The sequence below is a fragment of the Bulleidia sp. zg-1006 genome, from assembly GCF_016812035.1.
In the GTDB taxonomy this organism is placed as follows: Bacteria; Bacillota_I; Bacilli_A; order Erysipelotrichales; family Erysipelotrichaceae; genus Bulleidia.
The window spans coordinates 575,950-691,292 of sequence record NZ_CP069178.1 but is presented as its reverse complement, the minus strand read 5'-3'; the positions used below and the strand labels follow the sequence as shown (position 1 = coordinate 691,292).

At 35.6% G+C, this 115,343-nt stretch carries 108 protein-coding genes, 2 tRNA genes, 1 pseudogene and 3 other annotated features (1 of these 114 running past the window's edge); of the genes and pseudogenes, 7 read left to right on the top strand and 104 right to left on the bottom strand.

What is annotated here, in order from left to right:
• Positions 1 to 48 precede the first annotated feature (48 nt).
• From JOS54_RS03465 to spx, 39 genes are all read right to left on the bottom strand, one after another.
• A complete protein-coding gene (locus JOS54_RS03465; RefSeq protein WP_203245679.1) occupies positions 49 to 726 on the bottom strand; it encodes a B3/4 domain-containing protein in 678 nt (225 codons plus the stop codon).
• On the bottom strand, positions 723 to 1,190 hold the full coding sequence (locus JOS54_RS03460) for a pyridoxamine 5'-phosphate oxidase family protein (protein WP_203245678.1): 468 nt from the start codon (positions 1,188 to 1,190) through the stop codon (positions 723 to 725). Before JOS54_RS03460 ends, JOS54_RS03465 begins: the two co-directional genes overlap by 4 nt.
• Positions 1,191 to 1,223: 33 nt before the next feature.
• On the bottom strand, positions 1,224 to 3,695 hold the full coding sequence (locus JOS54_RS03455) for a glucosaminidase domain-containing protein (RefSeq protein WP_203245677.1): 2,472 nt from the start codon (positions 3,693 to 3,695) through the stop codon (positions 1,224 to 1,226).
• Between the two features lie 15 nt (positions 3,696 to 3,710).
• On the bottom strand, positions 3,711 to 4,304 hold the full coding sequence (locus tag JOS54_RS03450) for a hypothetical protein (protein WP_203245676.1): 594 nt from the start codon (positions 4,302 to 4,304) through the stop codon (positions 3,711 to 3,713).
• A 49-nt stretch (positions 4,305 to 4,353) separates the two neighbouring features.
• Positions 4,354 to 4,653, bottom strand: coding sequence for a Dabb family protein (locus JOS54_RS03445; RefSeq protein ID WP_203245675.1), 300 nt, complete (start codon positions 4,651 to 4,653; stop codon positions 4,354 to 4,356).
• 1 nt (position 4,654) lies between these two features.
• The gene (locus JOS54_RS03440; RefSeq protein WP_203245674.1) at positions 4,655 to 5,209 is read right to left on the bottom strand and encodes a GNAT family N-acetyltransferase; all 555 of its coding nucleotides are present in this window, start codon (positions 5,207 to 5,209) and stop codon (positions 4,655 to 4,657) included.
• The gene (locus tag JOS54_RS03435; RefSeq protein WP_203245673.1) at positions 5,206 to 7,701 is read right to left on the bottom strand and encodes a translation factor GTPase family protein; all 2,496 of its coding nucleotides are present in this window, start codon (positions 7,699 to 7,701) and stop codon (positions 5,206 to 5,208) included. Before JOS54_RS03435 ends, JOS54_RS03440 begins: the two co-directional genes overlap by 4 nt.
• A gap of 30 nt (positions 7,702 to 7,731) precedes the next feature.
• Entirely contained in the window at positions 7,732 to 9,024 is a 1,293-nt protein-coding gene (locus tag JOS54_RS03430; RefSeq protein WP_203245672.1) for a DEAD/DEAH box helicase, read from the bottom strand.
• A gap of 92 nt (positions 9,025 to 9,116) precedes the next feature.
• The gene (locus tag JOS54_RS03425; protein ID WP_203245671.1) at positions 9,117 to 10,709 is read right to left on the bottom strand and encodes a putative ABC exporter domain-containing protein; all 1,593 of its coding nucleotides are present in this window, start codon (positions 10,707 to 10,709) and stop codon (positions 9,117 to 9,119) included.
• Positions 10,693 to 11,421, bottom strand: coding sequence for an ABC transporter ATP-binding protein (locus JOS54_RS03420; protein WP_203245670.1), 729 nt, complete (start codon positions 11,419 to 11,421; stop codon positions 10,693 to 10,695). The genes JOS54_RS03425 and JOS54_RS03420 overlap by 17 nt, the downstream gene beginning before the upstream one ends.
• 82 nt (positions 11,422 to 11,503) lie before the next feature.
• Positions 11,504 to 12,454, bottom strand: coding sequence for a bifunctional oligoribonuclease/PAP phosphatase NrnA (locus JOS54_RS03415; protein ID WP_203245669.1), 951 nt, complete (start codon positions 12,452 to 12,454; stop codon positions 11,504 to 11,506).
• 2 nt (positions 12,455 to 12,456) lie between these two features.
• Positions 12,457 to 13,653, bottom strand: coding sequence for an acetate kinase (locus JOS54_RS03410; protein WP_203245668.1), 1,197 nt, complete (start codon positions 13,651 to 13,653; stop codon positions 12,457 to 12,459).
• Between the two features lie 13 nt (positions 13,654 to 13,666).
• Complete coding sequence (locus JOS54_RS03405; protein WP_203245667.1) at positions 13,667 to 13,972, bottom strand: DNA-binding protein; 306 nt, start codon at positions 13,970 to 13,972, stop codon at positions 13,667 to 13,669.
• Positions 13,962 to 14,933 carry a signal recognition particle-docking protein FtsY gene (gene ftsY, locus JOS54_RS03400; protein WP_203245666.1) on the bottom strand — a complete coding sequence of 324 codons (972 nt, stop codon included), beginning with the start codon at positions 14,931 to 14,933 and terminating at the stop codon, positions 13,962 to 13,964. The genes JOS54_RS03405 and ftsY overlap by 11 nt, the downstream gene beginning before the upstream one ends.
• On the bottom strand, positions 14,930 to 17,863 hold the full coding sequence (locus JOS54_RS03395; RefSeq protein WP_203245665.1) for an AAA family ATPase: 2,934 nt from the start codon (positions 17,861 to 17,863) through the stop codon (positions 14,930 to 14,932). Before JOS54_RS03395 ends, ftsY begins: the two co-directional genes overlap by 4 nt.
• 196 nt (positions 17,864 to 18,059) lie before the next feature.
• Positions 18,060 to 18,242, bottom strand: a complete 183-nt coding sequence (locus tag JOS54_RS03390; RefSeq protein ID WP_203245664.1) for a hypothetical protein — start codon at positions 18,240 to 18,242, stop codon at positions 18,060 to 18,062.
• A 31-nt stretch (positions 18,243 to 18,273) separates the two neighbouring features.
• The gene (locus tag JOS54_RS03385) at positions 18,274 to 18,447 is read right to left on the bottom strand and encodes a transposon-encoded TnpW family protein (protein WP_203245663.1); all 174 of its coding nucleotides are present in this window, start codon (positions 18,445 to 18,447) and stop codon (positions 18,274 to 18,276) included.
• A gap of 562 nt (positions 18,448 to 19,009) precedes the next feature.
• Positions 19,010 to 20,131, bottom strand: a complete 1,122-nt coding sequence (locus JOS54_RS03380) for a hypothetical protein (RefSeq protein WP_203245662.1) — start codon at positions 20,129 to 20,131, stop codon at positions 19,010 to 19,012.
• A 70-nt stretch (positions 20,132 to 20,201) separates the two neighbouring features.
• Complete coding sequence (locus JOS54_RS03375) at positions 20,202 to 21,092, bottom strand: hypothetical protein (RefSeq protein ID WP_203245661.1); 891 nt, start codon at positions 21,090 to 21,092, stop codon at positions 20,202 to 20,204.
• Between the two features lie 422 nt (positions 21,093 to 21,514).
• Entirely contained in the window at positions 21,515 to 22,222 is a 708-nt protein-coding gene (locus JOS54_RS03370; RefSeq protein WP_203245660.1) for a hypothetical protein, read from the bottom strand.
• A complete protein-coding gene (locus JOS54_RS03365; RefSeq protein WP_203245659.1) occupies positions 22,222 to 22,446 on the bottom strand; it encodes a helix-turn-helix transcriptional regulator in 225 nt (74 codons plus the stop codon). Before JOS54_RS03365 ends, JOS54_RS03370 begins: the two co-directional genes overlap by 1 nt.
• Positions 22,447 to 22,534: 88 nt before the next feature.
• Positions 22,535 to 22,822 carry a single-stranded DNA-binding protein gene (locus tag JOS54_RS03360; protein ID WP_203245658.1) on the bottom strand — a complete coding sequence of 96 codons (288 nt, stop codon included), beginning with the start codon at positions 22,820 to 22,822 and terminating at the stop codon, positions 22,535 to 22,537.
• Between the two features lie 271 nt (positions 22,823 to 23,093).
• Positions 23,094 to 23,471 carry a large conductance mechanosensitive channel protein MscL gene (gene mscL / locus JOS54_RS03355; protein WP_203245657.1) on the bottom strand — a complete coding sequence of 126 codons (378 nt, stop codon included), beginning with the start codon at positions 23,469 to 23,471 and terminating at the stop codon, positions 23,094 to 23,096.
• Positions 23,446 to 25,602: a U32 family peptidase gene (locus JOS54_RS03350; RefSeq protein WP_203245656.1), complete on the bottom strand. Its 2,157-nt coding sequence runs from the start codon at positions 25,600 to 25,602 to the stop codon at positions 23,446 to 23,448. Before JOS54_RS03350 ends, mscL begins: the two co-directional genes overlap by 26 nt.
• Positions 25,596 to 26,786, bottom strand: a complete 1,191-nt coding sequence (locus tag JOS54_RS03345; protein WP_238928373.1) for an L-serine ammonia-lyase, iron-sulfur-dependent, subunit alpha — start codon at positions 26,784 to 26,786, stop codon at positions 25,596 to 25,598. Before JOS54_RS03345 ends, JOS54_RS03350 begins: the two co-directional genes overlap by 7 nt.
• Complete coding sequence (gene holA, locus JOS54_RS03340; RefSeq protein ID WP_203245655.1) at positions 26,773 to 27,774, bottom strand: DNA polymerase III subunit delta; 1,002 nt, start codon at positions 27,772 to 27,774, stop codon at positions 26,773 to 26,775. The genes JOS54_RS03345 and holA overlap by 14 nt, the downstream gene beginning before the upstream one ends.
• Positions 27,767 to 29,410, bottom strand: a complete 1,644-nt coding sequence (locus JOS54_RS03335; protein WP_203245654.1) for a hypothetical protein — start codon at positions 29,408 to 29,410, stop codon at positions 27,767 to 27,769. Before JOS54_RS03335 ends, holA begins: the two co-directional genes overlap by 8 nt.
• Complete coding sequence (locus tag JOS54_RS03330) at positions 29,379 to 29,834, bottom strand: ComEA family DNA-binding protein (protein ID WP_203245653.1); 456 nt, start codon at positions 29,832 to 29,834, stop codon at positions 29,379 to 29,381. The genes JOS54_RS03335 and JOS54_RS03330 overlap by 32 nt, the downstream gene beginning before the upstream one ends.
• A gap of 44 nt (positions 29,835 to 29,878) precedes the next feature.
• Positions 29,879 to 30,352 (bottom strand): transcription elongation factor GreA, encoded by a 474-nt coding sequence (gene greA, locus JOS54_RS03325; protein ID WP_203245652.1) that lies wholly within the window; start codon positions 30,350 to 30,352, stop codon positions 29,879 to 29,881.
• Between the two features lie 23 nt (positions 30,353 to 30,375).
• Complete coding sequence (gene udk / locus JOS54_RS03320; RefSeq protein WP_203245651.1) at positions 30,376 to 31,008, bottom strand: uridine kinase; 633 nt, start codon at positions 31,006 to 31,008, stop codon at positions 30,376 to 30,378.
• Positions 31,005 to 31,466 (bottom strand): 8-oxo-dGTP diphosphatase, encoded by a 462-nt coding sequence (locus tag JOS54_RS03315; RefSeq protein WP_203245650.1) that lies wholly within the window; start codon positions 31,464 to 31,466, stop codon positions 31,005 to 31,007. Before JOS54_RS03315 ends, udk begins: the two co-directional genes overlap by 4 nt.
• Complete coding sequence (gene mltG / locus JOS54_RS03310) at positions 31,463 to 32,530, bottom strand: endolytic transglycosylase MltG (protein WP_203245649.1); 1,068 nt, start codon at positions 32,528 to 32,530, stop codon at positions 31,463 to 31,465. Before mltG ends, JOS54_RS03315 begins: the two co-directional genes overlap by 4 nt.
• Complete coding sequence (locus JOS54_RS03305; RefSeq protein ID WP_203245648.1) at positions 32,527 to 32,769, bottom strand: DUF1292 domain-containing protein; 243 nt, start codon at positions 32,767 to 32,769, stop codon at positions 32,527 to 32,529. Before JOS54_RS03305 ends, mltG begins: the two co-directional genes overlap by 4 nt.
• 2 nt (positions 32,770 to 32,771) lie before the next feature.
• Complete coding sequence (gene ruvX / locus JOS54_RS03300; protein WP_203245647.1) at positions 32,772 to 33,194, bottom strand: Holliday junction resolvase RuvX; 423 nt, start codon at positions 33,192 to 33,194, stop codon at positions 32,772 to 32,774.
• The gene (locus JOS54_RS03295) at positions 33,191 to 33,463 is read right to left on the bottom strand and encodes an IreB family regulatory phosphoprotein (protein WP_006627435.1); all 273 of its coding nucleotides are present in this window, start codon (positions 33,461 to 33,463) and stop codon (positions 33,191 to 33,193) included. The genes ruvX and JOS54_RS03295 overlap by 4 nt, the downstream gene beginning before the upstream one ends.
• Before the next feature lie 59 nt (positions 33,464 to 33,522).
• Positions 33,523 to 36,150 (bottom strand): alanine--tRNA ligase, encoded by a 2,628-nt coding sequence (alaS, locus tag JOS54_RS03290; protein ID WP_203245646.1) that lies wholly within the window; start codon positions 36,148 to 36,150, stop codon positions 33,523 to 33,525.
• Positions 36,151 to 36,391: 241 nt separating this feature from the next.
• Entirely contained in the window at positions 36,392 to 38,575 is a 2,184-nt protein-coding gene (locus tag JOS54_RS03285) for an ATP-dependent RecD-like DNA helicase (protein ID WP_203245645.1), read from the bottom strand.
• Positions 38,568 to 39,716 (bottom strand): tRNA 2-thiouridine(34) synthase MnmA, encoded by a 1,149-nt coding sequence (gene mnmA / locus JOS54_RS03280; RefSeq protein WP_203245644.1) that lies wholly within the window; start codon positions 39,714 to 39,716, stop codon positions 38,568 to 38,570. The genes JOS54_RS03285 and mnmA overlap by 8 nt, the downstream gene beginning before the upstream one ends.
• Positions 39,717 to 39,752: 36 nt before the next feature.
• The gene (gene spx, locus JOS54_RS03275; RefSeq protein WP_203245643.1) at positions 39,753 to 40,199 is read right to left on the bottom strand and encodes a transcriptional regulator Spx; all 447 of its coding nucleotides are present in this window, start codon (positions 40,197 to 40,199) and stop codon (positions 39,753 to 39,755) included.
• A 94-nt stretch (positions 40,200 to 40,293) separates the two neighbouring features.
• On the opposite strand from spx, the gene trpS reads away from it, so the two are divergent.
• Entirely contained in the window at positions 40,294 to 41,292 is a 999-nt protein-coding gene (trpS, locus tag JOS54_RS03270) for a tryptophan--tRNA ligase (protein ID WP_203245642.1), read from the top strand.
• A gap of 87 nt (positions 41,293 to 41,379) precedes the next feature.
• On the opposite strand, the gene JOS54_RS03265 is transcribed toward trpS, so the two are convergent.
• From JOS54_RS03265 to JOS54_RS03240, 6 genes are all read right to left on the bottom strand, one after another.
• Entirely contained in the window at positions 41,380 to 42,258 is an 879-nt protein-coding gene (locus JOS54_RS03265) for a YitT family protein (RefSeq protein ID WP_203245641.1), read from the bottom strand.
• Positions 42,259 to 42,299: 41 nt separating this feature from the next.
• Positions 42,300 to 42,758: a RidA family protein gene (locus JOS54_RS03260; protein ID WP_203245640.1), complete on the bottom strand. Its 459-nt coding sequence runs from the start codon at positions 42,756 to 42,758 to the stop codon at positions 42,300 to 42,302.
• A gap of 147 nt (positions 42,759 to 42,905) precedes the next feature.
• The gene (locus JOS54_RS03255) at positions 42,906 to 43,421 is read right to left on the bottom strand and encodes a tRNA (cytidine(34)-2'-O)-methyltransferase (RefSeq protein ID WP_203245639.1); all 516 of its coding nucleotides are present in this window, start codon (positions 43,419 to 43,421) and stop codon (positions 42,906 to 42,908) included.
• Positions 43,418 to 44,101, bottom strand: coding sequence for a TIGR01906 family membrane protein (locus JOS54_RS03250; RefSeq protein WP_203245638.1), 684 nt, complete (start codon positions 44,099 to 44,101; stop codon positions 43,418 to 43,420). The genes JOS54_RS03255 and JOS54_RS03250 overlap by 4 nt, the downstream gene beginning before the upstream one ends.
• Positions 44,088 to 44,681, bottom strand: coding sequence for an RdgB/HAM1 family non-canonical purine NTP pyrophosphatase (gene rdgB / locus JOS54_RS03245; RefSeq protein WP_203245637.1), 594 nt, complete (start codon positions 44,679 to 44,681; stop codon positions 44,088 to 44,090). Before rdgB ends, JOS54_RS03250 begins: the two co-directional genes overlap by 14 nt.
• A gap of 64 nt (positions 44,682 to 44,745) precedes the next feature.
• Positions 44,746 to 44,817: transfer RNA gene (locus JOS54_RS03240), tRNA-Gln, on the bottom strand.
• An 85-nt stretch (positions 44,818 to 44,902) separates the two neighbouring features.
• Here JOS54_RS03240 and gltX point away from each other — a divergent pair.
• A complete protein-coding gene (gene gltX, locus JOS54_RS03235; protein ID WP_203245636.1) occupies positions 44,903 to 46,354 on the top strand; it encodes a glutamate--tRNA ligase in 1,452 nt (483 codons plus the stop codon).
• 87 nt (positions 46,355 to 46,441) lie between these two features.
• On the opposite strand, the gene JOS54_RS03230 is transcribed toward gltX, so the two are convergent.
• The 18 genes from JOS54_RS03230 to JOS54_RS03145 form a co-directional block, all read right to left on the bottom strand.
• Complete coding sequence (locus JOS54_RS03230) at positions 46,442 to 47,077, bottom strand: deoxynucleoside kinase (RefSeq protein ID WP_203245635.1); 636 nt, start codon at positions 47,075 to 47,077, stop codon at positions 46,442 to 46,444.
• A 100-nt stretch (positions 47,078 to 47,177) separates the two neighbouring features.
• Positions 47,178 to 49,430 carry a C69 family dipeptidase gene (locus tag JOS54_RS03225; RefSeq protein WP_203245634.1) on the bottom strand — a complete coding sequence of 751 codons (2,253 nt, stop codon included), beginning with the start codon at positions 49,428 to 49,430 and terminating at the stop codon, positions 47,178 to 47,180.
• 151 nt (positions 49,431 to 49,581) lie between these two features.
• Entirely contained in the window at positions 49,582 to 50,853 is a 1,272-nt protein-coding gene (locus tag JOS54_RS03220) for a peptidoglycan bridge formation glycyltransferase FemA/FemB family protein (RefSeq protein WP_203245633.1), read from the bottom strand.
• Positions 50,850 to 52,082 (bottom strand): peptidoglycan bridge formation glycyltransferase FemA/FemB family protein, encoded by a 1,233-nt coding sequence (locus JOS54_RS03215; RefSeq protein WP_203245632.1) that lies wholly within the window; start codon positions 52,080 to 52,082, stop codon positions 50,850 to 50,852. The genes JOS54_RS03220 and JOS54_RS03215 overlap by 4 nt, the downstream gene beginning before the upstream one ends.
• An 87-nt stretch (positions 52,083 to 52,169) precedes the next feature.
• Positions 52,170 to 52,243 (bottom strand) — tRNA-Glu (locus JOS54_RS03210).
• Between the two features lie 25 nt (positions 52,244 to 52,268).
• The gene (rplT, locus tag JOS54_RS03205; RefSeq protein WP_203245631.1) at positions 52,269 to 52,619 is read right to left on the bottom strand and encodes a 50S ribosomal protein L20; all 351 of its coding nucleotides are present in this window, start codon (positions 52,617 to 52,619) and stop codon (positions 52,269 to 52,271) included.
• Between the two features lie 15 nt (positions 52,620 to 52,634).
• A complete protein-coding gene (gene rpmI, locus JOS54_RS03200; protein ID WP_203245630.1) occupies positions 52,635 to 52,856 on the bottom strand; it encodes a 50S ribosomal protein L35 in 222 nt (73 codons plus the stop codon).
• Positions 52,857 to 52,868: 12 nt separating this feature from the next.
• A complete protein-coding gene (infC, locus tag JOS54_RS03195) occupies positions 52,869 to 53,423 on the bottom strand; it encodes a translation initiation factor IF-3 (RefSeq protein WP_203245629.1) in 555 nt (184 codons plus the stop codon).
• Between the two features lie 13 nt (positions 53,424 to 53,436).
• Positions 53,437 to 53,563 (bottom strand) — a sequence feature (ribosomal protein L20 leader region).
• Between the two features lie 43 nt (positions 53,564 to 53,606).
• The gene (locus tag JOS54_RS03190; protein WP_203245628.1) at positions 53,607 to 53,930 is read right to left on the bottom strand and encodes an Asp23/Gls24 family envelope stress response protein; all 324 of its coding nucleotides are present in this window, start codon (positions 53,928 to 53,930) and stop codon (positions 53,607 to 53,609) included.
• A gap of 39 nt (positions 53,931 to 53,969) precedes the next feature.
• On the bottom strand, positions 53,970 to 55,307 hold the full coding sequence (locus tag JOS54_RS03185) for a hypothetical protein (protein WP_203245627.1): 1,338 nt from the start codon (positions 55,305 to 55,307) through the stop codon (positions 53,970 to 53,972).
• A gap of 8 nt (positions 55,308 to 55,315) precedes the next feature.
• A complete protein-coding gene (locus JOS54_RS03180; protein WP_203245626.1) occupies positions 55,316 to 56,629 on the bottom strand; it encodes a hypothetical protein in 1,314 nt (437 codons plus the stop codon).
• The gene (ribF, locus tag JOS54_RS03175; protein ID WP_203245625.1) at positions 56,620 to 57,537 is read right to left on the bottom strand and encodes a riboflavin biosynthesis protein RibF; all 918 of its coding nucleotides are present in this window, start codon (positions 57,535 to 57,537) and stop codon (positions 56,620 to 56,622) included. The genes JOS54_RS03180 and ribF overlap by 10 nt, the downstream gene beginning before the upstream one ends.
• The gene (gene truB / locus JOS54_RS03170) at positions 57,537 to 58,379 is read right to left on the bottom strand and encodes a tRNA pseudouridine(55) synthase TruB (protein ID WP_203245624.1); all 843 of its coding nucleotides are present in this window, start codon (positions 58,377 to 58,379) and stop codon (positions 57,537 to 57,539) included. Before truB ends, ribF begins: the two co-directional genes overlap by 1 nt.
• Positions 58,380 to 58,395: 16 nt before the next feature.
• Positions 58,396 to 58,638, bottom strand: coding sequence for a hypothetical protein (locus JOS54_RS03165; RefSeq protein ID WP_203245623.1), 243 nt, complete (start codon positions 58,636 to 58,638; stop codon positions 58,396 to 58,398).
• On the bottom strand, positions 58,596 to 61,175 hold the full coding sequence (locus tag JOS54_RS03160; RefSeq protein ID WP_203245622.1) for an FtsK/SpoIIIE domain-containing protein: 2,580 nt from the start codon (positions 61,173 to 61,175) through the stop codon (positions 58,596 to 58,598). Before JOS54_RS03160 ends, JOS54_RS03165 begins: the two co-directional genes overlap by 43 nt.
• A gap of 38 nt (positions 61,176 to 61,213) precedes the next feature.
• A complete protein-coding gene (locus JOS54_RS03155) occupies positions 61,214 to 63,187 on the bottom strand; it encodes a hypothetical protein (RefSeq protein WP_203245621.1) in 1,974 nt (657 codons plus the stop codon).
• Entirely contained in the window at positions 63,171 to 63,467 is a 297-nt protein-coding gene (locus JOS54_RS03150; RefSeq protein ID WP_203245620.1) for a WXG100 family type VII secretion target, read from the bottom strand. Before JOS54_RS03150 ends, JOS54_RS03155 begins: the two co-directional genes overlap by 17 nt.
• 9 nt (positions 63,468 to 63,476) lie before the next feature.
• Complete coding sequence (locus tag JOS54_RS03145; RefSeq protein ID WP_203245619.1) at positions 63,477 to 63,770, bottom strand: WXG100 family type VII secretion target; 294 nt, start codon at positions 63,768 to 63,770, stop codon at positions 63,477 to 63,479.
• A gap of 188 nt (positions 63,771 to 63,958) precedes the next feature.
• On the opposite strand from JOS54_RS03145, the gene JOS54_RS07990 reads away from it, so the two are divergent.
• The gene (locus JOS54_RS07990; RefSeq protein ID WP_203245618.1) at positions 63,959 to 64,147 is read left to right on the top strand and encodes an IS3 family transposase; all 189 of its coding nucleotides are present in this window, start codon (positions 63,959 to 63,961) and stop codon (positions 64,145 to 64,147) included.
• A 179-nt stretch (positions 64,148 to 64,326) separates the two neighbouring features.
• Here JOS54_RS07990 and JOS54_RS03135 read toward each other — a convergent pair whose 3' ends face one another.
• From JOS54_RS03135 to fmt, 22 genes are all read right to left on the bottom strand, one after another.
• Positions 64,327 to 66,033 carry a Cna B-type domain-containing protein gene (locus JOS54_RS03135; protein WP_203245617.1) on the bottom strand — a complete coding sequence of 569 codons (1,707 nt, stop codon included), beginning with the start codon at positions 66,031 to 66,033 and terminating at the stop codon, positions 64,327 to 64,329.
• A 381-nt stretch (positions 66,034 to 66,414) separates the two neighbouring features.
• Positions 66,415 to 66,768, bottom strand: a complete 354-nt coding sequence (gene rbfA, locus JOS54_RS03130; RefSeq protein ID WP_203245616.1) for a 30S ribosome-binding factor RbfA — start codon at positions 66,766 to 66,768, stop codon at positions 66,415 to 66,417.
• Positions 66,769 to 66,770: 2 nt separating this feature from the next.
• Positions 66,771 to 68,621 (bottom strand): translation initiation factor IF-2, encoded by a 1,851-nt coding sequence (infB, locus tag JOS54_RS03125; RefSeq protein WP_203245615.1) that lies wholly within the window; start codon positions 68,619 to 68,621, stop codon positions 66,771 to 66,773.
• 29 nt (positions 68,622 to 68,650) lie between these two features.
• Positions 68,651 to 68,905, bottom strand: a complete 255-nt coding sequence (rnpM, locus tag JOS54_RS03120; RefSeq protein WP_203245774.1) for an RNase P modulator RnpM — start codon at positions 68,903 to 68,905, stop codon at positions 68,651 to 68,653.
• 5 nt (positions 68,906 to 68,910) lie between these two features.
• A complete protein-coding gene (gene nusA / locus JOS54_RS03115) occupies positions 68,911 to 70,635 on the bottom strand; it encodes a transcription termination factor NusA (protein WP_203245614.1) in 1,725 nt (574 codons plus the stop codon).
• Between the two features lie 9 nt (positions 70,636 to 70,644).
• Positions 70,645 to 71,097 (bottom strand): ribosome maturation factor RimP, encoded by a 453-nt coding sequence (rimP, locus tag JOS54_RS03110; RefSeq protein ID WP_203245613.1) that lies wholly within the window; start codon positions 71,095 to 71,097, stop codon positions 70,645 to 70,647.
• 339 nt (positions 71,098 to 71,436) lie between these two features.
• The gene (locus JOS54_RS03105) at positions 71,437 to 71,814 is read right to left on the bottom strand and encodes an SPASM domain-containing protein (protein ID WP_203245612.1); all 378 of its coding nucleotides are present in this window, start codon (positions 71,812 to 71,814) and stop codon (positions 71,437 to 71,439) included.
• A 9-nt stretch (positions 71,815 to 71,823) separates the two neighbouring features.
• Positions 71,824 to 73,074: a tyrosine--tRNA ligase gene (gene tyrS, locus JOS54_RS03100; protein ID WP_203245611.1), complete on the bottom strand. Its 1,251-nt coding sequence runs from the start codon at positions 73,072 to 73,074 to the stop codon at positions 71,824 to 71,826.
• 38 nt (positions 73,075 to 73,112) lie between these two features.
• Positions 73,113 to 73,313, bottom strand: a binding site (T-box leader).
• A gap of 35 nt (positions 73,314 to 73,348) precedes the next feature.
• Positions 73,349 to 74,347, bottom strand: a complete 999-nt coding sequence (locus JOS54_RS03095) for a LacI family DNA-binding transcriptional regulator (protein WP_203245610.1) — start codon at positions 74,345 to 74,347, stop codon at positions 73,349 to 73,351.
• A 9-nt stretch (positions 74,348 to 74,356) separates the two neighbouring features.
• Complete coding sequence (locus JOS54_RS03090) at positions 74,357 to 74,896, bottom strand: hypothetical protein (protein ID WP_203245609.1); 540 nt, start codon at positions 74,894 to 74,896, stop codon at positions 74,357 to 74,359.
• Positions 74,886 to 75,218: a hypothetical protein gene (locus tag JOS54_RS03085; RefSeq protein WP_203245608.1), complete on the bottom strand. Its 333-nt coding sequence runs from the start codon at positions 75,216 to 75,218 to the stop codon at positions 74,886 to 74,888. Before JOS54_RS03085 ends, JOS54_RS03090 begins: the two co-directional genes overlap by 11 nt.
• A gap of 182 nt (positions 75,219 to 75,400) precedes the next feature.
• Positions 75,401 to 76,120 carry a hypothetical protein gene (locus JOS54_RS03080; protein ID WP_203245607.1) on the bottom strand — a complete coding sequence of 240 codons (720 nt, stop codon included), beginning with the start codon at positions 76,118 to 76,120 and terminating at the stop codon, positions 75,401 to 75,403.
• Between the two features lie 66 nt (positions 76,121 to 76,186).
• Positions 76,187 to 76,816, bottom strand: coding sequence for a hypothetical protein (locus JOS54_RS03075; RefSeq protein WP_203245606.1), 630 nt, complete (start codon positions 76,814 to 76,816; stop codon positions 76,187 to 76,189).
• Positions 76,817 to 76,820: 4 nt separating this feature from the next.
• Positions 76,821 to 77,477 carry a tRNA (guanosine(46)-N7)-methyltransferase TrmB gene (gene trmB, locus JOS54_RS03070; RefSeq protein WP_203245605.1) on the bottom strand — a complete coding sequence of 219 codons (657 nt, stop codon included), beginning with the start codon at positions 77,475 to 77,477 and terminating at the stop codon, positions 76,821 to 76,823.
• A gap of 26 nt (positions 77,478 to 77,503) precedes the next feature.
• Positions 77,504 to 79,705 (bottom strand): polyribonucleotide nucleotidyltransferase, encoded by a 2,202-nt coding sequence (gene pnp, locus JOS54_RS03065; protein ID WP_203245604.1) that lies wholly within the window; start codon positions 79,703 to 79,705, stop codon positions 77,504 to 77,506.
• 95 nt (positions 79,706 to 79,800) lie between these two features.
• On the bottom strand, positions 79,801 to 80,439 hold the full coding sequence (locus JOS54_RS07870; protein WP_238928372.1) for a GIY-YIG nuclease family protein: 639 nt from the start codon (positions 80,437 to 80,439) through the stop codon (positions 79,801 to 79,803).
• Complete coding sequence (locus JOS54_RS03050; protein WP_203245603.1) at positions 80,436 to 83,852, bottom strand: ABC transporter permease; 3,417 nt, start codon at positions 83,850 to 83,852, stop codon at positions 80,436 to 80,438. The genes JOS54_RS07870 and JOS54_RS03050 overlap by 4 nt, the downstream gene beginning before the upstream one ends.
• A complete protein-coding gene (locus JOS54_RS03045) occupies positions 83,846 to 84,547 on the bottom strand; it encodes an ABC transporter ATP-binding protein (protein WP_203245602.1) in 702 nt (233 codons plus the stop codon). The genes JOS54_RS03050 and JOS54_RS03045 overlap by 7 nt, the downstream gene beginning before the upstream one ends.
• Before the next feature lie 65 nt (positions 84,548 to 84,612).
• The gene (gene rpsO / locus JOS54_RS03040) at positions 84,613 to 84,879 is read right to left on the bottom strand and encodes a 30S ribosomal protein S15 (RefSeq protein ID WP_203245601.1); all 267 of its coding nucleotides are present in this window, start codon (positions 84,877 to 84,879) and stop codon (positions 84,613 to 84,615) included.
• Positions 84,880 to 84,975: 96 nt separating this feature from the next.
• Positions 84,976 to 86,070 (bottom strand): radical SAM family heme chaperone HemW, encoded by a 1,095-nt coding sequence (gene hemW / locus JOS54_RS03035; protein ID WP_238928371.1) that lies wholly within the window; start codon positions 86,068 to 86,070, stop codon positions 84,976 to 84,978.
• Positions 86,057 to 87,862, bottom strand: a complete 1,806-nt coding sequence (gene lepA / locus JOS54_RS03030; RefSeq protein ID WP_203245600.1) for a translation elongation factor 4 — start codon at positions 87,860 to 87,862, stop codon at positions 86,057 to 86,059. Before lepA ends, hemW begins: the two co-directional genes overlap by 14 nt.
• A gap of 7 nt (positions 87,863 to 87,869) precedes the next feature.
• Positions 87,870 to 88,799 (bottom strand): methionyl-tRNA formyltransferase, encoded by a 930-nt coding sequence (gene fmt / locus JOS54_RS03025; RefSeq protein ID WP_203245599.1) that lies wholly within the window; start codon positions 88,797 to 88,799, stop codon positions 87,870 to 87,872.
• Between the two features lie 116 nt (positions 88,800 to 88,915).
• Between fmt and rpsT the strand changes: the two genes are divergently transcribed.
• Positions 88,916 to 89,176 (top strand): 30S ribosomal protein S20, encoded by a 261-nt coding sequence (gene rpsT, locus JOS54_RS03020; protein WP_203245598.1) that lies wholly within the window; start codon positions 88,916 to 88,918, stop codon positions 89,174 to 89,176.
• A gap of 382 nt (positions 89,177 to 89,558) precedes the next feature.
• Here the strand turns inward: rpsT and ppdK are convergent, their stop codons facing one another.
• The 4 genes from ppdK to JOS54_RS03000 all read right to left on the bottom strand — a co-directional run bounded on the left by ppdK (position 89,559) and on the right by JOS54_RS03000 (position 98,387).
• The gene (gene ppdK / locus JOS54_RS03015) at positions 89,559 to 92,201 is read right to left on the bottom strand and encodes a pyruvate, phosphate dikinase (protein ID WP_203245597.1); all 2,643 of its coding nucleotides are present in this window, start codon (positions 92,199 to 92,201) and stop codon (positions 89,559 to 89,561) included.
• 130 nt (positions 92,202 to 92,331) lie between these two features.
• Positions 92,332 to 94,947: a valine--tRNA ligase gene (locus JOS54_RS03010; RefSeq protein ID WP_203245596.1), complete on the bottom strand. Its 2,616-nt coding sequence runs from the start codon at positions 94,945 to 94,947 to the stop codon at positions 92,332 to 92,334.
• A 34-nt stretch (positions 94,948 to 94,981) separates the two neighbouring features.
• Positions 94,982 to 95,175, bottom strand: a binding site (T-box leader).
• A gap of 129 nt (positions 95,176 to 95,304) precedes the next feature.
• Complete coding sequence (locus tag JOS54_RS03005) at positions 95,305 to 97,047, bottom strand: ABC transporter ATP-binding protein (RefSeq protein ID WP_203245595.1); 1,743 nt, start codon at positions 97,045 to 97,047, stop codon at positions 95,305 to 95,307.
• Positions 97,044 to 98,387 carry a radical SAM/SPASM domain-containing protein gene (locus JOS54_RS03000; protein ID WP_203245594.1) on the bottom strand — a complete coding sequence of 448 codons (1,344 nt, stop codon included), beginning with the start codon at positions 98,385 to 98,387 and terminating at the stop codon, positions 97,044 to 97,046. The genes JOS54_RS03005 and JOS54_RS03000 overlap by 4 nt, the downstream gene beginning before the upstream one ends.
• Before the next feature lie 463 nt (positions 98,388 to 98,850).
• Between JOS54_RS03000 and JOS54_RS07865 the strand changes: the two are divergent.
• A pseudogene (locus JOS54_RS07865) lies at positions 98,851 to 99,082 on the top strand (IS481 family transposase); the annotation flags it as partial.
• A 69-nt stretch (positions 99,083 to 99,151) separates the two neighbouring features.
• Here the strand turns inward: JOS54_RS07865 and JOS54_RS02995 are convergent.
• The 12 genes from JOS54_RS02995 to JOS54_RS02940 all read right to left on the bottom strand — a co-directional run bounded on the left by JOS54_RS02995 (position 99,152) and on the right by JOS54_RS02940 (position 108,780).
• Positions 99,152 to 99,418 (bottom strand): hypothetical protein, encoded by a 267-nt coding sequence (locus JOS54_RS02995; protein ID WP_203245593.1) that lies wholly within the window; start codon positions 99,416 to 99,418, stop codon positions 99,152 to 99,154.
• Complete coding sequence (gene ruvB / locus JOS54_RS02990) at positions 99,415 to 100,428, bottom strand: Holliday junction branch migration DNA helicase RuvB (protein WP_203245592.1); 1,014 nt, start codon at positions 100,426 to 100,428, stop codon at positions 99,415 to 99,417. Before ruvB ends, JOS54_RS02995 begins: the two co-directional genes overlap by 4 nt.
• A gap of 12 nt (positions 100,429 to 100,440) precedes the next feature.
• Positions 100,441 to 101,019 carry a Holliday junction branch migration protein RuvA gene (ruvA, locus tag JOS54_RS02985; protein ID WP_203245591.1) on the bottom strand — a complete coding sequence of 193 codons (579 nt, stop codon included), beginning with the start codon at positions 101,017 to 101,019 and terminating at the stop codon, positions 100,441 to 100,443.
• Between the two features lie 62 nt (positions 101,020 to 101,081).
• Positions 101,082 to 102,356 (bottom strand): GTPase ObgE, encoded by a 1,275-nt coding sequence (gene obgE / locus JOS54_RS02980; RefSeq protein ID WP_203245590.1) that lies wholly within the window; start codon positions 102,354 to 102,356, stop codon positions 101,082 to 101,084.
• A gap of 51 nt (positions 102,357 to 102,407) precedes the next feature.
• Positions 102,408 to 102,701, bottom strand: a complete 294-nt coding sequence (gene rpmA, locus JOS54_RS02975; RefSeq protein ID WP_203245589.1) for a 50S ribosomal protein L27 — start codon at positions 102,699 to 102,701, stop codon at positions 102,408 to 102,410.
• On the bottom strand, positions 102,698 to 103,012 hold the full coding sequence (locus JOS54_RS02970) for a ribosomal-processing cysteine protease Prp (protein ID WP_203245588.1): 315 nt from the start codon (positions 103,010 to 103,012) through the stop codon (positions 102,698 to 102,700). The genes rpmA and JOS54_RS02970 overlap by 4 nt, the downstream gene beginning before the upstream one ends.
• The gene (gene rplU / locus JOS54_RS02965) at positions 103,012 to 103,323 is read right to left on the bottom strand and encodes a 50S ribosomal protein L21 (RefSeq protein WP_203245771.1); all 312 of its coding nucleotides are present in this window, start codon (positions 103,321 to 103,323) and stop codon (positions 103,012 to 103,014) included. Before rplU ends, JOS54_RS02970 begins: the two co-directional genes overlap by 1 nt.
• Before the next feature lie 205 nt (positions 103,324 to 103,528).
• The gene (locus tag JOS54_RS02960) at positions 103,529 to 104,437 is read right to left on the bottom strand and encodes an NAD(P)/FAD-dependent oxidoreductase (protein WP_203245587.1); all 909 of its coding nucleotides are present in this window, start codon (positions 104,435 to 104,437) and stop codon (positions 103,529 to 103,531) included.
• Positions 104,438 to 104,516: 79 nt separating this feature from the next.
• Positions 104,517 to 104,753 (bottom strand): hypothetical protein, encoded by a 237-nt coding sequence (locus tag JOS54_RS02955; protein WP_203245586.1) that lies wholly within the window; start codon positions 104,751 to 104,753, stop codon positions 104,517 to 104,519.
• Positions 104,750 to 105,937: a tRNA uracil 4-sulfurtransferase ThiI gene (thiI, locus tag JOS54_RS02950; protein ID WP_203245585.1), complete on the bottom strand. Its 1,188-nt coding sequence runs from the start codon at positions 105,935 to 105,937 to the stop codon at positions 104,750 to 104,752. The genes JOS54_RS02955 and thiI overlap by 4 nt, the downstream gene beginning before the upstream one ends.
• Positions 105,924 to 107,057 (bottom strand): cysteine desulfurase family protein, encoded by a 1,134-nt coding sequence (locus tag JOS54_RS02945; RefSeq protein ID WP_203245584.1) that lies wholly within the window; start codon positions 107,055 to 107,057, stop codon positions 105,924 to 105,926. Before JOS54_RS02945 ends, thiI begins: the two co-directional genes overlap by 14 nt.
• The gene (locus tag JOS54_RS02940; protein ID WP_203245583.1) at positions 107,050 to 108,780 is read right to left on the bottom strand and encodes a septation ring formation regulator EzrA; all 1,731 of its coding nucleotides are present in this window, start codon (positions 108,778 to 108,780) and stop codon (positions 107,050 to 107,052) included. The genes JOS54_RS02945 and JOS54_RS02940 overlap by 8 nt, the downstream gene beginning before the upstream one ends.
• Before the next feature lie 239 nt (positions 108,781 to 109,019).
• Here JOS54_RS02940 and rpsD point away from each other — a divergent pair, with 239 nt between their 5' ends.
• The gene (gene rpsD / locus JOS54_RS02935; protein WP_203245582.1) at positions 109,020 to 109,622 is read left to right on the top strand and encodes a 30S ribosomal protein S4; all 603 of its coding nucleotides are present in this window, start codon (positions 109,020 to 109,022) and stop codon (positions 109,620 to 109,622) included.
• Between the two features lie 204 nt (positions 109,623 to 109,826).
• On the opposite strand, the gene JOS54_RS02930 is transcribed toward rpsD, so the two are convergent.
• The 3 genes from JOS54_RS02930 to JOS54_RS02920 all read right to left on the bottom strand — a co-directional run bounded on the left by JOS54_RS02930 (position 109,827) and on the right by JOS54_RS02920 (position 115,174).
• A complete protein-coding gene (locus JOS54_RS02930; protein WP_203245581.1) occupies positions 109,827 to 111,074 on the bottom strand; it encodes a serine dehydratase subunit alpha family protein in 1,248 nt (415 codons plus the stop codon).
• Positions 111,075 to 111,192: 118 nt separating this feature from the next.
• Positions 111,193 to 111,753 (bottom strand): guanylate kinase, encoded by a 561-nt coding sequence (gene gmk / locus JOS54_RS02925; RefSeq protein ID WP_203245580.1) that lies wholly within the window; start codon positions 111,751 to 111,753, stop codon positions 111,193 to 111,195.
• A 79-nt stretch (positions 111,754 to 111,832) separates the two neighbouring features.
• Complete coding sequence (locus JOS54_RS02920) at positions 111,833 to 115,174, bottom strand: ATP-binding cassette domain-containing protein (RefSeq protein ID WP_203245579.1); 3,342 nt, start codon at positions 115,172 to 115,174, stop codon at positions 111,833 to 111,835.
• A gap of 121 nt (positions 115,175 to 115,295) precedes the next feature.
• On the opposite strand from JOS54_RS02920, the gene JOS54_RS02915 reads away from it, so the two are divergent.
• Positions 115,296 to 115,343, top strand: the beginning of a protein-coding gene (locus tag JOS54_RS02915) for an NFACT family protein (RefSeq protein WP_203245578.1). The gene runs 1,593 nt beyond the window's last position; 48 of the gene's 1,641 nt are visible here — the first part of the coding sequence; the start codon lies at positions 115,296 to 115,298; the stop codon falls past the right edge of the window.

The window sequence follows — 115,343 nt, the reverse complement described above, 5'->3', positions numbered from 1 at the left end:
CTCCAATGTCTATTATACGCACATTTGTTTTTAAAATAAAGAAAGGCGTTACTTCGCTTCAATGATGTCGATGGTAAACTCTAAGTCAGGCATACAAGAGCGAAGATCCTCTTCTAAGTTCTTTAATGCTTGTACTCTAGTTTCAACATCCAGAACACCATTACCTTGGACAATGAATAGCGCATTTTTGGTGTTATCATCAAATTTATAGTTTTCGCCATCTCGAACACCCATCCAAGCTAAAATACCCTTTGCATCTTTGTAGACATAATCTGTTTCCGCAACATGCTTTGGAGTGGATGAAATTGGATAGAACTCATCTTCTTTTTGACTTACTGTGAAAACCAATGGCTCTTGAATTTTATCCAAATCATGTCCGCCAATCGCAATAAAAGAATGAAGACTTTCAACGTTATATATATCAACGATGGTATTCACATGAGGCATTGTGCCACGGTGTTGAATATTGCGTACAAAGCTAGGAATAGTCGGGGGATTTTTCTTAATACTACGACCTGCCTTTTGCATCAAAGCAATGTAGCCTTGCACATTTGGATGATTAATAACATCATTGATATCCACTTCTAATGCCCATTTTTCAATTTTTTCTTGTTTTTCAAGAAAGGCTCTTGAAAATGGTGCATTTGGATTAACATTCTTCGCATAAGCAACCACAACAGCGGATACGCCTAACTCTTTCATACTTTGATCAACAATGATGTTCATTTTCTTCTTTTACCTGAAATCCTTTCAATCTCGATGGAATAGACAACTGTTGCCATCTCAGAGCGTTTTGCATAGGCTTGTCCGCTTTCTAAAAAATCAGGGGCATATTTACGCACCAAAGCCATCAATCCTATCATTTTTTCTTCTTTGTTTTCACAAAGCGTTGCCTTGCCGGAAACAATCACTGATTCATATTCGGTCGTGAATTTTTCACCAATGACTTTTGTATGACCAACAACGCATAAACTCACCAAATTATGAAAAGTTAAATTACTAATTTTATGACCGGTTCTCGCCCCATGAATCCAAATTCGATTATTTTCATAAGCATAACTGACCGGAACACCATAGGGATAGCCATCCTCACCAATTGTTGACAGAACAGCGTATTCTCCCTCATTTAATAATGAATAAGCCTCTTCTTTTGAAATTTCTCGATCTTTTCGACGCATTTTTTCAAACATAATTTCATCGAACCTTTCTGATTTTAAGCATTTTTAGTTTTTTGATTTTTGTAGCACACCATCTTTACCCAAATTGTATTTCTTCCCGTTGTACGTAAACCAACCGGTATCCATCTTACCATCTTTACCAAAATGATAGATTTTACCATTGATTTCAGCCCAGCCGGTTTCCATTCTTCCATCTGGGAAGAACCAATATAAATAATTGCCTAACTTCAACCAACCCGTCTCTGCTCTTCCGTCAGTATTGAACCAATAACGGTTGTCATCTATCGTCTTCCAACCAGGTTCTACTTTACCTTCTTTATTCAACCAATAGTTTTCACCATTCACCTTATTCCAACCATTTTTAAGAAGAACACCACTTGATTCAAAATAATACGTCTTTTTATCAATTTGGACATAACCAGTCACAACACGACCTTTTTCATCTAAATAATACTGATACCCATTGTATTGAAGCCAACCTATATCCATCTTACCGTCTTTTGCGAAATGGTATTTATGACCTGAAATTAAAGCCCAGCCGGTTTCCATTCTTCCATCTGGGAAGAACCAATATAAATGAGTACCAATCTTTCGCCATCCTGTTTCGGCATGTCCGTCTGGATTTAACCAATATTTACTGCCTTGAATGGTATTCCAACCATCCTTTTTCATAAAACCGTTTTCGTCAAAATAATAAATTTTATTTTCAATACGATGGAGACCTTTGACTCTATTACCACTCTTATCGAGGTAATATTTCTTACCATCCTTTTCAAACCAACCTGTGTCTAGCTTACCATCTGGCGCAAAGTGGTATTTTTCACCGGCAATAACAGCCCAGCCGGTTTCCATTCTTCCATCCGGGAAGAACCAATAGCGATAGCCATCAATCACTCGCCAGCCTGTTTCAGCTCTTCCATCTTCATTGAACCAATAACGGCTACCATAAAGATTTTTCCAACCACGATTATTGGATATTAAAGTTAAATCTGTTCTTTTCACATAAGCAACCATTTTATTCCAATCGTAGGCACGATCGCTATGATTGTTACGAGAAGTAATAACTTTAGAGCCATCGTGGTAATCAGTGGATTGGATTTTATAATAATCACCGCTGACACCCAATACAGTTACGACATGGTTATTGTAATAAGGACTACGATTATCCATACCATAGCCTGCTTTGTATAGAACATTCGCTTTCGCTTTAGGTTGATGGTACATATTCACATTCTTATTCTTTAACACAGCAAATTGACCATTATTATAATCTACTAAACCGGCATACTTATCAAAAGCATAAGCGACCGAAGCAATCGTTAAACCGTAGGTCGTACTTGAAGCATACTTCATTGTAATACCGGAGCCTTTATTACCAAAGTGTTCACCATGGTACACTGGTTCATTGGTACTAACATAATCTCTTATATTGTCACGGAAGGCCTGATTAATACTTTGTTCAACACTTCTATAGCCACTGGCGTTATTGGGATTAGAATCATAGGCTTTCCAACCAAAAAGGTTATTTTTCTTTCTAGCTATATAGCTAGTTCCATATCCCGATTCCACGCAAGCTTGCGCAAAGATCATCAGAGCATTCAAGCCAAAATGTTCTTGAGCACTCACAAAAGTTTTGCCCATATCCCATAATTTAGAAGACTTATTATAGCCTTGTTTCCCTAAGAAATCATTGTATTTAGAAGCAGGAATTTTAGATTTTGTACGTAAAGGTAAAAATTGATAATAATTATAATAAGTACCCGCTTTTTTCGTTAATTTCGTATCGTAATAATAATCAATATCATTGGCAGAATAGTATCTTATTCCCTCTTTCATCCAAGATGGAGCCAAACCAAAAGGCGCCCAAAAATATTGTTTCCCAACTTGATCAAAAGCCGTAAAATAAATTTCTTTACGTCCATTGGTGCTACGAGCACTAAAATAAGGCGTTGTCTTATGAGTGGTTTTTCCATTCACATAAGATAGCGAGCCATTATCCATCCATGCCATGGGTACAAATTCTAAATAATGAATATCTGTGGTTCCTTTAAAACCGCTCATGGTTAAAAGAACATCCCCTCTACCTTTGTTGTAATTCAAGGTATCATGATAAAAAGCCATACGATTGGTACGAGCATAAGTGATGTTTCTGCCATTTTCCGCCATATATAAAGGCACAACAGTGCTACTATCGACATCGGTATACACAAGTCCTGAATTCATCGCCATAATCTTATTACCGGAATCCATACTGGCATGCCTTATCACCGCCTTATCCTTGTCGAGAGTTTTCATTTTCTTTTTTGCGACAACGAAGGACACATGACAACTAAGCTTTTCAAAATAACTTTTTTTATTGGCATCGACTTGTGCTAAAGCAACTTCAAATTCTGAACCGGAACAGTTCATTGGATAAGAAATCCCTGCCGCATGAACCTGACTCACGTGAATTGGTAATACACCAATAGCACAAAGAATAGCCAAAGAAATACAACTAATTTTTCTTTTAAATCTCACTCTTACTTCCTTTCTTTAAAACTCAACATTTAGTGTCAAAACTTCTTGATTGCTCAAAGTCAAGGAAAGTTGCCCCTTCCCCTTTTTCAAGGTACGTCCCGGATCTAAAGTGATAAAAAATAGAGATCCTTTATGAGCTTTACTTAAATCTTGCCCAACAATATTAGCAATCGTCTTCGTGTTCACATCCGCTCCTTCAGCCATATATTTTTCCTTATCAACGGTTGTCAAAGTCGCAGATACAATCTTTAATTTTGCTTCCTTCACTTCCTTCGCTTTTACTTCCAGTACAAAAACTCTAGCTGTTGAAGGTAGCTTCGCATCACTTCCATCTGCCAATACAGTATCCTTATCAATCTCCTTTAAGCCATGGACTTGAATACGATTTTCTTTCTTGTCTTGCACTTCTTGATTAGGTTTATCCTTATTCTCTTCTTCTTTTGGTTTTGAAGAATCCTCATAATCCGGCTTTGGTACAGCCGGCTTTTGAACTTCTTGAGACTCTGCTTTCTTCTGTTCCGGCTTATTCTTTTCCTTAAAGTAGAAAAGTGCCATTAGAATAGCCGCAAGTGCCACAATCACGATAATGAAAATATAAGATTTTTTCATGTTCGATTCCTCCCATTTAGCTTATTATACAGTATCCATCTAAAAACGGCTAATCAGCACTTAGTTCATAGTCAATACACGCTCGCTTATCTATGTATTCCATCAAAGACGCCTTTAAAGCCATATGTTCCGGATAAACTTGATATTGATTTAATTCATCCATCGATTGAAACACAAAATTAAGACATAAATCATAATTACTTGGATTGGCTTCGGGACTATTTAAATAAACATCTCCTTCATAAATCAAATCCAAATACAATAACTGCTGAGCCTTTATACGAGCCTCTTGAATTCTTTCTTGACTAGTTTCTTCTTTAAATTTAAACAGCACGATATGTTTTAACATTTTAACCTCCTTTTCTATTAATTAGTATATTCACTTCGTCTTTTTCAATCGTTGCGAATTTGGTCTTAAATTCACCAAAAGAATAATGCTTAAAACCACATTTTTCTTGAACACGACCAGATTGGATATTAGAAATAAAATGACCACAGAGAATAAATTCCACTTGACATTCTTTAAATAAATACCGAATTACTTCCTTTAAAGCCTCCGGCATCAATCCCTGTCCCCAATAGGTTTTTGATAGTACAAAACCAAGCTCACAGCCTATTCTATCCATAAATTCAGGAAAACGTTTCTCATCATACTCCTCAATTCCGATAGAACCAATGACTTTATTCTCATATTCTAAGGCAAAAGTCTTTTTATGGGCAATAAACCTTTCCAAAATACGTTGGCTTTCCTCTTTGTTTTTATGAGGCAACCATCCTGCCATTTGACCTACCCCATCCACGGAAGCATACGCATAGAAATCATCTAAATCTTCTTTTCGCCATGCTCGTAATTTTAAACGTTTTGTTTTTAATACCACCTTTGATATGTCCATAGGTACATTCATCGTTTCACCTCCAATTCCTCTTGTATTTGATGATGGATAAAATCAATTCGATTTTCTAATTCCCTTGCTGAAAGACGTTTTGCCCCACTTGCAAAAACTGAATTTTGAATCAAGGCATCAGAACTAGCAACCTCAAAATCAAATTCATGTTGATGTTCATACACGTATTTTTCGATATAAGCATCGGCACTTTGTGATTCCGCTGTATAAATAACACTCATTTTTCCTTTTTGGTACTGATTGCCAAGATTATTCTTAACTCGATAACCATCAAAAACTAAAAATAAAAGTTCTTTTGTATAAGCTTGGTAACTAGAAAGAATTTCAATGAGCTCTTCTCTTTTTAGCATGAAATCATCTTCATTTTGAAATCTTTGCCAAGCAAACAACATATTATATCCATCCACCATCAATACTTTTGGTCGATGTTCAATTTGTTTTGACTTTTCCTTCTTTTCTTGAATTTTTTTAGCCATCACTTTATGTTCATTACGGTTATTGGAATTTGTACGTGCCAAGATACGCTTTAAATCCTCTTCATGAATACAACTTTGTTTATGAACATAAGAAGATAGTGAGCTCTCCTTTTCAAGCTGAATATCCATCTTATCATCCGCTTCATTCCATTCTACGGTATAGCTTGTTCCATGTGCACAGAAAAGCGAAGAACTTGGATTTCTTAAATCAAGATTAGGCTTGTATTTTCTTTCTTGAATGACTTCTTCACTATTATGACAAATATCATATCCGACCAAGACAAACTCATAGCGACCCAATCCCTTTGTGCTGGATAAAATATCCACTTGATAGTCTGCCATCGTTGAAACCGGTGCTTTCCCACAAACTTGCATCCATTCTTCATTTAACTTTTCGACCTCTACTTTTGCAAAACGATTTTCTAAATCAAATAATACTTTGGATAAAAAGTTAGAAGGAATGCGAATTTCAAATTGCAAATAAGGTTCTAATAAAACACTCTCTGTTTTCATTAAGGCTTGACGAACAGCTCTTCTCGTTGCTTGACGAAAGTCACCACCCGTTGTGTGCTTTAAAGAACCTTTTCCAGCTAATAAAGTGATTTTCACATCCGTTAAAAGAGAATTCGTTAGTACACCATAAAAGTTCTTTTTTTCCAGTACACTTAGAATGGACTTTTGAAATTGAAGCGATAAAGTATCGGCTGGAATTTTATTCTCAATTTCAATTCCCGAACCTTTCTTTAAAGGGCTTAGTTCCAAATGAACTTCGGCATAATGACGCAAGGGTTCAAAATGGGAAGCCCCTTTTATGGACTTAGAAATGGTTTCTAAATAGACAATTCTACCTTGATCAAAGGATACTTCCACTTGGCATAATTCATCAATTCGCTTGGCTAACACTTCTTTTTGAAGCTTACCCATTAAATGAATTTGGATGTCCTTATTCTCTTCATCCATTTCGATATTTAAACTTGGATCTTCCAAAGACAAACGGTTTAAAGATTCTTTTAAGGCTAATAAATTCGTTCCTTTTGGATACAATAAACGATACGTCATACAAGCTTGTAGACTTGTCAAGCTTTGTTCCATTTCATAACCTAAACCCATACCAACATGGATATTTTCTAAACCCTTTAAAGTCACAAGCATACCAGCTTTCGCACACTCTATAGCGTCATACAAAGTCCCTTGATAAAGACGAATTTGGTCAATCTTACCATAAGGCTCTAACTTTTCTTTCACATGGACTTCACCACCGGTTATCTTAACATGAGCTAAAAGACGACCATGAGTATCACTTGTTACCTTATAGACAATAGCCCCCAATGTCTCAGGATAGTTTTTCTCAATTGAAAGCTGCGCCAATAAATCCAATAATTCAAGAACACCGTCACCTTTCAGAGCTGAGCCAAACAGAACCGGAAAAAAAGAACGATTTTGAAATTCTTCTTGGATGATTATTTCATCTAAAGAACCTTGTTTCTCATACGCATTTAAAAGTGCGTCACTGGCTAGGATAAGTTCCTCTTCTTTTTGACTAGATTTCCAATCCAAACAAGACGGACTTAATTCTTGTTGAATAGAAGTGTATATTTCTTCTTTTTTCAGATAAGAAATATCCATTTTATTCACAAAAAGAATGGTTGGAATATGGTGTTTCTTTAAGATATTCCAAATTGTTTTGCTGTGTGGTTGAACACCGTCTTGACCATTGATTAAAACAATCGCCATGTCCAATACCGATAAAGAACGTTCCATTTCACTAGCAAAATCAGTATGCCCCGGGGTATCCATTAAATAGAATGTACAGTCTCGATATGTAAAATACGCTTCTTTACTATAGATTGTAATGCCCCTTTCTCTTTCTTGATGGTCATAATCCAAGAAGGAATTTTTATGATCGACACGTCCTAATTTTTGAATGGTTTTCGTTTGAAAAAGTAAATTTTCAACTAAAGTTGTCTTACCAGCATCCACATGGGCTACTATTCCTAAAACTGTCTTTTTTTGCATGAGTTCATTATAAATCATTCACTTTCAAATTTAAAAACGGTAAATCTTTTTTGCCTTTTTAGAAACTTCCTTTTGTGGAATTAAGTCTTCATGGAAACTTTTTTTCTTTTTATGATTCATTTTCATACTAGAAGGTTTCTTCGTTTCTGTATTTCTTTTTGCCTTTTTGTTTAGATTTAGGCTTCTCTTCTTTTTTCTTTCCAGTGGTAGCGAATAAGAACTTTGTTTTAAAGGAATTTGGAATTGAATGTAGTCCTCAATACTAGCCAATAAATTCAGCTCTTCTTTGCACACCAAAGAAATCGATACACCCTCTTTGTTAGCACGACCCGTTCGACCAATGCGATGCACATAGTTTTCAATATCCTCCGGTAAATCAAAGTTAATCACATGTGTTATATCTTTAATATCAATTCCTCTCGCCGCCACATCGGTTGCTAAAAGAACTTTTACTTGATTGGTACGAAATCTTTGTAAAGCATTCAATCGTTGTCCTTGTGTTTTATTACCATGAATAGCCAAACAAGGAATCTCTTTTTCTTTTAAGTATTTTTCTAAACGGTCAGCACCTATTTTCGTTCTTGTAAAAACAATAACCTTCTTAGATAAAGCAGAACCCAGCAAATCTACCAAAACTTTTTTCTTACTTGCTTTTTCAGTGTAAATTAAATATTGGTCAATGGTTTCAGCAGTGAATTTTTCCGTTTCAATACGAACCTCTTTTGGATGATTTAAAATGTCCTTAGCTAAAACTTGAATTTCTTTTGGCATAGTGGCTGAAAATAAAGCCGTGGTTCTTTCCTTTGGAATTTGCATCACGATTTTTCTGATATCGGTGATGAATCCCATATCCAACATCCGATCTGCTTCATCGAGAACAAAGAATTCCACTTGTTTTAAAGAAAGCTTACCATGTTCTAAATAATCTAATAAACGACCGGGTGTCGCAATTAAGATATCACAACCACTGCGAAGTGCTTTCAATTGTGGACCAGATGGTGCTCCTCCATATACACAACAAGCTCTGAACCGCCTATAGCGACCAAACATTTTGATATTATCGAATATTTGTGAAGCTAGTTCTCTGGTTGGTGTTAAAATCAAAGCTCGAATCGTATGTTCTTTTTCTTCTGGTAAAGATTGTAAAATAGGTAGTGCAAAGGTTGCGGTTTTTCCTGTTCCAGTTTGTGCACAAGCGATTAAATCATAGCCTTCTAATAGAACTGGAATGGCTTTTTCTTGGATGGGACTAGGTTGTTCATAGTTAGCCTTTTTTAGTGAATCTAATAATGGTTGAATTAGATTTAATTCATTAAATGTCATTTATTACCTCAATTTTCTAACCTGTTAAGCATACTCTATTTATGCCAAAATAGATACTCTAAAGTCTCGCAAAAGAAAATTTCCCGTCTTTTTTATTCTTCCACATACTCCATATGATGAAAGGACAATGAAGAAAGATACATCATTATCAAGGTAAAAATAACAATCATCCCAAAGAAAATCATAAACAAAACATAAGCTGAAAAGATTGAACTTAGCTTATAGGTAATCCAGATAGGAATTGCATACATAATTCCTAATACAATCCATTCTATGTATCCTAGTAAAAAACCAATTGTTCCCAAACGATTCTTAAAAATAGTCGTCACCATTGTTGATACATACATACGATTGCCATTAATTAATAATCCAAAAATCACAATCATGAATAGGTAAGAAAAAGACAAATCTAAAATCCAAAGGCAAGGTATTGATAGCAATAATGCATCCACTGCCATTTTTAAATGATCCATTTTAGTCGCTTCCCACAACTTTTGAAAAGACCTAGCCGGTATGAGATACGTATAAGGATAGCGTAATTCTTGAATCCATTTCGATTGACCGTTAAAACCAAACGTCGATGAATAAATCAAAATTGCCGGAATCACAAACCAACGATATGGGAGTACATTCTTAACAAATTTCGGATCTTGGCGAAGATAAAAAATCAAAGCTGCTATTGCTAGATATAACAAGCTTCGGAAACTAAAGATAAAGAATTTTTTCTTTTTATATTCTAAAAGATGGCGATAAAAGATAGCCTTAGCTCCTTGTCCTTTGTATTGAACACCAGCTTTCTTTAAATTTTTTCCTTTCGTTACCAAGGGGAAACCGTCTTTTTGTTTCGCTTGTTGAACCTTTTTAGCTACTTCAGAAGCGTATTGTTCTGCCTTTTCATAATATTGGTCACTACATTTCATACGAATAGCTATCACGGTCAAGACGATAGCGGATAATACAAACAAAATAGCGGACATAATATTCGCAGTATTCACTTCCACGAAGATGAATTGAACAAAACCAAACTCCCACCCTATCAAAGGAATCCATTTCAACCAAGGACTTTGAATGACAGTATAAAAAGAAGCAAAACTAAAGCCCAAACGTTGGGTATATAAAAGGACCATTACTAAGCTCAAGACCAAAGCCACATACGTAGCTTTAGAAATCTTCTTTAAGTCTTCCTCTTTTAAGCGCTCATTTCCAAAACAAAGAATGATTAGTGATACATTGATTAAGGCAGAAAGGAAGAAATCACAAATTAAATACACTAAAAAACGAAGCCATTGTTCGGGATAAAGAAACATGCCCCCTATACCAATCACTAAAATTGTTAAATACCCCTGTAAAAAGGCTATCAAACCGTTCACAATCAAAATATCTTTTGGTCGAAATGGTCCTTGAAAAACAAATTGTGCATCTGCTTTGGAAAAAATCACCCCTTGTTTCTTTAGATAGGAAAGAACCGTTGGAACTGTTAAATAAAACCCCATCAACGAAACCATCAACATATAACGACTAGAACTGGTTAAACGCATCATTTTCACAAAGTTATTCATTCCATATAACCAAAAACCAAAGATAACAAGCATAAGGATGGTTAAAATAATATTACTTGGTTTAGAAAATGATTTCTTAAGGCGATTGATGAATAAACGAAATTTCAAATCAAAAAGTATTCTCATCGCTAGTCTCCTTTATTTCTGTACTTTCTTCAACAATTGAGAAGAATAAATTTTCAATATCCGAATCACTTTGAGCGTCTTTTTCAAACTCATGAATTACTTTCCCACGGTTCATGATGATTAACACATCCCAAATTTCTCTAATCATTTCCAACATATGGGTACTCAAAAGTATCGTTGCTCCTTGTTCTTTTAATTCCAAAATTACTTTTTTCAGTTCTTTGATGGCATGCGGATCTAACCCCACCATTGGCTCATCCAATAAAATCACCTTTGGTTGAATACATAAAGCACAAAGAATACTTGTTTTTTGCATCATACCTTTGGATAATTCCGAAGATAGTTTATCCAATTTATCACTCATTTCAAAACGTTCAACATAAGCGTTAATCTGTTCATCACTAATTGAGCTATGATAGGCATGACGAATGAAATCTAAATGTTCACGAACCGTTAATAATTCATATAAGTTTGGCATTTCCGGAACATACGCAAATAACTTCTTCGCCTCTAAACTTTTGGCAGGATGATTTTCAATAAAAATTTGACCATCATAATTAATTAAGCCGGCAATCGCCTTGATGGTTGTGGATTTACCAGCCCCATTTGGTCCTAATAAAACCGCCACTTTTCCACTAGAGACTTGAAAGGATACCTGGTCCACAGCAATTGTTTTTTTATAAGCTTTTCTTAAATTCTTTATCTCTAGCATAGAAATCTCCTTTTCTTAATGAATTTATTAGTATTATACCTGTTTTCTTCAAGAAACAAAAAAGCATTCACCATGGAATGCTCTAAAATAATTCTTGTAAATCACTTAATACACGAGAAATATCTTCTTTTGAAAGATTTTTAACACCACAAGCATTCTTATGACCACCACCTTGGTACTTATTCGCAACCTCATTGATGGCTACTTGTTTGGAACGTAAAGACCCCGCGTATAAGCCGGTTTCTTTATCATAAGTAAATAAAGCCCATATCCAAAATTCTTGAATGCCGGAAAAAGTATTCACTTTCGATCTAGCTTCACTTGCGGAAATATTCCATTCATCCAAATCCGCTTGTTCCAAAACCACGTAAGCAATATGATTTTTATACACTTCCATCTTAGATAACAAGAAGGATTTAAACTTCAAAGTCATTAAATCTTGATCAAATAAGCGTTGACTAATCTTAGCTGGTTCTAAATTTTGTTCCAACAAATAGCTGGCAGCTAATAAAGTATCCGCATCCGTGTAATTCGCTGTAAAGTTTAAACTGTCCGTTAGAATCCCCGTGTATAAATAAGTCGCTATTTCTTTGGTTAAAGGATATTCCTTAAGAGCATAGAATAATAGTGTCAATATCTGACAAGTGGCGGCACAGCCTTCTAAGATAATTTTCGTATTTCCATAATCATCAAGAATTAAATGATGGTCAATTTTTAAGATTTCTTTGGCTTTTAAAAATCGTTGATCATCCACCCTTTCTTGGTTAGCCGTATCCACCACAATCGCTAAGGATTGTTCAATAACTTCATCCTCCACCACATCCAAAGCCGGAAAATCGAATTGTGTGCTGGTTTCAAAACCTAAAGCATACACTTTCTTTTCGGGAAAATAGGTTTTTAACCAAGTATATAAACCAAATTGAGAACCTAAGGCATCACAATCAGGATGCACATGACGAAAGATGCAGATAGAATTGTAGCTTTCAATCTTTTTGACTAAAACAAGTGCATTTTCAAGATAAAATTCTTTCATAGCTATAAGCCCAATAAACGAACCGTATCTTTAGCAATGACTAATTCTTCATTCGTTGGCACAACATACACTTGCACTTTTGAATCCGGTTTTGAAATCAAACATTCTTTACCATGAATTTGACTATTCAATTCATAATCAATGGATAAGCCCATCCCTTCTTCTAAGCCTTTCAGAATTCTTTCACGGGTGTTGGCATCGTTTTCACCTAAACCGGCAGTGAATGCTATCGCATCCACATGACCTAGTTGCATATAATAACCGCCAATCACATTCACAGCACGATTGGTATAAATATCCACCGTTAATTGCGCACGAGGATTCCCTTTTTCCACCGCCGCTTGAATATCACGGGCATCGGAGCTAATACCAGATACACCTAACATCCCTGACTTCTTATTTAAATACACATCCATTTCTTCCGGTGTTAAATTTAATTTCTTAGCCATATAGAAAACAACAGAAGGATCAAGATCACCCGAACGAGTTCCCATCATAATACCACCAAGTGGTGTTAAACCCATAGAGGTATTCACACACTTACCATTTTTAATAGCTGTAATGGAAGCTCCATTACCTAAATGACAAGTAATCATATTCAATTGGTGCACATCTTCTTTCATTAATTCAGCTGTTCTCTGATTGACATATTGATGGGAAGTACCATGTGCTCCATAACGGCGAATTGCATACTTTTCATACCATTCGTATGGTGTCGCAAACATATACGATTCCGGTGTCATTGTTTGATGGAAAGCTGTATCAAAGACAAATACATGACCAATCTTTGGTAAAGCTTCTTTAAACGCCCTATAACAAACCAAGTGAGCCGGATTATGTAAAGGGGCTAAAACGCTTAGTTCATCTACCTTTTGTACCACATCTTCATCGACTACAGCTGATTGATTAAAGTAAGCACCACCTTGGACAATACGATGACCTGCCCCTTTGATTTCATCTAAGCTTGAAACAATTTTCTTTTCCACTAAAGCATTTAATAAAATGTCTACGGCTGCCTTATGATTTGGTAAAGCTAGCTCAAAGGCATCCTTTTGACCATTAAATTGAATGGCGAAAGCTCCCATTTTTTGTCCAATTCTTTCGGCTTGACCGGAAGCCAATACCTTTTCACTTGGCATGTCAATCAATTGGAACTTTAATGATGATGAGCCTGAATTTACTGAAATTACTTTTGTCATATATCCTCCTGTTTCAGTCTTCTAATTGTGCTAATTTTTCCCAAATTTTCGGATCGATTTGTTTTTTTATTTCTTGAAGGACTTGGTTTCTTTTCTCTTTTTTACGATACAAGCCCAAGACTTCTTCTAAACGATCTAGTTCTAAACGAATTCTTTTCAAACGATCATAAATAGCTGAACGAGAAACATCTTCTAATTCACTGATTTCTTGTAGTGATAAATCTTGACGATAATAGTATTGAACCATTTCTTGCTGGCTATCGCTTAAGAGTTCTTCATAGAAATCCAGCAATTGATTGTAGTATAACTTATCGGGCATCTTCTAATCCTTTGGAAATACTGTATAGATACGACTGTAAATCAAATGGTCGTAAATCTTCTTGTTTCTCACCTAAGCCTAAATAAAGAACCGGTATATGCAATTGATGCTTAATGGCTAAGACAATACCACCCTTAGCAGTACCATCCATTTTTGTTAAAATAATACCGGTTAACTTTGTGCTTTCCGCAAAAATCTTAGCTTGAGATAAACCATTTTGACCAGTTGTCGCATCTAAGACTAGCCAAGTATTATGCGGTGCTCCCTCAATCTCACGACCGGCCACTTTATTCATTTTACTAAGCTCAGCCATTAAGTTTACTTTATTTTGTAGACGACCGGCCGTATCACATAAAAGAATATCCATCTGATTTTCCTTTGCATATCGACAACCATCCACAATCGCCGCACTTGGATCACCATTTTCTTTGCCGGCAATCACTGGTATGGATAAACGATTTCCCCATTCCTGAAGCTGTTCAATTGCCCCCGCACGGAAAGTATCCGCTGCTGTAAAGGCTACTTTCTTACTTTGTTTCAGAAAAGAATAGCCTAGCTTAGCTGTTGTGGTTGTTTTACCAGAACCATTTACTCCTTCTAATAAGAAAACCGTTGGTCCATTTTCATTGAATTGAATTGGCTTATCTTCCACTTCTTCATAACACTCTTGCATCGTTTCAATTAAGAAATTCATCGCCCAATGAAATGTAATGGATGGGTATTCTTTACACTTAATCTTTAGTTGTTCACAAATGTAATCAGCGGTATGAATACCAACATCGGCTTCTAATAAAATAATCGTTAATTGTTCTAAAAAGGCATCATCTACCCCTTTGAAATGGTACTGCATTTCACCTAGCTTATTGCCAAAACTTTGATTGGATTTTTTAAAACCGGATAAATAAGTAGCTTGATCATCTTTCTTACGAAAAGCAGCTTTTAAACTATCTAAGAAACTCATTGTTCATCTCCTTTTGCGTTATCATCGCTAAAGTGCATCGCATCCACTAGGTTAACCTTTAATAAAGAAGAAACACCTTGTGCTTGCATTGTGACACCATATAGAATATCTGCCTTTTCCATAGTACCTGGACGATGTGTTACCACTAAGAATTGGCTCTTATCGACATAATGTGTTAAGTATTGAGCAAAACGAGATACGTTTGCGGGATCTAAAGCCGCTTCCACTTCATCTAAGATAACCAATGGAATGGGTTTTACCTTTAAAATCGCGAATAACACCGATAAAGCAATCAAACTCTTTTCACCCCCCGAAAATAACATATTATTATGCACTGTCTTTCCTGGTGGCTGAGCAAAGATTTCAATTCCTGTTCCTAATAAGTCATTGGGATCTTGTAGGCGCAAGAAAGCTTTACCACCACCATAGATAGCACTGAAGGTTTCACCGAAGGCTTCATTCACCTGTTCAAAGGTTTCTTGAAATTGTGACTTCATCACATCATCCATTTCATCTACTGCCTTTAACAATTGCGAAATAGAAGTTTCAATCTCTTGAATATGTTTTTCAAGGGTTTCATAACGCTCGTTTACTTCAGCATATTGCTCCGGAGCATCCATATTGATGTTACCAAGGGCTTCAATTTCTTGACAAAGTTGTTGCACTTCAGCTTCTTCTTGTTTGAAGTCTTGTACATCCACTTTCTTTTTTGCAAACTGGTAGGTCATCTTATATTCCGATGATAAGCGCTGTAAGTTGCTTTCTAATTTCGTCTCTTGTTTGGACTTTTCAATTTCTAAACGATGACTATCTTGTTGAACATCATTTAGTTCAGAACGCTTTTGACGTAGCTTCGCTTCTTTTCTTTCCAGTTGGTTTTCTGCTTGATAACGTTGTTCACGAAGAGCTTGAATCTTTTTCGTTACTTCATCACGAACTTGATAGGCTTTATTTAAATCGAAGATAAAGGAAGGTCCTTCTTCACTTTGCTTTTCTTGCTTACCTAAGCGTTCTAAATCTGCCCAGTATTTATCCATTCTCGCTTTCTTAGCTTCTACCACCGGCACTAAGGAAGCTAATGCTAGACGATTTTCTTCTAAAGTAGAAGCCGCTTTTCTTCGATTAGCTTCAGCTTTTTCATAGTTTCTTCGGGCAATTTCTTTCTTCGCTAATAAAGCATCTAGATTTGCTCGTAGAGTATTAAATTCTTTTTTGATGGTCATTAGATTTGTTTCTTGCTTCAAACGACCACCCGTCATTGAACCACCACGATGAATCACTTCACCATCTAAGGTCACAATCTTGTATTGGCGATGCACCAACGCCGAGATTTCATTTCCTTTTTCAAGATTCTCAACAACAAGAACATTCTGTAATAAAGCATCAATAACCGCTTGGTATTTTGAATCAATTGTCGCATAATCACTGGCTAAACCTAAGTAGCCCTCTTGGCTTTGAAGGATAGTTAAAGCTTCTTTCGATACATAACGTGCTTGACAAACGTTTAATGGTAAAAAAGTACAACGACCTGCTTGATTACGCTTTAAGAAATCAATCGCATGACGAGCAGATACCTCATTATTCGTTAAAACCTGATTAATAGCACCACCTAAGGCTGTTGAGATTGCTTCTTCATAATTTGGTATAACTTGGAGTAATTGCCCAATAACACCAATAATACCATCTAAGGAAGCTTGATGTTCAACTATCGTTTTTAAACCGGCATTATGGTTAAAAGGATTCTTTTGAAGTTGTTCTAAAACTTGTAAATGATTTTCTAATTTTTGGCAACGGAAAGAAGAAATGTCCAATTCATTTTTATAATCCAATAATTCCGTTGAAATGGAAGCTAATTGGCTTTGACTCAATTGAATAGCTTGTTCATACGCTCTTTGGCGACTTAAACGATCTTCATATTCTAATTTAGCATTTTGGTAAAGATGTTGTAGTTCTTGTTGCTGTTGTTCTAAATTACCAACTTCTAAAATATACTTACTCTTTTCTTCCCACTCACTCTTTCTTGCCTCTAGGGAAACGATAGAATTATTAGCGTTCATCAACCGGTCCTGCAACTGTTGAACACGGTGATCCATTTCATGAATTTCTTTACGCCAAACTTGAATTTGACTTTCACCTACTTCAATATCGGTTTGGCAGACAGTTTTTTTGGTATTGCTATCAAAGAGTTGTTGATCCAAAGCTTCTAAATTTTCGTATAACTGACGAATAGAATTCACTAATACGGCTATCTCAATCTTTTGTAGACGTTCTTTTTTCTGGCGATAGAGTTCAGCTTTCTTGGCTTGGCGCTTCAATGGATTGACTTGTTTCTCAAGTTCCGCAAGAATGAAACGATTTTGTTCTAAATTTTGTTCACCGCGTTCTAAACGAGATAAGGTTTCTAACTTTCTTTTCTTATATTTCGCAACTCCAGCCGCTTCTTCAAAAATACTTCTTCTTTCAAGGGGCTTACTTTCCGCAAAAGATAACACATTACCTTGCGAAATGATGGATAAAGAATCTTTTCCTAAACCTGTATCTAAAAACAAATCTACAATGTCCTTTAAACGCACTGGTCGACGATTGATTAAATAATTGGCTTCCCCACTTTCTCGATATAAACGACGAGTGACTTCCACCTCATTTTCTTGACGATTTAAAATATGATTTCGATTATCAAATACCAAAGTAACTTCAGCCAAATTAACCCTACGACGATTCGCAGAACCCGCAAATATAACATCATTCATCTTATCGCCACGCATACTTTTAGCACTTTGCTCACCTAAAACCCAACGAATCGCATCCGTGATATTCGATTTTCCACAACCATTCGGTCCAACAATTCCCGTAATAGAGTGGTCAAATTCAATAATGGTTTTATCCGCAAAAGATTTAAAGCCTTGCATCTCTACTCTTTTTAAGAACATGTAACTCTCCTACAATCTAAGTTATTATACCAAAATTCCTATATCTATGCTGAAGATATTGCGAATTTAAATGGTAAGTCTTCATTATTGGTAGGAATAAAAAGGAGGACTTCTATACTTTGGTATAAATAGTCCTTTGATGACAACAAGGAAAATCTTCCTTGTTGTATGGTCTTTATTTAATTTTTAATCTTGGTTACTTAAAAATCTCCTGCTGTTGTCTTTTTCTAATACCCAACAGAACAAGTAAACTTCCTGAAACAAACATCAACCAAGCGTATAGGAACAGATTGGTTCTATCTTCTGTTTTTGGTACGGTTTTATTTGGTGGTGTTGGTGGAGCTTCTTTCTCATTAGTGATGGTGAAACCGTCTTTCATGCTTCCTCTGTAACAACTTGTCAAGGACTTTCTAATCATTTTTATCGCCTTTTTGATGTTTTTCTCTCTCCATTTCTCTAAGCATTATGCGTTTTAATTTGTCTTGCATGGTTTCAGTAGCACTTTCATTAAAGTGAACGACAACCTCATAAGTTACTTTCCCAATCTTCTTTATCGTCTTTGTTCCTGTATTATTTTTTTGCATATCATCATTCCTTTCATTGCAATAAAAAAGCGATTAAAATTTCTATTTCTTAATCGCCTTGTATCTTCAATATTTAATTTTATTCAGCTCGATAAACTGGGATTTGCATTAATCTGCTAATCAAGTCATATACTGTACAAGCTAATTACTTGCTGAAAATCTCACACTAAAATATCCAGAAAGAAAATAACATGCATAAACATATTTCATTTATATCCCAGACTTTTGCAGCCACTTCTCAAGTTGTTCTATGGATATATCAGAGGATAGAATCAAGGTATCTTCATGATTTTTATCACCACATAGGAGAATACCTTTTTCTCTCTTAAAGAACATGCTCAACCACATAATAAAGTTAACATAATCATAAATTCTGTTATTGAAATTAAAATATTCTATGGCAAAGGTAGTTCGCTTTCTATCCATTCTCAAGGTAAACCGATAGTGAGCTGAATAATTTTCCCAACAAATATCATAAGAAAATAACTTGTTATTGCTTATTTCATTTCTTCTTTTTTAAGTAATGTTCAACTTCTGATACAACCACAATCAGAAATGCATATTATTGTTCCGATGTCAAAGTTACTTTCTTAATACCTTCCCAATAGTTATATTTTTCAAAGCGAACCCTTATATTTTTGTATGAAACACCCTTTTTAAGTTCTTCATTAGTTTTAGGTGGAGAAATTTTAAGTGCCTTATATGGATCAATCCACTCTCTTCGTTTATCAAACTCAAGTTCAATCGAAGTACTACCAATAGATATTGTTTTTGAACCTGTTATATCAGCTTTTACTATTATTGCATCGTATAGAGAACAAGGGGAACTTGTTAAGTTTTTTGCCTGCAACTTTATATTTACATCATGATAATTGTCTGTACTTTCAAAAGTATAAATATCGCTCATTTCTCCCGGTTTTAAAATGATTTTTTTAAGTTTTTTTGCATCGAAATCTTTAGGCTTTAACCCTTTATAAAGACAATCTTCAAATGTATCCCCTCCTAAAGAAAATGCACGCCCTGTACTTGCTTTAAAAACAAGACCTTTTGAACTTTGGCTTTGAGTTTTTATTTTAGAAGCAAGCTCATTATAAATTTCCTCATAAGACTTTATGGTTAATTTTCTATTTTTTGCTTTACAAATATCAAAATATTTAGTTTCGGATTCAACATCTCCCTTTAACGTGATTCCGCTAACGTTCAGCCTTATATCAAGCAAGCCGGTATCAACGATGATAGGATATTTTTCAGAAATAAAATCAATAAAATTTACCAATTTATCATAGGATATTTTTAATTCTTTAAGAGAGCTTACTTTTGTGCTATATATAAACTCCGGATCTAAATATTCAAGTTTATCTGCGCCTAAATCCTTTGATGCTTTGAATTTCTTGATTGCGTGTTCGCTAAAAACTTCATTAAAATCGCTCCATATATAGGGCGATGTAAAGGGTTGATGTGATACGGTCACCGTAAATTCAAGCTCCGAATATTGCTTGAGTTTCACAAGATAGTGATGTTTATGTTTAGAATCTTTTTGAACGATGTAAGACTCTTTTCCATACACCTCATTAAGAAATTGCATGACTTTATTTTCATCTTCTTTTGTATGTGAACAGCCGGTTAACATTATTGAAAAGATTACAATAATAACTAAACCAAAAGCTAAAATATACTTTTTCATCAATAATCACCTTAAAAATTGTTTTACAGATTCTAATTTATACCTCATCTTTTCCAACCGCCTAATTCATCTATGAAAATGTTGCGATGATTCTTAAGATTTCAATATTCCCATTTTCATCGGTTTGAATATTTACATTTTGATGCGACCAAAATCCGGTTTTTGGCTTGCCATTGTAACTCAAGTTGTATTCACCAACCTTACTGTCTACGGTTGGATTTGCAGACAAAATTGAAGCTCCTCTATTTGATAAAGAATCTAGCCATTTCTGAGATACTGATTCTAAGAGATTGATTTCATCGAATTTCATTACTAAATTCTCATCTTTTATGTTTTTGAAATGATCTTTGTCAATATAGATTTCTTTTACGGGTGACTTATTTGTCACTTTCCCACTCTTGGCGACGAAAGCCACTCTCATTATTTTATGATTACCTCTTGTATAAATATCGTAAAATTTTTCTTCTTTGACTCCATTGAGATATGGATTTTCTACATATTTAAGAATCAAACCGCTATCTTCTATTTCCTGATAACTTGTATGTCCTGCTGTAATTGTAGTATTGCCTATCTGTAACTTTGGAGATTTTGGTGGAAACCCAATAAGCATATAAGTAAATAATGAACCGAGCCATAAGGTAAAGATTAACAGGATTATGAAAATATCATGCTCCGGCTTTTTACGAATTTTTACTAAAGCTACCAGTGGCGGAGCTACTATCATGCGTGCCCATATTGGACCGATATCTACTTTTATCACGAAAATTAAACATAGAATAAAAACTAATAAGTATAACAGTTGTATAATTTTCGGTGCGGGTCTATCACTGTACGAATCATATGCTGCAGCATTAACACGCTTTAGATACGCAGCCTTAATCCAGCGATAGGATACAAATAGAATTGCTGTGAAGACAAGCCACATTCCTATTATTAAATACAGAAATACCCAATTAATCATATTAATCCCATACTCCTTTAAAAATTGAAATATAATACTTTTTTGTATTTTTTAACTTCTCTTCCAACCTATCATTCCTTTTGATTTTTCTAAATAGAATACTAGTGTCTTTTCCATTTTTTCTTTCCATAATCGAAATATACCCCTTACCATTATTTCTTCTTCATTGAATACAATGTACTTCTATATGTTTTATCTCACTTAGCAGAATGTTTCTTTTCCCGAAAAACAAGGCATTTTCTCTTAAATCTGTATTTAATATATTTATACTGAATAGAATTTCGAATGTCTGATTTTATCATAACTCTACTTCCTGCCTTTATTTCTTCTCATATTCTTTTAAACAGGCATAGCCTGTTAGTAATGTTATGACAAACTAAATCACAAATAAATATGCTTTCTTCATTATCAAATTCCTTATTTTATAAATGAATTGCATTTGAAGGATTTTTCTTATACGCTGTGTCATGGAATAAATATGCTCCATACAGCTTATTTTGATGTTTAACCATGACTAACGGAAATACCGATGACTTTATTGCATATAGAATAGCCCAAACAATCAAAGCCTCAAGTTTTATGCTATTCAAATGATTAAACCAAAGTTCATAAAATATGAGTCCGTTCAGAATAACATTAAAAATAGTAGCTAAAGTAGCCGATACAATATTCGTTTTTAGGTAGGGATTATAAAATTTTGCTGCATATAATGCTAAAACAGAAATATTGTAAATACAAATCGGTTTATATTGCTTTCTATAAATAACAAGTGTTTTACGATGGTATAAATATAAATTACCTATCGAACCACTAGCTTCATTAAGCCAAATATGACTGACTGCAACAATATCTTCCCAAGGCACAAGTAAATCTATTTTTCTCAAATAAATTCCTGTTTTACAGATATAAAATTTCCACTTTACAAATGAAAATATACCGATAATGATAACAGAAACTCCAACTACAATATATTTTAACCATTCTCTCTCTATAACTAAGAAGCCGTTAAAGAAATTGATATTGCCACCCATAGCATCTGATATTGCATATAATGTCATTATAGAAAATGAAAACAAAAATAATATATATCTATAATAAATACTGTGAAATTTTATTTTACCTTCATTCATTACACCTCTTCCTTTTCAACACATTCATCATCAAAAGAGAATACATCGTTAGGTGTACAGTCAAGTGCTTTGCATATTCTCTCTAAATTTTTAAGTGTTATCGGCTTATTTTTTCCCATCTGTGCCATAACATTAGTTGTTAAATTCGCCATTGCTATAACATCTGTTTTCTTTAAGCCTTTCTTTGCAAGTTGTATCCATAATGGTTTATAGTTTAGTGCCATATCAACCCTCTTTTCTTTTGTAAATACCGTTGTTATTATATCACTAATATTGATTGTATTCAACATTTGCTTGATATATACCTTTGTTTTAGAGATTTTGTTGTGTCATTCCGTCTTTACTTTGCCATAAATTGCTTGATTCCTTGGCTCTTTCCTTGAAGTAGCCAAACACATGGATGAAATCGCCTTTCTTAAAGTCCCTTGCCATTTCACTTTTTTCACCATACACCGAGCATTTGGTGTATTCCTTACCACCTCCGTACTTCTTCACCAAAGTGAAGTTTGCTACTTGAACACTTTCTCCATCTTTTTCAAATTCTGAAAATTCAGCTTCCCTGACTAAATTTGCATTAATATTTATCATTTCTCTATCCATTAATTTCTTCTCCTTAATCTTTAAATTTCTAATAAAAAAGCAACTGAACTTTTAATTCAATCGCTAAATATCTTATATATTAAATTGTTTTGAGTGGGACTTCTTATCCTTACCATCTTTACCTCCCAATCGTTAGAATTTTGGTCTAACTTTTGGGGGTCACCTCAATAATTAGCTTCTTTTATTCGGATATTTTTGAAGGGAGGTTTACAGTATATTTTGCCCTTCCAATATCCACAATTAACTGTTTATGTGGTAGTTTTTATTCAATTTATTGTTTCTTTAATTGATTTAAGATTTCTTCCAATAATTGAGCCTCATCTGATTTCACAGCTGCACTTTCTTCTTCCTCAACTGGTTTCTTTAACTTATTAATAGCTTTTACCATCACAAATAAGACTAAAGCTAATAACACAAAGTTAATCACGGCTGATAAAAAAGCACCAATTCCTAAGTTGACAGGTCCCATTTGAATCACAACCTTGCCAAAATCGGCTTGGAATAAAATACCAATGATTGGATTAATAATGTTTTCAATAAATGACTTAATAATGGTTTGAAATGCGCCACCGATAATAACACCAATAGCCAAATCCATTACATTTCCTTTTAAGGCAAAATCTTTAAATTCGTTCATAAAGTTCTTCATACGCATCCTCCAAAATTTTATTTGCGTTATCTAGTTTCTCATTCATAATCAAATAACTGCCCTGCGCATATTGATTTGAAGCGTGAAAATTCTTAGGCTCATGAATGATTACCTGCTCATTAGTATAAGACAAATCATAAATATTGTCCTGCAAATCACTTAATTGTTTTATATTTTTTTCTTCAAAGCCATGCTTAATAATCATTAAGTCTCTTTTACCAAACACAAATTGATAGGTAAATGCTGTAAAGCCATAACGGTTTTCAAAATTTTGAATCATATCTCGAATTTGTAGTGGATTTAATTCACTTGATAAAATCAAGGCATCCACTCCCTTCAAGGATAAGAAATACGCCATCGCATAACTATTGCTAATATTAAGAGGCATTCCTGCAAGACAGTGTTTATTTTGACCATAGAAATCACCCAGTTCATTTAACACTTGGTTTTCATGGTCACTAGGTTCAAGTAAATATTCATCCACCACCGCTGTATAATCCTTTTTTTGTAAATAACGGGCTTTTACAGAAGAAACTGCACCACGAACCAATAAGCGTTCTCCTTGGTAATGCGGGTTATCCAGTTTGAATTGATAATTTTGTTTCCCAATGCGCTTATGAAAGGTGGAACGAATTTCATCTAACTTTTGAATCATCCTCCTTCTAAGCTCATTGATTTCTTTCATTGGTAAAAAGATTTTTTCTAACTCACAAGAAAAGTTGTCTAAGCGATAAGCAGAATTGGTTAATTGTCCGAATGCTTCTTTTAAACGTTCTTGACTTAGAGGTTGCTTTAAAGCTTTTTGGCACTTCATTTTTGCTACTAATTGAAATTTATGAGTACCATCTTTCACTTGCATACACAAAAACTGATTCACCTTCGCCACTAAATGAATGGACAAAGAAACACGTCTTTCATGTTTCTCAATTAGGGAAGAAACTTCTTTCAATAAATACGAATTGCTTGTTAAGCGAACTTCATCATTTATCTTTGGCCAGCCTTCCGGACAATACACTTGAACAACTTCCCCTTTTTTAGCCTTATTGGTTAATAAATGTTTCTTATTCTCCATCTTATTGACCACAAAGCCAATGTCTTCTGGATACGATAAAATACGAATTCCATCTCCTTGATTTAAGTCTTCTTGCAAAATAATTTCAATAAAGTGACCATGAATAGCTTTCACTTTACCTAGTGGAATTCCTTGATGATTTGCTCGAACATGAGACATCCTTTCAAACGTTGAAGAATGGGCTAGATGCCCTCTTGAAAAACCACGGTTGAAGAGTTCTAATAGCTCTTTTTCTTTTGTCCTGGATAAATGATAACTTTGGTGATTGTAGTGAGCATCAATTGCTTCTCGAAAGGCTTTAGTAACTGTATAAACGTATTCCGCTTTCTTCATACGTCCTTCAATCTTCAAACTAGCAACACCCATTTCAATTAAATCGGGAACCAATTCAAGCGCATTTAAATCCTTGGGACTTAAAGCATACTCTCCTTCTTTGGAAAAGGATCCATCTTCTTTGTACTTCAAACGACAATTTTGGGCGCAAGCTCCTCGATTAGCAGAACGATTTTTCATTACTGAAGACATCAAACATTGTCCACTATACGCAATACAAATGGCACCATACACAAAAACTTCAATTTCAATATCTTCTTGGCACATCTTTTGAATGGTTTCTAAAGAGCTCTCACGCGCTACCACAATACGCGAAGCACCTTGTTCCTTCATAAAGCGAACCCCGGCCACATTATGAACGTGCATTTGCGTGGAACAATGCAAATCTAAATCCGGATAAACTTCATGAATATAATGGTATAAACCTAAATCTTGTACCAAGATACCATCCACATCCGCATGGTATAACACATCTACTGCCTTTTGAACGCCTTTTAGTTCCGATTCATAAATAAGCGTATTCATCGTTACATACACCCGTACACTACGAATATGACAATACGCAATCACTTCGGCAATATTATCCAATGAAAAGTTTGGGGCAAAGGCTCTTGCGGAATAAGAAGACAAGCCAAGATACACCGCATCACAACCGCCTTCAATTGCTGCTATTAAACTTTCCATACTACCTGCCGGAGCCAATAATTCTATCTTCTTTTTCAACATTGCGAATCCTTATAAAATTTTGCCAGACCACCCTTTGATGTTTCCCGAAGTTGAATGTCCATAACACGTCCTGTTTCCTTCATTGTTTCAACAATCGTGTCAAAATTAATACGACCTTTCTTAATTTTTCTTAAAGTGGAAGCTAAGTGAACCGAATCCAAAACACGCAATATCCCTTGACTATTTCTTTCAATACAAGGAATCATCACATAGCCTTGCACCGGATCACAGGTCAAACCAAGGTGATGTTCCATACCAATTTCCGCCGCTGATTCAATCACTTCTAAATTTTCTTTACGAATCCAAGCCAACATAGCACAAGCCATGGATACGGCTGAACCAACTTCGGCTTGACATCCACCCATCGCCCCAGAAATCGTTGCGTTTTGTTTAATGACATTACCAAACACACCACCGACTGCTAAAGCTTTCGCTACCTCGGAAACAGTATAGCCTTTATCCACCACCAAATAGTAGGATAAAGCCGCAATAATTCCACAAGCACCCAAGGTCGGTGCTGTAACAACCGTTCTCATAGATGCATTTTCTTCATTGGCCGCATAAGCATAAGACATAATTTGCAGTCGCTCATCCCCTTTAGCTAATTCAAATAAATCCTTAGCACAACGAGCTAATTTTAGATTTCCAGGCAAAATCCCTTCTCTTTTTAAACCATTTGAAACACTATTCATCTCGGCTAAAATAACCTCTTCTAAATAACTTAGAATATCTGGTTCATACGATAAAACATAGTCCAACAAATCCCATTGTTTCTTCTCTAAAACAACTTTGATTTCATTAAAGTTGTTTTCTACATAAACTTCATCATTAAAATCAAAGTCTTTTTCTAAGACCTGAATACTTCCTCCACCCAGCGAAAAAACAGTCCATATATGTTCCAGCTCTTTTTTCTCATTAAAAGCCTTTAAATAAAAGCCATTTGGGAAATCCTCTTTCCATTCCAGCTTCCATTTAATTTCCACTTTACCTGGCAAAGTTTCTTGGATGATTAAATCCGTATTGTGTCCCTTTCCTGTTAAAGACAAAGAACCATATAATTCCACCTCATAGTAAGGATGCTCACCAAATTCTTGCACAAATAAGCGACAAGCTCTTTCGGGAGCTAAGGTGTGTGATGAACTTGGTCCTCTTCCTATCTTATATAACTCTCTAATTGCTTGCATAGGTCCTTCCATTTCTAAGGATGAAATACTCAAATCCTTGTTTTGCGTCAATTTTTCCAATTTTGATTTCCTGATCTAAATCCGCTAATTCTTTTAAAAATTTTAAAAGTGACAAGGCCGAACAAGAAGAACAAGCTTCTAAGCCTTTTTGAATGGCATAGGGTTTTACTCGCAAGCGCGTAGCAATGGTCATTTCATCGTAACCAAGTTCTCTTAATTCCTTCATGTCATATAAATGACGCAATCTTGAAGCCAATAAAGCAATTTGAGCTTGCGTGTCTACGCCGGCTGCTTGAAATCGTTTTAAAATTTTCCAGGTTTTTTTGAAATCCCCCTCTAAAAAAACATTACCTAATGCATAAACATCCACTTCCGGTGAATAACTAACTAGTTCTTCAATATCCTTTAAATCATAACAATCTTTAGGAATAAGTTTTAGTTTTTCAACTGCTCTTTGTAAAAGAAGACTATCATTTTGAACTCGAAGAATGAGTTCATCAAAAGCTACTCGATTAAGCGAAAGTTTTTCCTGTTGCAATCGTTGCTTTGCATAAGTTGGAAATTCCCATGGCTTTAAAGCGGTGAATGTTTTTTGTTCGATATTTTCTTTCTTCAGAAATTTCACTAATTTCTTTCGCACATCCAAATTAACTTCATCCATATAGATAACAAGCACAATTTGTTCATTAGGATCTTTTAGGTACAAGACCATTTCTTTTTGAAAATAGTCTAAATCTTTCTCATTCCCTTTGGTTGTAGAAGTGGATAAAAAATAGGCATCTTTTAAAATGACCATTCTTTTTCCCATATCAAATAAACTTTGGCTAGCCAAGCTATGAAAGAAAAGTGGCATGGAAAAGTTCTTGACTTTAGAAGCATCAAAAATCTCAATTTCACTTGTTTCAATTTCCTTTGTTTGCTTTAAAAAGGAAAGGTATTCTTCCTTTCGGTAACGATCATCGCCACTAATTAAATACACACTATTCATCAGCACTCATTATAGCAAAATTCCCTTTTCCTGTTTGGATTTGTATACCAAATTTCCAAAAAAGAACACGCAGTCCTTTTTCTTCTTGCAAACTAAAATAAAGTTTATGATTTTCTTTTAAAAATTGTTCCTGACTAATTTTTAAAGATTTTGATAAAATAAGAATTTTCGCTTCGCTTCGATCCATTTTTTCTATAAAATTCTTCGCATTATCCAGAATCAAATACTTGGCTTTATATTTGGGTGTTTGATCGGAAAAGTTCCAAAGAAAATCCCCCATTTGAATCAGTTTCTTTCGACCATCTATCAAAACATAGTCTCTAAAAGGATACTTTTTTTGATAGTTTTCTAAAAAGTTATCTAAGCATTGACCGGCATGAACAATCTTTAGATGTTGACCATTTTGAAGCAAAAATAGTGGTAATCCTTGCCGGCTTACTAAAATAACTTGTCGGCTGAAATAAGGACTAATAAGGATAAAAATAGAACATAGAATTAAGAACATTGTTTTTCTTTTCAAGAAGAAAAATACCCCAATCAAAACCCACCACAAACAAGAAAAAGAATAGCCAATGCGCAGGTTATCTAAAAAGGTAAATGGGTGAAACAGAATTTGAATGCTATTAAAAAGAAAGGCTTGTTTTGTATATACATAAAACAAACAAATTAAATACAAAAAAGCCTGTATCTTTCGAAAGAATGAATAGCCAATGGTCATTAGAATTTGAAACGAGCCAAACACATACATGGAACATAAAAAACGAAGAAAAAAGGCATCTCTTTTCTTTAATCGCCATAAGAATTCACTTTGATAAAAAAGTGCTACTAAAATTCCCAATGAAAAGAACTCTTTTTGAAATAGAAGTAAACTACTATACAGCAATAAACCATATTGATTCGCTTTATCCCAATTCAGAAATGAAATGAAATGACATAAGATATGCAAAACAAGAATAGTTTGATAACTTAGGAAGATAAGAATTAGTGTATACAAAATGATTTCTAAGTATTTTCTTTGCGTACGGTCTAAATGATAACGAAAAAGAAATGAAATCATCTTCACCAAACCAATCCAAGCAAAGCCATGGAAAAAACCTTTTTGGTAATAACCCAATAAAATAGATTGTAAGAAATCCTTTTGTTTGAATGAAACCTCTTCTATTTTCTTTTCAATTTGAGCTAAATACCCCTTTCCTTGTCGAAGAAGATGAATTTCTTTTGGTTTTAAGCTATCTCTTTGTGTTAGCAAAGGTAAAGTCAATAAATCTTGATGATTACTTTTTTCAACCTTTCCTTCTATGGCATAAAGGCTACCCAACGGTTCTTGCAATGTTCTCTTAAGGATGATTTTTTGACCAAAACTATCCACCATCACTGATGAAGCTTCCCTTTTTTCAATCAATGTTAAATGATTTAACTGAATGGATACCTTTAAGAAACATGGTATTACTAGTAAAGGAAATATAAGAAAATAATACCATTTTTTATACTTGAATAATAAATATAAAAGCGAAGACAAAAGCGCATAAATGCGATATTTCTCTGCACAAATGTGGATTAAGATAGAAAATATAGCCACTTCTAAAAGACAATCTTGAATAGCTTTATAAAGTAATTTGGCTTTGGAGTTCTTCATACTTTTTCTTACCAATTCCTTTGACTTTTTGTAAGTCATCCAGCTTTTGAAAAAGTCCATTTTCTTTCCGATAATCCAAAATTCTTTGTGCCATCTTTTTGCCTATGCCTTTTATTTTCATGAAATCGTTAAGACTGGCTGTATTTAAAGATACCTTAGTACTTTCTTTTGCATCTAAAAATAATACATCCCCTTCATGAAGGACTTGTTTAGGATTGTAATGGTGCTTTTGAAAATCAATCGGAACAAGCTTTGCGATATCTTCAATAGTACTATTTGCTTGGATAACAAGTTCTTTCCGTTCCTGCTTTTCTGTCATAATTGTAATGCGAATATTTGTTTGATCAATTTCTTGAACATCTAAATAAGACTTTGGCCGGCATGAAGAAAGAAAACATAAAAAAACAATAAGCAGTCGTCTCATAGGAAACACCCCTCTTATCGTTTTACCAATCAATTTTAAAATCCTTACTTAACTGAAATAATAATTACCTTGTATGGCTTTGCGACATTCACTGAAACGGTATCACCCACCTTATGATCCAAGATAGCTTGGGCTAAAGGTGTTTCGTTAGATAGCTTACCGTTTAAAGGATCCGCTTCTGTCGAACCGACAATCATATATTCATTCACTTCTTTGGTATCTAAAAATTCCAATTGAACCGTTGCCCCAATACGAACCGTTGTGGAATCTTTTGTTTTTGTGGTATCAATTAAGACATAGTTTTGTAAATTATTTTCTAATTCCGCAATACGAGATTCCACTTGCGCTTGCATTTCACGAGCTGCATCATAATCAGCGTTTTCACTTAAGTCCCCTTGCGCACGGGCTTCAGCTAATTCGGTTTTTACTTGTTCGCGAACAACGTGGACAAGATTATCATATTCATCTTGTAACTTTTTAAGACCTTCTTGAGTAACATAAATTTTATTTTCTGACATAAAATACTCCTTAATCCGTTAAATTATACCATCATTATATTGAGGATACTATCAATTTTTGTTGTAATCAAATCAATCGCAACCGTATTGCGACCGCCCTCCGGAATAATCACATCCGCATAACGCTTACTTGGCTCCACAAATAAATTGTGCATTGAGCGAACGGTTGTCATGTATTGCGTCACGATGGAATCCAAAGAACGTCCTCTTTCTTTCACATCACGCACCAAGCGACGAATAAAGCGTACATCAGCATCCGTTTCAACAAAAATTTTAATGTCACAAAGTGAACGAAGTTTCTCTTCTTCTAAAACATACAATCCTTCTAAGACAATCACATCACAAGCCACAACCACTTCCGTTACCGAACTACGCGTATGATTCACGAAATCATAGGTAGGCTTTTCAATTGGTTTATGGTTTAATAATTCCTTCAATTGTTGAATCAAAAGCCCATTATCAAAAGCAAAGGGATGATCATAGTTCGTTTTCACTCTTTCTTCCATCGTTAAATGCGATTGGTCCTTATAATAATCATCTTGACGAATGGTTATAACTGATGTTCTTTCCTTAAAACGTTCTTGGATGGTTCTCGATATCGTTGTTTTTCCTGAGGCACTACCCCCCGCAATTCCAATAATGATCGGCTTACTCATACTAACTCCTTTACATCCACCAATACGTCTTGTTCATCATACTTCATTACATAATGAAAGTAGGGACAATCATTTTCTACTATCTTAGGCAAGAAATAACGATCACCTGACCAAAGATTTAAAGCATCCATTTTTGAAATATCAATCCAATGCAGTTCACCCTCTAAACATTCTTTTTCAATACCATCAAATTCTTGACAAAGAAAAACATGAATTCTTTCTACATCCAAATACGGATACACAAAATCTAGGATTCCCATTGCTTTTAAAGAGCGAATTCGATAGCCTGTTTCTTCATAAACCTCTCGCATCGCACATTCTTCTATCGTTTCATAGACTTCCTTCTTACCACCAACACCAAGCCATTTACCGGCATTGAGATCTTTTTCTTTTTTATTCCTTAGTAACATCAAAATTTGTTTCTTAGATACCAAGTAAGTTACTGCACTTTCCCTCATGACTTTAGATTTAAATGTTCCTTCACATTCTTTTGGTGTTCTTCATAAGTCTTTGCATAATACACTTTACCTGTTTTCACATCATGCATAAAGAACAAATAATCTGTCTCTTGTGGATTTAAAGCCGCTTGAATCGCTACTTCTCCAGGATTATTGATTGGTCCCGGCGGTAGACCTCTATTTTTATAAGTATTATAAGGAGAATCCACATTGGAATTGACCTCACAAGCTTTCCAATCTCCCTTCGCTCTTTCCACATTCATGGCATAACATACACTAGAGGAAGAACCCAAAGGCATCTTTGCCTTCAAACGATTCAGAAAAATACCTGCAATCACTCTGCCTTCTTCTAATTTAGAGCCGGATTCATACTGAATAATCGAAGCTAAGGTATAAACTTCTGAAACCGATAGTGAGGATTTCTTAAATTCAGATTCATATTTCTGATAAATCTTCAAACTTTGATTTAATAAAGTTTTCGTTACCTTTTCAGCACTTGTGTTATGGTCAAACGAATAAGTCGCCGGGGATAAATAGCCTTCTAAAGAATAACGAATAGAAGCTTTGAAAATATCCTCGGTTAAAAAAGGATAGTCTCTTTGAATGGATTGAATCCAAACTTTATTCTTCCAAAGTTTCAATAAATCTTCTTCTTTTACATTGGTTTTCACTGCCACGGCTTTTGCAATATCCTTTGCCCAATAACCATCAATCACCGACACTTTACTTAAGCCGGATTGGGCTTTTTTAATATCGGATAAAGTGGTAATTAATGTTTTCAAATCCCAAGCTTTATCTACCTCAAATTGCCCTGCCTTAAAATTACCGATCTTATTGATTTTTGCATACAATTGCGCAAAATTTGCGTTGTGAATTAAACCTTGTTTCTCAAGATTTTGGAAAATGGTTTTTGAACGTGTGTTTGCTTCAATGATAAAAACTTGTTTGCTGGAAGCGGCACTCATTGGCTTTTGAACCATCCAAAAGCCATAACCACCATAAAGCCCGGCACCTAATATAAGTACAAGAACTAAAAAGGACAAAAATCGGAGAATTTTTTTCATTCTTCGTATTCCTCCTCACTAAAAGCTTGAATCACTTCTTCCATCATTTCCATATCCTCATCCGAAAGTGCAACTAATTCATTGTTTTCATCATAAAGATAGGCATAAACGGTACCATCTTGGTTATCCAAATCTTCAAATACCACATAGTCTTTCCCATCTTTTTGAACCGTAAATAAAATGTGAACTTCTTTTTCTCTTCCATCGTCTAGCTGTATCAGCATGCGATCTTCTTGCATGATTACCTCTTTCCATAGCGGTCCAAATAATATTGAAGAATTTGTACCGCCGCTAACTGATCAATCTTCTTTTTTCTCTTCTTACGCGAAACATCGGCTTGTAAAAGAATTTCTTCGGCTTCAACCGTGGTAAAACGTTCATCCATTAAATGCACAGGTAAACCACATTCTGCCTCTAAAACTTCCTTAAACTCTTCTGACAACTTCGCTCTAGGACCTACATCCCCATTTAAAAGCAAGGGATAGCCCAATACAATTTCATCAGGCTTTTCTCTTTCAATTACCGCTAACACTTTATCCATGGCTTCATTATAATCTTCACTCTTAAAACGAATGGTTTCAACAGTATGGGCAATAAAACCAGTTTCTGAAGCACTAACACCACATGTAACACTGCCTAGATCTAATCCTAGGTATTTACTCACTTATTTTGTCCCTCTAAATAATAACGAACCAATTCCTCAATAATCTCATGACGCTCAATCGATTGAATGATGTTGCGAGCATTATTATGCGAAGAAATATAAGCAGGATCATTTGAAATTAAGAAACCGGCCATTTGGTTAATCGCATTATATCCTCTTTCTGTCAACGCTTTTTCAACGTGCTGAAGAACTTCCTTAATATTCTCACGACGCAACTCTTCCGCATTGAAACTAACAGTTTCTGTCAATTCACGATTTTTCTCATTCATAATGTACCCCTCCTATTCCCTTTTCATTCTATAACAATTTTATTTGATTTAAAAATAAATTATAGTGATTCACGAATACTTTTTAAAGCTAAATTCACTTTATCCACTTCATTCCCACCAGCTTGGGCTAAATCCGGCTTACCGCCACCATTACCACCCGTCAATTGCGCCACTTTTTTCACAACATCACCAGCACAAACCCCTTTCGCAATCGCTGCCGGACTAGCCGCCGCCACAAAGACTACCTTATCATCCGTTGTATTCGCAATTAACACAAAACCATTCTCTAATTTATTTCTTAATAATACCGCATAATCTTTTAGTCCGGAATTATCTTGCCCCTGTAGCTCTAAGATTAAGACATTCAAGCCATGAATTTCTTCTTTTTTACTAAGAAGAGCTTCGCTTTCTACCTTCATCTTTTCTACTTTTAATTCTTTGATTTGACTTTGTAAGCTTGCGTTTTCTTCTAATAAGATATGAATGCGATCTTGTAAAGTATTCCATTTCTTTAATTTCAATAAAGAAGCACTTTCTTTCAAATAAGTTTCCATTTCTTTAAAATGATCGAAAGCTGCCTTTTTAGTTGTGGATGTAATGCGACGTACACCCGATCCGATACTTTCTTCACTTTCAATATGGAATAAACCTAATTCAGAAGTATTTTGAACATGCGTTCCACCACAGAATTCTTTCGAGAAATCCCCCATCGATACAACTCGCACAAAGTCACCATATTTCTCATCAAATAAAGCAGTCGCACCGGACTTCTTCGCATCCTCAATGGCTAAAACTTCCGTTGTAACTGGAATATTAGCCATGATTTGATCATTCACTAAATCTTCCACTTCTTTTAGTTGTCCCTCACTCATTTTTTCAAAATGGTTAAAGTCGAAACGAGCATAGCTTGGGCAATTATATGAACCAGCTTGCGCCACATGGTCCCCAAGTACCTTTTTTAAAGCCACTTGTAATAAGTGTAAGGAAGAATGGTTTGCACGAGTTAATTCACGATTTTCATAATCATATTGACCATGAATTTTAAAACCTTCTTTTAATTCAACAGCTGTGTTCACATGATGTAAAAATTGACCATTAGGAGCCTTCTGTACATCCGTAACTTGAATATCTTGCCCATCATAAGACAAGATACCCGTATCAGCACATTGACCGCCACTTTCTGCATAGAAGACTGTTTCTTTAAGAACAACATCCCCTTCACCAAGTAAAGAAGAAACCCGTTCTCCATCCTTAAATAAAGCGATAATAGAGCTGTTCATCTCCTTTTGATCATAACCAACAAAATTACTTTCAGCTTCAAAGTTCAGTAAGTCTTCTGATTGACCATGCATAGATTGTTGCTCACCACGAGCTTTACGAGCACGTTCTTTTTGTGCTTTCATTTGTGCTTTAAATCCTTCTTCATCGACTACATAACCAGCTTCAGAAGAAATTTCCTTCGTTAATTCAAAAGGGAAACCGTAGGTATCGTACAATTGGAACACCACATCCCCTGGTAGTTTCTTTTCACTTTGGTGCTGGTTCATGGCAGATTGAAGAAGGTTTTCACCCATAGATAAAGTACGGTGGAAGGCTTCTTCTTCCATTTTCACAAGCTTTGAAATTAAATCAATCTTTTCAACAACATAAGGATAATAAGCTTCCATATTCTTTGCGACCACTTCAACCAATTGGTACATGAATGCACCTTCAATGCCAAGCTTCAAACCAAAACGAACGGCTCTTCTTAAAACTCTTCTTAAAATATATCCACGACCCTCATTAGAAAACATGGCTCCATCCGCAATCGCAAAGGTTACAGTACGGATATGGTCAGCTATTACACGATAAGCCATCTTCGCTTTTTCATCACTATAAGAAAACTTCGACAGCTTTTCAGTTGCCTGGATGATTGGTAAAAATAAATCCGTATCGAAGTTAGTTTCACCCTCTTGAATTAAAGCCACTAAACGTTCTAATCCCATACCCGTATCAATATTTTTTTGCGGTAGTTCAGGGTATTCACTTCTTGGCATTTCACCGGGATGGCAATCGTATTGTGAAAAGACAATATTCCAAACTTCAATATAACGGTCATTTTCTAAATCTTTAAAGAACAATTCTTCGCCTTTTCCCTCCGGATCGTACTTTTCTCCACGGTCATAGTATAATTCTGTATCGGGTCCACCAGGTCCACGACCAATTTCCCAGAAGTTATCATCGGTTTTACGAATATGGCTTGGTATCATGCCCACTTTAACCCAAGTATCGATTGCTTCTTGATCATCCGGATAAACCGTTACGTATAAACGTTCTGGTTCAAAGCCGATATAATCTTTGGATGTTAAAAATTGCCAAGCCCATGAGATTGCTTCTACCTTGAAATAATCACCAATTGAGAAATTACCTAACATTTCAAAGAAAGTATGATGACGAGCAGTCTTACCAACATTTTCAATGTCGTTTGTACGAATGGATTTTTGAGCATTGCAAATACGATGACTGGCCGGCTTCTTGCGACCATCAAAATAAGGCTTTAAAGCGGCGACACCGGCATTAATCCAAAGCAATGTTGGATCATCATGTGGCACTAAAGAAGCCCCCGGTTCAATCATACAACCCTTCGATGCGAAAAAATCTAAGAACAATTGACGTACTTCATTACCGGTTAGTTTTTTCTTTGACATATCTTTTCCTCCATAAAAAAAGTTCCCTATGACAGGAACGTCCAGCGCGGTACCATCCTGATTTACCACTTCTTAAAAAAGAAATAAGTACACTCTATAAGATCAATAACGCGATCAGCGGTATGTTTTCATACTCTAAGAGGTAGCTTTCCTAAGCCAATAGCGATGGGTTTCCAGCCTTTCCCACTCTCTATACGCCATTCTCTTCGTACTTATCCTCTATCTTTGATTTAGGATTATTCTACCATAAAAAAGAATTTTGTTGGGTTAATCTTTGCACTAAAGTTGTTTTTCGCACATTTTTTTCTTCTAAATAACTTCCTCTTTCAAATTCTTCACGAGAACCGAAGATATATAAATATTTTGAACTACGGGTGACGGCGGTATACAACAATCTCTTTCGTAGCATAATACGATGTTGGGCACAAATCGGCACAATAACCATCGGGTACTCTGAACCTTGGGATTTATGAATGGAGATACAATACGCTAAACTTAATTTATCTAAATTTTGATGAGAATATTCCACCACATGATCACCAAATAAGACAAATATTAAAGCTTGTTCCGGATGCTTTGGATCATCTATTTGAATTTCCTCAATAAAGCCAATATCACCATTATACACATCATCATCCGGCTGATTTTTTAATTGCATAACCTTATCTCCTTCACGGAATAAACGTAGCCCTTGTTGGACTTCTTTTTTATTCTCTTTGGCTGGATTAAATAGGTCTTGTAAAGACATATTTAAAGCATCAATGCCAGCGGTACCATGATACATTGGTGCAATCACTTGAATATCCTCTAAAGTCAAACCCTTTTCTAAAGCAACTTGAATAACCGCTTGTATCTTAGGTCGTATTTCATGAATAGCACATTCTTCGAATTGCACATCTTGATGAAATTTTGTTAAGTCTAAGCTTTCTTGGCGAATAGCTAAAGCCAATTGAATGACTTCTGATCCTTCTTTTTGGCGATAAATATGGGTTAATTGACGATAACCAAACTGTTTAGAAACAATTAAATCTCTTAATAAAGAACCAGGGGCTACGCTAGGTAACTGGTCTTCATCCCCAATCACACAAATCTTTTTCACCAATCCACAAGCCAACAAAATATGATAGAACAACCATTGATCCACCATAGAAAACTCATCAATAATCAATAAATCCGCTTGAATGGGATCTTCTTCATTCTTTTGAAATAAATTGGCTTCTAAATTCCATTGCAATAAAGAATGAATGGTCGTTGCCTTAACATCGCAAACTTCCGACAAATGCTTCGCCGCTCTTCCCGTTGGCGCACAACAAGCCACAACTTTAGCTGGATAAAGGCGTTTAAACAAATGCACAAAAGAACGAACTAAAGTTGTTTTACCTGTTCCTGGTCCACCTGTTAAAATCACAAAATCTTCTTGAAAGAAATGATGAATAGCTTGAATTTGCGTTTCATCGTAGATAATACCCAGCTCTTTTTGTAAAGCATGAATTTCTTTCTCCAAACGTTGCTTATCATAATCTTCTAAGCTTCCTACTGGAAATTGACTTAAAGCGTTCGCAATTCCGACCTCCGCTTCATATTGAGCTAAAGGATAAATTCGATTTTCTTCTTGAATCAATGAACCACGAAATAGAATTTGATTTAAAACCGATGAAAAAATTGTTTCATCCAAATGACTTAGATTCATAAAGTTGGCTAGTAATTCTTCATAGCTAACAAAGCTATTTCCACTATTCATCGTCATTTTATCAACCAAAGAAAGAATGTAAGCGTAAATCCTTCTCTCGTCTTTTTTATCAATATTTAGGTATTGACCAATTTTGTCTGCCATTTTAAAGCCAATGCCTTGAATATCTTCAACTAAACGATATGGATTTTCCATCACTTGATTAAAAGCCTCTTTACCATAGAAACGATGAATACTCAATAAATTAGCATGCCCAATGCCGGCAATGCTTAACAAAGGAATTAATTTTTCAAAACCCTCTTCTTCTTGTTGCAGGTTTTCAATAATAGAATTTTTCTGTTTCAATGTAAGCGATGGGACAAGATCTAAACAACTTTTATCTTCTTTAATCTTAGCGATGCAATCTAAACCCAAGGTTTCCACAATTCGCTTCGCTGTTTTTTTACCAATATAACGAAAATTTCCACCACTAAAGTAATGAATATAACTTTCTTCATCTTTTGGTGCTATTTTCTTAGCCTCTAGGCAAGCAAACTGTAGACCATATTTAGGATGATCTAAGTAAGTTCCTTTTAATGCATAAGACACTTCCTCATCAATCGAAGAAAAGTAGCCGGTAATTGTTAAAGTATCGTTTTCAATCTCATCATGAAACTTGGCAACGGTATAAAAATTCTCTTCGTTACGGAAGAGAATGTATTTGAATTTACCTTGCAGCATCACATAATCACTCATGCCGGTATTGCTTTCCTTCTTGATTAACCTTAGCCTTTAAATCTTGCCCATTTTGATAAACAATATCAATCTGTCCACCAGCAATCATAACATCCCCATCATAAAGCACAGCCTCTTGACCCGGGGTAACGGCTTCAACCCCTTGTGGATACTTTAATAAAACGCTTTGTTCATCTATTTTTTCAATCGTAACCGCTTGGTCTTGTTGACGATAACGGAATTTAGCGCTTCCCCGCAAAGGAAATTGACGATTCGCTAACCAATTCATCTTCGTTACCAAACAAGAATCGGATGTTAACCAATGACGATGTTCTTGGTCAACCACATAAAGTATGTTGGTTTCCACATTTTTACCGACTACAAAGAAGGGACCAATTCCACCAATATCCAAACCTTTTCTTTGCCCAATGGTGTAATAAAGAACACCTTTATGTTCACCCACCACTTTCTTTTCCACAATATTGACAATCTTACCGGACTTCATTGGTAAATAATTGCTTAAGAAAGCACGGAAATCCCTTTCACCAATAAAACAGATACCCGTACTATCTTTCTTTTTAGCAATGGATAAATCCAATTCAGTCGCAATGCGACGCACCTCTGTTTTTTCAACTTCAGCTAAAGGAAATAGCACATGATCCAACACTTCTCGATTGACTTCAGCCAAAAAATAGGATTGATCTTTATTACGATCATCTGCTTTTATTAAGACTCCATGACCATTTTCATGTCCTAATTTCACATAATGCCCCGTCGCGACTGTTTCAAATCCTTCTTGACGAGCAAATTTCATAAATTTCGCAAACTTGATATAACGATTACAAAGTATATCTGGATTGGGGGTTCTTCCTTTTTGGTATTCGCTGAGAAAAGTTTGGAAAACATCATCCCAATACTCTTTAATAAAATCAACACGCAATAAAGGTAATCCTAATTTATCCGCCACCGCTTTCGCATCCGCATAATCGGATTCTTGTGAACAAACTGAATCATTTAAAGTGGGATTTCCGGCAAAATCACCATTCGCAACACTATCCCAATTACGCATAAAAGCACAAGTTACATCATGTCCTTGTTTCTGCAATAAATAAGCGGCGATGGCGGAATCCACCCCACCTGATAAACCAACCAATATTTTCATACGTCACCATTATAGCATTAAAAAACAAGCAAAACTTTAATTTGCTTGTTTGCGTAAATCTTCAAAACCATTTTGACAAAGCTTGTAGTTAGGACAATTTGGTCCGCAAGCTTCATTCGCAAATTCTCTGAGTTCTCTTGGCACAAAGACACCCATTTCTTCTTCATCATAACCTACTTGAAAACTATTTTCCGAGATGATAATCGGACGTTTTAAAACAGAAGGATTTTTCTTTATAAAGTGAACTAGTTCATCCACTGTCATCGCATCCAAATCCAAATTCATTTCTTGAATGACTTTAGAACGCTTAGAAATAATATCATCTGAGCCATTTTCAGAGCGCATTAATAAATGTTTAATTTCATTATCATTCAATAATGTTTTGAAAATATTTTTTTCTATAAAAGGTAAGTGATGTTCGTTCAGCCAAGATTTCACTTTTCGACAACTAGCACAGCCCGGCGATGTATAGACAACAATCATAATTTACCTCCTCGCGAAAAATATTATAGCATTATTTACCTCATTGAGAAATATCTTTCCTTGTGGCAAAATAGAGAAGAAATTGAGGTATTTTATGAAAAAAATGTTAAGTGGAATTAAGCCTACGGGACAATTACACCTAGGTAACTACATTGGTGCTCTGAAGAACTTTGTTCAGCTACAAGATGACTACGAAATGTTTGTGTTTATTGCGAATTTGCATTGCATCACCGTGCCCCAAGATCCAAAGATTTTAAAAAAGAATTTAAAAGATTGTATCTTATTATACTTGGCTTGTGGTCTTGACCCTAAAAAATCAACTATCTTCTTACAAACTGATGTGCCTGCCCACGCTCAACTTGGTTTTATTATGACCAGTAACACCTACCTTGGTGAATTAAATCGAATGACACAATTCAAGGATAAACAAGCCAAAGGCGAAACTTCTTTAACTGGTGGTATTTATACCTATCCCTCTTTAATGGCGGCGGATATCTTACTTTATGGAGCCGATTATGTACCAGTTGGTGAAGACCAAAAGCAACACGTCGAATTAACTCGTAATTTAGCGGAGAGAATGAATAATAAGTATGGTTGTGATTTCCAAATTCCCGAACCGGTTGTGCCGAAAACGGGCGCTCGGATTATGTCCTTACAAAATCCTAAGAAAAAGATGTCGAAATCAGATGATAGTGAAAAAGGCATTGTTTATTTGTTAGATGATTCAAAAGTGGCACGCAAAAAGATTATGGCAGCCGTTACGGATATGGTAGCTAAAGTTCATTATGATCCAGAGAATCAACCCGGTATCTCTAACTTAATGCAAATATATTCTGCTTTAAACCATAATAAATCCATGGCTGATATTGAAAAGGAATTTGAAGGTAAAGGTTATAGCGATTTCAAGAAAGTCGTTGCTGACAGTGTTGTTTGTGAGTTAGAAAAAATTCAATCTAATTACAAACGTTTCGAAGCTGCGGGTCATGTGGATGAGATTTTAAAGGAAGGGGCTGAAAGAGCTAACCCTATTGCCAATAAGACCTTATGGAAGGTACAAAAAAGGATGGGTATGACCATCCAATTCAAAAAGTAGAACGACTTCCTATATATTATCCATAAAGTAGGTTTCTAAAATAGAAATCTACATTTCTTTTTATTAGCTTTCAATTCTAACTGCATATTATTCCACTGGTTGCTGGTAGAAATTACCAATGACTCTTTCCACTTCATAAACTGTCACAAAAGCCATAGGATCCACCTTTTTCACCGCCTGCACAATATTCGCCACTTGACTCTGATTCACCGTTAACATCAATAAATTATGTGTGCGTTTCTTATACACTCCCAAGACTTGAATTTGCGTAATACCATGGCGATAGAGCTTAAAAATTCTTTGGCTTACATCTTCAGGATAGTCAGTAATGATTTCCATTCGTGATAATTTATAACGAGAATACATCGTATTCACCACTTGTGTTGAAACAAATTGAAAGATAATCGAATATAAAGCTAAACTCCAGCCACTACGAATACCGGCAATCGCTAATACTAAGGCATTGATGATTAAAATATAATTCCAAGTAGGTCGATTTAAACGGGCACTTAAATCAATCGCAATGAAATCCGTCCCCCCACTTGACGCATTCGCATTCAATGCTATTCCGACTGAAAAACCATTGAGAATACCACCAAATACTGCAATCAATAATTGATCATTCGTAATGACATTGAAGTTTAAAAAGGTGGTGAAGAAAGAAGCTAATGAATACCATAAGAACGAAAAAAGAATAAACTTATGACCAATCCGTTTCCAAACTAAGATTGTCACAAGAATATTTAAACCAAAATAAACGAGTGCAAAGGGAATTTCAATTCCTATCCTATCGTAAATAATTTGGATAGCCAAACGAGCAATTCCGGCAAAGCCACTTGGGTATAAGTTCCCCCATTTCACAAAAGTTTGTAAGCCATAGGCATACAAAAGTGCGGACACAATAATCATCAACACATTCCGAATATCTTTTTTCACAAAGTGAACTTTTAATGCTTTTAATTTCATGACAAATAAATTCTAACACAAATTAAAAAGCGGTAAACCGCTTAATGGATATTCCGAACAACTTCACAAACTGATTCCGAACATTCCGAGCAATCTTCATGGCTCATTAGGATTTCAATCGCCCTTGTATCCATCGCAAAGGCTTCTATTTGTACCAAAGCACCACATGGTAACGCCGAAACACCAAGCACCGTACGAGCCGGATATGGTTCTTTAAAATATCCTGCCATTTTTTTATCGACGACGTATAAATCTTCCATATTTACTAAATACACCCTTGTCGTTAAAACATAACGAACCCCTAATCCCGCTTCTTTTAAAATCATATCCATGTTCTTAAGACATCGTTCCACTTGACTTTCAATATCTTTGGCTATCAAGCGGCCATTTTCATCCATTGGCAGCTGAGCTGCAATATAAATCGAATCCCCACTCTTAATAGCGGAAGAAGAGTTTTTACAAGCACATATTTTTTTCGGTTGAATACTTTCTTGAATCATAGTTACTCCTGTTCTCTTTTGCTTAACCAAAAGCAATGATGGATATTCTCTTATTCTTACCTTATTAGAATAACTAAATATAGAATAAAATGCGAAGAATATGATTATAAAAGGATTATCCCATTTTTGAAGAGGATAATCTTTTTACTATTTAAATTGGTTTAAAAAATCTGGTCCTTTAATCACTTCGGTATGACTTAAACCTGGGTAGCCTAATTGACGATTCACTTCATAGGCACATAAAGCCACGCAATTGCTTAGGTTCAGAGAACGTGCTTCTTGAACCATGGGAATGCGAATACAATACTCTTCATGACTGGCTAGAATTTCCTTTGGTATACCCGTACTCTCTTTGCCGAAGATTAAATAAATATCTTGTTCTTTTGGATAGAGGAAGGAATCTGGTGTGCGCTTACCATAGCGTGTCACATAATAGAATAAACCTTTACCCTCGTGTTCCTTCAAAAAAGCATCCCAATTCATGTATTTAACATAATCTACATTTTCGCTATAATCCATCCCTGCTCGTTTTAGATGTTTCTCATCCAGACGAAAACCAAGAGGTTCTATGAGACATAATTTCATATTCCAAGCTGCACAAGTGCGCATAATATTTCCGGTATTACCGGGAATTTCAGGTTCAAATAAAACAATATAAATCATATAAGCTTTCTCCTTAAGCGGTAAAAAGAATAGTACAACATTCCCCCAAACAATAAACTCAATAGCCCGAAGATTAAGATAATCCGCATTACCATGCTATAAAAGAAGCTCTCTGGAAACATATTAATCATTAAAGAAACATTGGGATCTAAAAGAAATAAATCATTATCAAAGAATAAATAATGAAAATTCATCCAAAAGTTATAAAAATCCGTGATGGCGTATAACACTATCACCACGATTAAGCTACCAAAACAAAGCCCTCCATAGCAAAAACTTTCCCATAAAAATGAACGTATTCCATCCTTATGTTTAAGAAACTCATAAAGAAATAGTCCCAACAAAAAGATAATACTCCCATGACGCACTAACATTGCTTTTTCATAAAGCTTCTTCACATCTAACATATGTTTGCTTTCTCTTTCATCAAAAACTTCTCTTTCTTGACCATTGACTTTCGCTTTAATAAGAATATTTTCCCGTTTGCCTTTGATATAATCCAATAAAACATGGGAAGCCTTCAGCAAATCTTCTTCACTCATTCCCATTACTTCCATGGTGTTTTCTTTACGATACGAAGAACGGAACAAGTTTTCATCAAAAGCAACGAAATCAATTACTGTTAGTAACAAAGCCAAAAAAAAGAAAAAACCCATTAAACTTGTTTTAAGCCATCTCATATTCAAACCATTCTTTAAGCTGACGAACCGCAATTCCTCTATGCGAAATCGCCGCTTTTTCTTCATCGCTCATTTCTGCTAAAGTTTTACCACTTTCTTTATCTAGCATAATTGGATCATAACCAAAGCCATGTTCCCCCTTTGCCTCAAAAGCTACTTCCACTTCGCATTCACCACGAAAGAAAATTGTTTCTTGATTTGGTCTAGCCAACGCCAAAACACAAACGTAACGAGCCAAACGATTCTCTTCATTTCTCATTCTATCTAAAATTACTTGGTTTTTATAACGATAAGGCGTTAGTTCCCCCAACCAACGTGCTGAATAGACACCGGGTTGACCATCAAAGGCATCAATTTCTAAACCGGAGTCATCACTAATTACCATACAACCCAATAACTTAGAAGCGGTTTCTGCTTTAATACGAGCATTATCTTCAAAAGTAAAGCCATCTTCTTCAATTTCAGGAAAATCTTTGTAATCCAGTAAGCTTTTAACTAGGTAGCCCATTGGTTCTAACATTTGTTTGAATTCGTGGACTTTATTTTGGTTTTTCGTTGCAATAATAATTTCACTTTTCATATAAAAATCCTACCACATATTTAAGTAATTCAAAAAAGAAAATAAAAAGCGCCCTTTAGCGCAGCTGGGGTAGAGAGATTCGAACTCACGCATGACTGGTTCAGAGCCAGTTGCCTTACCGCTTGGCTATACCCCAATAACTGCTTTAAATTATAAAGTTTTTCTAGAAAAATACAACTATAAGGCTATAATAATAAAGATACAGTAATAAGGAGAAATACATGAGAAGAACAAGATTTGCGCCTAGTCCAACTGGCTATATGCATATTGGTAACTTAAGAACGGCGTTATATACCTACTTAATTGCTAAAAAAGATCCGGAGGGTGTCTTTATTCTTCGTATTGAAGATACAGACCAAGGTCGTTTAGTGGAAAAAGCGACGGACATCATTTACCAAACCCTTGAACAATGTCACTTGGAATACGATGAAGGACCAGATAAAGAAGGAAACTTTGGTCCTTATGTTCAGTCAGAAAGAATGCGTTCTGGAATTTACCAAAAATATGCGAAAGAATTAATCCAACGTGGTGGAGCACATTATTGTTTCTGCGATGAAGAGATGATCAATACGCAAAAGGAGCTCCAAACAGCCCGTGGTGAAAGCTTTAAATACGATGATCCATGTAAATTATTATCCACAGAGGAATGTGAAAAGAGAATTGAAAATGGGGAGGCTTATGTGATTCGCCAAACCATTCCGACAACAGGTACAACTTCTTTTGATGATGAAGTCTTTGGTCATATTACTGTGGAGAATGAAACCTTAGATGAATCTATTTTATTAAAGTCCGATGGTTTCCCTACCTATAATTTTGCGAATATCATTGATGATCATACAATGAACATTACCCACGTGGTGCGTGGTATGGAATACTTAAGCTCAACTCCAAAATACAACCTCATCTACCAAGCCTTTGATTGGCATATTCCAAGCTATGTGCATTGTCCACCTGTTATGAAGGATGAAAAAACAAAGTTATCCAAACGCAATGGTGATGCCTCTTTCCAAGACTTAATGGAAAAAGGCTATTTACCAGAAGCAGTCTTAAATTACATTGCCTTGTTAGGTTGGGCTCCTGAAACGGATCAAGAGATTTATACATTAGACGAATTAGTAGAAGCCTTTAATGTAAAACATATTGGTACATCTGGGGCTATCTTTGATATCAATAAATTAACTTGGGTAAATGCACAATGGTTAAGAAATATGGATTTGGATCAATATAGCCAACTCATAGAACCATATATTGCACAAAGTGTTAAAGGAAACTTTGATTTCCATAAGATTGCTAAGATTTTACAAAACCGTGCAGAAACACTAGTTCAAATTCCTGAAATGGTGGATTTCTTTGACCAATTCCCTACTTATGAAAATGATTTATATACCAATAAAAAGATGAAAACCAATCCGGAAATAGCTCTTATTTCCTTAAAGGCCGCTTTACCAGTCTTAGAGGCTCAAAAGGATTGGAATGAACAAACTCTTCATGATAAACTCATGGAATTACCAGCTCAATTAGAAATGAAAAATGGGCAAGTTCTCTTCCCTCTTCGTTTGGCTATCTCCGGTAAACAATTTACACCAGGCGGTGCCATTGAGATTGCCGACATCTTAGGCAAAGAGGAAACGCTAAGAAGATTGCGTTTATCCATTGCTCAATTAGAAAACTAAAGCTATCACTTGATAGCTTTTTTAAATGAAGGAATTAAGCCAATGTTCCTATGATTAAGATGAAAAATAGAATTTTTCATTTCTATTTTATTTCGTCGTTGGCAAGTGATTGGTAATAGTATTCAAAACTTCTTGCCAATCTTTTTCATTTTCTAAAATATCGTATTGATCCACTTCAATCGCTATCTTAGCGGATTTATTGTAAGCTTTATACCAATCTTCGTAATGGGAAATTAAGTCTTTGTAGTAATCTTCTAAGCCATTTTCTTTGGTTGGTTGTTCATAATCCCTACCTCTTTTACGAATATTTTCAAAGATATATGCTGGTTTTGCACTTAGATACACCAATAAATCTGGAGCTTTCTTTGGTAGACTATCCAATTCTTCCATCATATTGTCCACTAAATCGCAATAAAGTTCATATTCTTCTTTGGTGATATTTCCTCTTTCATAATTGATAAAGGTAAACAAGCCATCTTCATAGATACTACGGTCTAAGACATTATTATCTTCATAAAAGGCTTCCTTAATCAATTTAAAGCGCTTATTTAAGAAAAAGATTTGTAGCGCAAAAGCGTAGCGTTTTAAATCCCGATAATATAGAGGCAATATTGGGTTATCTTCCACCGGTTCTTCAAATAAAGTCGTCCCTAAACTTTCAGCTAATTTTTGGGCGTAAGTTGTCTTACCTACACCAATCATTCCAGCTAATACAATCATCATGTAACTCTCCTTATGTCTCCTACTTATACCATAATTCACTTGACTTAGGGACTGTTATGCCCATAAAAAAACCCCAATCTAAGATTGAGATTTCCACTTCTTAGTGAGAAGTACTATAACGTTCTTTTAGTGCGTAAGCTAATAAAGTCATGGCAGCTAAACCAACAACACCAAATTCAAATACTTTACTCTTATCCGCTGTTTCAGCTGATTGAGAAGCCTTCTTCTTATCACTTGGTTTAGGTGTTACCTGCGTTGTTTTCTTAACGAAATAATATGGTGAGAAATCATTGTGTTCAAATACAATTTCTTTTCCCTTCGTTGAATGGATGGTCTTCACTTCTTCAAGACTATTGTCTTGTTTACGGTGAAGAATATACACATCTTTCGCATTAAATTTTTCAAGTTTCAAATGAGCCTTTCTCATCTTACCATCTTTCGCTACTTTACCATCTGCACTAACGAAAGAAATATCATAAGCTTCATATTCTTCAGACTTATGGTTTTCTAACTTCGAATCAATCTTCCTAACAACCACCTCATACTTAGGTTCTTCCGGTTTTGGATTTTCTTTTTTATGAACCTTAATCGTTGCCTTAGAAGTCTTTGTTGTATAAGTCAAGCTATGGTTAATGACCTTTACAACTTGTTTGCTAGTGCCGTCATTGATTTCATATTCTTTGCCATCTTGGAATTGTCTTGAAGTTGCTTTTACTTCAACCGGCTTCTTTAAATCCTTAACTGGATTTCCATAATAATCTGTTAATGTTACTACATCACCCTTCTTATTAAGATGACCATCCACACGAACCTTCGCTGTACCGGCTGGAGCTTTTACTTGAACCACAGCACCTGTACGCTTATTGTAAGTTGTACTAGTGGTTTCTTTTGTGCTTAAGTATTTTTCATATTCAGCTTTAATCTCAGCATGAATTCTTTGTACAGCAACTAAGCCGTCTTTAGCATCACTTATATTTTCCTTCGTTGCCTGTTCAGCTGATTTAGGGGTTAAATCTGTCAATTCTAATAAGAATTGTTCAACAGCTTTAATTTCCGCATCAGCAATCTTAGAGAAATGGCTTAAGTCTGTTTCAGCCATATGCATAGCATCCGTTGCTAACCAATAAATAGAATTTTCATTGAATTCATTGTATTCAGCACTAGCTTGGGCAAGACCCTCTGTTTGATTTGGATGATAAGGAATATATGGAGAAAAACGAGGGCTACCTAAAGCTAACCACATGACCGAACGAAGAACATCATTCTTATTGTGATCCACTTGGAAAATATGACTTTCCATCGTGTTACGGTTACCAATTGGATAGTAAGCACCCTTTTGATCATTCGCTACTTTACCAATGTTTTCCAAACGATTTCTCGTTAAAGCCATAACATCCCTTAAATCAATGGACTTCTTATCAGCTGATTGTAAGAAATCATAAACCTTATCATTTTCTTTTACCATTGATTTAGGATTTAATGCTTTGATACCGGAGTAAACACGATAACGATTTCCATTAGAATATTCGCTTGGTCCATAAGACTTGGCCGCATCAATGATATTCTTTTCTTTATCACCAACGAATGTACCGGCCTTTTCAGCTGTACTAAACAAACCTTTTGAATAAATATAGTTACCCGTCTTATCGGTAATATAATTTTCTTTTTCTTCCCCCTTTTCAAGCTTAACTTTATTAATCCAGAAAGTATTAGGGAATACCGAATACTTATCACGAGGATACTTCATAGCCAAAAATTGATGACCGGAATAAACTTCCATGTACCAAAGTTCATCTTTGTCCGCAATAACAAAGGCATTGCCTTCAGCGGCACCATATTTGGCAACAATGTCAGCCATACGTTGAATACCATCTTTAGCACTATCCGCTTCCGCTAAAGTAACAGTCGTAATCAAAGCTTCAGTAATACCATTATCGACATAATTATCAACACTTAAAATCTTATCATTGGCACTTGCTGATACTGTCATATCAGCAATAACCCCTTTTTCGTTATAACCTGCTTCATCGAATTCACCATATTCAGGTGTGGTATCACTTACAGATGTATACTGATACGAATCATGCGAGAATGTATGCTTGTAACCAGCTTGACAATCGGTGCCACAATCAATCTTAGTGCTACCTTTCTTGTAAGTGCCAGCTTTATGTACCTTATAGGCTTTATTATGATCCACCTCTAAGTCTTCTGTACGACCAAAGATTGTCGTACCATCTTTTGTTAAGTCGCCGCCAACAATCACACCTGTACATGCGTTAGCAGTTAAAGCCGAAGGGAATGCTAACAAAATGGCGAGCGCAAAAGATCCCAATTTAAGAAATTTCTTTTTCATAATTTCCTCCCATGTATCAACTATATAGAATTAATGCCATAATCGCTATCCAAAAAAAAGAAAAATAATTGTATTTTAGCATTAAAAATGATAATTTATTCACTCATTACGAAAATTGTGAAAACTTTTCAATGAAAAAGATAGATACCGTCTACTTTTTATAACGCATGATAAAACGGGCATATCGTCGACGAAGCCCTCTTAAAACTCGATCATAAGCCTGCCAAAAACGATATTTTTTTGTCTGGAAAACGCAATCAAATTCCCCCACAAACTCTAAGAAATCTCCACCAAAACTCTTCTTGAAATTTTGTTGACCATACATAGGATCATTTGGATCGCTGGTGCCTACAACCCCTTCAAAATCATAGCTTTTCGCTCCTTGATCATAGGCATCCTTCATGGCTGCCATATGCAAGGCAAAAGCCGCTCGAAAGTTCATCAGTGTTTTATTGGTGTACATGTACACATTCCATACTTTTTCAGCTTGTTGGATAATAAATTTAGCCCCTAAATAAACATCTTGATTGATATCTAATCCCGCTTCAACAATCTCTTGGATTTCATTTTCCAGGGCTTGAATGTGTTTGTTTTCGATTTCCACTTTATGCAAATCTTTAATTTCTAATATATGCTGGCGCGCTTCTTGTAACTGAGTCTCCAAAGAGAGTTTTGCTTGATGATAATTGGTTTTCACCACATAAAAACGAGCATACTCTTCATAAATATCCCAAAAACGTTCAAAATAAACTTCTTTTTTCGGTAAAAAGCCAAGCTTTTTCGCTAATTCTTGTTGGGCTTGTACCAAAATCCACAAGTCTTGTTTACTTCCTTTTCTTACTTCCACCAATCGTTCAGCATTTTTAGCTGTATAATTGGCTTGACGCTTGATGCTTTTTAAACAAGCTTTCCACTCCATATCCAAATCTTTGACATAGGTAAAACGAGACATCCAGTTTCCAGCATAGCCATAGTTATACCCCAAATGATGAAAGCCTTGCTCAATTAAAAATTGAGTGAACCATTCTTGATTAAAGCCCCCTTCTTTTAGGCGACCATCTTTTTCATGTTCCAAACGACAAACGTTGGGATCGATACGCAAGAAGCAAGAACCTTTTTTCTTAGCAAACTCTTTTAAATGTTCCAATAAAAAATAAAGTACATCCTTCTTTTCTAAATCCACATTAAAACCATATTGGCAATAAGAATATTGAATTGGTAAAGCTTTATATTTCTTATGCACCATCACCGCTGTCGCTAGTATATTTCCCTGATTGTCGCTCACCGCCAGTAAATCTCCATCTGTATACCCATTAAGCTTCGCTAAATCTATGAAATTTGATGTTTTCGAATAATGATTCAAGTTAGAATGAATCGCAAATTCATCAAATATTTTTCTATCCAAGGATTCTAAAAACTTCATTTGACTTGCCCTCTTCTTTTCGCTACCCATTGTCTTAATTTTGGATAAAGATGATCAAAAGCATAGTAAAGAACTGGGTTTAAAACCAAATTAAACTCCCCAATCAATTCTTCCACTTCCATGCCCCAATTGGATTTAAATATAGTTAAGCCATCGTCTAAACTTCCCTCAATACCACCAAAGGAGCAATACGGAATCTTTAAAACCAGACAATGCTGTAAAGCGGCGTTATATAAGGCATAGGAAGCGTAATACTTTAGATAATCCGGATGATTACCCATGTAAAACAATTCCATCACACCTTGATTATAAGCTCCTAATAAACCACAGATGACTACTTCATCTTTTCCTTCTTGCTGAAATCTTTCTCGTAAAGAAGAAATCGTTCTTTGTGTCTTATCCAATTCCGTTTGCAAGTTGTTTTTTTGCTTAAGACTTAGACCTTTTTCTGCCAGCTTATTTTTCAAATCGTTTTCTTTCTGTTCTAAACGAGTAATCTGGCGAGGGAAATGAATCGTCGCAATCATGCTGATAGAACGATACCCATATACCTCCAGCATATGCCTAAAATACTCTTCATTTCGTAAGGCAATTTGTTTGCGTTTTTCCGTGTAATGCATACTTTGAGCTAATTCTTGGCTGAATTGAAGACCTTCATGAATTTCAACCCCTTTTTCTTGAGCTTGGCGGATGCATTTTCTTGTTTTGTAATTGAGTTTTTCGAAATAATTTTCACTCATGTGCTTGCAAGCATTAAACCGAGGTTGCGTGGTTTCTTCCATAAGAGTAGTATAGCCTTTATGTTGAATGCCTAACTTCTTTAGTAGAGCAATATAGTCTTCCAGTTGTCTTTCCGGTTTTTGTTCTCTTTGTTCATAAGGATAAGACCTTGAAATCAAATATGGATCAAAACGGATAGCGATGGCTTTTTTAGTTTTCGCAAATTTCTTTAATTCTTGAAAATAGAAAGTCACTTGTTTTTCATTATGAACATCCAGAATAGGACCTCTAGGTAAATAAAATAATTGATAAGATCCAAATAAATGACGCATCAAAACTAAGCCCGTTCCAACTAATTTACCATCTTCATAAATCCCTGTAAAAAAAGGAATCCAGTTATTTTTAACATCCGCCCAACTACTTTCCTGAAATAAATTATTTTGTGAAGAACGATGCACAAAGTCATCAAACTCTTGTTTATTAATATCACTACAAAACTGATAAGACATGAACCTCTCCTTTTATAATCCTCTTTTATTATAATCTCTCAAGCTCTATATGTCATATAGAAAAAGACTCCCTGTGGAGCCTTGCAGTAGTGAGTACGGGATTCGAACCCGCACATCCCGCCTTGAGAGGGCGGTGTGTTAAACCATTTCACCAACTCACCATGGAAAAGAAGGAATTTCCTTCTCTTATAAAGCCTTCTTAGCCGCTTCAACTAACTTAGTAAAACCAGCTTCATCATGAATGGCAATTTCTGATAACATCTTTCTGTTAATCGAAATATTGGCAAGCTTTAAGCCGTGCATAAACTTAGAATATGATAAATCAAATGGACGAACAGCCGCATTGATACGAGCAATCCATAATTTACGCATTTCACGTTTAATTTGTTTACGATGGTTATAAGCATAGCGCAATGAACGCATGACTTGTTCATTAGCTGTTCTATAAAGCGCATGTTTACTACCAAAGTAACCTTTGGCTAACTTTAAGACTTTCTTTCTTCTATTTCTTGTTGGTGTTGATCCTTTTACTCTCATCGTTTAGCCCCCCTATTAACCTTGTAATAATTGCGATACGCGCTTAACATCTGATGCTGAAACAGTGGTATCCTTCGATAAATGTTTCTTTTGTTTATGCGTCTTATTAGCCGCAAAGTGACTAACGTAATTGTGTTGAACAGAAATCTTACCAGAACCAGTTACTTTCGAACGCTTAGCGAAAGTCTTTTTGGTTTTCATTTTGATTTTCTTTGGTTTTCTTGCTTTTGCTTTCATATTCTTTCTCCTTTACTTGCCCTTTTTATTTTTAGGCGAATACACAACGGATAATGTATTACCCTCTAATTTAGCTGGTTTTGATACATCCGCAATGTCAGAAATTTGCTGTGTAAATCGTTCAATAACTTCCCGACCAATTTCTTGGCGTGTAATCATACGACCACGAAAACGCATATCAATACGCACCTTCAGTCCATCCTCCAACCATTCACGAGATTTCTTTAATTTCGTTTCAAAGTCGTGTTGATCAATAACCGGTGATAGGCGCAAAGGCTTCACCTCCGTAACTGATTGATTTCGTTTGGCCTCACGCTTCTTCTTTAAATCTTCAAAATGGTAACGACCATAATCTAAGATTCGGGCAACAGGTGGATTCGCATTAGCCGATACTAGCAACAAGTCCAAATCTTGATCATACGCCACTTGCAAAGCGTCCCTTCTTGATAGAACTCCCATTTGTTCTCCATGCTGTCCAATGACCAAAAGTTCTTTATCTTTGATATCTTCATTTACAATATCATTGACTTCCGGTCTTCTATTTTTGTTATTCTTGATTTTTCCCAAGCAAACCTCCTATTCGATAATTAAAAAGCAGGTATTGAAGAAGTACCTGCTCTCATTTCAATAATCCAGTTATCTCATGACGGCATACCTACCCAAGTCCTAAGGACATCAGGTGAGAAGCGGTGCTCCTTCTTTCCGTTTCAATTACCTAATCATTTAACTAAATTTATAGCGTTTTGTCAACTAATTTTCAAAATTAACCACTGTAATCATAATCTCTTTTGGTTTCAAACCCGTCATAAATTGAATATTTTCATAAGCTTTGTTTTGAACCAGCTCACAAGTCGCATTCACATTGGCACCAAACTTTAAGTTCATTTCAATAAAGACAGATAAAGCACCCTTTTCCACCTTAATCGTAATTGGTCTTTTCAAACGTGTACTAGGAATTACAACCGCATTTTCCACTTCTTGAATGGATAATTCCACAATGGACGCAATCACCGACTTATTGATTGCAATACGACCTAACTCATTATTCTTTTCTACCACAATATATTCAGCCATCTCAATTACCTCTTTAACTCTCTCTTATTCTATCATTTTTTAAATCTGCTGTGCAATTTCTTTCCTTAATTGCCTATCAAACCACAATAAGTCCCTCTTTTCTTGTATCATCATTTCTAATATATCTTGAAAAATACGACTAATTTTTAATAAATTTTCTTCGTAGTAACAACGAATATCGTCAATTTCACACATAGCTTTCCCTAAAGAATGACGGATGCTTTGATTGATTTCTTCCGCTGTTTCACCATAAACACTAATCAGTTTTTCTTTTAACCATTGATCCTGCAATAATAAACGTTCAATCATCCGAATAGTTTCCACAAAGCAAGCAGTACTCTCCTCTTTTTGAATCGCAAATACCATTCGAAAGAATACATGCCAACGAAAATTCACATTCATTTCCTTAAATAAATACGGCACCATTTCTACCAAGAAACCATCTTCTAAATTCTTTGGTTCTTTCAATAAGAAAGCCTTCTTAAAATCAATATCACTCTGTTTCAATTCATCCAATCGTTCTAAATAATCCAACATTAAGAATTCCTTCTGTTCACGTTGAATAAATTCCTGAATGAAAATCATTTGTGCAATCGTACTTGATGGCTTTTGAAAATCAGTACTAAAACCAAGCCCTTTTTCCATATTCTTTTTCACCAATTCATTTAATGACTTTGCCAAGAACAGTTTAAAATGAAGCTCATCCAGACCAAGTGAAGATACTTTCCCATGGAAAATCTCTGAATAAATCAATTCCAACTGATGATCCATGACCTCCAGATTATCTCTTATTGCCGCTAACATATTGCGATTAAATTGATCATGAACAATATAATCTGAATTCTTATAAATGACTTCATGCTCAATATCCGACCAAAACTGATGCACCATCGCTTTAATCTGAATTTCAAAACGAACCATCTCATCTTGGAGACGATAGTATCCATCAATCCGATAAATCGGACAACCATTCTTTTGCGATTGTGGTTGCGCTGTATCCAAATTTAAATAAATATTTCCACAATCTTTGGCTTGATAAAGACCATTATCACAAGGCAAAAATAAATGGAATAAATTCTCGAAAACCGAAACTTCATGACGAATAAAGCGAACCTGAATGGTTAAGCCAACCAAATCCGATACCTGTGATAAAGCCTCTTGACTATTTTCAAACTTTGAAAAGAATTCTTGACGAATCAATTTTTCTTTTAAACTCTCTTCTGACTTTAAGCGAGATGGGTAAGAAACTACCCCGTCACCTAAATCCACTTGTTCAAAGAAATCTTCCAAATGTTCTTTTATTTCAACATAAAGATTTCTTTTTTGTTTGTACAGAGCTAACACATCATCCACATACTGAAATAAAGCTAAATCCATTTTTCCTCCTAACGAGTTCGCCATGCTTTTGGATAAAGATTTTTTAACTGTTGCCCATCACTGCGACAACCACCAACAACTAAGCCCCTATAACATACTCCATAATAGCCCTTTGGCTTTAAAATAGCCAATGTGTCCCCATGAATATAATGCTGATATTGTTCCTCATTGATATCTATTTTTCTTTCTTTCTTTAAAGATGATGCCATAAAGAAATGATGATCAAAGATAAGTCGTTTATTTCTTATTTCTCCCACACAAATCATTTGACGAACAATTCTTAAGGATTGGCTATCTAAAAATAGCTCATTACCGGCATATAACTTCCCTTGAAATTCATGGAAATATCGATATGGTTGATGGAGAAGCTTGTTTACTTCTTCTTGATAAAAATGTTCGTTCTTGGTTGGAATGGTTTTCCAAATCCTTCTTGTTTCCATTCCTTTTTTATGTAATAAAGCCATAAAATGACCAGAACCTCCATCCATTGGAAATATCCTTCTGGTTTGTGGAAATGGTGAAAAACCAGGGCGACCAAAATTCACTTCAATAGGAATCAATTCCATATCCTCATGTTTCTTTAAAAAAGCTGCGATTTGATCCTCATTTTCTTCTTTCGCAAAAGTACAGGTGCTATACAATAAATTCCCACCTTTTCTTAAACAGATATAAGCGTTCTCCAGGATTTCTGCTTGTCGTTTTGCACAAAGAGAAATATTATCCAAAGACCATTCTTGCACACTACTTTCTTGTTTTAAGAATAAACCTTCACCCGAACAAGGCGCATCCACTAATATTTTATCAAAGCCGGAAGGAAATTCTTGCGCTAACAGCTTGGTATCACAATTTAAAACAATCGCATTTTGAAGTCCATGGCGAATGATATTTTCCAATAAAATCATAGCTCGTTTTGAAACATACTCATTACTCACTAATAATCCTTCTTGTTTTAAATATTCACCAATTTGTGTTGACTTTGAACCTGGGGCGGCACACATATCCAACACATACTCCCCTTTTTGAATATTCAATAAAGCAACCACCGATGAAGCCGAGGCTTCTTGCATATAAAAACCGCCATTTCGATAGCTTGCGATTTGAATAGGTTGAATACCCTCCTTCAAATACGCTCCATTTAAACAAAAAGGACTTCTCTTCAAAAGCCAATCTCGTACATCCGAAGGAAAATCATCCACCTTTAAAGAATTAAAACGAGCATGGCGATGATAAGGTTTCTGATATGCCTCTTTAAAAGCATCATATTCCTTACCCAGCATAGCTTGCATCCGTTTTAAGAATTCCTGTGGTAAATCTAGCCCCATTTTCTTATCACCTCAATTTGATCTTTCATTAATTGGTCCATCAGTTCTTCTGGTGAAGAAAAGTATTTTTCATCGCGTATAAAGCCAAGCCAATATACCCGTAGTTTTTGCCCATATAAATCCTCATCAAAGTCTAAAATATGAACCTCAAGAGATAAACGATTTTGGTATTGAATACTAGGATTATGACCTAAGTTCATCATACAGAGTTTCTTTTCACCATGAATAAAAACATAGCCTCCATACACCCCTTTTTTTGCTAGAATCAGTTCATCAGAATAAGCAATATTAGCAGTTGGGAAGTTTAATTGATGTCCCTTACGCAAACCATGAATTACTTTTCCTTGGCAACTATAGTCTCTTCCTAATAAACGATTGGCTTCTTCCATCTGACCATTCATAATAGCTTGACTAATACGGGTAGAACTAATTTTCCCTTTTTCATCCTCTATCTTGTCAATTTGAAAGATTGGATAAGAACAATGTTTCTGTAAAAAGGAATAATCTCCTTTACCTTGTTTTCCAAAATGAAAATCAAAGCCACATACCAAGCCTTTTAAATGGAGTTTCCCGAGAACTTGTTCAATAAATACCTCTGGTTCTAAAGATGCCATTTCTTTTGTGAAATCTAATAAAATAAATCTTTCAATTCCTAATTCTTCTACTAAGGACATGCGGTCTTCCATCGTTGTAATATGCTTTATTTCTTTAATGTCTTTAATGACTAGCCAAGGATCCGGTTCAAAAGAAATCATCGTTGGAATCGCTTTTTCTTTTTTGGCAAGTTCTATGGTTTTTTGAATTAAGGCTTGATGACCAACATGAATGCCATCAAAGTAGCCAATACAAGCGACCAATTTTTCTTCTATGTTTGTTTCTTTTGCAAGTGTTAAAAAATCTTTCTTCATTAAAACAAGCCTCTTAAACAATGATACCTACCCGATGCTTCTTTTTCATAGGCGGCTAATACTTCCTTCTGATAACACAATAAGACAATTTCTTCCTCACGATCCAATTCTATTTTCTTACCTTGTAAAATAGGCACCGGATTCTCCACCTCAATAAAAGGATAGGCTGGATTAGCACAATCAAATAAAGAAATAGCCTTAGCATTTTCATCAAAATCCTCTAAAGGAATACTTTGGTCAAGGGATAAATGTTCAATGCCAATTCTTTGTAAAGAAGTCATAATCGCTAACTCACCTAACTTTTTCGCAAAGTCCACAATCAAAGTACGAATGTAAGTACCCGAAGATACAAGCGCATCCATTTCATACATATCATCCTTTAAATAACGAACAGAAAGCTGATTGATTTCTACTTTCACCGCTTCTCGTTCAATATCTTTTCCCACACGAGCGTATTCATAAAATTTTTTACCATGCAACTTTTTGGCTGAATACATCGGTGGTGTTTGAAAATAAGTTCCTTGCATACGAGTCGCTATTTCTTGTAGCTCAATATCACTGTATTTCTTCGCTTTTCTTTCTTCCATAATCGTTCCAAAAGCATCCTCTGTATCACTAGCTTTTCCTAATTCAAATTGAGCAATGTAGTGCTTATGATTTTTCACACAATAAGGAATACACTTTGTACACTTACCCGTTAAAACAATTAAAAGGCCACTGGCTTCTGGATCCAGTGTACCTGTATGACCAATTTTTTTCATCTGCAAAACCTTACGCATCTTCGTTATTACATCAAAGGAAGTCATGCCTTTCGGTTTGTTGATTAAATAGATGGCATCCATGAGGACATTATAGCATTTATTCAATTGACTGAAAGACTTCTAAATAAGGAAGCCGATTTCCCTTACAAAGTGTTTCTATCTTTTCATCTTCATCAATCCATTCCCCTTCTAACAAATCATAAAATAAATGATAGCTAGGGAACACTTCCTTTAAAGAACAATGACTTTGAACTTCAAACCAATGGTCTTCTAGTTTGATTTTTAAAATAATTCTTCTTAAAACAATAGGATTTTCTGAATTTTTTCTTGATATAGACATAGCGCCTCTGCTTTTCTTAAAGAATGAATGCGTTTCATTTGTTGGAAGTATTGACTTATTCGATCAAGAGTTAATGGTCCTTTATACAAAATAAAATGATTGTCTAATTCCGTTTGACTCATTTTTTCATGAATAGAACGAGCTTGAAATTTTCCTTTTCCAATTCGCTTTTCTAAGGTGAATATATCCTCTTGATTCGCATATAAAAATAGAATTGGTTTCTTTATTTCTTCTAATAAAATAGGTGTATAACGAGCCTGCTCATAATCATCTATGATTCCTAACATGGAAGAAGTTAGTAAATTAGAACTTGGTGGTTTTAACCAAATAGAGCGAAGATGATTTTCTTCTTTTTTCTTTTCAATTTCTTCTAATAAATATTCGCGCAAGCGCAATTGATTTTTACTCTTTGTTGGAATGGCTTGTAGCTGAAGGTCCAATTCCACTTTCTTTTCTTCTGGAGTAATAAAATCTTCTAAATAAGGACAATGACCTTGCTGATATTCTTCATCATAGTGAGCAATAAAATCTCCCGCTAGTTTTAGATCCTTTCTTCGATCTTCATGCAAAGTATCTAAACAATCTTGTTTATCGGTTACCTTCATACATATTCTCAAGCGCACATTTGCCCATATTTGTTCAGAAATAATACCGCTGGCCTTTTGGGTAATTAAAATAAAATGGATACCTAGGCTTCTACCAATTCTTGCTAATGTAATAAAAGGATTTAATTTATCCGGAAAGCGTTGTTTAAATTGAGCAAATTCATCAAAAACTAAGATGATTTCCGGCAAACATTCCCAATCTTCTTTTTGTAACGTTTGGTATTGACTTAAACTAGTGATTGGCTTTTGTAAGGAAACGCTCGCTTTTTGAAAAAGAGTCTCTCGATACCGACATTCTTGTTCTAAACCATATAAAGCTCTATCGAATTCATCTATATCTAAGTCACTAATGCTGGCATTAATATAGGGAATAGGCTTGCCCTTGTTCATAAGCGATTGCTTTAAACTTTCTCCTTTAAAATCAAACAAGAGGATTTGAAGCTGTTCTGGCGTGTTTTGACAAGCCATCTTTAATAACCAATACAAGACAAACTCACTTTTCCCGCTGCCCGTTGTACCTGTAATGATGGCATGAGGTCCCATCCCTGTTTCACTTAAGTCTAGGCAAACATTCTCACCCATGTCACAAGACAAGCCTTGTTTGGATAGACTTTGTTTTAAATCATGAACTTGGTAATCATTGGCTCTATATTCCTGTTTATTTTCTTCTATGAGATAATAGCTTCTTTTCTTAATTTCATCTTCAATCTGTATTTCTTGTTGGTTATACAGCAATCTTTTTTCATAAGGATAATGGAGCGATTGTGTGCTCAAAACAAAGTAAGTAGCTTGTTTGAAAGTGGTTAAAGGAATCATTGAAAAAAGAATGGATCCTGACTCTATTTCAAAATCATCATTTGTATAAAAATGTCGTTTCCCATGGTGGTAAAAAAGTGGAAGTTGCTGTAATTCTAAATGTTTCTCAAACCAATCCTTTGAAGCAATTAAATAAGCCGGTATATCCTTAGCTAGATATAAAGCATCCCATTTTTTTATCCATTGGATAAACATTTCTTCACTAGCCGAAAATAACACTTTCTGATTTGTGAAGTTTTCTATTTTTAAAGTTTCAATTTCCTTTTGAAAAGGACAATCCATGTTTTCATGATTGCTGCCTAATCCTATCCAAAGAGATGGTGGATGTCTTAAACAAATAGAAGAAGTAAAGAAAGATTGGCTAATTCTTTCTTTATAAGTCTGAAATTGTTTAAAAAAAGATAGCCAACTTTCCTGAACACTTTTTTGATAGTCTAACATTTGCGTTTCTTTATTCTTCTTTTCTTGCTTATTTTCAGCGTAGCGATTCAATGGTTGCCATAAAATAATACTCACAAACATCATGACAGGCATTAAAAACACAAATAAAATTTCTTCTTGTGATTTTCCCTGTTCATACAAACGAAATGATTGTACGGACGCATTCATTAAAGTCGCAAAAGTCATCGTTAAACTAGGTCCCATTTGAAGTAATAAAGACCTCTTTGGGTAAGCAACAATGGCTGGCATAGGAATATGCTTTGGTTGTTCCAACTTCTCTAACTTAGGAAAATAAACTTCTCTTCTTATTCTTGTTTCCAGTTGAACCTTCTTTTCCGAAAGACTGGTATTCACCAACCAACCAAACGCATGCCATTCAAGATGATAGTGGTAATAATCCAAGCAATCCCCTTTTTTCCATATCTTATCCAATGACTCAATACTTCCATCAGCTTTTAATTCTAGGCTTGGAATACCTTTGGGAAGATCCTTTTCTAGTTTTAAGTCACAGGGCAGAATATAGCTATACGTTGATTCTTGTTCAATCCAAAGACTATATCGCTTATGACGGTATCTGAAATGAATCCATTGTTTTAACGGTAAAGCTTGTTTATCTAAATAAAAACCATCCTGATACACAATCTTTAGTTTATCCACGAAACATTCATTTAACACTATCCTTCTAACTCTTTTTTGATAACAAAGTAGTATTCTCATGAAACAACCATAATCGAAATATAGACGGTATGCTCTTGGTCTTTGGTTTGTATACGAATAGAGCTGGCCCCTTCTTGTAAGCCTTTAAAAAGCAAAAAATTATTTTCAATAATTTCAGGATGAACCACTTTTACCTCAACGTCTTTTAAAGAATAGCCACTCGGTAAATCAAGAAGTTCAACGGATACTACTTGTCCTTTTTTAACGGTATAGCTTAAACTTTCCAAGGCGAATCCATCTCGATAATGAATCGCTTCTCTATCTCTTGGTGGATTTAAGCGACAAGCCTCCAGACCATTCCCCTTTGCTTTAAAAATGGTGGCTTGTTTCTCATTTAGTAAAGGGAAATTCGCTTTCATACCCAATCGATTTAAAAAACTATTTTCTTGATTAAAGAAAACCTCCAGCAGCCAATTCGCTGAATAATCTTTACAATAACGAATGCCTTCTTTTTGTTGAATTTGCTCGTCAAAAGGTCCTTCTAGCTCTTGCCCCTTGCGATAGCTATCGTAAAAAACAATTTTATCCTTCAAACGTCCTTGAATACCTGCTTTTAAACCTACATTTGCTAAGTCATAATGGGCTAAACGCAAAGCCAAGCTCACATTCGCAAGCACAGAAGCAGACGCATTGGATTGCAGATAATTTTGTTGACTGGAATTTGAAATCCAACGGATATGAGAATTACGAATTTGAAACCCCAAGAGGTTCATTTGTTGTAAAGAGAAGTGAAGATAACCCTGCATATCCAATTCTGCCACGAGAGATAAATGCACATTCAAACTAGGAAATTGAGGAATGGGGACTTGAATAGAACATAAAGGAATTCTGGCTTTCACAAAGTGCTCTTTTGGAATGAGATAGGATTGAATATCCCTTAAATTTAGATTGGGATTGAGCTGATAGCTTTTTTTATTTTCCTTTTCAATACCGGCTTTTTGATTGGATTGAAAGCGAAAACGAACATAAGCATCCGGTATCCTTAAGCCTCGAGAATGCCAATCGTATTTTAACGATAAACCACTAACATCCATTTGTACAAAAGCCTTTGCTTTTTTAGGAAGTTGTTTTTCAGCTCGTACATAAACACCTGATGAATCTAACCTTAGTTCCCCTTGATAACCAAAGATTTGAATGGGCTTAACATAAGAAGAGGACTTCAGTGCCATTGGCTGAAGTACCTCTGAAATCGGTTGAACACTTGCTTTTGACCAATCCACCTTCATTTCGCCTGAAAGGTCTATCTTTTCCGTGAATTCTAAAGGATTGATACTTTCTAAAAAGGCTTTTTTATCCGCTATTCTTTTAATACGATAATAGTTTTCTTTGTGTTTTAAAATCGTCCCTTTTTTGATAGAAGATTTTTGTCCTAGGTGGAATGACTTTTCTTTTTCATTGAATTGGGAGGAATTGATTTCTTGTACATCCATACCTTCTTTCCACTCCACTTTTCCTTGATTTGACTTCACTTCTTTATCATCCAAATAACGAACGACTTTCTTCAAAATTTCAATCGCTTTCTTTTTTTCTAAGACTTCTTGAGGATGAAATAGTTGATGCTTATCTACGTCCACAATCCCTAAAGAAACTGCTTTTTCAATGTGCTTTGGAAACTGAGATTTATCCTTATCTTTAATGCTTGGACTGGATAGCTCTTTCTTAGGTTCCCACAAGTTTACAAGGGTATACGCTAGCCATTCTTTCGTTAAGGATTTTTCTAAATCAAAATGGATTCCTTCTTCCACAATCTTCCAATCTACCGCAGTTTGAACTATCTCAAACTGCGGATGATTTTTTTGGATGTGAAGAAAATATGGTTTTTTTGTTTTAGTTGCTTCAATATGGGCTTCTTGTTGTAAGGCTTTTAACCAATTTCCTAATGAAATCGTATCTTTCGTTTCTTTTTTACAAGCAAATAGAGAAAGAGATAACAAGGCACATAAGACAATCTTTTTACACTTGCATACCATTCGCATTTCCTTTTAGACTAGCATCTAAACTCTCATAAGAACTCGTCGTCATTTCTAAGAATTGAATATAGGATTGAATTGTATCCCGCATTTCTAAAAAACGTTTTGAAAATAGTCGAAAGCGATTTTGAAATTCATCCGAAGCTTCGGATTCAAAACTATGCTGGACTAGAATCATTTTCTGTTTGATGGCTTCTAGGGTATCCATCATTTGTTGAGATTGTTGTTTGAGATGATCACAAGATTCACGAACATTCGCAATTGATATTTGTATAGCCATAAAACCCTCCTATCCTTTTAATCCTTGGACTTGTGATACTAAATCCTCTTGGACTTGACGATAGCTATGCGTGCTTTGTTTTAAAAATTGAATGTAGTCATTGAGGATAAGACCAATCTGTTGGATATCTTTGTGGTATTCCAATAAACGATTGGTAAAAGCCTCATTGTCTTTTCCTTGCCAAATATCCTTTAGATTTAATACCGTGTTCATCAATTGACCACTTTGATTTTGGTATTGTTCTAAAGCTTGTTGCAACTGATTGGCTTGCAATTCTAATTCTTCCGGTTCAACTTTAATCATAAAAACTCCTTTCTCTTTCTTATTCCCAAAAGAATCGAAACTCCATAAAAAAGAGGAATTTATTGTACACTCTGTTTAGATAAGTAATTTTATTTATATCAAGGTAAATGACTTTTTCCATTACCTTTGTGTTGTGATGGATTTATTCTCAAGGAAAATCATAGACTTGAGTATTTCTAAGCGCCATAATGGTAGCATTCTTTGGAAGATTGAAAAATGAGATGTATTATGGCTATGAGAAAGACTATTCTTCCTTCTCAGAATTCTCAAAGGCTATTGATGAATATATAGATTATTATAATAACAAAAGAATTCAGGTAAAAACAAAATGGATGCCAGCTGTACAATACAGGACAGCATCCATGTGTTCCGCCTAGTTTATAAATATGTGTCCGGGATTCCGGGTACATATCAATGTACATATTCTGATTCGGTTTGTTGAGAATAAAAAAGGAGGACTTCTTATGTCAGAGTGTAGAAGTCCTCCTGATATAACAGAAAAAACTTTCTATTATATGTTCTTTATTTAGTTTTTAAAGTTATCAAATAAATAAAATTATTTGTTTTCTTCTTTTCTATTCTTTTTTCTTAAAAGTCCAAGTAACAACCATGCAATTCCTGATAAACCTAAAAGACTTGCGTATAGAGTAGGATTAGAAGCATCGCCTGTCTTCGGTAATGGTTTATTCGGTTTATTAGGTTTTTTCGAAGGGGTATTCGGAACTCTAATGTTAGTAACAACATATCCGTTCTTACCACTTTTTGTAATCAAACTCTTGTATCCATTGCCGACAGGCTCTTCTTTTACAGTGTATTTTATCTTCTTTCCTGCCTTGTATTCATCAAGGTTTGTGAAAGTTCCTGTCCAGTTATCTGCCTTTGTCAAGGTTAATGTCCTAGCTGTTTCTTTGCCGTCTGCCAATAACTTGACAGTTATGCTGTCTGGTCTTACTCCGTCTTGGTCATTCTTATCTTCCCAAGCTTTTGTTACCTGAATGCTTGTCTTTCCGGGTGTATATGAGTTTGTAATATCATAACCATTAATCTTGACTGAATAACCTTCTACCACTTCCTCTGATACTGTATATGTTATCTTCTTTTTGTTTTCATATTCAGGCAGATTTTCCCAGGACCACTTCCAATTACCTTCGCTATCCTTTTCTATTATTTTACTGTCAGCCTTAACAACTTCACCGTCTCCAACTTTCTTCATTAAGTTGATAGTAATTTTTTCAGGTCTTTTGCCATCTTGGTTATTATTGTCATTCCAAGTTTTTGAACCTTCAACTTTTATACGATTATTGTTATAGATGTTGGTAAAGGTAAATCCATCAGTTACAGTTCCTTTAACATCAAAACTCCAATTACTGTTTGCATTCCATGAATTATCATCTTTATCCACTTCAGCTACTACATACTTTATTTCATTACCTCGGTCATCATACTTAGGCACCGTCCAAGTTACTTCATTTACACCTTCTACTTTTTGTTTATCTCCAACATTCTCATAGTTTCCATTATTATTTTTTCTGAGTTGGAAGTAGAGGTCTTTTTTATCACCGCCAAAGCCGTTGTCGACCCACACCTTCTTTGCATTTATAGTTGTCGTTTCCGCCTTTTTTAACATCATTGCAAGCCTTAACCATATCTTCATATTCTGAGACATATTTGGCGACTCAAATATAAAATAAAGATGGTAAGTCATAGCATATCGACTGCCGGGATTAAGTTTTACCTCATTGTCAGAAGCAAGAATTTCTCCAATATATGCAGGCTTTCCTCCGAGATTGATTTTTTTTGCCCCGGACTGATTTTTAATTTCTACTTTTTCAATGTTCTTTGTATTATCAGGAAAATCAAATCCTAATTTCAAATCCCTTCCATATATTTGGTTATAGTCATTATTTGTAAAATCGTCCTTATATACCATTGAAAATGTTTCAATGTTTTTTTGAACATAGTAAGGAACCTTAGTATCATTTACGATTTCCAATTTGCAAATTACATGATCTCCCGGCACAAGACCCGGTGCCATTTCTTGCCACATCTTTTCCGCCACATCATAATCGGCAACCCAATTGCCTGTTTCACTATCAAAATTTTTGTTATCTTTTATGATGTCGCTTACTTTCATAGTTATAGTTCCCGCATCATTTACTTCGTCAGAAGCAAATACAGGTTTAACAGATATAAATAAGCCGAATAACATTATAAAAACTAATAAAAATGAAGTTAGTTTTTGCATTTTTCCATCTTTTTTCATATATTATCTATCTCCTTCTTTGTTTATTGCTTCAACTTTTAGAAATGAACTCAGACTTTAAATATCAATAATGTTAGACTTTTATTTACAGGTAAAATCATATAAGTTAATTATAATCTGCTATCTGTCAAATAACTTTTTTATTTATTGTACCATGAAGTTGTGATATTTTCATTAAGAAGAATTCTGAATCATTGTACAATTCTTTTTCTGAAGTTCTTTTGTCCAATACCATCCGGATTATCAATCCACTGACCGAATCGATACATTTCTACGGCATTTAGTTTAAAAGCATAATCATATTTCATACAAAAACCCCTTTCACTGGATTTGTCCGGTAAAAGGGGTACATATCATCTTGTCCAACTTTTGGGGTTCACTTCATTGTTCCCCCTCATGAATTTTCTTGATAATTTCATCGATATGGCGACCTTGTTCCTCTACTTTATCAATCGCAAAGATGAGTTCTGGGGTTCGACGAATATCTAAACGTTGACTCAATTCCGTACGAATAAAACCCTTCGCTCTATTCAATGCCTTTAAGCCCGCTTCTGCTCTTTCTTTTTTACCCAAGAAAGCCACATAAACGTAAGCGTAACTATGGTCATTAGAAACCGTAACATCGGTAATTGTCACAAAGCCAACATCCGGATCTTTTAGACTGAATTGAATGATATCCGAGATATTCTTACGGATAATTCCTTCCAATCGTTTCTGTTTGATGCTAGTAGCCATAATTAAACCGTCACCTCAACTTCTTGGTCTTGATAGGCTTCAATCGTATCACCAACTTTAATATCATTATAATTTTCAATCGTAATACCACAATCAAATCCCGTCGCCACTTCTTTTACATCATCCTTAAAGCGCTTCAAAGAAGCTAATTGTCCTGTATAAATCACAATACCATCACGAATTAAACGTACTTTACAAGCCGATACTAGCTTACCATCGGTTACCATACATCCACCAATTGTACCCACTTTTGAAGCCTTATAGGTTTCACGAACTTCAGCTTGACCAATTACCACTTCTTCATAAACCGGTTCTAACATACCCTTCATCGCTAAGGTCATTTCTTCAGTTGCTTTATAGATAATGTCATGCAAACGAATGGAAACACCGGACTCTTCCGCTTTCTTACGCACATTCGCATCTGGACGAACCGCAAAACCAATAATCATCGCATTCGACGCATTCGCTAACATAACATCCGATTCTGTAATCGAACCGGCGGTTGCACGAATCACATTGACCTTAACACCTTCCACTTCTAACTTTTCTAAGGAAGACTTCACAGCTTCAGCCGAACCTTGTACATCCGCCTTGACGATAACCGATATTTCTTTAATTTCACCAGCTTCAATTTGTTCTGAAAGATCTTCTAAACTCATAGCTGAAGTCTTACGACGATCGCTTTCTTGCTTACGACGCATACGACGTTCTGCCATCGCTCTCGCTTCTTTTTCATTTTCATAACTGCGGAAAATATCTCCTGCCTCCGGAACCGCATTTAAACCAATGATCTCAACCGGTCTGGATGGACCAGCTTTCTTTAAGACATGACCATCTTCATCCATCATACGACGTACTTTACCAAAGGCAGTACCAACTACAATTGGGTCTCCTTGATATAAGGTACCATTTTGAACCAGCAGGGTTGCTACAGATCCACGTCCCTTATCTAGTTTCGCTTCCACAACCGTACCTGTCGCAATGCGATTTGGATTAGCTTTTAATTCTAAGACATCCGCTACCGTTAAGATAGTTTCTAATAATTCTTCAATACCATCCCCCTTACGGGCTGAAGTATTTACGAAAATGGTATCACCACCCCACTCTTCCGGCATAATACCTAGTTCTGATAATTCATTCTTGACACGGTCTGGATTAGCGTCCGGTTTATCCATCTTATTCACCGCAATAATCATTGGCACATTCGCCGCTTTTGCATGGTCAATCGCTTCTCTTGTTTGAGGCATGACACCGTCATCTGCCGCAACCACAATAACTGCCACATCGGTAATACCAGCTCCGCGCGCACGCATAGCTGTAAAAGCTTCATGACCTGGTGTATCTAAGAAAGTCAAAGGACGATTATTAACTTTAACTTGATAAGCACCAATCGCTTGGGTAATTCCACCAGCTTCTTTATCCGCTACCTTGGTTCGACGAATGGCGTCTAATAAAGTTGTTTTACCATGGTCAACATGACCCATAATGGTGATTACAGGTGGACGTGATTTCAAACTATCTGTGTCATCCTCTTCTTCATCCTCTAAACTAAATTCATCTTTTTCTTTCACTTTGGTCGCATCAATATCATAGCCAATACAAACCATTTGAACCATTTCATCATCCAAGGTAGAGTTAATCATAACCATCTTACCTTCTAAAAATAATGCCTTGATGATATCAGAAGCTTGTTTGCCAATCTTATCGGCTAATTCACCAACTGTAATTCCATCGGAGTAAGTGATTTCATGAACTTCTTCTTTCTTAGCGATTGGTTTTTCAGCACGATAATTCCTATTTTTCTTATTGTTGTGATGATTCTTCTTTGTGTTATTTCTCTTATTGACTGGCATAAACCCTCTCTTTCTATTTCACTATTTGATTATTGAACGGCTCTTAAAATCTCCTCATAAACATTTTCATCTATTTTCATTTTAAACGCTCTTTCTAATGCTTTATTTTTTTTGGCAAGCTCCACAATAGAAACTTCCTTTTTCAAATAAGCACCATGTCCATTTGCTCGACCGCTAAGATCCACATGGATTTCTCCCGTTGGTGTCCTTACAATTCTCAATAGCTCTTTTTTGGGGAATTGCTCCCCGGTAACTACGCATTTGCGTAAGGGAATTTTCTTCATCATGACTAGTTGTCATCCTCCTCGTCATAGTAATCTTCATATTCATCGTAATCGAAATCGTATTCTCTTTCTTCTTCAGCTCGTTGCTGAGCTTCGATTTCCGCCAATTCTTCTTCTGTGTAGATAGGAAGATTGTTTTGGGAAGCCAACTTCTTTTTAATTTGTTCTTCAAGTTCTTTATTGTTGATCTTGATTTCTTCTTCCTCGTTCTTCTTTTTCTTCCATTTCTTCTTCACTTCTTGCCTAGGAGCCTTATTGTCCACTAATTTTTCAAATACCGACACATAGGTTGCTTTATTCGCCAATTCTTCCAAGTTAGCGTGTTTGGCGGATTTCTTTTCTTCTTTCTTCACTTCAACCGGTTTTTCTTCCGCAATAGCCTTCTCTTCTACAACAACTTCTTCAATCTTTTCTTCTTCCTTGACTTCTGGACTTGTTTCTTCAACATGATCAACTTCTTCAACTAAGCCATCGTCCATCACTTCTTGCATTTCCTCCGGGAAAAATTCTTGTTCTAATTCTTCTGAATTTTCAGCCCTTAATTTTTCTAATGTTTCAAGACGCTTACTTTCTGCCAACTTAGCCGCTTCTAATTCTGCTTTGCGGATTTTTTCTAAGGCTTCTAACTGAATCTTTTCTTTACGTTCTTTAGCCTTTTCCATTAAAGCCTCATAGTTCACTCCATTCGCCTCTAATTCAGCACGTGTCTTAATATCAATCTTACGGTTGGTTAATTTAACTGCCAAACGAGCATTCTTACCACGCTTACCAATCGCTAAACTTAATTGATCTTCTGCTACGATAACAATCAAAGAACCATCTTCATTTGGAATAACCGCATCAATTTCTGCTGGTGATAAAACGTTTTGAACTAAGGAAGTAATATCTTCACTCCATTCAAAGATATCCACTTTTTCACCCTTTAATTCCTTAATAATTTCTTGCACACGAGCTCCGCGAGGACCAATACAAGCCCCAATTGGATCGACTTCTGGATTATGGCTTAAGACAGCCATCTTCGTACGTTCACCAGCTTCTCGAGCAATGGCTTTAATTTCTACAATCCCTTGGAAAATTTCTGGAACTTCGGCTTCAAATAAGCGACGCACTAACATCGCATCTCCTCTCGAAACAAGCACTTGAGCACCTTTACTTTCCTTGTTGACTTCTGTAATAACCACCTTAATGCGTTGGTTTTCTTTTAGCCTCTCCCCCGGGATTTGTTCACCGGTTAACATCAAAGCAGTTGTCTTACCTAAATTCACCAAAGTGAACTTATCTTTAATACTTTCAATCGTACCAAAAACCATTTCATGTAATTGACCAATGTATTCGTTATAAACTGCTTCCTTTTCAGCTTCACGAATCTTTTGACGCATCACATTCTTCGCTAAAGTAGCTGCTGCACGAGACATGGTTTCTATTTCAACAGGACGACGAACCGTATCGCCAATTTGTGCATTTTTATCCAAAGTGTGTGCTTCCTCTACGCTCATTTCCAGCTCATCATCTTCCACATCTGTTACAACAACGTAGTTTTGAAACAAATCAATCGATTTCTTCTTTTCATTGATTTCCGCTACAACATCAATATCCGGCAATTCTTCATTCTTCTTATAAGCTTTCGCCATTGCTTCTTTTAAAGCATCTAAGATGACAGTTTGAGGAATATTTCTTTCCTCTTCCACATCCGTTAAAGCAATGAGTAATTTTTTATAATCTAATTTCATTTTATTCTCCTAAACCTTTACTGCATGGCGTATAAACGCAATATTTTTTTCATCTAATACAATTTTCTTTAAAACCGCTTTTTCACGATATTGAAGCATATATCCCTTTTCTGTTACGGATAAATAACCCTCAAGACTTTGGTGCTGATTAACCGCCTCTTTAAAATCCACATGAACATAGGTTTCTTTTTGAATGAGATGAATATCTTTGATTTCTCTTTCTGCACCTGGAGAACAAACCTCTAAGTTATACTCTTCAGGTATTGGATCTTTTTCATCTAAGATTTCTGAAATCCATTCGTTTGCTTTAGCACAAGCATCTAAATCCGTTTCACCTTGTAAGTTGTTGACACTAATTTGTAATGTCTTTTCATCGGAAATCCATTTTACTTCTTCCACTTCAAAGCCATGTTTTTGCAGAGCTGAGGATAGTAAAGCTTCGATTTCACTAATTTGTTTCATAAGCCTCCATACACAATAGAAGGAGTGCCGAAGCACTCCTTTTCTTTCTATGACTATAGTCTACCTGTTTTATTCCAAAATAGCAAGCCCTCTAATGGTCTGTTTCACCATAAACTCCAGTATTGTCAAACATATGTGACAAAAAACTATCTAATACTTAAGTAGCCTTATTAAAATAATTTTCAATCATTTCATTTGACGTCTTAAATCCAATACTATTCTTGCTATATCTTTGAAACAATTTGTATATTCCTTTTTTGCTTTTGAATCTTCTTCCACTGTAAAACAACTCATGTCGCATTTATAATAAAACTTACCCAATTAATTCCACCCATAAAATTAGCTCATTCTTTGATTACTATTAGATTTTGGGCAAAAGGGATCTATTGAATAATAATTTCCATATATAACTTTTGCCCTAACATAACAAATCCCTTTTCCATATACGCATTCTTTAAATTTTTCACACGAATAGCACTCTGTATTTTTAAATAGTTCTCTATTTGGCTCAATTATATTCTTTAGATTAATTGAGTCCCAAATATCAAACAAACTGGATTTATATATGTTTCCGACTTTTAAGTCATTTCTAATAAGCCTTTCACAAATTCCAACAGTACCATCTGTAAAAACTACAATACCACTCTTCCCCCCCACTACAAGTTTGAATATCAGTGTAACGTTTGGATTGATTGAAAGAAATGGGTTTGAAATCAATTGGAGAATCTATTTAAATTCCACAATATAGTAGTTCTTCTTACCTTTTTTTAAAATCATAAATTCCTGATCAATCGCTTCCTCTTTGACCAAAATGCCATCAATCGCTTGAATTTTAATACCATTAATCGAAATAGAACCCTGTTGAATTAGTTGACGAGCATTCGATTTCGACTTACAAATTTCCGCTGCTACTAAAGCATCTAAGATACCAATACCACTATCCACTAATACCTTCTTAGCATCACTTAATCCCTCTTTTAATTCCGCCGAACTTAAAGTCATAAAATCACCTGAGAATAAAGTTTCTGAAATACGCAAAGCTTTCTCAAGACCTTCTTGTCCATGAACATAAGTTGTTAGTTCACTTGCTAAGGCTTTTTGTGCTTCTCTTCTTTCTGGTTCTGTTTCAACCAAGTGTGCCAAATGTTCAATTTCTTCTGGCGACTTTAGGCTTAATCGTTTCAGATAATCTACAATTGCATCATCTGGAGTATTCAGCCAGAATTGATAGAATTCATACGCATTCGTACGGCTTGGATCTAACCAAATATTCTTCCCTTCACTCTTACCAAACTTAGAACCATCACTTTTCGTGATTAGTGGTGAAGTAATTCCAAAGACCTCTGTATCATTGCCCTCTAGCTTCTTAATCAAATCCATGCCGGAAGTTAAATTACCCCATTGATCCGATCCACCAATTTGCACACGACAATTGTATTCCTTAAATAAATGATAGAAGTCAATGGCTTGTAAAATAGTGTAAGAAAATTCTAAGTAAGATAAGCCGGTGTTTACTCTTTTTTTAATTGTGTCTTTTTGTAGCATATAAGCGATATTGAATTGCTTACCAAAATCACGTAAAAAATCCAAGGTTGTCATCTTTTCCAACCAATCATTATTGTTTACCATCACGGCAGCGTTATCACCCTTAAAGTCAATAAACATTGCCAATTGGTGTTTAATACATTCCACATTGTGTAAAACATCCTCATGTCGCAATAATTTTCTTTCCGTTGTTGGACGTGGATCACCAATCATGCCAGTAAATCCCCCTGCTAAGGCTAGAACATGATGACCGGCCTTTTGGTAACGACGTAATAGCATAATCTGCTGTAAATGACCCACATGTAAAGAATCGGCTGTTGGATCAAAACCACAATAAACCGTTGTCGGCTTTTCTAATTGTTTCCGCAAAGCTTCTAAATCTGTGTAATCTTTAACTAATCCTCGCCATTGTAATTCTTCTAAAAAATTCATATTTTCTCCTTCTAGGGCATATAAAAAGCGCCCTTCATTCTAAGGACGCTATTGCGCGGTACCACCTTAGTTCATAGATTTATCTATGCCCTTAACTACCTTTAACGCAGGCTAACGATTTACCTTTTGAGATAAATAGCTCCAAGATGTATTCCCAATTCTTCCAAACAAGCTTTTTCACCGAACAAGCTCTCTCTACAATTCTTCCAAATGGTACTTCTTCTCTTCAACGCTTTTGGAGTATTTTAACAAAACCAAACAAGGTTTTCAATCTTTATTCTTTGGTTGATTGACGTGATGTAAATAAATAACTCAATTCAATCGAATCTTCACGATCTTCATTTTCATTTCTTTGTAGCATCTTGGTCATCATGCGCATAGATACAGCCCCTAAATCATAAGACGGAATCGAGAATGAGGATACCTGTGGACGCATAATAGTGTTGTATTTTGTATCTAAGATACAAACCACTTCCATATCCTCTGGGACTGAAATATTATTTTCTCTTGCAGCATTGATAATCGCCATAGCTTGTGAATCGCGATAGCCAATCATCAAATCATAACGATGATTCTTTAACCAATCCTTTAAAAAGCCATACGAAGTGCGGGTTCCGGCCGGTAAATTCAACTGACCATTAAATTCCTTACCCTTAGAAACAAAAGCCTTCTTTGCTCCTTGTAAGATATGCTGATATTGTTGTGGATTTTTGCGATCTTCTAAAATTGCAATATTTTCCTTACCTTCTTCAAGATACTTCATCACCAGTTCATAAATAGCTTTTTCAATATTTACATAAACTGAACATACATCTTTCGCTTCAATTTTGTTGCCAATCACAACGACAGGAATATTATAGCGATTTAAAGCAACCATATCACCGGCTCTTAATTTATCATTGAAAATAATCACCCCATCTACATGGGATTTAATAATATCTTCCACCACTGAATTCAAATCCGTAATACCATCTGTAATCGTATGCAACATAATGTTGTAATTATAAATCTTAGCGACATCGATTAAACCGTTGATAATTTGACCAGTATACGTGAAAGAAGCTTCTGGAACAACCAAACCAATTGTTGTTGTTTTCTGTAGAGCTAAGCCTTGCGCAATCGCATTTGGCTTATAACCTAGCTTTTCAACCGCATTTTCAACCCTTTCACGCGTTGGTGCTTTCACCACATTTGAACCATTGATAACACGAGATACCGTTGCTAAGGACACATTCGCTTCACGAGCGACATCATAAATTGTTACACGTTTCATATTCAAACCCTATTTCTTATCATTTATTTCATCTTGGATTTTATGCCAAATTGTTTCGCCAACTTCTTTAACCTTTGTAAAAGTATCTTGAACAAAATCACTTTGGATGACTTCTCTTGATTTATCAAAAATGATTTTAGCGCCTTCTTCCACTTTAGGCAGAACCTTTTTTCCAAATTGTTCTTTACCCTCTTTTGCCTTAGCTGATAAAGTTTTCCATTGTTCACTCGATTGAACGTCATCCCAAGTATTCGATAATTTTTGACGACTTTTACGCGCATGTTCTTTGATGTAAGCTAGCGTCTTTTGGAATTGTTCATTGTCGGCTATCTTTTTTTCTAAGTCTTCGACTTTTTGAAACGTTTCTTCCTTTAATTCCTTTGTGTTTTGTTTCATTTCTTCAAACAAATTCACTTCCCTTGGAACATCATCTTCCTCGAAAGATTCTGCTTTTTCTTCCTCTAACTGCTGTAACTTCTTTTTTAGGTCTTCAACCGTTTTTTCGATGTTTTCAAAAGAATCATCATAGTTTTCATTCTTATTTGTCATTTAAATCTCCCTCCTCTTTTTTCTTTTTCAAATTGTCACTAACCGCTTTACTTGCTTTTGATACAGCTGAAGATACCTTATCATGAATAGAATCTAAGCTCTTAGAATACTTAACAGTTGTGTCCAAAGGAGCTTGTACTTTTTCAAGACTTTCATCCACCAACTTCATTGTCGGTTCTAATTGGTTCACTGTTTTATTGATGGATTCTAATAAGGTAATCAACCGCTTTAAAACCATACAGATAAATACCAAAACCACTACCCCTAAAACAGGTAGTAATTTTGCACATACTAGTTGTAAATCATTCAATAATGCATCCATATAGTCTACCTCTATTTAATATTATAAAGATATTTGTAAACACTTTCAATTAAATGTAATGAAAATCATTAAAACATTTTCAAAGATTCAATTAAAAAAGAGGATACTCTGAACTGAACCCCAAAAGTTGACCATCAAACTAACTTTTGGAGCTGTACTTCATCTCATCCTCTTTAAATACCTTAATGCTTCATCGTTTTTTTAATAACCGTTGTGGAATCTTCTGCATCTTCCAGCTCATCATCAAATAAATTTAATTGCGGAAAAACACCACTTTCACTATCATACATTGTATCCCCTGCCGATACTTTGCCATAAACCTTATCACGCTCATTTAAAATATCATCCAAGGAGAACTCAGGAATTTCATCATCGATTTGGGAATCATTTAATAACACACTCGAAGGTGTTTCCTTCACTTCTTCTTTAACATTGTGAATAGGATTATTTCCTTCACTACCCCACATTGGTGAAAGAATCGTTGTCACATTCTCCATATGCTTCTTCTTTTCTTTCTCATTTAGTTTTGAAGCAGTTGATTTCAAGGCATCAACATCCTTTTCATTTGCACCAAAAATAGGACTAATGACAGGTTGAAATTTGTAATCAAAAGATTTTGTTTCACTCACCTTACGACTTTCTTTTTTCATACGTTTTGCCGGTGCACTAGCTTTCTTATCATCAATTGTGATGTTAGGAAAAGATGGCTTTGGTGTTTCAACAATTTTTTCTTCTTCTACCGGAACAACCGGTGTTACCACTTTCTTTTCTTGAACTGGTGCGATTGGTTCCGCTATCTTTTCCACAACACTTGCTTTTTCTTCTTCCTTCTCAACCGTCTCATTTTCTAATTCTTCCGGTATTTCATCTTCAAATAATAAATTTTGTATCTTCTTAATCATAGAATTTTCAGCCCTTCCTATGTACTTTACTATTTTAGTCTATATTTAAAAAGTTGTAAAAGAAAATCAATCACCTTTATGCTCAACCATCTTCTTTTCACTTTCCTCTAAGTTATTGCTAAATAAATCTTCAATACGCCCTTCTTTTGCGACTTTCTTTTCAAAAAAAGGAATCGCATCGGCTATGTATTTTTTACGGTCAATCTTTACAAACTGTTCTTGCAAGGTCTTTTTATCCACCTGTAAACTTTGTGAAATCTGCACCATCGTCCTTACAATGGCAGCCATTTCAACCTTTTCACAAATACTTGTACCAATAAAAGCCGGGCTTTCATAAATCAAATAATACTTTTGATTTTCAAGCTTTTCATAAGAAACCAAATACATTTGTTTGTCCTGATGAACATCTATATATTCCCCTTTAAACTGCGGCTTCTTCAAGAATGGTTCTTTATAATCAAATAACACTGTTGAAAGATTAAAGGTCATTTGAAACTTTGTACCCTGATAATCCAGAACATAACTATCCCCATTGCTTTCAAAACGTCCTATTGAACTTGGTATATAAAAGTGGTAGCTCTTTTGGAATACATTACTGTTGGAACTTGTTAAAACCGGTATTTTTTGTTGCCAATGAATGTTTGAAGAACAGCCAAGCAAAACACAGGTCAGTAAAAATAAGAGCAACTTTTTCATACTCTTATTCTAACTTATTTTTCTGCACAATACAGTGATAAATCGGCTGTCCTAAATCCATAAAACGTTGTTCGTATTCTGTAATCGCATCTTCTGGATGTTGATTTCTTCGATAGTCTACCGATACTTCTTTTAAAAGAAAGCCAGATTCATTGAAATACACCAAGCTGTCCTCAAATAAACCTTTATTATCCGTTTTCATAATGATTTCACCATCATCTTCCAAGATAACTTGGTAACGTTCTAAGAATTTTTGTGAGCTTAATCTTCTTTTATGTGTGTATTTTTTAGGCCAAGGATCTGAGAAATTTAAGTGTAAACTATGAATTTCCTTTGCTTCAAACCAATTTAGTACTTGATCCGCATCGCCTAGCACAAAAACTTTATTATTAAAAGAATTTGGATTTTCTTCATAACTATAACGAGCAGCCATCGCAATCGCCGCCACTTCTTTTTCAATTCCTACCCAAGCATCATTGGGGTATAAAGTTGCCATTTGATTTAAATAGGCACCTTTTCCTGATCCTATTTCTAAATGTAGTTTTTGACTATGTAGTTTTTCTTTCCATTTTCCCTTTAAAGGGCGAGGATCTTGAAGAATTAAATCACCATGTTCTTCAATCCAAGGCATTGCCCATTTTTTTGTTCGCATTCTTGCCATAAATTCCCTCTTGATAAAAGAGAAGGTTAAACCTTCTCTTCTTCTTTCTTCTTTCTAAAGACGCGTGTTTCACCTTCTGATTTTTGTGATTTAAATGGCTTACGTTGTGGCTCAACATAACCTTCTGGTTTTTCTAAAAGTTCCTTCGCTGAAACCTTCACTTTGCCAGCATCGTCTACTTGAATGACCTTGACTTGAATATGATCACCAACATGCACTTTATCTTTGATATTTTCAACCCGTTCCCAAGCTAATTGTGATACATGCAATAAAGCATCCACATTACCAAATAAGTTCACAAATGCAAAGCTTTCACGAACATCTGTAACCGTTGCTTCATAAACTTCACCAACTTTCGCTTCCTTGATTAAGTTTTCAATCATTTCTTTCGCTTTATTAATCATTTCACGGTTCATGTGGTAAATGACGCAAGATCCATCATCTTCAATATCAATCTTAACATCGTTACAAGTTGCGATAATCTTATCAATCATTTCGCCACCTTTACCAATAACGATACGAATCTTATCCTCAGGAATGATTAGACGATCCATCTTAGGCGCCCACTTCGATACATCCGCTCTTGGCTCACTAATACACGCTTCCATGTTGTCCAATATCTGCATACGACCTTTATAAGCTTGGGCTAAAGCTTCTCTTAAAATATCTTGTGAAATACCGGTTACTTTAATATCCATTTGTAATGCCGTGATTCCATCACGCGTACCAGCTACCTTAAAATCCATATCACCATAATGGTCTTCCATGCCTTGAATATCGGTTAATACTGAATACGTATCACCTACGGTGATAAGTCCCATCGCAACCCCAGCTACCATGGCTTTAATTGGTACACCAGCAGCCATTAAAGACATCGTACCCGCACAAATCGAAGCTTGTGAGGAAGAACCATTGGATTCCAATACCTCGGCTGATGTACGAATCGCATAAGGAAATTCTTCTTCGCTTGGTAAAACTTGAGCTAAGGCTCTTTCCCCTAAAGCACCATGACCAATTTCACGACGCCCCGGAGAACCCATACGACCAACTTCCCCAACTGAGAAGGGTGGGAAATTATATTGGTGCATAAATCTCTTTTCTTCTTCAATACCTAAATCATCCATCATTTGTGCATCACTTAAAGGTCCTAAAGTTGTAACCGAAAGAACTTGTGTTTCACCACGGGTAAATAAAGCTGAACCATGGACTCTAGGCAATAAATCCACCTGACTGTCTAAAGGACGTAATTCATCTAAGGCACGACCATCAGGGCGCACTTTATCTTCGGAAATCAAGCGGCGAACTTCATTAGCTTCAATCTCCACGCCATATTCATGGGCTTGTTTCATTGCTTTATTCTTATCCACTTCTGTCTCATAATCCCATTCAGAAACGGCTTGAACCATTTCTTCAATTAAGGAATCAATCGTTGAATAGCGTTCTAATTTTCCTTTGATTGAAACAGCTTCTTGAATATGCTTAGCACCATGTTCATCTATATAAGCTTTAATCTTTTGATCAATCTCATATAGAGTTACTTCCATCTTTTCCTTTGCACAAGCTGCGATAACTTCTTCTTGAATTTCACAAAGAATCTTAATTGCATCATGACCTGCTTGTAGGGCTGCTAACATTGTTTCTTCTGAAACTTCCTTTGCTCCTGCTTCAACCATATTGATAGCTTGTTTTGTACCGGCAACGGTTAGATGTAAATCCCCTTTCGCGTTTTCTTCCATGCTTGGATTGATTAAAAATTCACCATTAACACGAACCACTTGCACACCTGCCACTGGTCCATTAAAAGGAATATCAGATACACATAAAGCTAAAGAAGAACCAAATAAGGATGCCATTTCACTACTTGCATCTGGATCATTGGATAAAACAGTATTAACAACTTGTACTTCATTACGGAAACCTTCCGCAAATAAAGGACGAATGGGACGGTCAATCAAACGTGCTGTTAAGGTCGCATGTTCGCTTGGACGTCCTTCCCTTCTTAAGAAACCACCTGGTATCTTACCTGCCGCATACATTTTTTCTTGATATAAAACCGTTAGCGGAAAGAAATCTGTATCTTTCGCTTGCGAACTAGCGGTTGCGGTGGAAAGAATTGTCGTGTCATTATATCGAACAATGACAGCTCCACCAGCTTGTTTTGCGATTTCACCATTTTCTACGGTAATTGTCTTTCCAAAAAAAGACCAACTTTTCTTAAACTTTTCCATCTTTTCTCCACTTTTCAATTATAGTAATAGTACCACAAACCATAGCTGTTTTTTCATTCTTTCCATAAAAAATGTGTGCCGAAGCACACATTCTCTTATAAACTCTCTTTCCAAAGACCATGTAAATTGCAATACTCGTATACCGCTACCGGTTTTTCTTCACTATCAAATTCAACTTCCGGATTAGCACCAACGCCCAAATGAAATACTCTAAATCCATTCACAAATTCAACAACAATAGATTCAATCAAATGTTCCTCAGTCATAACGTGAGCTACTTCACCAACCTGAACTTTGTAGTGATTCCCATTCACTGTAACAACAGGCTGGTGTTTTTCAACTGCTCCCGATTGGCTGGCGGTGGTTAGTTCTACCATTCCGGCTGGGCAAGCACTTGCTTCAGAATTTAATTGAACCATCATCTTTCCACAATTTTCACATTTGTAAAACTTTAAATTTGACATACTTTTCCTCCTCTTTTCGTTTGTTCTTTGATACGATTGCACCAATTCTTCTTTTGCTTGGTGACTTAATCGTTTGATGTGCCATTCCCTGGACATTGCATCTTGTTTGCTGGACAGTATTTCGCAATACACAATTCTTTTTGGTGGATGGCTTCGAGTGTATTTTGCACCTTTTCCTAAACAATGGGAAGTAAAACGCTTCTCAATATCCCTTGTCCATCCGGTATAAAAGCTACCATCCTCACATTCTAAGATATAAACATAATTCATTCTAAACTCTTTAAACTTTCTACCATATCAATACGATGAATATATTTACGCATCCATCTGGTTACCACAAGACCAAACAAAGCGGTCCATAAGAACGCATACACAAAGCTTAGCCAATGAATTTGAATTGGAAAGGTAATATTTTCTACCTGTATGGTTGTCATAATAGCTCGATGCAATAAGATACCAATTGGTAAACCAACCAATGAAGCCAGTGCAGTTAATAAAATATTTTCTTGGAAGACATAACGTTCTATCTCCCGCTTTCTAAAACCCAGTACTTTTAAGGTAGCAATTTCTCTTATTCTTTCAGAAATATTTAAACTAATTAGATTTTGTAAGACCACAAACGCCAGTAACATTGACGATGCAATCAACACCCAAACTATCGCATCCAATCCTAAAATCATTTGGTTAAAGTTTTCAATTTGCGGACGAAAGAATTCAATCTTTTTTACATCCATTCTTTGCAAGAGCTTCTTCTCCAAATCCGCTACTGAAACATTCTTTTTCACTTTCACAAAGGCACTATTTTCAACTACTTTTTCGTGGAAAATCTTTTCATAAGTAGCTGGATTCATCCAAATACCATGTTGCACATAATAAACCACAATCTTACGAATGGGTACTTCAAACTTTTTCCCAACCGCATTTTCAATAGTAACAACATCCCCTTCACGAGCTCCAAGCTGTTGAGCTACTTTTTCACTGATAATCAAGCCATCTTCTTGAAAAGATATTTTCTGCCTATGCAAATCTTCTAATTGATACAGTGTTTCTAAGTGTAATCCTGAATAAAGACTAGCACTTTTTTCTTTTCCTTTATAACTAATACTTGTATTAAAAGACAAACCTTCTTTTACGTATGCAATATCCGAATCTTTTTCTAAGTCTAACTTTAAAGTATTTACGTCATCCTTGGCCTCAACAACACCATCATAATGAAGAATTTTTTTGAATTGAAGATTCACTAAAGAAGTAATGGAATCACGAATACCAAAACCCATCACCATTAAAGCAGAACAGCCGGCAATACCAATAATGGACATAAAGAAGCGTTTCTTATAGCGAATGAGATTACGAAAGGTAACTTTATGTAAGAAACTAAGGCGTTTCCACAAACATGGAATTCTTTCTAATAAGATGGTTTTACCAATTTTTGGCGCTTTTGGTCGCATCAATGAGGCCGGCATTTCTTTCGTATCACGCTGTACCGCAAACCAAGTAGTTCCATACATCACCACAAAGAAACCAACAACGGTCCGAGTGATAAATAACCATGAAATTTCCATTTGTATCTTTGGAAGAATAAACATCATTTTCCAAGCTTCATAGATGATAAATGGGAAACTGGCCATACCAATTAAAACGCCCAAGATTAAGCCCAATCCGGTTGCCGATAATGAATAACAAGCATATTTTTGGAATAAACGTTTACGCTGATAGCCTAAAGCACGGAAAGTTCCTAATTCACTACGGTCTTCTTCCACTAGACGTGTCATAGTGGTTAAACACACTAGCATTGCTATAAGAATGAAAAACACTGGAAAAATACGCGCAATAGCTTTCATTTGGTCAACCGTATTTCTAAAAGTAATGGAAGCGTAATGACGGCAACGATCCACATAAATCCATTCTCCATCTTCCAAACGATTGATTTCTTTTTTGGCATCCACTAATTTATACTTCGCTTCTTTTAATTTTCTTTCTCCATCGACTAATTTTTCTTGGCTTTCTTTCTGGACTTCTTGGTATTTCTTCTCAGCTGATTGTAATTTCACATGCCCATCCTTCCACTGTACCTCTTTTTGCCGGAGGGTCTTTTTAGCTTGATTTAATTTCTTTCGAGCCAAATTGAATTGACTAGTGCCTTTTATTTTCTCTGCTTGGATGGTTTTAAAAGCTTGTTCTAACGTCTGTAAGCCGGTTTGTATTTTTTGGCTACCCTCTTTAATTTGTTCTAAACCAGACTCGATTTGTTTTAAGCCTTGTTCGATTTGACTTAATTTCTGCTTTAAATCCGCCTTTTTTTCACTAACTTTATTCCCGTTTAAAAACTTTAATTCATTTAAAATACGTTGCTTTTGTTGCAAAAGTTGTACCAAATAAGCCTTTAAAGACGCCACATTTTGTTGAGTATCAAAACCATATTGGTCACTATGAATAGTCGGAATCGTCGCTACAATTGTTTCATCCGGATAGCTGGACCAAATAGCTTGTTCACTGGAAATAAGATGAATCAATTGTTCTAAGCCTTCCAATTGATTTAGGATTGGTTTTACTTGTTCTACTTGTCCTTTTTGTTTAATTAGCTCTTCTTTTTGTTTGAGCAATGTTTCTTTTTGTTTGCATAAAGATTGAAGTTGTTTGCTTGAAAAAAATTTTTTAGCTTGAAGCTTTTGATAGGAAATTTGAATTTTTTCTTTCGTTTCTTTTTCCTTCTGTTTCAATGTCTCTTCTTGTTTTATTAAGTCATGTTTGGCATTATCCAATTGAACTTTGCCTTGATTAATCTCTTTTTCACTCTTCTTTAACTTTTCTTTCGTTTCATTAAGTTTTTGATTGACGGCTTGTTTCTTATCCTTGAATTTCATTTTTTCTTTTTGATAAGTATCTAAACCGGATTGATAGTCTTTTAAAGCACTCTCTTTAACACGGTTTCCTTCCTCTTTACCTAATTTCATTAGTTTTGGTTTTAAAGTTTCTTGAATTTTATCCAATTGGTTTTGGTAATCCTTAGAGAATTCATTCGTATCAAAATTCCCTTTAAAAATCAAATTTACTTCGCGATAACGGTCACTCTTAAACCCGTCTTCTTGTAGATAAAGATAAGTGGAGATTTTTTGATTTTGTAAAGTAGAATTTTCTTTCATTTGATTGAGGTATAAAGGTGTTTTCACCAAACCAACCACTTTGAATTGTTTCACCTTGAGAATAGTATCTTTCTTTTCAAGTCTTAAAGCATCCCCTAGTTTAAAACCGGGCATAATACTGGAACCCTTTTCAGCAAGTACCTCCTGATTATTTTCTGGCATACGACCTTCGACTAGTTCAAATTGATTGATACTCTTTTTAGGATTGTAGGAATGAATACGGGTAATTCTTGTTTCATGATTACTTAGTACTTGGGCATCCTCGAAATAAGAAGCTTCACTTTGCTTGATTTCTGCCTGTTTCGCTATTTTATCGACATCTTCTTGTTCAAAGCCATAATTCGAATAAATGGTCGCTTGTTTTAGCTTGTATCTTTGATTATAAGAAGAAACAGAATGTGCCATAATTCCTGCCGAAGAAGAAACTCCCACGAAAAAAGCCACCCCTATCGCCACAATCGCAACGAGGTTGATGTAGCGCCCTTTTGTTTTGAGAATTAAGCGACCTAATGATTTCCAAAAGGTTTTGGCTTTTACCATTCAATTTCCTCCACCGCTAATGGATGTTTATTTTCTGTATAAGATTGAATTAAACCATCTTTCACACGAATGACGACATCCGCCATTGGACAAATAGCTTGATTATGAGTAATGATAATCACTGTTTTATGAAATTGTCGGGACATATCTTGAAGCAATTGAAGAATTTGTTTACCTGTTTTATCATCTAAGGCTCCCGTTGGTTCATCGCATAACAATAAATCGGGATTTTTAACAATCGCTCTGGCAATCGCAACACGTTGTTGTTCACCACCGGATAATTGAGCAGGAAAATGGGCTTTGCGATCTTTTAAACCAACCAAATCTAAGATTTCTTCCGGCTTTAAAGGATGATTGGATATTTCCGAAGCTAACTCAATGTTTTCTAAAGCGGTTAAATTTCCCACCAGATTATAAAACTGGAAAACAAAACCAACTTGTAAACGACGATAATTGGTTAAATCTTTTTCATTCATCTTGTGAATGGCTTGTCCACGAATATACACTTCCCCTGATGTGACGTAATCCATACCACCTAAAATATTCAATATGGTTGACTTACCAGCACCGCTATTACCAACAATAGCGGCCACTTGTCCTTCATCAATTGAGAAGTCAACACCAGCCAAGGCTGGTATCTGAACTTCACCCATAATATAAGTTTTTTTAACCCCTTTTAACTCAATCATCTTCATACTCTCATTATAGGCTATTCATAAGCACAAAAAAACCGTAAAACACTTGTTTACGGTCCTTTACATTACTTTCTTAAACCTAAAGCCTTAACTAAATCGCGGTAACGATTAATATCCTTCTTCTTTAAGTATTCCAACATATTCTTACGACGACCAACCATCTTCAATAAACCACGGTTTGAAGAATAGTCCTTCTTATTCACTTTCATGTGTTCTGTTAAAGAGTTGATTTGGTTTGTCAGCAAAGCCACTTGAACTTCAACAGAACCTGTATCGCCTTCTTTATGTCCGAATTCTTTTGTGATTTCAGCAATCTTTTCTTTGGATAACATTGTATGTTCCTCTTTCTTTCTTTTCCTTCTAAACCGAGTTTATCGTTGAGGAATCAGTAAACCCAGTCCAAAAGCTTATTCATAATAGCTTAAAGACTAAAGAAAATCAACTAATATTGACTGCAAAACAGGAAATCCTTGCTTGGTACAATGGATAAAAGCCTCTTCCATGATAAGATTACCATTATCGACATGTTTTTTAACAGCTTCCTTATAATACTCTAGTAGATTTTCCTTATAACAATCTTGCCAATGACGTAGATGAATTCCTTTTCTTAAACGCAAGCCCATCATAATTGATTCAAACATTTCATCTTCCTTGGATAAAGGAATACTTTTTTTGGCTAATGGATTTTTTAGATACGCTTTCAAGCTCCTTGGTTTATCATAGCGTTCATGATTTTCTTTTCCACTTGCTCCACAAGATAAGCCTATAAAATCTTCATATTGCCAATAGACTTGATTGTGTTTTGAGGGAAAGCCTTTCTTCGCGAAGCTCGCAATTTCATATTGTTCGTAGCCTTGGCTTGGTAAATAAGCGCATAGCCATTCATACATATCCGCTTCTAATTCTGCCTCAGCCGGTTTCAAACCTTTTCGAGCAAAAACTGTATTTGGCTCAATCGTCAAGGAGTAAAGAGATAAATGTGTCGGTTTTAAAGCAAGCGCGTCTTGAACGGATTGTTGCAACAATTCCATACTTTGATTTGGTAAAGAATACATTAAATCCAAAGAGAAATTCGTTATCCCAACTTCTTTTAGAAAAGCAATCGTTTCTTGCACTTTTGCATAATTGTGTTTTCGTCCCATCAATTTTAATAAAACTTCATTGGAGCTTTGAAAACCAATTGAAGCCCGATTCACTCCATGCTTAGCACATATTTTAGCTTTTTCTAAAGTCATCACTTCAGGGTTGATTTCAATCGTGTATTCTTCAACCCCTTGGCAATAGGGATCCAATAAAGTTAATAACTTTTTTAATTCCTCTTCCCTTAGACTAACCGGTGTTCCCCCACCTAGATAAAGCGTCTTTAAATCTTTAGGAATTGTCCTTGAAGCTATTTCTGTTTGTAGGGCTTCTAACCATTGATTAACGAGAGAAGATTGGTAACCAACATGAGCAAAATCACAATAAGCACAGATATGCGCACAAAACGGCACATGAATATATAGAGCTTTACTTGTCATCATCCATGGATAAGACAGCCATAAAAGCTTCTTGTGGTATTTCAACTGATCCCACTGCCTTCATTCTCTTTTTCCCTTCTTTTTGTTTCTCAAGAAGTTTCTTCTTACGAGAAATATCCCCACCATAACATTTCGCCAAGACATTCTTACGTAAGGCCTTAATATTAGTTCGAGCAATGACTTTCCCACCTATTGCTGCTTGAATTGGTATTTCAAATTGTTGTTGAGGAAGTAATTTCTTTAATTTGATTGCGATCGCATTTCCACGATTAAAGGCTGAATGACGATGAACAATCACCGATAAAGCATCCACAGCTTCATGATTTAATAAAATATCCATTTTCACTAAGTCTTCCGCACGATAACCAATGATTTCATAATCCAAAGAAGCGTAGCCTTTTGAACAAGATTTTAAACGATCAAAGAAATCGAAGATAATTTCTGATAGTGGTAATTCGTAATGAATTTCATTTCTACCGGTATCAATGATTTCCATGGTTTTATAAATACCTCGTTTATTTTGGCATAGTTCCATGACCACCCCAATATAAGTATCTGGAACCATAATCTTCGCTAAAACATAGGGTTCTTCAATGCGGCTAATCCTAGATGGTTCAGGCATATGGGCTGGATTATCCACCACTACCATGGTGCCATCGGTTTGATAAACCTGATAAATAACCGAGGGAGAAGTCACAATTAAATCCAAATTGTATTCTCTTTCTAAGCGTTCTTGGACAACATCCATGTGAAGTAATCCTAAGAAACCACAACGGAAACCAAAACCTAACGCTTGAGAAGTTTCCGGCTCATACCGAAGTGAAGCATCATTGAGTTGTAATTTATCTAAAGCATCTTGTAAGTCACCATAGCGATCCGCATCGCTTGGATAAAGTCCACAATACACCATTGGATTCATCACTCGATAACCACTTAAAGCCATTTCAGCCGGTTGATTAATATGCGTAATCGTATCCCCCACATGAACATGTTGAATCGATTTAATAGAAGCTGTAATCCAACCGACATCACCACATTCCAACTTGTTGACCTTTACTTCTCTTGGGGTACGGATACCGCATTCTAAGACTTCATATTCCGCCCCGGTTGCCATAAAGCGAATTTTATCGCCCACTTTAATTGACCCCTCTCGCACGCGAACTAAGGGGATAACACCTCGATAGGCATCATAGAAAGAATCAAACACTAGAGCTTGTAGTGGTTTATTCTTTTCTCCTTTGGGACTTGGAATATGTTCAACAATTTGTTCTAAAACTTGGTCAACATTCAAACCGGAACGTGCTGAAATTAAAGGAGCATTAGAACAATCTAAACCAATGATATCTTCAATTTCTTTCTTTGTTTTATCAGGGTCAGCGTTATTCATATCAACTTTATTGATGACAGGAAGAATCTCTAAATCATTATCTAAAGCTAGATAAGTGTTTGCTAGGGTTTGGGCTTGAACACCTTGAGTGCTATCCACAACCAAAACAGCCCCTTCACAAGCCGCTAGGGAGCGAGATACTTCATAACTAAAATCAACATGACCTGGGGTATCAATTAAGTTAAAGATATAATCTTCCCCATTTTTAGCTTCATATTTCAATTGGACAGCGTTTAGCTTAATGGTGATGCCTCTTTCTCTTTCCAACTCCATATCATCTAGTAGCCGGGATTTCATATCTCTTTGGGAAACGGTATCCGTCATTTCTAAGATACGATCAGCTAAAGTACTTTTCCCATGATCAATATGGGCAATAATACAAAAATTTCGAATTTTATTTTGATCCATATAACTCCTATTCAAAACAATGACCAATTAAAGAACGACCAAAACCATTCATAAATGATTTTGCGTCCATTGTTTTCTTTCCTTCTGGTTGTAATTCATAGACAACAAGATAGCCTCCTTGGCAAGCTATCTTTAGCCCTTTTCCTTCTAAGCCAACGACTTCACCGATTGTTTTTGTATGTTCACAAACTTCTTTTCGACAAGTGATAAATTTAATGCGTTTACCATCAATTAAGCCATAGGCAATTGGCCAATCGTATAAGGCACGGATGTGATTATACAGTTGATGAATGGCTTCTGTTTGAAAGTGAACCATCTCTTCTTCTTTCGTTAGATTAAGACCTAAGCTGACTTTATCTTCCTCTTGAACAATAGCTTTTAATTTTCCTTCAAAATACAAAGGTAAGTCTTCACGAATGATAACTTTTGCGATAGAAATTAAGCGTTGGTTTAATTCATAGAATCGTTCATCTTCGCCTACTTCAATCACACGTTGGGCATAAATATCCCCTGCATCCATTTTCTTAACCATCTTCATTAAGGAAACAGCCGTTTCTTTTTCCCCATTCATAATAGCGTGGTGAATTGGTGCTCCACCACGATATTTTGGTAGTTGGGATGGATGGATATTTAAGCAACTGTATTTTGGATAATCGAGGATAGCCTGGGGAATAAATTGTCCATAAGCACAGGTTAAAATAAAATCAGGTTGATAGGATAGAACTTCTTCTACTGCCTCTTTTAATTTTTCAGGTTGTAAACAGGGGATATTATGTTCTAAAGCAAACTGATGCGTTGGGGTTGGTGTTAAAACTTTTTTACGACCAAGAAAATGATCGGGCTGGGAAACAATGGCTACAATATTATATTTTTCTTGATAGAGCGTTTCTAACATTTCTTTTGCGAATTCAGGTGTACCAAAAAATAGGATATTCATTAACAATCTCCCTTCTCAATGGCTCTATTCTATCATAGTTTTTAGGAGATAAATATTTGCAATTTAGTTATGCTTTTGGTATTATAGAACAGCTTATAAAGACAGGAGGTGTCATCGTGGCAAATATCAAATCGCAAAAGAAACGTGCTTTAACCAACCTTAAAAAACAACATGCTTTAGCTGGTGAAAAGACAGAATTAAAGACAGCTATTAAGAAAGTTTTAGTGGCTGTTGAAGCTAAGGATAAAGCAACAGCAACTGAAGCTTATAACATGGCGAATAAGTCTTTGGACAAAGCTCTTGTTTCTCATATTAAGAAGAAGAACTATGTTGCTCGTCAAAAGTCTCGTTTAGCTAAATTAGTTAATAGTCTTTAATTAGGAAAGCGATTCATCGCTTTTTTTATTTTTTCTCTGTTCAAAAATAAAATAATAAAAAATCCAGCTACACCATCGCAGCTAGACTTCTTTATTTTTATGCTTTGTTATTTTACCGGCTCCCGTTAAGATACTGTACATGATGCTTGTGGAAATATATCATATCGACAGTTTCCCCCAAAAAAATTACACGGCGAGTTCAAATAAAAGTTTGCTGAAATCGTCGGCTTAGACCAACTGCACATCGTGTGCTATTAGACTTCAATGTGAAGTCTTTTTTTATGTTCTTTTATTTATTGATACTCATCTGTGTATTTTATGATAAACACTGATTAAATAAAAGAAGGGAAAGTTGAAAACAACTCCCCCCTATCTTAATTATTTATTTCTTTTCAAGAATAGCAGCTTGTGCGGCGGCTAAACGAGCAATTGGGACACGATATGGTGAACAAGACACATAGGTTAAGCCAACTTTTTGGAAGAACTTAATGCTTGCCGGATCACCACCATGTTCTCCACAAACACCTAAGTGAATATCCGAGCGAGTCGAACGACCTTTATCACAAGCCATTTGGATTAATTGACCAACACCCGTTTGATCCACGTGGGCAAATGGATCAAAGTCATAGACATGCTTATCGTAGTAATCATTCAAGAACTTACCGGCATCATCTCTTGAGAAACCAAAGGTCATCTGTGTTAAGTCATTTGTTCCAAAAGAGAAGAATTCCGCTGTTTTAGCTAATTGATCGGCTGTTAGAGCGGCACGAGGAATTTCAATCATTGTACCAACCTTATACTCTTGACTAACACCAGCTTCTTTAATCACTTCATCAAATGTACTACGAATAATATTCGCAACATAATCTAATTCCTTCTTTTCACCAACCAAAGGAATCATGACTTCTGGAACCAAATGGTATTCCGGATGACGTTTATTCACTGCTAAGGTAGCTTTCATAATAGCACGTGCCTGCATGCGACCGATTTCCGGATAAGTCACATCCAAACGACAACCACGGTGACCCATCATTGGATTAAATTCATGCAAGTTTGCGGAAGCCATAACAATTTCATCCACGGTAACGCCCAAGTCTTTAGCAACCTGTTCCGCTTCTTGTGCTGTCTTAGGCAAGAATTCATGAAGAGGTGGATCCAATAGACGAATCGTTACACTTCTTCCTTCCATAGCTTCGTAAATACCTTCAAAGTCAGCCTGTTGCATAGGTTCTAATAAAGCCAACGCTTTTTCTCTTTGTTCGTTATTAGTTGAAATACATAGTTCACGAATCGCATTAATTCTTTCTTGTGAGTTAAAGAACATATGTTCCGTACGAACTAAACCAACACCTTCAGCACCAAATTCAAGGGCTTTACGAGCATCTTCTGGCGTATCCGCATTGGTACGAACCTTCATTGTACGAGTTTCATCTGCCCAAGTCATAAATGTCTTAAAGTCACCTGAAATTGTTGCAGGAACGGTTTCAATACGACCACGATATACATTACCTGTAGAGCCATCCAATGAGATAACATCCCCTGTCTTATAAGTTTCACCACCAACAATGAAGGTTTCAGCTTCTTCATTAACTTGAATAGAACCGGCACCCGATACACAACAAGTACCCATACCACGAGCTACTACCGCAGCATGTGATGTCATACCACCACGTACCGTTAAAATCCCTTGTGATACATGCATGCCTTCAATATCTTCTGGGCTTGTTTCCAAACGAACCAAGATAACCTTACGACCTAAAGAAGCCTTATTCTTCGCATCTTCAGCCGTGAAAACCACTTCACCGCAAGCGGCTCCGGGAGAAGCCGCTAAGCCTTTCGCAATAATATCTCCAGACTTAGCCTGCAAAGTCTTTTGATCGAATTGAGGATGTAATAAATCATCCAATTGCTTTGGCTCAACCATTAGAAGTGCTTGCTCTTTTGTTACAAGACCTTCTGTTTCCATATCCACAGCCACCTTTAAAGCCGCCGCGGCTGTGCGCTTTGCGTTACGTGTTTGTAACATAAATAACTTACCATGTTCAATTGTAAATTCCATATCTTGCATATCATGGTAATGTTTCTCTAAACGACCGCAAATTTCAATGAAATCATTATAAGCATTCGGAATTGTCTTCGCCAATTCTTCGATTGGTTGAGGAGTACGAATACCAGCAACTACATCTTCTCCTTGGGCATTCATTAAAAATTCACCAAATAGCTTCTTTTCGCCGGTTGCCGGGTTTCTAGTAAAGGCAACCCCAGTACCGCAATCGTTACCCATATTACCAAACACCATTTCCATCACATTGACAGCCGTACCCCAACTAGATGGAATATCATTCATACGACGATAATAAATCGCACGTTCATTATTCCAAGAACGGAAAACCGCTTCGACCGATCTTTCTAATTGAACATGCGGATCTTGAGGGAAGGTTTCATGCAAGTTTTCTTCATAGAAAACCTTGAAACGAGTTGTTAATTCCTTCATATCTTCGCCCGTTAAATCAATATCCAATTCAACACCGCGTTCTTCTTTCACTTCATCAATGATTTTTTCAAACTTCGACTTATCTAAGCCCATCACCACATCCGAGAACATTTGAATAAAACGACGATAAGAATCGTAAGCAAAACGTGTATTGCCTGATTTTTCTTCAATGACCTTCACCACTTCATCGTTAATCCCTAAATTTAAGATTGTATCCATCATCCCCGGCATTGAAGCACGAGCACCTGAACGAACCGAAACTAAAAGTGGATTTTCTTTGCTTCCTAATTTCTTACCCGTAACTTCTTCTAACCAAACAACGTTTCTCTTAATTTCATCTAAGATGGATTCATTAATTCTCTTCCCATCTTCATAATAAGCTGTACAAGCTTCTGTGGTAACCGTAAATCCTTCCGGCACCGGCATACCAAGGTTTCTCATTTCTGCTAGGTTAGCACCTTTGCCCCCTAACAAAGCACGCATGGAACCATTTCCTTCTTGGAATTGGTAGACGTATTTTTGATTTGTCATACAAGACCTCCAACTAACTAATAGAAATTTTATTATAACCGCTTACAATTCGCAATATTTAAACTTGAACTATCTTCATATTTACCAAAAAAACACCGGTTTCTTCCTAAAAGAGAGAATCACTCTCGCCTTACGCAACACTATTTTTCAACTCTTGTAAACGGGCTAAAACCACTTCGTATTGTTTTAAATACGTTTCCTGTTTTTGTTGCTCTATTTCTACCTTTTTCTTTGGTGCTTTTTGAACAAAGTTTGGATTCGATAACATAGCTTTACTACGCTTGATTTCCGCTTCTAAGCGTATCTTTTCCTTTTCTAGCTTCTCTCTTTCTTCTTTTGGATCACTTAATTCCTTCATTGCTAAAACCAAGCTGCCTTCACGAAGGGTTTCAATGGATTGTTCACCTTCAATTTCATCCACCCATTCACACTTTGTCATCGTTTGAATCATCGTCACAAAAGCAACATTCTTTTCAACCTTTTTCCCGTCCAAATCCTTTAAACAGAAATGAAGAACTGTGCTTGGTTTCAAATCATGAATTGACTTCACTTCTCTTAAACGAGAAATTGTACTTAACACTCTTTCCATCGCTTCCATATCAAATTCAGGTACTGAAAGTACGACTGGCCAAGTTTCTAATTGAATGGATTCTAAATGCTTGGGAAGATTTAAATAAAGTTCTTCTGTCACAAATGGCATGTATGGATGTAATAAACAAACAATCGCCTTTAACACATAAGCCAAAGTAGCTTCCGTCGCTAACTTAACCGCCTTATCTTCGCTTCTTAAATTCGATTTTGCTAATTCCAAATACCAGGAACAGAAATCACTCCAAACAAAACCATAAAGTTCATTACCGGCTAAACCAAATTCATATTTGTCCATATTCATGGTCACTTGTTCAATCGTCTTATTTAGCTTTGTTAAAATCCAAGTGTCAATAGAACTCAAAATCTTATTTTGTAAGCTTAAATCCTGACCTTCTTCTAAATTCATTAAAACAAAACGGGACGCATTCCAAATCTTATTGATAAAATTCCAAGCCGCTTCAACTTTTTCTGGAATATAACGCAAATCTTGTCCGGGGGTGGAATTCGTAGTTAAGAAATACCGAAGAGAATCGACACCATATTGATCAATAACTTCCATTGGATCAATTCCATTTCCTAAAGACTTCGACATCTTACGACCTTTGGCATCACGGATTAAACCATGTAACACAACATCTTTAAATGGTACTTGACCAGTGAAATGACGAGCTTGGAAAGCCATACGCGCTACCCAGAAGAAAATAATGTCATAACCAGTTCCCATCATACTAGTTGGATAATAGCGCTTAAAATCCTCTGTTTCTTCCGGCCAACCTAATGTGCTAAATGGCCACAAAGCACTTGAAAACCATGTGTCTAAGACATCTTCATCCTGAATCCAATTTTCAATGTCACTGGGTGCTTCTTCATTAACATAAAGTTCACCGGTTTCTTTATGATACCAAGCTGGAATACGATGTCCCCACCATAATTGACGTGAAATACACCAGTCCTCAATATTTTCCAACCAAGCATTAAAGGTCTTTTCAAAACGCGCTGGGTAGAAAGCCATCTTTTTTTCTTCATTAGCTTGTGTATCCAATACATCTTTAGCTAATGGTTTCATCTTGACAAACCACTGTTCACTCAAATAAGGTTCCACCACCGCATTGGTTCTTTCTGAATGACCAACCGCATGCACAAATTCCTCAATCTTAACCAAGTGACCGGTCTTTTCAATATCCGCTACCAACTGTTCCCGACATTCATAGCGATCCATACCAGCGTATTTACCTGCTTTTTCATTCATGGTTCCATCTGGATTCATGACTAAAATAGATTCTAAATGATGACGCTTACCAATCTCAAAGTCATTCGGATCATGAGCCGGTGTGCATTTCATTGCCCCCGTTCCAAATTCAATATCCACATATTCATCACCAATCACCGTAATAATATCTTGATTTGCTGGATTGACACACTTTTTACCAATTAAATGTTGGTAGCGCTCATCCTTTGGATTCACCACCACACAAACATCACCAAACATGGTTTCCGGTCGTGTCGTTGCTACGGTGAAGCTTTCCTCACTATCAACCACATCATAAGAGAAATAATACATCTTCCCTACATCATCTTGGTAAACGACTTCGATATTACTTAATGCTGTTTTCGCTTCTGGATCCCAGTTGATAATGCGCTTACCTCGGTAAATCAAGCCTTCGTTATAAAGCTGTACAAAAACACGACGAACAGCTACATTTAAGCCTTCATCCATGGTAAATCTTTCTCTTGTATAATCTAAAGATAAGCCTAATTTAGCCCATTGGTCACGAATGGTAGCAGCGTATTCTTCCTTCCAAGCCCAGGCATATTCTAGGAATTTCTCACGACCGATATCATAGCGACTAACACCTTGGTTCTTTAAACGAGCATCTACTTTTGCTTGGGTTGCAATACCGGCATGATCCATACCCGGCAGATATAAAACATCATAGCCTTGCATACGTTTATAACGAGCAATCATATCTTGAATGGTATTATCAAAAGCATGACCAATGTGTAAAATACCTGTCACATTTGGGGGTGGAATAACAATCACAAAAGGATCTTTACTCTTATCTCCAGCCGTAAAATAACCTTTTTCCAACCATTGATTGTAACGACCATCTTCTACTTGATGATGATTGTATTTTGTGTTTAATTGATTTTTCATACTTAGTCCTTTCCAAAATAAAAACGTCCTTTGCACAAAGGACGTCAAAAACAAACGTGGTACCACCTTATTTACTTCTTGTCTTCGATAACGGATTGCACCGATTTTTCTTACTAAGAGTTCAGAAAAATAGCTCAAGGACGACGACGCAAAGACTTGTGTCTTTTTCCAGCAATCAAAGACTCTCTATAACAAGCACCTTTCCTTATTTCCTATCACAGCCTTAAAAGTATTATAAGAAACTTTTGCCATGAATTCAATCATCTTTGGTTTAAATCATAGATTAACATATATAGGATATTTTTTTTCGTTTTTGGTATCACATCATTTACAAATGTACATATATAGCACATCTTTTTATTGATATCTTTTTGATTGTACACTATACATTTGGTAATATTTTCCTTTTTTATTTATCAGTTCTTGATGTTTTCCACTTTCAACAATTTTCCCATTTTCCATCACGAAAATCTTATCTAAATTTTTTATTGCCGATAGTCTATGAGCTATAATAATTGTCGTTGTTGAGATGTTTTCTATCAGACTAATCATTTTTTCTTCTTTTATTGGATCCAATGCCGAGCTTGGTTCATCAAGTAAAAGAAGACCATAATTCTTCTTTAAAACTCTAGCTAATGCTAATATTTGCTTATTTCCCTCTGATAATACAATGCCATCTTCTTCAAATTCTTTAGTCAATATTTTTTCTGTTCTTTCTTTAAAGCAGAAAAAATCTAATAGTTGATTTACATTATTTTCTTCATCTCCATTTATATCTATATAGTCTTTAATACTTATTGCGTATATCATCGGTTTTTGTGATACATATCCGATAGACTTTCTAATTGTTTGAGTAGAATATTCTTTTATATTTTTATTGTTTATATATACATATCCAGCATTTAAATCATATAGTCGTAATAAAAGTTTGATTAATGTTGACTTTCCTGCACCATTATCTCCTACTATCGCTACCTTTTCACCTTTATTCACTTCAAACTTATCAATATTAACTTTAAAACCACTTCCCGGATATTTAAAACTAATTTTCTCCATTTGAACTTCTATACTGCCTTCTATTAATTGATATCCTTCATTATTATTTTCAATGCTTGAGTCGTATTCAAAAAAGTTCTTTACTTGTTGTGCATAGCTAATTTCTTGAGAAATTTTTGCACTCCACCACCCAAATTCATTTAATGTAGATTTTAACGCATCTGATGATATTAATAATGTTGAAAAAATTGAAATATTAAACAGTTCTTTATTTATAATATTCTGAGCTATATATAGAGGAATTATAAAATTTATTCCAATTTTTGAAATTACAATAAGAGAATCTATTCCAAAAACGCTTTTTGCATATTTTTTATGTATTTTAATAGTATTTTTATATCCATCATTAAATATGCTTTCTAATTTACTATATATTCTGGATATTTTTATATCTTCAACTACTTCAGGATCAAAAAATAACCTTCTAATATAATCAATCTTTCTTCTGTGACGTACTCCATCAATATTTTTCTTTGCGGAAACTTTACTCCATACTATTTGTGCTGATGTGGCAAATAATGAAAATAGAATTACCAAAAAAATAATATAGGTTCCTTTTAAGGTTATGACAGCACCAAATAAAAATATTCTTATTATGCTACTTATACATTTAAATACATTTTCAAAGGCTTCTACAGATTTTTTAGAAAACTCTTCAGTGGTTAATTTATATGCATCTAAATAATTGGGATTATTAAAATTAGATTGATCTATTTGTAATACATTATTAAAGATATCTCTTTCAATTTTTTCAATAACCGCATTACTTTTCCAATCAAAATAAAAATCATGAATTCCTCTATTACATAAACTTAATGTTAACGATAATAATGCATATTTTATTGCTATTATAAATATTTCCATAAAAGTACTTTCAGTTTCTAAAGCTACTAATACTTTTTCTGGAATTATGACTGCAAAATATTCTGATAAAGGCAAACAAATACATGTTCCAAAAAAACATAAAATAATTAATTTTTTTGCATACTTATACCAAGGATTTATCAGAATATTAAATAATTTAATTTTTTCTTTTAAATTCATCTTGATAAATATCCTTTTAGATTAGCAATTAGGTGCTTTCTTGCAATTTTTTCACATACATTATTCGTATAAATATTATCTTCAATCCCTTTTTTAATTAACAATCTTGTATATGGACATAGTCCTCCACAAAATTTAATCATTTTACATTTTAGGCAATTTCCATTATTAACATTTTCTAGGGATAAATCATCCATATAAATTTTTTTTATTGGACTTTCTAATCTATCTCTAGTATAGATATTCCCAATCATATTATTCTTATTAAAGATATCATTCCAACATTTATATATATTTCCATCATAATCTATTGTAACGTTTAAATTATCGGTTTCTGCAGTACAAAAAGCAGTTACAACTCCACAGTCTATAAATTCTTTAATAAATCCTAATTTATTTGCTTTTTTAAAAATATTGGAATATATATCAGCATATTCTTCATGTGTGTAACTACTAATTGATCCAAAAACTCTTCCTAATGCTATAAATAAATATTTTCCTATATAGTCATGATTAAAATATTTATATAAGAAATTAATTAATTTTAAAATATTTGATGAATTATTTTTATCAATATTAATTCTGATAACAACTTCCGTTTGAAATTCTATTAACTTTTTTATATTTTCTAAAATTATTGAAAATGAATCAGTTTTATTATCGATATTTCTTCTAGCATTGTGATAATCTCTTAAACCATCTAATGTTATTTGGATATATTGTATATTTTGTTCTTTTAATTGACTTAAAAATTTTTTAGATATGGAGAAACCATTAGTGATAATTATATTTGAATAGGTAAATCCTCTTGTTTTGCTATAATTTGAAAAGTATTTATTTATTTCTATAATCCTTTCAAGTTCCAGAGATGGTTCACCACCATACCACACTATTTCCACATTTTTAATTTCGTTATCTAAACAATTATTTACATATTCTTTTAACTGTAAAAATAATTTTTCAAATTTAACTTCATCCATCGTGTTTTGATAGGTATCTCGGTTTCCATTTTCAAAGCAGTAGCTACAATGAAAATTACATTTATTAGTAATGCCTATATCAATTTTTACACTAGCTCCATTACTTATCTTTGACTTAAAATATGTATCTGCAATTTCTTTTTCTCTAGTAACTTCCTCATCTTCGCTTACAATGAAATTTTCGTTCGTTAAAATTTCAATTTCTTGCTCATCAAAAAGAGTGCAGTCATTAGTTTTCTTTGCTAGTTGATATTTATCATATGTCTGTTTATTTAATTCAATTATTGCGGAATTATAGGTATTAAATAGTATATATTTATCATTAATTCTAGTAGCTATTTGATATTTCGAAAATTTCATATATTTCCTCCCTATATACAAACAACCAGGAGTCCCTGGTTGTTTGTTATCCTCTGCACCCACCTAAATGCGAGCATGGTCCACAAACAAATATAGAATAGCAGTGGACTTTTACAACTTCGCCCTTTTTTAAAACAACCATTTGTTTCCTCCTTTCTTGCCTAAAGAACTACTAATTTAAGTATAACAAAAATTTCCCGAATTTCAATAACGAATTGAACATTATCACCTATGTAGCGTTATAATGGAAGTGAGACCAAATAAAAGAAAAACAGAGAGATATCCTATATAATTTAATTAACCAAAAATTTAAAAGAAGGAAGGATACTCTCTATGAATACAATTACACCAAAAGCCCAAAGATATTTGCCACATACTTTAGATACAAGATATCATGCCGCTAAAACTTATAGAAATGGATATTCCCTGTTCTTTATTTAGAGTATTAAGAAAGCTTGGATATTTTAAAGGTATGGCTACCAATTATTTTGGATATCAGCCCGAAATCATACAAATAGATAACGGATTTGAATTTACTCATTTTAAGGAATGATAATGAAAGATTTTATAAATGTTTATCTTTCTATAGTTACGATAATCTAAAACTTCAAATAAAAAGATATTTGTATAAATCTAATAGGCTTCCAATGCAGACTTTAAATTGGCTTAGTCCTATTGAAAAGCGAAATCTATGATTGGAACTAGCCTCCAATCATAGATTAACATATATGGGATATTTATTTTTGTTTTTGGTATCACATCATTTACAAATGTACATTTTGGTTTAAATCATAGTTTAGCCAGTTTTTAATCATTGGAATTCTTAAAATTCTCGGACAAAGATAAGCACTTAATATTAACCCAAAAATAGCTAAGAAAAGATTAAGCCATGGGCCAAAAGAAATAAACAATTCAAGAAACCAAATCAATAATGCAAATAGTGAGAAGGCAAGCACAAAGCTAAAGAAACTCGCAAATAAATAGCGTAGTTTCATCGACAACAAATACCACTTTTCCTCTTTCTTACTCATATATCAAACAAGCTCCCTTGTTGACGAATATGTAAATGTTTATAAGCTTTTTCGGTAACCATACGACCTCTGGAAGTTCGATTTACAAAACCAATTTGAATTAAATAAGGTTCATACACATCTTCAAGAGTGGTGGTTTCCTCACTAATAGCATTAGCCAAGGCGTCTAAGCCAACAGGACCACCATGGAAACGTTCGATAATACCCTTTAAATAACGAATATCCACTTCATCTAAGCCCAAATCATCCACATGAAGGCGTTGTAAAGCATCCCTAGCGACTTCATAACTTAAATAGCCATGATTTAAGACTTGAGCAAAATCACGAATTCTTCTTAAAAGACGATTTGCAATACGAGGAGTTCCCCGTGAGCGTTTTGCGATTTCGATAACCGCTTGATCTTCAATTGAGGTATCCAACACTCTAGCTGTACGCGCCACAATCTTAGCTAATTGGTCTTGGCTGTAATATTCCAGCTTAGAAGTAATACCAAAACGATCCCGCAATGGTGAACTTAAATCTCCTGCCCGTGTGGTTGCTCCAACCAATGTGAACGGTGGTAAATCCAAGCGTAAACTGCGGGCTGAACCACTATCTCCACCAATCGTTACATCCAATACAAAATCTTCCATAGCGGGATAAAGGACTTCTTCCACCACTTTTGGTAAACGATGTATTTCATCAATAAATAAGACATCCCCCGGCTTTAAAACCGATAGAATAGAAGCTAAATCACCCGCCTTTGCAATACTAGGACCACTAGTCACTTTAATTTTAGAATGCATTTCATTGGCTAAGATATGAGCCAAGGTTGTTTTACCCAAACCTGGTGGACCATACAAAAGCACATGATCTAAAGATTCTTCTCTTTCCAAGGCGGCTTGAATATAGATTCGTAAATTTTCTTTTAAGCGATCTTGACCAATGTAATCATTAAGGCCGGTTGGACGAAGACTTTCTTCTTCCTGCTCCATAGCCAAACGCTCTGCTGTTACTAAGCGATCTTCCATCCTTTTCCCCTTCTAATGCGACGCAAAGAACTTCAATCCAAAACGAATGTATTCTTCCGTTGTCATGGATGCTTGTTCTAACATCTTATTCCCTACCAAATTTAAATCTCCACCTTTATAACCAAAATTCTTTAACGCTTCTAAAGCCTCTTGAATTTCTAATGGATAATTCATAGCTTTGGTGGAAGCAGTATCAACTGCTATTAATTTTCCTTGTAAATCAAGCACAATCTGACTAGCACTCTTAGCGCCAATGCCGGGTAGCTTCTTAAGTGCCGCAACATCACCCTTTGAAATGGCGGCGGTGATTAAATCATAGCCTGACTTTTGTAATAAAGTCATCGCCGTCTTTGGTCCTAGTCCCTTCACCGATATTAAGTTTAAAAATAATGATTTTTCTTCAGCTGTCGAAAAGCCATACAAACGCATATCATTTTCCGAAACAGACATGTATGTAAAAACCTGAACTTCTTCCCCCTGATGAACTTCTAAGCAATGTGGATAATAGATTAACCATCCTATCCCTTGACGATTGATGACAATATAATCATCACCTATTTCCGTAATCACACCCTGTATAAAAGCAATCATGTCACACCTCACAAGCTCGTATCTATCATACCACAAAAAGAAAATAGCACTGTATCTCCGTGCTATTCACTATATTCCATAATGTAGGTTCCAACAATGACGGAATCACCCTGTTTCGCACCAGCTTCTTTTAAAGCTTTATCCACACCCATTTTTTGCAAAGTAAGCGCAAATTGATAGACCTCTTCCGGCTTTTCAAAGTCAACACTATCCAATAAATGATCGACTTTCGCTGAATCCAAACGGAATTTACCATTGCCCATATTCACAATCGTAAAATCAGGTTTCTTAGGTTCAAAGCGATAAACCACTTCACCCTCAGCCGTTGGTGTTTCTTTCACATCCTCTAACTTACTTTCTTCAATCAAGTGCATCACTTCATATAAAACCGCTTCTAAACCCATATGGGTAATGGTGGATACTTCATACACTTTTAAATCTGGATAAGCTTTTTTAAATTCTTCTAAATGAAGACCAGCGTATTCATCATCCATCTTATTCGCAATCACAAGCTGTGGACGTTTCTTCAATCCCTCATCGTATTGGAATAATTCTTCGTTAATAATACGATAATCATCAATTGGATTACGTAATTCACCTGACATATCCACCACATGAATTAACACTCGACAGCGTTGAATATGGCGTAGGAATTCATGACCTAAACCTTTCCCGTCTTTTGCGCCTTCAATTAAGCCCGGCATATCCGCCAGAACAAAGCCGCGACCATCCGGCAAGGAGACAACACCGATATTTGGTTCAATGGTTGTAAATGGATAGTCGGCAATATCTGGTTGCGCATTGGTGACGACGCTTAAGAAAGTACTCTTACCAACCGATGGATAACCAATTAAACCAGCGTCTGCCAATAAACGAAGCTCAGCCACAATTGTAAGGCTTTCACCAATTTCACCGGGTTGTGCAAATTCCGGAGCATCATTACGCGAAGTCGCAAAGTGCCTATTACCAAGACCGCCACGACCACCTTTTGCGATTAAAACTTTTTCCCCCGGTTCGGTTAAATCAGCCAACAAATCATGACTGGTCGCATTCCGAATCATCGTTCCTAAAGGAACTGATACAATCACATCATCGGCACTTTTACCATGCATCTTTTTCGTTAAACCAGGCATACCATTGCCTGCCTTAATAGACTTGGTGAAGCGAAGCTTCGTTAAGGTGGTTTCATTGGTGTCAACTTGGAAATAAATATCGCCCCCTTTACCACCATCACCACCAAATGGACCACCATTTGGATAATACTTTTCATGTCGCCAAGCAACCGCACCTTTACCACCATCACCGGCTTTCAAAGCTATTTTTACAACATCAATCATGCCAGCCTCCTTTCTTTAAAAAAGCCCCTGTTTTCAGGAGCCATAGTTTCATTAAGCAACTTGTGGATACACAGATACTTGCTTTTTATCACGACCTAGACGTTCGTATTTAACAATACCGGAGCAAGTGGCGAATAAAGTATCATCCCCACCACGCATAACATTCTTGCCCGGGTAAATTTTTGTACCACGTTGACGATAAATAATCGAACCGGCTGTAGCGAATTGTCCATCAGCCTTCTTAGCACCTAAACGACGACCGGCTGAGTCACGACCATTCTTTGTGGAAGATACCCCTTTCTTACTAGCAAAGAACTGAATATCTAATGTAAACTTAAGTTTCATTTGACTTTCTCCTTCTTAATTTGAATAAATCCTTGATTTTGATTACGAACTGTCTCACATTGAATATAAGCTGTTCGTAATATTGTATCTGTCACCATATCAGCATCTAAAATCTCAATATCAATTGCATTGTTACTAAGCGATAGCTTTTGTTGAGGTTTCATTTCTTCTAAAGCGTTTAATATTCCAAAAGCGATGCTGCTAATGGCAGCACAGACAAGATCCTTTCCTGGTTCATTACTATAAGCATGACCGGAGAAGTGTAAGCCGATGATATGACCATCAACTTCTTGAATCCGAATCTGAATCATTAGGCTTCAATGGATTCAACTAATAACTTTGTATAAGGTTGACGGTGACCTTGTTTACGACGAGTTGAGCCTTTCTTAGCCTTGTACTTGAAGATAATGACCTTCTTTTCTTTTCCTTGCTTTTCAATTGTGCAAGAAACCTTAGCACCATTCACATAAGGAGAACCAATCTTTGTATCAGCATCAGAAACTAAAACAACCTTGTCTAAGACAACCTTGTCCCCGGCTTCACCAGCTAACTTTTCAACAAAGATAGATTGACCAACTTCAGCCTTGATTTGCTTTCCGCCTGTTTCGATAATTGCGTACAATTTACATACCTCCATTTCTTATCTTAAGACGCGCCATTAAGGGAGCTTACGCATTTGTTATAACCCTTTTCTGTGCGGTTACCGACTACTGTAGAGGCGATAACGTAAACATAATACAGAAAATAGTGCTTCTAGTCAACCGATTCCCACTAGTCAAAAGCCCCCTTTAAGTAAAAAGAACACACTTTCATGCGTTCTTTCGACATTATTTCAAGCTTAATAAATAATGATAAGCACTGGTTGCCGCATTCGCTCCATCACTGGCGGCTGTCGTTAATTGACGAAGACTTTTCACACGACAATCCCCTGCCGCAAAGATACCGGCATGGTTGGTATTACCAAACTCATCGGCTTGAATATAACCGGCCGCATCTAAGTCCACCACATTCTTAAACACTTCATTCAAAGGAATTTGACCGATCGCAATAAATAAAGCCGACACATCCAATTGACGAATATGACCTTCCTTATCCGTTACTTCAATGGATTGTAAATAATCTTCACCGTTTAGCTTTGTAACAGTAGAATTATAGACAAATTCAACATTCTTCTTTTCCATGATGCGCTTGATTTCCGCCTGTTCAGCACGGAATTCATTACGACGATGGATTAAATAGACCTTCTCACACAAATCCGCTAAGTATTGAGCGTCTTCCAAAGCCACATTACCACCACCATTGACAGCTACGACTTTATTACGGAAGAAAGCTCCATCGCAAGTGGCACAATAGCTAATTCCTTTTCCGGTTAGTTTATCTTCATTCTTAATACCAATATGACGACGCACCAAGCCCGTTGCTAAAATAAGCGCTTTTGTTTTGTACTCATTCTTCGCTGTTTTTACAACCTTAATTTCACCTTCATCAATGACTTCCAATACTTTCTCATATTGTACCTTAGCGCCTAAATCCAAAGCCTGTTGATAAAGACCTGTCGCAAAATCAAAGCCGCTGATATGAGCAATCCCGGGATAATTTTCAATATCAGGCGTGTTCACGATTTGACCGCCATAGGTATTTCCTTCTAACACTAGGGCATTTAAACCGGCTCTTTGAGCGTAAATAGCGGCCGATAGACCAGCTGTCCCAGCTCCTACTATAATCATATCCTTCATACTTACTTCCTCTTTCCTTTCAAAATGTACCATTGTTCTTAGTATTCAACCAGTCAGATGCTCAAAAAAAAGCCTAAGATTACAATAATCTTAGAACTTTCTTATACGTTCTTTTTCTTGTGCTTGGTTCACAATTGCTTAACGTACTTAATCCGGCATAGATTTTAAGCTTTAAGTTTGTGGAATAAAAATCACACTTTTCCACTTTAATGGTTGTCTTATTGATTTCTTCTAAGAGTTTCTCTTCACTAAAGTCCTTACAGCCTTCTAAGTTAATACGAAATTCTTCTTTGATATCTTGCGTTTTACGACTCATAAGAAATCCTCCTTTTCTTCATCAGGATACACAATAGAACCAGAAGTCTTTTGCATAGCTTCTTCTAACAATTCTTGCCATGGAAATTTGTTTTCAAAGAATACTGACTTCTTAATCGTTGGTTTCGTTACTGGATTTTTGGGATTGAAAATTGTACAACAATCTTCATAAGGTAAAATAGATGTTTCATAAGTACCTAATTCACGTGCCAGCTTAATAATTTCCACTTTATCCATCGATACCAATGGTCTTAAAACCGGCATATGCACCACATCATTGATTGTTGCCATAGATTCTAAAGTTTGACTAGCCACTTGACCCAAACTTTCCCCTGTTCCAATCGCTAAACAATTATTTTCCTTTGCTAATCTTTCAGCCATGCGAAACATCATTCGACGCATCAATGTAATTGCATAGGGATCCTTAGCAGTCTTATAAATATCCAATTGTAAGTCCGTAAAAGGAACCACATGAACCTTCATTCCTCCTTGGTATTCTGAAACCATGGAAGCTAACTTTAATACTTTATTCTTAGCTGCTTCAGAGGTATATGGTGGCGAAGCAAAATGAACCGCTTCAATCTTTAAACCACGTTTGATTAATTGATAAGCCGCCACTGGCGAATCAATTCCTCCTGATAACATCATCATCACCTTACCATTGATACCGGCAGGATAGCCGCCAATACCGGCAATCTTATCATAGGTAATATATGTTTTTCCTTCATGAATTTCAACTTGAATGGCTAATTCAGGATGATGCACATCCACCTTTAAATCCGTTTCTTCTAAAATTTTAGTCGCCACTTTACGATTGATGGTATCGGAATGCTCAGGAAAATTTTTATCATGACGTTTGGTCATCATCTTAAAGCTTTTTTTATCACTTTCTTTAGCAAGTCTTAAACAAGTCGATGTAATATCTTCCATCGTTGAAGGAATTGCTTCAGTAAAAGAAAAGGATGAAATCCCAAATACCTTTTTTAATTGTGCCTTTACATATTCATGGTCAGCCCCATTTAAAGTGATATAAATGCGATCATAAGTCTTACGATAGTCTAATTGCGGAACTTTACGAAGCACATAAAGAATATTTTGGTACAAACGATTGATAAAATCCTTACGATTTTTTCCTTTGGTTGTTAATTCACCAAAACGAATTAAGACGGTATCATAATGAACCATATTGTTGAATAACCTCCTTATAGACCTTTAAAAATGTGTCTACCTCTTCTAGTGTATTATCACTATGAAAGGAAACACGAATAGAAGATAAAGCTATTTCCCTTCCCAAGCCCATAGCCATTAAAACATCGGATGGCTCTGTTGACTTAGAATCACAAGTACTCTTAGCGGAAACCATAAAGCCTTTTTGGTTTAGAGCATTTTGCATCACTTCACTTGGTATTTTAGGATAAGAAAAATTCACAATATTCGCAATGGAATTAACTGGACTATTAATATAAACACCCGTCAATGCTTCTAACCCATGCACCATTCTTTCTTTTAAAGCTTGGATATGACCAAGGTTTTTCTTTTGGTCTTCTAAGTACAAACGGAGTGTTTTGGCGAGAACTAAATCGGCTAAAGCATTTGCTGTTCCCCCTCTTAAACCAAATTCCTGCTCACCGCCATTAATCAATGGTACAAAAGGAACATGTCTCTTTTTCACTAAAAGACCCGAGCCTTTTAAGCCATTCATCTTATGGGCTGACATTGAAGCTAAATCAATATATTTCATATTCAAATCAATCTTACCAATCGCTTGTGTTAAGTCCACATGAAAATAGGCATGGGAATGTTTCTTAACGAACTCACCCACTTCTTGAATGGGTTGAATAGAACCTACTTCATTGTTTACTGCCATGACAGAAACAATCGCTGTATCTTCTCTTAATGCTTTCTTCACATCTTCCAGTAAAATCACCGATTCTTTATTGACCGGTAAATAGGTCACTTCATAGCCGAAAACATCAGCCATTTGTTTCACAGCATTACGAATAGAAGAGTGCTCAATAGAAGTGGTTAAAATATGTTTCTTTTCCTTTCCGGCAAAACACACTCCCTTAATGGCGGCACTATTGGCTTCGGAAGCACCAGAGGTAAAGATAATCTCTTGCGTTTCCACTTGCAATAAAGAAGCGATGACCGCTCTTGCTTTTTCAAGCTTCAAGTGCATCGCTACTCCCTCATCGTAAAGAGCTTCACTATTCACATAGTTTTTTTCTAATAAACTTATATAGGTTTTTAGCACTTCCGTATTTAAATTAGTGGTGCTGGCACTATCAAAATCCACCCTACGCATCTAAAGCACGACTCTTCTTCATCATTGATTCATAGCTACCCGGCACAATCTTTTCCATGGTTGAAATTGCTTTATGCAAAGCGGCTGTATATTCTCCATTACGATAATCCAACTCTTCACGGCTTAAGTCAGAATCAATATCCGCATAAGTGGAGCGGTAACGGTTTCCATAAACAATAGTATCTTCAACCATTTGTGCCGTTCCTAAGACATTACTTAATTCTCTAAATAATTTGTAAACAAAAGGAACAGCTTCTTGAAGGGTTGAATTGATTAAATCCAACTTCAATGGTTTTTCTGCTAATAAATCATTCATGCGATGGAAGTAATCGTAAGCAAGATTCACATCTTCTTCATACTTTTCAGAAATTACAGGCAACTTCGCTTTTCTTAGCTTGAGTTGCACAATGGACATCGTGACTTGTAACTTCATAAGTTGCTCTCTAGCACGAGCTTCATCACCGGTTGCGGCTTCTAAATCTTCCTTCATCACTTTAAAAGACATATAAGATTCATTTAAATCATCCATTAATTTACGCAAACTATTCAAAACATCCGTCGCTGGTGTTTGTTGGTTTTTAACGGTATCAATTACGGATGGCATGGTTTCAACAAGCTTCGTAAACTTCTCATTTTCAGTATCTAACTTAGACTTCATTTCTTCCATTCCAAAACGATCTGATACTTTTTCATATTGATCGAATACAAAGGCTGAAGTCTTTTCCACTTCATCACGCAAAGACAAAGAATCCTTCGTCAATAAATTCACTTCTTCAAAGGCTTTCCCTTCTTTTTTAACCGCTGTATCCATTTGTTTAATACGCGTCATCATGTCATCCAAATGTTCACGAACCCCATCCACTGAGCCGCTCTTCAATAAACGCAAGTTTTCTTTTAAAGATTCCGTCATCGCTTTTAAATTCGTTTCAATTTCTAAATGTTTTAAGTACACCCCGCGATTGCGTTGATGAAGGTAATCTTTTTGTAGTGTTTCAGCCAACTTAGGAATGGTGCCTTGTCCATCATGCACTAAGCTTGGCATTTGTTCTAAGCTACGGTCTAAATCTTGCATACTGATTTTAATACGAAATAACTCTTTGTTCGCTTTATCGAAATCCGCATTAAACATCCATTCTTCAAATGTACTAAACATTTTTTCTGTATCGGATAATTTCTGTTCAACCATTGGCCAGGCAAATGACAAGCGATTAGCGATTTCCATAGCCTGAGCTTTCATGGCTCGAAAGCGATTTTTAAGTGCCGTAACTTCCTGACGTTGAGCCGTTTCTTTGGCTAAGAAACCATCTAAGCTATGTTCCACTTCTTTGACATCTATTTCTAGTGTTTGTAGTTCATCACGCAAAGTCGCAATGGATTTCTTTATACCATTTAAATGATTGGTTTGGATATTTTCATCCATGATTTTCAAATTTTCTTCAAAATTATTAATAGCACTTGTTACTTTATTGAAGCGTTCACCAGCCTCTTCCACTTGTGGTTTAATTTCTTCATTCGCATTTGCGACATTGATGACTTTATTCATCTTCAAAGAGATTGGTATCATACGAACGGATTCAAAGCGTACTTTTAGTTCATTTAATTCTCTTTGAAAATGACGACCACGAATTGCCGCCCAGATTAACCACACAAAAGCAAGTACCACTACAACGGCGACAGCTATAATAAATCGGATATCCGAAATAAAACTTGTAATTTGATTCATAAAGGACCACCCTTCTAATGCCATTTTATTTTAGCATAATTTCTTTAATTGACGAGATAGACTTTGAATGCTATTATTCCTAGGTAAAACTTTGCAGCAGATAGAGTTTTTTAGTGTGCGTTTGAAGTTATTATTCCCTTAGTAACCGGCTGCTTGTGTGAAAAGGCTTATTCAAACACCCCTAGGATTGATCTATCCCTATGGCGAGTTTTCAGCCAAACAATAGGAGGAAAAATAGTATGGCACGTTACACAGGTCCTGTATGGAAGAAAGCTAGACGTTTAAGCTTTTCAATTTTAGAAACAGGGGAAGAATTAAAGAAGAGAACGTATGCTCCAGGACAACATGGTCCTACAAAGCGTATCAAATTATCTGGTTATGGAACACAGTTACGTGAGAAACAAAGAATTAGAAATATGTACGGTTTAAACGAACGTCAATTCCATAACTTATTTGTAAAAGCATCTAAGATGGATGGCATGGCTGGTGTAAACTTCTTAGTATTACTTGAAAGCCGTTTGGACAACGTTGTTTATCGTATGGGTTTTGCTCGCACGCGTAAAGCAGCTCGTCAATTAGTCAACCATGGTCATATCTTAGTAGATGGCAAAAAGTTAAATATCCCTTCTGCTTTAGTCAAACCCGGTCAAGAGATTTCCTTGAAGGAAAAGAGCTTAAACTTAGTTGTTATTAAAGAAGCTCTTGAATCTCAAATCAACCCACCGGCTTTCGTGGAAGTAGATAAAGACAATAAAAAAGGTAAGTTCGTTCGTCTTCCGGATCGCAATGAATTAAGCCAAGAAATCAACGAAGCATTAGTTGTCGAATACTACAACCGTTAATCAACATCTTAAGAAGTCACTTTGGTGACTTCTTTTTAGGTGTATAAGCACTTAAAAATACCACATAAACAAGCTTCAAAACTTCCAATAAAAATAATCGGTATGCAAACTAAGCTGAATAAAAAGACAGGAAAGTAACGCTTAATCTTTAGCGTTTAATTTAACCCGTCTTTTCATAATCTTAAGAATTCTTAAGATGAATTTCTATTCCAACATCATCTTTAAAATTTCTAAATCGGTTTGCTTCATACCAACTTTACCTAGATGACCAATGGCTTGAATGGTTTGTTCCACATTCTCTTTCATAAGACCTTCGCCAACTTTAAAATTTTTTTGACGTAGAGCCATTTGAAAACCTGTATAACCAGCATCAACAGCAGAGGCAATCTTAGCTGCACAAGATGGCTTCGCTCCATCACATACCATTCCCGAAACAATCATCAAAGAATTTGATATTGTATCCGAAACCAATTGTTCATCTTGGCTCTCTAAGAAAGCCAAGGCGGCTCCTGCCGCCACCCCCGCCGAAGTAACACCACAAAAAGCAGATAAACGACCAATATAGCGCTTGATATGAAGAGCAACCAAATTAGATATCAATAAAGAACGAACCAATAATTCATGCGATTTATTCTTTTCTTCGGCATAAATAATCACTGGTAAAGAGCAAGTGATACCTTGATTCCCCGAACCGGCGTTAATCACCACCGGTAAAGGGCAACCACTCATACGAGCATCTGAACCGGCCGCCGCATAGGCTTTTACTTTTGCTCGAAGACCTTCTCCCTCATTTAAAAGTAATTTACCTACCTCAACGCCCCAATTTCCTTTTAAGCCTTCTTTTGAGATTTCTTGATTTAAAGCAATCTGTTTATCAATCATCTCTTGGACTTCTTCAAAGGGAACTGTTTTTGCGTATTGAACAATCGAATGAATAGATAATTCTTCCAAACATTGATTCTGTTTGTCTTCCACTAATTTTCCTTGATAAAGAAATTGACCATTTTTCATAATACGGAAGAAATTGCTGTGTTTATTTTGAATTTCAACCAAACAATCATTCCCTTGATGATCCTTAAGCCATATTTCAATGTCTAAATTTTCAGCGCCTTCTTTCAGTTCTACTTTGATTTCCTTAGCCTTTAAAATTTCTTTCGCTTTTTCAATGTCCTTATCGTTTACTTTCGATAAAACCTCTAAGTTCTTACTAGCATCACCGGCAATCAAACCAATTGCCGTCGCAGCTTCCACTCCTTTTAAACCATCGGTATTTGGAACGGTTACCCCTTTTACATTTTTTATAATATTTCCCGAACAGCGAATGATTGTTTCCGATGGATAACAACCTAAGACCTTTCGTGCTTTAGCACTAGCTAAGGCTATTGCGATTGGTTCCGTACAACCTAAAGCACAAACCAATTCCTTTTTTAATAATTGCGTAAATGGATTCATACATCACCTATCATTTCTTTTCAGATTAACTATAGCAAACATCCCGTAGCTCTTCTAAACAAAATCATAATTTAATGTTGTATGAATTAACATTTTAAAAAGAGGATTTCTCCTCTTTTTACATATGCCTTTTAATAATCATACGGATAATATCAGCCGCCAACTGTGGATCATCGTTACAAACCACATACTTGTACATACCAATCAAATCCATTTCACGAGATGCTTTCGCTAAGCGTTCTTGAACAATTTCTTCAGGTTCTGTATTACGACCACGAATTCTCTTTTCAAGATCTTCCATGCTAGGCGGTACGATAAAAATCGTTAATGCATCTTCTACCTTCTTTTGAACCTGTTGACAACCTTGAACCTCGATTTCCAAGATGACATTTTTCCCTTCATTTCGTAACTTTTCAACTTGTGCCAATGAAGTACCATAATAATTACCAACAAATTCAGCTGACTCTAGTAATTCGCCCGCTTTTTGTGCCCTTTCAAAATCAGCCCGTGATACAAAGTGATAATTCACTCCATCCACTTCGCCGGGTCTTTGTTTACGCGTTGTCAAAGAAACCGAATAGGATAAGTTCAACTCGGCATCATGAATAAACTCTTTAAGAACAGTTCCCTTACCAACACCGGAAGGACCAGATAAAACAATCAATAAACCCTTGGCCATAAATACATCTCCCTTTTTAATAACTGTATTACAAAATAAGGTGTTCTGCAATCCGTTTTATTAGAATTTATCGCTATTTTTATTCCGAACGAAGCGCCGTTACCGGATCTGACTTAGCAGCTTTTCTAGCTGGGAATAAACCACTTAAAATCGTCAAGAAAACCGATAAAGCAATTAAGATAACCATGGCTTTAACCGGTAAAGAAGCATTAATATTCGTTCCGCCAGACAAATAATGAATGAGTTGATTGATTGGAATTTGAAGCAATAAAGCTACGCCTACCCCAATCAAGCCGGCCAATAAACCGGTAATAAAAGTTTCCGCATTAAATACTTGTGAAATATTACGCTTTGAAGAACCGATTGCTCTTAAAATACCAATTTCCTTCTTTCGTTCAAGAACAGAAATAAAAGTGATTACCCCAATCATAATCGAAGACACGATTAAAGATATTGCCACAAACGCAATCAACACATAAGAAATCACATCCACAATGTTTGTAACGGAACTCATTAAAGTACCCACCAAATCGGTATACGTAATGACTTTACTTTCTTGTTTATTTGCCCTTTGATCAAAATTATAGCGATTGATGATGGACTTAATCTCATTCTTAGCGTTAAAATCCTTTGGATAAAGAACGATTTCATTGGGATCATTTTCATCCGCATAACCAAGTTTCCTTAAGTTATCTTCATAGCTTGAATTTTTTTGATTCAACATCGTCGCAAACATACTCTTTAATTGCTCAGGATTACTATTGATTTGAAGCGCTTGGGAAAAAGCCTTTGGATTAAAACGGAAAGCTGACTTCATTTGACTGGTCAATTGGCGCATCACCTTAGCCATAATTTGACCAGTATTTTTACTCATTTCCTGACCAACAGCCTTACCAATTTGACTTTGTAAGTCTTGAAGATTAACTTGCTTAGAAAGTTCAATCCTTAATTTAGCTTGTCCTTTTGAACTACTTAGATACTTTTCTAAATTCTTTGTGATTAAAGCAATATCTTTCTTATGATTTATTTGAATATAGGATTGATAATTTGTTCCAAGGGCTTTTAATAAATCTTGGATTTGAGCATCGGATAATTGGAAAGAAGCCATCGCTTCTTTTAAGCTTTGATTGATGCGATCTTGACCATGATTTTGAACATACTTCATAAACCCTTGCATCATTTCCGCCTGATTGGCCGGAAGATGATTGTGCAAGGAAGTGATATATTCTTGCAACAATGTGTTATACAAACCAGTCATTTTTGTTTGAACCGCTTTTAAAGCCGAACTATCTTGATATTGTTTCTGAAGATACTTTTGAATGGTCTGTCTTGCTTCTAAGGAAGTTAAATAAGCTTGTAAATCCGTTAAGGCTGTCTGACTATCCGGATATTGCTTGAAATAATCTTCCATAATATTTTTCGATAAAGAAACTAAATCCACCTTCGATGTATCCAAGTGAATTTTGGAAAGAATAGCTTGTGCATCCATTTTTGAAACATTCATATCCGACAAATTCAAGCCATCTAGCTTCATTGCACTTGGATTAACTTGAAAAGCCGATTGTAGCTTTTCCGGGTTTAGCTTAAATAAAGACTTCATATCAAACGAAGGTTTATTCTCTTCACCAAAAGCCTTACCGGTAAAAATATTCGTTCTCTTATCCGCCAACTGCGCTTGAACCACCTTCGATTGCTTAGCTTCTTGTATTAATTCACGCACTAAACTGGCCGGATAATTTAAGCCTTGTGATAAAACTGTGGTATCTTCATTTTTCTTGGGTTGAACAACCCCAACCACCTTTAAATCCTTTGCTTGACTTAAAAGCTTTTTTAAATAATCCTTATCATCCGAATGATCCGACCAAGACTTTAAAGTTTCATCGTAACTATACAAAGAACTTGGTGCCACTACTTTTAGCTTCTTATGCAAAACCTTCTCATAAGAATAGAAAAAGTTTCCTTCATTTATTTTTACTTCTTCACCTCGAGTAAACTTTTTAAACATCTCATTCAGTTCTGCATAGTCTTTTAATCCTAAAGAATAACTCGTTAAATCCGTCATTGTACCATTTGCACTTAAAACAAGCACTAATTCATGTGAATTCGTCGGCCATTTACCAGCCTTTAATTCGTAAGCATCCTTATACAATTTTTCATTTTCTGGTAGTGAGTGAAAGGAATTATTAGACATAGAGGATGGCACAAAGGTAGACGCATACGGATTTTGATTTGAAAAACCGGAGGGATTCACTCGCTGACCATTTTCTTGATAGATATAAGGTGTCACATTAAAGTGGTATTCAATCGCATTTGTATAATCAGATAAATGATTTGGATTGGTTTCTAAATATGATTTAAAAGATTTCAAATCATTTGCGGCAACCTTTGCGAACATATTCGAAATTGTTTTGCTTTCTTTCACCCCTTCTTGTTTCGTGGCAGGACTTTTAGAAGAGTTTGATTCGCTTATAAAAGAAGATAAATTAATTCCCTGTTTTGTGATTTCAAGTGGGTATTGAGATAAGGTTTTTTCTTCGGTATCTTTGATGTATTGGTTGACGCCATTCGAAATAGCCATAATTAAAGCAATGCCAATAATACCAATCGAACCCGCAAAAGCAACTAAAATCGTTCTTGCTTTTTTGGTTAGTAAATTATGAAAACTAAGGGATAAAGCGGTCAAAAAGGACATCGAGGCTTTTCCTAAGTTTTTATGCACAGTTGGCTGATCCGATGCACTTGGCGTATAAGGATTGGTATCGGAAAGAATAATCCCATCCTTTAAATTCACAATACGAGTGGCGTATTTCTGCGCTAACTCTGGATTATGTGTCACCATAACAACCAAACGATCCTTTGCGACCTCTTTTAATAAGTCCATAACTTGAAAAGAAGTTTCAGAATCTAAGGCTCCAGTTGGTTCATCGGCTAATAAAATGGCCGGATTATTCACCAAAGCACGCGCTATCGCTACTCTTTGCATCTGCCCACCAGACATTTGGTTTGGTTTCTTATGCGCTTGGGCTTCTAAACCAACTTTCTTTAAAGCATCTAAAGCTCTTTGTTTACGTTCAGCTCCAGAAATGCCGGAAATAGTTAAGGCAATTTCAACATTGGCTAAAACTGATTGATGAGGAATTAAGTTATAAGCTTGAAAAACAAAGCCGATGGTATGGTTACGATAACTATCCCAATCTCGATCTTTGTATTTTTTAGTGGAAATGCCATTGATAATTAAATCTCCTGTATCATAACTCTCCAAACCACCAACAATATTTAAAAGTGTGGTCTTACCTGAACCGGAAGGACCGAGGATTGCCACAAATTCATTATCTCTTAAATTTAAGGACACTTGATTCAACGCATTTTGAACCAAATCACCTGTCTTATATTGTTTGGATATATCTTTTATCTGTAACATAAAACACCCTCTTTTTTTAATGCTACAAGTGTAACATGATTTAAACGAAGTCAAAAGCTAGATACATCCTTCTCAACAAGAAATTCCCTTGTGTTAAAATAGTAATCAGTGAGGTTTTCTTATGGCAGTTGATGGCATCTTATTACACAAAATGATTCCCCTTTTACAA

Bases quoted from the DNA above. Each gene is read 5' to 3' on its own strand.
- rbfA (WP_203245616.1), bottom strand. From the start codon at position 66,768: ATGGCTACTAGCATCAAACAGAAACGATTGGAAGGAATTATCCGTAAG.
- JOS54_RS03445 (WP_203245675.1), bottom strand. From the start codon at position 4,653: ATGTTAAAACATATCGTGCTGTTTAAATTTAAAGAAGAAACTAGTCAA.
- JOS54_RS03225 (WP_203245634.1), bottom strand. From the start codon at position 49,430: ATGAAAAAGAAATTTCTTAAATTGGGATCTTTTGCGCTCGCCATTTTG.
- JOS54_RS07990 (WP_203245618.1), top strand. From the start codon at position 63,959: ATGGTAGCATTCTTTGGAAGATTGAAAAATGAGATGTATTATGGCTAT.
- rpsO (WP_203245601.1), bottom strand. From the start codon at position 84,879: ATGTTATCCAAAGAAAAGATTGCTGAAATCACAAAAGAATTCGGACAT.
- JOS54_RS03335 (WP_203245654.1), bottom strand. From the start codon at position 29,410: ATGAAGAACTCCAAAGCCAAATTACTTTATAAAGCTATTCAAGATTGT.
- JOS54_RS03395 (WP_203245665.1), bottom strand. From the start codon at position 17,863: ATGTTCTTAAAAAGAGTAGAGATGCAAGGCTTTAAATCTTTTGCGGAT.
- JOS54_RS03090 (WP_203245609.1), bottom strand. From the start codon at position 74,896: ATGACAAATAAGAATGAAAACTATGATGATTCTTTTGAAAACATCGAA.
- JOS54_RS03230 (WP_203245635.1), bottom strand. From the start codon at position 47,077: ATGATGATTGTATTAGCTGGAATGATTGGTGTAGGTAAGACAACTTAC.
- nusA (WP_203245614.1), bottom strand. From the start codon at position 70,635: ATGAAATTAGATTATAAAAAATTACTCATTGCTTTAACGGATGTGGAA.
- thiI (WP_203245585.1), bottom strand. From the start codon at position 105,937: ATGGTTCATTATGATACCGTCTTAATTCGTTTTGGTGAATTAACAACC.
- gmk (WP_203245580.1), bottom strand. From the start codon at position 111,753: ATGGCCAAGGGTTTATTGATTGTTTTATCTGGTCCTTCCGGTGTTGGT.
- tyrS (WP_203245611.1), bottom strand. From the start codon at position 73,074: ATGAATTTTTTAGAAGAATTACAATGGCGAGGATTAGTTAAAGATTAC.
- spx (WP_203245643.1), bottom strand. From the start codon at position 40,199: ATGATTGTTGTCTATACATCGCCGGGCTGTGCTAGTTGTCGAAAAGTG.
- JOS54_RS03145 (WP_203245619.1), bottom strand. From the start codon at position 63,770: ATGATTAAAGTTGAACCGGAAGAATTAGAATTGCAAGCCAATCAGTTG.
- JOS54_RS03075 (WP_203245606.1), bottom strand. From the start codon at position 76,816: ATGAAAAAGTTGCTCTTATTTTTACTGACCTGTGTTTTGCTTGGCTGT.
- JOS54_RS03410 (WP_203245668.1), bottom strand. From the start codon at position 13,653: ATGACAAAAGTAATTTCAGTAAATTCAGGCTCATCATCATTAAAGTTC.
- gltX (WP_203245636.1), top strand. From the start codon at position 44,903: ATGAGAAGAACAAGATTTGCGCCTAGTCCAACTGGCTATATGCATATT.
- JOS54_RS03330 (WP_203245653.1), bottom strand. From the start codon at position 29,834: ATGAGACGACTGCTTATTGTTTTTTTATGTTTTCTTTCTTCATGCCGG.
- JOS54_RS02920 (WP_203245579.1), bottom strand. From the start codon at position 115,174: ATGTTACAGATAAAAGATATATCCAAACAATATAAGACAGGTGATTTG.
- ruvA (WP_203245591.1), bottom strand. From the start codon at position 101,019: ATGATTGCTTTTATACAGGGTGTGATTACGGAAATAGGTGATGATTAT.
- rplT (WP_203245631.1), bottom strand. From the start codon at position 52,619: ATGAGAGTAAAAGGATCAACACCAACAAGAAATAGAAGAAAGAAAGTC.
- trpS (WP_203245642.1), top strand. From the start codon at position 40,294: ATGAAAAAAATGTTAAGTGGAATTAAGCCTACGGGACAATTACACCTA.
- JOS54_RS03190 (WP_203245628.1), bottom strand. From the start codon at position 53,930: ATGGCTGAATATATTGTGGTAGAAAAGAATAATGAGTTAGGTCGTATT.
- JOS54_RS03430 (WP_203245672.1), bottom strand. From the start codon at position 9,024: ATGACATTTAATGAATTAAATCTAATTCAACCATTATTAGATTCACTA.
- rpsD (WP_203245582.1), top strand. From the start codon at position 109,020: ATGGCACGTTACACAGGTCCTGTATGGAAGAAAGCTAGACGTTTAAGC.
- JOS54_RS03000 (WP_203245594.1), bottom strand. From the start codon at position 98,387: ATGAAATTTTCGAAATATCAAATAGCTACTAGAATTAATGATAAATAT.
- JOS54_RS02945 (WP_203245584.1), bottom strand. From the start codon at position 107,057: ATGCGTAGGGTGGATTTTGATAGTGCCAGCACCACTAATTTAAATACG.
- JOS54_RS03050 (WP_203245603.1), bottom strand. From the start codon at position 83,852: ATGGTAAAAGCCAAAACCTTTTGGAAATCATTAGGTCGCTTAATTCTC.
- obgE (WP_203245590.1), bottom strand. From the start codon at position 102,356: ATGATTGATGTTGTAAAAATAGCTTTGAAAGCCGGTGATGGTGGTAAA.
- JOS54_RS02940 (WP_203245583.1), bottom strand. From the start codon at position 108,780: ATGAATCAAATTACAAGTTTTATTTCGGATATCCGATTTATTATAGCT.
- ftsY (WP_203245666.1), bottom strand. From the start codon at position 14,933: ATGAGTTTCTTAGATAGTTTAAAAGCTGCTTTTCGTAAGAAAGATGAT.
- JOS54_RS03215 (WP_203245632.1), bottom strand. From the start codon at position 52,082: ATGTCTTATCAGTTTTGTAGTGATATTAATAAACAAGAGTTTGATGAC.
- hemW (WP_238928371.1), bottom strand. From the start codon at position 86,070: ATGATGACAAGTAAAGCTCTATATATTCATGTGCCGTTTTGTGCGCAT.
- trmB (WP_203245605.1), bottom strand. From the start codon at position 77,477: ATGGCAAGAATGCGAACAAAAAAATGGGCAATGCCTTGGATTGAAGAA.
- rpmI (WP_203245630.1), bottom strand. From the start codon at position 52,856: ATGAAAGCAAAAGCAAGAAAACCAAAGAAAATCAAAATGAAAACCAAA.
- JOS54_RS03365 (WP_203245659.1), bottom strand. From the start codon at position 22,446: ATGGCACTAAACTATAAACCATTATGGATACAACTTGCAAAGAAAGGC.
- JOS54_RS03345 (WP_238928373.1), bottom strand. From the start codon at position 26,786: ATGCAAGCAATTAGAGAGTTATATAAGATAGGAAGAGGACCAAGTTCA.
- JOS54_RS03185 (WP_203245627.1), bottom strand. From the start codon at position 55,307: ATGGATTTAGCTTTATTTCAGTATGTGGATGATGTGTTAGCTCTGTAC.
- rdgB (WP_203245637.1), bottom strand. From the start codon at position 44,681: ATGAAAAGTGAAATTATTATTGCAACGAAAAACCAAAATAAAGTCCAC.
- pnp (WP_203245604.1), bottom strand. From the start codon at position 79,705: ATGGAAAAGTTTAAGAAAAGTTGGTCTTTTTTTGGAAAGACAATTACC.
- JOS54_RS03085 (WP_203245608.1), bottom strand. From the start codon at position 75,218: ATGGATGCATTATTGAATGATTTACAACTAGTATGTGCAAAATTACTA.
- JOS54_RS03465 (WP_203245679.1), bottom strand. From the start codon at position 726: ATGAACATCATTGTTGATCAAAGTATGAAAGAGTTAGGCGTATCCGCT.
- JOS54_RS03385 (WP_203245663.1), bottom strand. From the start codon at position 18,447: ATGCAAAAAAATAATACAGGAACAAAGACGATAAAGAAGATTGGGAAA.
- JOS54_RS03150 (WP_203245620.1), bottom strand. From the start codon at position 63,467: ATGGCTATACAAATATCAATTGCGAATGTTCGTGAATCTTGTGATCAT.
- JOS54_RS03370 (WP_203245660.1), bottom strand. From the start codon at position 22,222: ATGAATGAAGGTAAAATAAAATTTCACAGTATTTATTATAGATATATA.
- ruvB (WP_203245592.1), bottom strand. From the start codon at position 100,428: ATGGAAGATCGCTTAGTAACAGCAGAGCGTTTGGCTATGGAGCAGGAA.
- JOS54_RS02960 (WP_203245587.1), bottom strand. From the start codon at position 104,437: ATGAAGGATATGATTATAGTAGGAGCTGGGACAGCTGGTCTATCGGCC.
- ppdK (WP_203245597.1), bottom strand. From the start codon at position 92,201: ATGACAAATCAAAAATACGTCTACCAATTCCAAGAAGGAAATGGTTCC.
- ribF (WP_203245625.1), bottom strand. From the start codon at position 57,537: ATGAAGAAAGATTTTTTAACACTTGCAAAAGAAACAAACATAGAAGAA.
- udk (WP_203245651.1), bottom strand. From the start codon at position 31,008: ATGAGTAAGCCGATCATTATTGGAATTGCGGGGGGTAGTGCCTCAGGA.
- JOS54_RS03425 (WP_203245671.1), bottom strand. From the start codon at position 10,709: ATGAGAATACTTTTTGATTTGAAATTTCGTTTATTCATCAATCGCCTT.
- JOS54_RS03390 (WP_203245664.1), bottom strand. From the start codon at position 18,242: ATGAAAGACGGTTTCACCATCACTAATGAGAAAGAAGCTCCACCAACA.
- JOS54_RS03435 (WP_203245673.1), bottom strand. From the start codon at position 7,701: ATGCAAAAAAAGACAGTTTTAGGAATAGTAGCCCATGTGGATGCTGGT.
- JOS54_RS02995 (WP_203245593.1), bottom strand. From the start codon at position 99,418: ATGAGTAAGAAAGAGGAAAAGTGGTATTTGTTGTCGATGAAACTACGC.
- JOS54_RS03260 (WP_203245640.1), bottom strand. From the start codon at position 42,758: ATGATTCAAGAAAGTATTCAACCGAAAAAAATATGTGCTTGTAAAAAC.
- JOS54_RS03420 (WP_203245670.1), bottom strand. From the start codon at position 11,421: ATGCTAGAGATAAAGAATTTAAGAAAAGCTTATAAAAAAACAATTGCT.
- rimP (WP_203245613.1), bottom strand. From the start codon at position 71,097: ATGAAACAAATTAGTGAAATCGAAGCTTTACTATCCTCAGCTCTGCAA.
- rnpM (WP_203245774.1), bottom strand. From the start codon at position 68,905: ATGAAGAAAATTCCCTTACGCAAATGCGTAGTTACCGGGGAGCAATTC.
- JOS54_RS03350 (WP_203245656.1), bottom strand. From the start codon at position 25,602: ATGTTGAAAAAGAAGATAGAATTATTGGCTCCGGCAGGTAGTATGGAA.
- JOS54_RS03005 (WP_203245595.1), bottom strand. From the start codon at position 97,047: ATGAATTTAAAAGAAAAAATTAAATTATTTAATATTCTGATAAATCCT.
- JOS54_RS02970 (WP_203245588.1), bottom strand. From the start codon at position 103,012: ATGATTCAGATTCGGATTCAAGAAGTTGATGGTCATATCATCGGCTTA.
- JOS54_RS03155 (WP_203245621.1), bottom strand. From the start codon at position 63,187: ATGGTATGCAAGTGTAAAAAGATTGTCTTATGTGCCTTGTTATCTCTT.
- infB (WP_203245615.1), bottom strand. From the start codon at position 68,621: ATGCCAGTCAATAAGAGAAATAACACAAAGAAGAATCATCACAACAAT.
- JOS54_RS03380 (WP_203245662.1), bottom strand. From the start codon at position 20,131: ATGAAAAAGTATATTTTAGCTTTTGGTTTAGTTATTATTGTAATCTTT.
- JOS54_RS02955 (WP_203245586.1), bottom strand. From the start codon at position 104,753: ATGAGTCGTAAAACGCAAGATATCAAAGAAGAATTTCGTATTAACTTA.
- JOS54_RS03405 (WP_203245667.1), bottom strand. From the start codon at position 13,972: ATGCCCGATAAGTTATACTACAATCAATTGCTGGATTTCTATGAAGAA.
- rpmA (WP_203245589.1), bottom strand. From the start codon at position 102,701: ATGAAACTTAAGTTTACATTAGATATTCAGTTCTTTGCTAGTAAGAAA.
- JOS54_RS07870 (WP_238928372.1), bottom strand. From the start codon at position 80,439: ATGAATTATGTTTATATCTTAGAATGTGAGGATGGTAGCTTTTATACC.
- JOS54_RS03315 (WP_203245650.1), bottom strand. From the start codon at position 31,466: ATGAGGGAAAGTGCAGTAACTTACTTGGTATCTAAGAAACAAATTTTG.
- JOS54_RS03180 (WP_203245626.1), bottom strand. From the start codon at position 56,629: ATGGGGCTAGATTTACCACAGGAATTCTTAAAACGGATGCAAGCTATG.
- fmt (WP_203245599.1), bottom strand. From the start codon at position 88,799: ATGAATATCCTATTTTTTGGTACACCTGAATTCGCAAAAGAAATGTTA.
- JOS54_RS03045 (WP_203245602.1), bottom strand. From the start codon at position 84,547: ATGAAGATGATTGAGTTAAAAGGGGTTAAAAAAACTTATATTATGGGT.
- JOS54_RS03165 (WP_203245623.1), bottom strand. From the start codon at position 58,638: ATGTCTATATCAAGAAAAAATTCAGAAAATCCTATTGTTTTAAGAAGA.
- mnmA (WP_203245644.1), bottom strand. From the start codon at position 39,716: ATGAAAATATTGGTTGGTTTATCAGGTGGGGTGGATTCCGCCATCGCC.
- JOS54_RS03295 (WP_006627435.1), bottom strand. From the start codon at position 33,463: ATGAATGAGAAAAATCGTGAATTGACAGAAACTGTTAGTTTCAATGCG.
- truB (WP_203245624.1), bottom strand. From the start codon at position 58,379: ATGGATGCCATCTATTTAATCAACAAACCGAAAGGCATGACTTCCTTT.
- JOS54_RS03135 (WP_203245617.1), bottom strand. From the start codon at position 66,033: ATGAAAAAAGATGGAAAAATGCAAAAACTAACTTCATTTTTATTAGTT.
- JOS54_RS03375 (WP_203245661.1), bottom strand. From the start codon at position 21,092: ATGATTAATTGGGTATTTCTGTATTTAATAATAGGAATGTGGCTTGTC.
- JOS54_RS03255 (WP_203245639.1), bottom strand. From the start codon at position 43,421: ATGATTTATATTGTTTTATTTGAACCTGAAATTCCCGGTAATACCGGA.
- JOS54_RS02930 (WP_203245581.1), bottom strand. From the start codon at position 111,074: ATGAATCCATTTACGCAATTATTAAAAAAGGAATTGGTTTGTGCTTTA.
- alaS (WP_203245646.1), bottom strand. From the start codon at position 36,150: ATGTCAAAGAAAAAACTAACCGGTAATGAAGTACGTCAATTGTTCTTA.
- JOS54_RS03095 (WP_203245610.1), bottom strand. From the start codon at position 74,347: ATGAAACGTGTAACAATTTATGATGTCGCTCGTGAAGCGAATGTGTCC.
- JOS54_RS03080 (WP_203245607.1), bottom strand. From the start codon at position 76,120: ATGATTAAGAAGATACAAAATTTATTATTTGAAGATGAAATACCGGAA.
- JOS54_RS03265 (WP_203245641.1), bottom strand. From the start codon at position 42,258: ATGAAATTAAAAGCATTAAAAGTTCACTTTGTGAAAAAAGATATTCGG.
- JOS54_RS03450 (WP_203245676.1), bottom strand. From the start codon at position 4,304: ATGAAAAAATCTTATATTTTCATTATCGTGATTGTGGCACTTGCGGCT.
- JOS54_RS03220 (WP_203245633.1), bottom strand. From the start codon at position 50,853: ATGAAGTTTTTAGAATCCTTGGATAGAAAAATATTTGATGAATTTGCG.
- JOS54_RS03440 (WP_203245674.1), bottom strand. From the start codon at position 5,209: ATGAATGTACCTATGGACATATCAAAGGTGGTATTAAAAACAAAACGT.
- lepA (WP_203245600.1), bottom strand. From the start codon at position 87,862: ATGGATCAAAATAAAATTCGAAATTTTTGTATTATTGCCCATATTGAT.
- holA (WP_203245655.1), bottom strand. From the start codon at position 27,774: ATGAATAGTGTGTATTTAATTAGTGGCGATGATCGTTACCGAAAGGAA.
- JOS54_RS03250 (WP_203245638.1), bottom strand. From the start codon at position 44,101: ATGAGATGGCTTAAAACAAGTTTAATGGGTTTTTTCTTTTTTTTGGCT.
- greA (WP_203245652.1), bottom strand. From the start codon at position 30,352: ATGTCAGAAAATAAAATTTATGTTACTCAAGAAGGTCTTAAAAAGTTA.
- JOS54_RS03010 (WP_203245596.1), bottom strand. From the start codon at position 94,947: ATGAAAAATCAATTAAACACAAAATACAATCATCATCAAGTAGAAGAT.
- JOS54_RS03305 (WP_203245648.1), bottom strand. From the start codon at position 32,769: ATGCAAGAAGATCGCATGCTGATACAGCTAGACGATGGAAGAGAAAAA.
- mltG (WP_203245649.1), bottom strand. From the start codon at position 32,530: ATGAAAAAAATTCTCCGATTTTTGTCCTTTTTAGTTCTTGTACTTATA.
- JOS54_RS03415 (WP_203245669.1), bottom strand. From the start codon at position 12,454: ATGAAAGAATTTTATCTTGAAAATGCACTTGTTTTAGTCAAAAAGATT.
- mscL (WP_203245657.1), bottom strand. From the start codon at position 23,471: ATGAAGAACTTTATGAACGAATTTAAAGATTTTGCCTTAAAAGGAAAT.
- JOS54_RS03360 (WP_203245658.1), bottom strand. From the start codon at position 22,822: ATGGATAGAGAAATGATAAATATTAATGCAAATTTAGTCAGGGAAGCT.
- JOS54_RS03460 (WP_203245678.1), bottom strand. From the start codon at position 1,190: ATGTTTGAAAAAATGCGTCGAAAAGATCGAGAAATTTCAAAAGAAGAG.
- JOS54_RS03285 (WP_203245645.1), bottom strand. From the start codon at position 38,575: ATGAGTGATTATGTGATGCTGCAAGGTAAATTCAAATACATTCTCTTC.